General features: G+C 43.7%; 95 protein-coding genes and 2 pseudogenes (2 of these 97 running past the window's edge). 21 read left to right on the forward strand and 76 right to left on the reverse strand.

The annotated features are described in order from the left end of the window. From MHN00_RS11920 to yejK, 3 genes are all read right to left on the reverse strand, one after another. Positions 1-569: the 5' portion of a M23 family metallopeptidase gene (locus tag MHN00_RS11920; protein ID WP_239301252.1), read on the reverse strand. Its footprint begins 340 nt before the window's first position; only the first 569 of its 909 coding nucleotides appear in the window; its start codon is at positions 567-569; its stop codon lies off the left edge, out of view. A gap of 38 nt (positions 570-607) precedes the next feature. Beyond that, on the reverse strand, positions 608-1,483 hold the full coding sequence (locus MHN00_RS11925; protein WP_014949501.1) for a 6-carboxytetrahydropterin synthase: 876 nt from the start codon (positions 1,481-1,483) through the stop codon (positions 608-610). A 66-nt stretch (positions 1,484-1,549) separates the two neighbouring features. Beyond that, the gene (gene yejK, locus MHN00_RS11930; RefSeq protein ID WP_014979307.1) at positions 1,550-2,656 is read right to left on the reverse strand and encodes a nucleoid-associated protein YejK; all 1,107 of its coding nucleotides are present in this window, start codon (positions 2,654-2,656) and stop codon (positions 1,550-1,552) included. Between the two features lie 159 nt (positions 2,657-2,815). Between yejK and MHN00_RS11935 the strand changes: the two genes are divergently transcribed. Next, positions 2,816-3,034: a DUF1414 domain-containing protein gene (locus MHN00_RS11935; protein WP_014949499.1), complete on the forward strand. Its 219-nt coding sequence runs from the start codon at positions 2,816-2,818 to the stop codon at positions 3,032-3,034. A gap of 8 nt (positions 3,035-3,042) precedes the next feature. Further along, entirely contained in the window at positions 3,043-4,569 is a 1,527-nt protein-coding gene (locus MHN00_RS11940; RefSeq protein WP_101564605.1) for a DUF3413 domain-containing protein, read from the forward strand. Between the two features lie 535 nt (positions 4,570-5,104). Here the strand turns inward: MHN00_RS11940 and MHN00_RS11945 are convergent. The 3 genes from MHN00_RS11945 to MHN00_RS11955 all read right to left on the reverse strand — a co-directional run bounded on the left by MHN00_RS11945 (position 5,105) and on the right by MHN00_RS11955 (position 8,434). Beyond that, the gene (locus tag MHN00_RS11945; protein ID WP_239301254.1) at positions 5,105-5,953 is read right to left on the reverse strand and encodes a putative RNA methyltransferase; all 849 of its coding nucleotides are present in this window, start codon (positions 5,951-5,953) and stop codon (positions 5,105-5,107) included. A 136-nt stretch (positions 5,954-6,089) separates the two neighbouring features. After that, positions 6,090-7,220, reverse strand: a complete 1,131-nt coding sequence (locus MHN00_RS11950; protein ID WP_239301255.1) for an enoyl-CoA hydratase/isomerase family protein — start codon at positions 7,218-7,220, stop codon at positions 6,090-6,092. A 59-nt stretch (positions 7,221-7,279) separates the two neighbouring features. Then, positions 7,280-8,434, reverse strand: a complete 1,155-nt coding sequence (locus MHN00_RS11955) for an acyl-CoA dehydrogenase family protein (RefSeq protein WP_039227752.1) — start codon at positions 8,432-8,434, stop codon at positions 7,280-7,282. A 259-nt stretch (positions 8,435-8,693) separates the two neighbouring features. On the opposite strand from MHN00_RS11955, the gene MHN00_RS11960 reads away from it, so the two are divergent. Continuing rightward, on the forward strand, positions 8,694-10,277 hold the full coding sequence (locus MHN00_RS11960) for a response regulator (protein WP_075176671.1): 1,584 nt from the start codon (positions 8,694-8,696) through the stop codon (positions 10,275-10,277). 145 nt (positions 10,278-10,422) lie between these two features. On the opposite strand, the gene MHN00_RS11965 is transcribed toward MHN00_RS11960, so the two are convergent. Continuing rightward, positions 10,423-11,298 (reverse strand): NAD(P)-dependent oxidoreductase, encoded by an 876-nt coding sequence (locus tag MHN00_RS11965; RefSeq protein WP_239301256.1) that lies wholly within the window; start codon positions 11,296-11,298, stop codon positions 10,423-10,425. 88 nt (positions 11,299-11,386) lie between these two features. On the opposite strand from MHN00_RS11965, the gene MHN00_RS11970 reads away from it, so the two are divergent. Both MHN00_RS11970 and MHN00_RS11975 read left to right on the forward strand, forming a co-directional pair. Next, positions 11,387-11,872 carry a glutathione peroxidase gene (locus MHN00_RS11970; protein WP_049586234.1) on the forward strand — a complete coding sequence of 162 codons (486 nt, stop codon included), beginning with the start codon at positions 11,387-11,389 and terminating at the stop codon, positions 11,870-11,872. 174 nt (positions 11,873-12,046) lie between these two features. Continuing rightward, the gene (locus tag MHN00_RS11975; protein ID WP_239301257.1) at positions 12,047-13,087 is read left to right on the forward strand and encodes a 2-hydroxyacid dehydrogenase; all 1,041 of its coding nucleotides are present in this window, start codon (positions 12,047-12,049) and stop codon (positions 13,085-13,087) included. 94 nt (positions 13,088-13,181) lie between these two features. Here MHN00_RS11975 and MHN00_RS11980 read toward each other — a convergent pair whose 3' ends face one another. Continuing rightward, positions 13,182-13,928: a methyltransferase gene (locus MHN00_RS11980; RefSeq protein WP_014949471.1), complete on the reverse strand. Its 747-nt coding sequence runs from the start codon at positions 13,926-13,928 to the stop codon at positions 13,182-13,184. A gap of 15 nt (positions 13,929-13,943) precedes the next feature. Beyond that, the gene (locus MHN00_RS11985) at positions 13,944-14,705 is read right to left on the reverse strand and encodes a Nif3-like dinuclear metal center hexameric protein (RefSeq protein WP_075176578.1); all 762 of its coding nucleotides are present in this window, start codon (positions 14,703-14,705) and stop codon (positions 13,944-13,946) included. 230 nt (positions 14,706-14,935) lie between these two features. Here MHN00_RS11985 and MHN00_RS11990 point away from each other — a divergent pair, with 230 nt between their 5' ends. Further along, a complete protein-coding gene (locus MHN00_RS11990) occupies positions 14,936-15,283 on the forward strand; it encodes a hypothetical protein (protein ID WP_239301258.1) in 348 nt (115 codons plus the stop codon). Between the two features lie 175 nt (positions 15,284-15,458). On the opposite strand, the gene MHN00_RS11995 is transcribed toward MHN00_RS11990, so the two are convergent. The 4 genes from MHN00_RS11995 to MHN00_RS12010 all read right to left on the reverse strand — a co-directional run bounded on the left by MHN00_RS11995 (position 15,459) and on the right by MHN00_RS12010 (position 22,710). Next, positions 15,459-16,082 carry a TetR/AcrR family transcriptional regulator gene (locus MHN00_RS11995; protein WP_014949468.1) on the reverse strand — a complete coding sequence of 208 codons (624 nt, stop codon included), beginning with the start codon at positions 16,080-16,082 and terminating at the stop codon, positions 15,459-15,461. 101 nt (positions 16,083-16,183) lie between these two features. Then, positions 16,184-17,230 (reverse strand): protease SohB, encoded by a 1,047-nt coding sequence (sohB, locus tag MHN00_RS12000; RefSeq protein ID WP_039227763.1) that lies wholly within the window; start codon positions 17,228-17,230, stop codon positions 16,184-16,186. Between the two features lie 119 nt (positions 17,231-17,349). After that, positions 17,350-19,872, reverse strand: a complete 2,523-nt coding sequence (locus MHN00_RS12005) for an acylase (protein WP_239301259.1) — start codon at positions 19,870-19,872, stop codon at positions 17,350-17,352. Between the two features lie 240 nt (positions 19,873-20,112). After that, the gene (locus MHN00_RS12010; protein WP_014949465.1) at positions 20,113-22,710 is read right to left on the reverse strand and encodes a VolA/Pla-1 family phospholipase; all 2,598 of its coding nucleotides are present in this window, start codon (positions 22,708-22,710) and stop codon (positions 20,113-20,115) included. A gap of 320 nt (positions 22,711-23,030) precedes the next feature. Here MHN00_RS12010 and MHN00_RS12015 point away from each other — a divergent pair, with 320 nt between their 5' ends. Next, positions 23,031-23,774 (forward strand): YciK family oxidoreductase, encoded by a 744-nt coding sequence (locus MHN00_RS12015; protein WP_014949464.1) that lies wholly within the window; start codon positions 23,031-23,033, stop codon positions 23,772-23,774. A 95-nt stretch (positions 23,775-23,869) separates the two neighbouring features. Here the strand turns inward: MHN00_RS12015 and glnS are convergent, their stop codons facing one another. Beyond that, positions 23,870-25,537 (reverse strand): glutamine--tRNA ligase, encoded by a 1,668-nt coding sequence (gene glnS / locus MHN00_RS12020; RefSeq protein ID WP_039227768.1) that lies wholly within the window; start codon positions 25,535-25,537, stop codon positions 23,870-23,872. Between the two features lie 296 nt (positions 25,538-25,833). Here glnS and MHN00_RS12025 point away from each other — a divergent pair, with 296 nt between their 5' ends. Continuing rightward, positions 25,834-26,856, forward strand: coding sequence for a LacI family DNA-binding transcriptional regulator (locus tag MHN00_RS12025; protein WP_014949462.1), 1,023 nt, complete (start codon positions 25,834-25,836; stop codon positions 26,854-26,856). An 88-nt stretch (positions 26,857-26,944) separates the two neighbouring features. On the opposite strand, the gene MHN00_RS12030 is transcribed toward MHN00_RS12025, so the two are convergent. From MHN00_RS12030 to sdhC, 19 genes are all read right to left on the reverse strand, one after another. Next, positions 26,945-28,642 (reverse strand): alpha-amylase family glycosyl hydrolase, encoded by a 1,698-nt coding sequence (locus tag MHN00_RS12030; protein WP_239301260.1) that lies wholly within the window; start codon positions 28,640-28,642, stop codon positions 26,945-26,947. A 1-nt stretch (position 28,643) separates the two neighbouring features. Then, a complete protein-coding gene (locus MHN00_RS12035) occupies positions 28,644-30,125 on the reverse strand; it encodes an MFS transporter (RefSeq protein ID WP_049588619.1) in 1,482 nt (493 codons plus the stop codon). Positions 30,126-30,163: 38 nt separating this feature from the next. Further along, positions 30,164-32,104 carry a glycoside hydrolase family 13 protein gene (locus tag MHN00_RS12040; protein ID WP_239301261.1) on the reverse strand — a complete coding sequence of 647 codons (1,941 nt, stop codon included), beginning with the start codon at positions 32,102-32,104 and terminating at the stop codon, positions 30,164-30,166. Positions 32,105-32,260: 156 nt separating this feature from the next. After that, positions 32,261-34,213, reverse strand: a complete 1,953-nt coding sequence (locus MHN00_RS12045; RefSeq protein WP_239301262.1) for an alpha-amylase family protein — start codon at positions 34,211-34,213, stop codon at positions 32,261-32,263. A gap of 122 nt (positions 34,214-34,335) precedes the next feature. Continuing rightward, on the reverse strand, positions 34,336-35,232 hold the full coding sequence (locus MHN00_RS12050) for a PEP-CTERM/exosortase system-associated acyltransferase (RefSeq protein ID WP_014949457.1): 897 nt from the start codon (positions 35,230-35,232) through the stop codon (positions 34,336-34,338). 96 nt (positions 35,233-35,328) lie between these two features. Continuing rightward, positions 35,329-35,817, reverse strand: a complete 489-nt coding sequence (locus MHN00_RS12055; RefSeq protein WP_207198495.1) for an RNA methyltransferase — start codon at positions 35,815-35,817, stop codon at positions 35,329-35,331. Between the two features lie 789 nt (positions 35,818-36,606). Continuing rightward, the gene (locus MHN00_RS12060) at positions 36,607-37,467 is read right to left on the reverse strand and encodes a patatin-like phospholipase family protein (protein WP_014949455.1); all 861 of its coding nucleotides are present in this window, start codon (positions 37,465-37,467) and stop codon (positions 36,607-36,609) included. A gap of 166 nt (positions 37,468-37,633) precedes the next feature. After that, entirely contained in the window at positions 37,634-41,965 is a 4,332-nt protein-coding gene (locus MHN00_RS12065) for an alpha-1,6-glucosidase domain-containing protein (RefSeq protein WP_239301264.1), read from the reverse strand. A gap of 83 nt (positions 41,966-42,048) precedes the next feature. Beyond that, positions 42,049-45,099 carry a TonB-dependent receptor gene (locus MHN00_RS12070; protein ID WP_239301266.1) on the reverse strand — a complete coding sequence of 1,017 codons (3,051 nt, stop codon included), beginning with the start codon at positions 45,097-45,099 and terminating at the stop codon, positions 42,049-42,051. 290 nt (positions 45,100-45,389) lie between these two features. Continuing rightward, positions 45,390-46,910, reverse strand: a complete 1,521-nt coding sequence (locus MHN00_RS12075) for a tryptophan halogenase family protein (RefSeq protein WP_239301268.1) — start codon at positions 46,908-46,910, stop codon at positions 45,390-45,392. Positions 46,911-47,040: 130 nt separating this feature from the next. Then, a complete protein-coding gene (locus MHN00_RS12080) occupies positions 47,041-49,902 on the reverse strand; it encodes a TonB-dependent receptor (protein WP_239301270.1) in 2,862 nt (953 codons plus the stop codon). A gap of 328 nt (positions 49,903-50,230) precedes the next feature. Then, complete coding sequence (sucD, locus tag MHN00_RS12085) at positions 50,231-51,103, reverse strand: succinate--CoA ligase subunit alpha (RefSeq protein ID WP_012518366.1); 873 nt, start codon at positions 51,101-51,103, stop codon at positions 50,231-50,233. Beyond that, positions 51,103-52,269, reverse strand: a complete 1,167-nt coding sequence (gene sucC / locus MHN00_RS12090; RefSeq protein WP_014949450.1) for an ADP-forming succinate--CoA ligase subunit beta — start codon at positions 52,267-52,269, stop codon at positions 51,103-51,105. The genes sucD and sucC overlap by 1 nt, the downstream gene beginning before the upstream one ends. Before the next feature lie 152 nt (positions 52,270-52,421). Next, positions 52,422-53,930 carry a 2-oxoglutarate dehydrogenase complex dihydrolipoyllysine-residue succinyltransferase gene (odhB, locus tag MHN00_RS12095; RefSeq protein ID WP_239301271.1) on the reverse strand — a complete coding sequence of 503 codons (1,509 nt, stop codon included), beginning with the start codon at positions 53,928-53,930 and terminating at the stop codon, positions 52,422-52,424. A gap of 9 nt (positions 53,931-53,939) precedes the next feature. After that, a complete protein-coding gene (sucA, locus tag MHN00_RS12100; protein WP_239301272.1) occupies positions 53,940-56,759 on the reverse strand; it encodes a 2-oxoglutarate dehydrogenase E1 component in 2,820 nt (939 codons plus the stop codon). 176 nt (positions 56,760-56,935) lie between these two features. Beyond that, positions 56,936-57,646 (reverse strand): succinate dehydrogenase iron-sulfur subunit, encoded by a 711-nt coding sequence (locus MHN00_RS12105; RefSeq protein WP_012518362.1) that lies wholly within the window; start codon positions 57,644-57,646, stop codon positions 56,936-56,938. Between the two features lie 14 nt (positions 57,647-57,660). Further along, positions 57,661-59,433, reverse strand: a complete 1,773-nt coding sequence (sdhA, locus tag MHN00_RS12110; RefSeq protein WP_014949447.1) for a succinate dehydrogenase flavoprotein subunit — start codon at positions 59,431-59,433, stop codon at positions 57,661-57,663. Between the two features lies 1 nt (position 59,434). Then, positions 59,435-59,782: a succinate dehydrogenase, hydrophobic membrane anchor protein gene (gene sdhD / locus MHN00_RS12115; protein ID WP_014949446.1), complete on the reverse strand. Its 348-nt coding sequence runs from the start codon at positions 59,780-59,782 to the stop codon at positions 59,435-59,437. Then, on the reverse strand, positions 59,776-60,150 hold the full coding sequence (gene sdhC, locus MHN00_RS12120) for a succinate dehydrogenase, cytochrome b556 subunit (protein ID WP_014949445.1): 375 nt from the start codon (positions 60,148-60,150) through the stop codon (positions 59,776-59,778). Before sdhC ends, sdhD begins: the two co-directional genes overlap by 7 nt. Positions 60,151-60,854: 704 nt before the next feature. Between sdhC and MHN00_RS12125 the strand changes: the two genes are divergently transcribed. Both MHN00_RS12125 and MHN00_RS12130 read left to right on the forward strand, forming a co-directional pair. After that, positions 60,855-62,132 (forward strand): citrate synthase, encoded by a 1,278-nt coding sequence (locus MHN00_RS12125; RefSeq protein WP_014949444.1) that lies wholly within the window; start codon positions 60,855-60,857, stop codon positions 62,130-62,132. 99 nt (positions 62,133-62,231) lie between these two features. Continuing rightward, complete coding sequence (locus MHN00_RS12130) at positions 62,232-62,654, forward strand: DUF3429 domain-containing protein (RefSeq protein ID WP_014949443.1); 423 nt, start codon at positions 62,232-62,234, stop codon at positions 62,652-62,654. A 263-nt stretch (positions 62,655-62,917) separates the two neighbouring features. Here the strand turns inward: MHN00_RS12130 and MHN00_RS12135 are convergent, their stop codons facing one another. The 4 genes from MHN00_RS12135 to MHN00_RS12150 all read right to left on the reverse strand — a co-directional run bounded on the left by MHN00_RS12135 (position 62,918) and on the right by MHN00_RS12150 (position 67,106). Beyond that, a complete protein-coding gene (locus MHN00_RS12135; RefSeq protein ID WP_239301273.1) occupies positions 62,918-64,378 on the reverse strand; it encodes a phosphomannomutase CpsG in 1,461 nt (486 codons plus the stop codon). 195 nt (positions 64,379-64,573) lie between these two features. After that, positions 64,574-65,077 carry a GNAT family protein gene (locus MHN00_RS12140; protein WP_239301274.1) on the reverse strand — a complete coding sequence of 168 codons (504 nt, stop codon included), beginning with the start codon at positions 65,075-65,077 and terminating at the stop codon, positions 64,574-64,576. Between the two features lie 115 nt (positions 65,078-65,192). Beyond that, positions 65,193-66,056: a pirin family protein gene (locus MHN00_RS12145; RefSeq protein ID WP_156086415.1), complete on the reverse strand. Its 864-nt coding sequence runs from the start codon at positions 66,054-66,056 to the stop codon at positions 65,193-65,195. 84 nt (positions 66,057-66,140) lie between these two features. Beyond that, positions 66,141-67,106 carry a glutathione S-transferase family protein gene (locus tag MHN00_RS12150; protein ID WP_014979276.1) on the reverse strand — a complete coding sequence of 322 codons (966 nt, stop codon included), beginning with the start codon at positions 67,104-67,106 and terminating at the stop codon, positions 66,141-66,143. 219 nt (positions 67,107-67,325) lie between these two features. Between MHN00_RS12150 and tcdA the strand changes: the two genes are divergently transcribed. Together tcdA and MHN00_RS12160 are read left to right on the forward strand one after the other, a co-directional pair. Continuing rightward, positions 67,326-68,102: a tRNA cyclic N6-threonylcarbamoyladenosine(37) synthase TcdA gene (gene tcdA, locus MHN00_RS12155; protein WP_014949437.1), complete on the forward strand. Its 777-nt coding sequence runs from the start codon at positions 67,326-67,328 to the stop codon at positions 68,100-68,102. A 111-nt stretch (positions 68,103-68,213) separates the two neighbouring features. Beyond that, complete coding sequence (locus MHN00_RS12160) at positions 68,214-68,627, forward strand: hypothetical protein (protein WP_014949436.1); 414 nt, start codon at positions 68,214-68,216, stop codon at positions 68,625-68,627. Between the two features lie 90 nt (positions 68,628-68,717). Here MHN00_RS12160 and MHN00_RS12165 read toward each other — a convergent pair whose 3' ends face one another. After that, positions 68,718-69,188, reverse strand: coding sequence for a DUF2919 family protein (locus tag MHN00_RS12165; protein WP_014976532.1), 471 nt, complete (start codon positions 69,186-69,188; stop codon positions 68,718-68,720). A gap of 306 nt (positions 69,189-69,494) precedes the next feature. On the opposite strand from MHN00_RS12165, the gene rimO reads away from it, so the two are divergent. Both rimO and MHN00_RS12175 read left to right on the forward strand, forming a co-directional pair. After that, positions 69,495-70,949, forward strand: a complete 1,455-nt coding sequence (gene rimO, locus MHN00_RS12170) for a 30S ribosomal protein S12 methylthiotransferase RimO (protein WP_014949434.1) — start codon at positions 69,495-69,497, stop codon at positions 70,947-70,949. Between the two features lie 161 nt (positions 70,950-71,110). Further along, complete coding sequence (locus tag MHN00_RS12175; protein ID WP_239301275.1) at positions 71,111-71,923, forward strand: transporter substrate-binding domain-containing protein; 813 nt, start codon at positions 71,111-71,113, stop codon at positions 71,921-71,923. A gap of 128 nt (positions 71,924-72,051) precedes the next feature. On the opposite strand, the gene MHN00_RS12180 is transcribed toward MHN00_RS12175, so the two are convergent. From MHN00_RS12180 to MHN00_RS12205, 6 genes are all read right to left on the reverse strand, one after another. Further along, positions 72,052-72,711: an SDR family oxidoreductase gene (locus MHN00_RS12180; RefSeq protein WP_014949432.1), complete on the reverse strand. Its 660-nt coding sequence runs from the start codon at positions 72,709-72,711 to the stop codon at positions 72,052-72,054. A 131-nt stretch (positions 72,712-72,842) separates the two neighbouring features. Further along, entirely contained in the window at positions 72,843-73,592 is a 750-nt protein-coding gene (gene kdsB, locus MHN00_RS12185) for a 3-deoxy-manno-octulosonate cytidylyltransferase (RefSeq protein ID WP_239301276.1), read from the reverse strand. 42 nt (positions 73,593-73,634) lie between these two features. Then, positions 73,635-73,829, reverse strand: coding sequence for a Trm112 family protein (locus MHN00_RS12190; RefSeq protein WP_014949430.1), 195 nt, complete (start codon positions 73,827-73,829; stop codon positions 73,635-73,637). Positions 73,830-73,834: 5 nt separating this feature from the next. After that, positions 73,835-74,866 carry a tetraacyldisaccharide 4'-kinase gene (gene lpxK / locus MHN00_RS12195; protein ID WP_239301277.1) on the reverse strand — a complete coding sequence of 344 codons (1,032 nt, stop codon included), beginning with the start codon at positions 74,864-74,866 and terminating at the stop codon, positions 73,835-73,837. Next, positions 74,863-76,611 (reverse strand): lipid A export permease/ATP-binding protein MsbA, encoded by a 1,749-nt coding sequence (gene msbA, locus MHN00_RS12200; RefSeq protein ID WP_014976526.1) that lies wholly within the window; start codon positions 76,609-76,611, stop codon positions 74,863-74,865. The genes lpxK and msbA overlap by 4 nt, the downstream gene beginning before the upstream one ends. A 207-nt stretch (positions 76,612-76,818) precedes the next feature. Then, positions 76,819-79,503 (reverse strand): DNA internalization-related competence protein ComEC/Rec2, encoded by a 2,685-nt coding sequence (locus MHN00_RS12205; protein ID WP_239301279.1) that lies wholly within the window; start codon positions 79,501-79,503, stop codon positions 76,819-76,821. 120 nt (positions 79,504-79,623) lie between these two features. Between MHN00_RS12205 and MHN00_RS12210 the strand changes: the two genes are divergently transcribed. Then, the gene (locus MHN00_RS12210) at positions 79,624-80,151 is read left to right on the forward strand and encodes a DUF2062 domain-containing protein (protein ID WP_014949426.1); all 528 of its coding nucleotides are present in this window, start codon (positions 79,624-79,626) and stop codon (positions 80,149-80,151) included. 224 nt (positions 80,152-80,375) lie between these two features. On the opposite strand, the gene ligA is transcribed toward MHN00_RS12210, so the two are convergent. The 3 genes from ligA to smc form a co-directional block, all read right to left on the reverse strand. Next, positions 80,376-82,412, reverse strand: coding sequence for an NAD-dependent DNA ligase LigA (gene ligA, locus MHN00_RS12215; RefSeq protein ID WP_239301281.1), 2,037 nt, complete (start codon positions 82,410-82,412; stop codon positions 80,376-80,378). Positions 82,413-82,703: 291 nt separating this feature from the next. Beyond that, a complete protein-coding gene (zipA, locus tag MHN00_RS12220) occupies positions 82,704-84,281 on the reverse strand; it encodes a cell division protein ZipA (protein WP_239301283.1) in 1,578 nt (525 codons plus the stop codon). Positions 84,282-84,301: 20 nt separating this feature from the next. Next, positions 84,302-87,841 carry a chromosome segregation protein SMC gene (gene smc, locus MHN00_RS12225; protein ID WP_239301285.1) on the reverse strand — a complete coding sequence of 1,180 codons (3,540 nt, stop codon included), beginning with the start codon at positions 87,839-87,841 and terminating at the stop codon, positions 84,302-84,304. 262 nt (positions 87,842-88,103) lie between these two features. Between smc and cysZ the strand changes: the two genes are divergently transcribed. After that, entirely contained in the window at positions 88,104-88,841 is a 738-nt protein-coding gene (gene cysZ / locus MHN00_RS12230; RefSeq protein ID WP_239301287.1) for a sulfate transporter CysZ, read from the forward strand. Positions 88,842-88,876: 35 nt separating this feature from the next. Here the strand turns inward: cysZ and MHN00_RS12235 are convergent, their stop codons facing one another. Then, positions 88,877-90,541: a sel1 repeat family protein gene (locus MHN00_RS12235; RefSeq protein WP_239301288.1), complete on the reverse strand. Its 1,665-nt coding sequence runs from the start codon at positions 90,539-90,541 to the stop codon at positions 88,877-88,879. A gap of 12 nt (positions 90,542-90,553) precedes the next feature. Then, positions 90,554-91,456, reverse strand: coding sequence for a lipoprotein NlpI (gene nlpI, locus MHN00_RS12240; RefSeq protein WP_014949420.1), 903 nt, complete (start codon positions 91,454-91,456; stop codon positions 90,554-90,556). Between the two features lie 135 nt (positions 91,457-91,591). On the opposite strand from nlpI, the gene cdd reads away from it, so the two are divergent. Then, entirely contained in the window at positions 91,592-91,999 is a 408-nt protein-coding gene (gene cdd, locus MHN00_RS12245; protein ID WP_039220705.1) for a cytidine deaminase, read from the forward strand. Positions 92,000-92,092: 93 nt separating this feature from the next. Here cdd and MHN00_RS12250 read toward each other — a convergent pair whose 3' ends face one another. From MHN00_RS12250 to MHN00_RS12360, 23 genes are all read right to left on the reverse strand, one after another. After that, the gene (locus MHN00_RS12250; protein ID WP_239301289.1) at positions 92,093-92,761 is read right to left on the reverse strand and encodes a hypothetical protein; all 669 of its coding nucleotides are present in this window, start codon (positions 92,759-92,761) and stop codon (positions 92,093-92,095) included. 2 nt (positions 92,762-92,763) lie between these two features. Beyond that, entirely contained in the window at positions 92,764-93,366 is a 603-nt protein-coding gene (locus MHN00_RS12255) for an RNA polymerase sigma factor (RefSeq protein ID WP_239301290.1), read from the reverse strand. Between the two features lie 9 nt (positions 93,367-93,375). Further along, on the reverse strand, positions 93,376-94,068 hold the full coding sequence (locus MHN00_RS12260; RefSeq protein ID WP_239301291.1) for an energy transducer TonB: 693 nt from the start codon (positions 94,066-94,068) through the stop codon (positions 93,376-93,378). A gap of 119 nt (positions 94,069-94,187) precedes the next feature. Continuing rightward, positions 94,188-94,364, reverse strand: a complete 177-nt coding sequence (locus tag MHN00_RS12265) for a hypothetical protein (RefSeq protein WP_014979255.1) — start codon at positions 94,362-94,364, stop codon at positions 94,188-94,190. Positions 94,365-94,459: 95 nt separating this feature from the next. Next, complete coding sequence (locus MHN00_RS12270) at positions 94,460-95,506, reverse strand: M14 family metallopeptidase (RefSeq protein WP_239301292.1); 1,047 nt, start codon at positions 95,504-95,506, stop codon at positions 94,460-94,462. A gap of 127 nt (positions 95,507-95,633) precedes the next feature. Next, positions 95,634-97,349 carry an OFA family MFS transporter gene (locus MHN00_RS12275; RefSeq protein ID WP_039227822.1) on the reverse strand — a complete coding sequence of 572 codons (1,716 nt, stop codon included), beginning with the start codon at positions 97,347-97,349 and terminating at the stop codon, positions 95,634-95,636. Between the two features lie 267 nt (positions 97,350-97,616). After that, positions 97,617-98,330 carry a DUF4328 domain-containing protein gene (locus MHN00_RS12280; RefSeq protein ID WP_232298305.1) on the reverse strand — a complete coding sequence of 238 codons (714 nt, stop codon included), beginning with the start codon at positions 98,328-98,330 and terminating at the stop codon, positions 97,617-97,619. A 100-nt stretch (positions 98,331-98,430) separates the two neighbouring features. After that, positions 98,431-99,477: a DUF2157 domain-containing protein gene (locus MHN00_RS12285; protein WP_239301293.1), complete on the reverse strand. Its 1,047-nt coding sequence runs from the start codon at positions 99,475-99,477 to the stop codon at positions 98,431-98,433. Positions 99,478-99,555: 78 nt separating this feature from the next. Further along, positions 99,556-100,146, reverse strand: a complete 591-nt coding sequence (locus tag MHN00_RS12290) for a hypothetical protein (protein WP_239301294.1) — start codon at positions 100,144-100,146, stop codon at positions 99,556-99,558. A gap of 1 nt (position 100,147) precedes the next feature. Then, positions 100,148-100,405 (reverse strand): hypothetical protein, encoded by a 258-nt coding sequence (locus MHN00_RS12295; RefSeq protein WP_239301295.1) that lies wholly within the window; start codon positions 100,403-100,405, stop codon positions 100,148-100,150. Between the two features lie 21 nt (positions 100,406-100,426). Then, complete coding sequence (locus MHN00_RS12300) at positions 100,427-100,651, reverse strand: hypothetical protein (protein WP_239301297.1); 225 nt, start codon at positions 100,649-100,651, stop codon at positions 100,427-100,429. Positions 100,652-100,671: 20 nt separating this feature from the next. Further along, complete coding sequence (locus MHN00_RS12305; protein WP_239301299.1) at positions 100,672-101,070, reverse strand: MAPEG family protein; 399 nt, start codon at positions 101,068-101,070, stop codon at positions 100,672-100,674. A 24-nt stretch (positions 101,071-101,094) separates the two neighbouring features. Then, positions 101,095-102,036 (reverse strand): hypothetical protein, encoded by a 942-nt coding sequence (locus MHN00_RS12310; RefSeq protein WP_239301301.1) that lies wholly within the window; start codon positions 102,034-102,036, stop codon positions 101,095-101,097. 55 nt (positions 102,037-102,091) lie between these two features. Beyond that, positions 102,092-102,373 (reverse strand): hypothetical protein, encoded by a 282-nt coding sequence (locus tag MHN00_RS12315; RefSeq protein ID WP_171337097.1) that lies wholly within the window; start codon positions 102,371-102,373, stop codon positions 102,092-102,094. A 127-nt stretch (positions 102,374-102,500) separates the two neighbouring features. Continuing rightward, on the reverse strand, positions 102,501-102,818 hold the full coding sequence (locus MHN00_RS12320) for a DUF6419 family natural product biosynthesis protein (RefSeq protein ID WP_239301302.1): 318 nt from the start codon (positions 102,816-102,818) through the stop codon (positions 102,501-102,503). 176 nt (positions 102,819-102,994) lie between these two features. Further along, positions 102,995-104,026, reverse strand: a complete 1,032-nt coding sequence (locus MHN00_RS12325) for a serine hydrolase domain-containing protein (RefSeq protein ID WP_239301443.1) — start codon at positions 104,024-104,026, stop codon at positions 102,995-102,997. 98 nt (positions 104,027-104,124) lie between these two features. Continuing rightward, positions 104,125-104,583: a hypothetical protein gene (locus MHN00_RS12330; protein WP_239301303.1), complete on the reverse strand. Its 459-nt coding sequence runs from the start codon at positions 104,581-104,583 to the stop codon at positions 104,125-104,127. Between the two features lie 262 nt (positions 104,584-104,845). Next, positions 104,846-105,277, reverse strand: a complete 432-nt coding sequence (locus MHN00_RS12335; RefSeq protein ID WP_239301304.1) for a nuclear transport factor 2 family protein — start codon at positions 105,275-105,277, stop codon at positions 104,846-104,848. 77 nt (positions 105,278-105,354) lie between these two features. After that, a complete protein-coding gene (locus tag MHN00_RS12340; RefSeq protein ID WP_239301305.1) occupies positions 105,355-105,849 on the reverse strand; it encodes an AAA family ATPase in 495 nt (164 codons plus the stop codon). Between the two features lie 159 nt (positions 105,850-106,008). Beyond that, complete coding sequence (locus MHN00_RS12345; protein ID WP_239301306.1) at positions 106,009-106,863, reverse strand: DUF1444 family protein; 855 nt, start codon at positions 106,861-106,863, stop codon at positions 106,009-106,011. Between the two features lie 172 nt (positions 106,864-107,035). Then, complete coding sequence (locus MHN00_RS12350) at positions 107,036-107,764, reverse strand: trypsin-like serine protease (protein ID WP_239301307.1); 729 nt, start codon at positions 107,762-107,764, stop codon at positions 107,036-107,038. A 193-nt stretch (positions 107,765-107,957) separates the two neighbouring features. After that, positions 107,958-108,368, reverse strand: a complete 411-nt coding sequence (locus MHN00_RS12355) for a hypothetical protein (protein ID WP_239301308.1) — start codon at positions 108,366-108,368, stop codon at positions 107,958-107,960. A 19-nt stretch (positions 108,369-108,387) separates the two neighbouring features. Further along, a complete protein-coding gene (locus MHN00_RS12360) occupies positions 108,388-109,902 on the reverse strand; it encodes an amidohydrolase family protein (RefSeq protein WP_239301309.1) in 1,515 nt (504 codons plus the stop codon). Between the two features lie 119 nt (positions 109,903-110,021). Between MHN00_RS12360 and MHN00_RS12365 the strand changes: the two are divergent. Continuing rightward, positions 110,022-110,153 (forward strand): annotated as a pseudogene (locus tag MHN00_RS12365) (IS110 family transposase); the annotation flags it as partial. 45 nt (positions 110,154-110,198) lie between these two features. On the opposite strand, the gene MHN00_RS12370 reads toward MHN00_RS12365, so the two are convergent. The 3 genes from MHN00_RS12370 to MHN00_RS12380 form a co-directional block, all read right to left on the reverse strand. Next, positions 110,199-110,648: an acyltransferase gene (locus MHN00_RS12370; protein WP_239301311.1), complete on the reverse strand. Its 450-nt coding sequence runs from the start codon at positions 110,646-110,648 to the stop codon at positions 110,199-110,201. 243 nt (positions 110,649-110,891) lie between these two features. After that, complete coding sequence (locus tag MHN00_RS12375) at positions 110,892-111,476, reverse strand: hypothetical protein (RefSeq protein ID WP_239301313.1); 585 nt, start codon at positions 111,474-111,476, stop codon at positions 110,892-110,894. Between the two features lie 10 nt (positions 111,477-111,486). Next, entirely contained in the window at positions 111,487-111,750 is a 264-nt protein-coding gene (locus MHN00_RS12380; protein WP_239301315.1) for a hypothetical protein, read from the reverse strand. Between the two features lie 267 nt (positions 111,751-112,017). Here MHN00_RS12380 and MHN00_RS12385 point away from each other — a divergent pair, with 267 nt between their 5' ends. The 3 genes and pseudogenes from MHN00_RS12385 to MHN00_RS12395 form a co-directional block, all read left to right on the forward strand. Then, positions 112,018-112,995: a transposase gene (locus MHN00_RS12385; protein ID WP_239301317.1), complete on the forward strand. Its 978-nt coding sequence runs from the start codon at positions 112,018-112,020 to the stop codon at positions 112,993-112,995. Between the two features lie 204 nt (positions 112,996-113,199). Further along, a complete protein-coding gene (locus tag MHN00_RS12390; RefSeq protein WP_239301319.1) occupies positions 113,200-113,370 on the forward strand; it encodes a type II toxin-antitoxin system CcdA family antitoxin in 171 nt (56 codons plus the stop codon). Between the two features lie 71 nt (positions 113,371-113,441). Then, positions 113,442-113,651, forward strand: a pseudogene (locus MHN00_RS12395) (CcdB family protein); the annotation flags it as partial. Positions 113,652-113,904: 253 nt separating this feature from the next. Here MHN00_RS12395 and MHN00_RS12400 read toward each other — a convergent pair. Beyond that, positions 113,905-115,343, reverse strand: the 3' portion of a protein-coding gene (locus MHN00_RS12400; RefSeq protein ID WP_239301321.1) for an AAA family ATPase. 241 nt of this gene lie beyond the right edge of the window; the window shows 1,439 of its 1,680 coding nt (coding positions 242-1,680); its start codon lies beyond the right edge, outside the window; it ends in the stop codon at positions 113,905-113,907.

Raw genomic sequence — 115,343 nt, forward strand, 5'->3', positions numbered from 1 at the left:
ATACGCTGACTACCGTACACACCAGAAATCACGCCTTTAGCAGGCCATTCAAACCGGGTGAATAATGCATCTAAATCAGTATTACCGCTTCGCGCGTTAGCTACGTTGATATTGTCTTGCTTAATACGCGCCGTCACTTCTGCTGGCGGAGAAACCATTTTTTGCTCTAGCCCGTCAATTCGCTGAATGTTGTATTCGCGTTTTTCAAGGGTAATGTCTCGCTGCCACTTTTGGCCGTTATCTAATTTTACAACCAACGTTTGCTGCAGTGGCGCTTCCCGTTCAAAGCCAACAACAAATTTTCCGTCTTTGTTGGTTTGAACAGTTTCGCCATTAAGCGTTACTTTGGCCCCAGCGGGAGCTTGCCCGCGCAGTAAGGCGCCTTGCGTAAACTTACCGTTCAACACAACGTTTACTTGCTCTTGACTAGATAACGCTTCGTTTTGGCCGTTTAACTCTACATCTGCGTAAGCAAATGGCATAGAGGCAACTGTGCTAATTGCCACTACACAACTCATTACACGAGATAGTGCGCTATGCAATGCGTTTCTTGAAAGCGTGAATGCCATAGTTGTTTCCTTTCCCTATAACGAACTGTGGTCGAATGTTAACCCTTTACTGTGGCGCCTTTACCTACGCCCTCATAAGCGATAACTTGGCAAACGCCGTCAGGCGTGCGTTTCTTCTGCTCTTCAAGCAGATACTGCGCCAAACACTCAACTGTTGAGTCGGTTTCGATGACTTCACAATCTGACTTAGGAATTAATAGTTCAAAATAGCCCTGTGACGACTCGTAAGCAAAACAGTAGTAATCCGCTTCATTTGAAACTTGACCTTTAAGCTTTCTGTCGCTGTACGCTATTTCGTCTTCACGGGTGGCTATATAGATGTCGGCCCAACGGTCAGCCCAATACTGCTGACTTTCAACACACACTTTGCCGTCAAGTATAATATCGATTCGCGAACGGTGACCGTGCGCTATGCGCTGACAATTACCATCGTGCTTTTTAAGCCCGTGGGTATAGTGATAATACGGAGAATTAATGACTTCCTCACGTAAATGCAGCGTAATGTTTTCAACGTTTTCTGGAAGATGAGTCGCCAATACTTCTTTTAAGTAAACGCCAACAGATTCCATGTTTATCTCATCAGAATAAACAAATGCATAAGCTTCAGCGGGGCAATGTAGCATGATGCTACGCCCATCAATGCAGGTAAAGCGCGCTTCTACCTGTTCAGAATCGTCGTCGTGAATAACCTCTGAACCGCTGTATTCAGCAGGTACAAGCAACTTGTGATCAACATATTCGTCGATTAGTCGCTTTAAGTTCTTTTTCACGTGACCAAAGTCTTGAACCATGCTCTCTTCGTTGAGCTCACCGTCCAAAATCACATCGACAATCCAGCTTTCCCCTACCATGCCGCGTTTTGGGCAAAGGTAAGAGAAGTCCATCACTGTCAAATCATTTACAAATAATTGCATAACACCCTTGAGTCGAGTTTATATTCTACTAACTAGTATACGTTTTTTATTTTTGCTTCGCAGCGACTAGTCCATTGAAGATTGGCGATTAAGCTGATCTTTTAAATTAGGTGGAATTCCACGGATTGTTAGCGTATCCGTAGCTGGGTCGTAAAATACCCGATCGCCCATTAATTTGCGTTCGAAGCTAAGCGATATACCACCGCCCTGACCGGTAAATTTAGCAAGTTGTTTCAGCGCTGCAGGGTCTGGCTGAATTTCTTTTTCAAGCGGTACTTCCATAGACTGTGTGAACGCAGAAAAGTTACTGCTAGTTTCTTCATTTTGTGGGAGTCGGTTAGCCAGTTCATCTACTGATAAACTCTCGCCCGCATCAATCTTTTCTTTAAAGTATGATTTAACTTCTTCTCTATGCTGGTGCTGCTCTTGCGGGTCTAGTGACTCACTGGCTAGGTAGGCATCAACTGTAGAAATCAATTGTTTATTTTGCTGTTTAACATCAACCAGCTCTTCGCAGCCTACAAACTGCATAAAGAAGTCTGATACCTTACGTCCCATTCTACCTTTAATAAAACTAACGTAACGCTGCTGTTCTGGCTGAATATCCCACTGGGTTAAATCGAACCGCACAGCGAGCTGCATTTTTGCTAAATCCAAGTGTTCACGCGCGGAAAGGTCTAAAGAGTTTGTCACTTCAACGTGCGAGCGGGTATTTAACAATGCAATCATCAAATACTGTGTGGCTAAATACTCATACTGGCAGAAAATAAGAAAACCGGTCTCAACCGTACCCGTTTCTGCCAAAGTGCGAACTAAGCGATTGGTCGCTGATACCGAAAAAGCATGGAATGCATCTTCAACGTTATCACCCGCCGCTTTTTGAATATCCATGTATTGCTTAAGGCCTTCCGCGAACTCTGCTACATTCTCGGTGCTTTTTTGCGTAGTCGCTTCGCCTTCTTCGTTTTCCACTTTTGCTTCACGGGTAACTTCCGTCACGAAGTGGCCAACCCCTTTTCCAGGTTTAGCATTGAAACTGTGGTTTATTTGATGGGCAAGAAGCTCGATTTCCGGAGTAACAGCTAAGCAGTTGTCACGTGGAATTGCTTCAATTTTCTCTTCTTTGTTTACAATCAAACGATGTACAACAAAGTGATGAATCAGTGCACTCATAGAGTATCGGGTGTCCTGTTGCTTAAAAAGTGTCAGAAATATCCAAAGAATTGCGGGATTTTAGAATGAATGATTGTACTCACTCAAACAACGATTATAATCATTTTACGTGTAAAACCATTCTTTTTATCAAAGAAATCATAAAAAAGAGGCGTAGCAATGCCCCAACAGAGCCGCTATAGCAACGACGAATTCGAAACGCTAATGAATAACGTTATTCTAACCCTTGAAGAAGGCGGTGCAAACCGCGATCTTTCACTTATGGTGTTAGGAAATGTCATTACGCACATTTTAAATACTCAGGTAGCCCCTGAAAATCGCGAAGCCATGGCAACGCAGTTTGCCGACGTACTCAAGAAAAGCGTTAAAAATAGCTAAGGGATTGCATGATACTTGCCGAATCACCTCGTCGCCAGCGTGTTACTAAACTGGTAAATTGGGGGCATTGGTTTGCCTTGGCGAACATTATCATCGCCATAGTTATTGCCTCGATTTTTGTTTTCTCATCACCTATGCCTGGCACAGGTGTCGGCACCTTGTATCTTCTAGCCAACTGGTTCGGTCATATTGGTTTTATGACCTTTTTTGGCTTTGTTATTTTTATCCTCCCTCTTTGCTATTTGGTTAACAACCCCAGAGTCATAAAGGTCAGCGCGTCTATTATTGCAGCTGTGGGGCTAGCGCTCTTGGCTTTCGATGCGTTGCTATTTAATCGCACAGGCTTCCATATTAGCTTTCACGCCGCGGATTTACTGCGCAGTGAAGCTCAGTCAACAATGGCGATAGAAAGCTGGCAACAGTGGGCATTTTTATTTCTTCTGTTTATCGTTTGGCTTGGCTTCCAGCTGGTCTTAGCCAATGCAATCTGGAAACGTGTTGAACGCTTCACTCGCCATAAAGTGGGCATCCCTGTTACTACATTTTTTGTCAGCTGTTTTGTTACCAGTCACGCTATACACGTGTGGGCTGATGCCAAGTTGTATCAACCTATCATCAAGCAGGACAACATGTTTCCGCTTTCTTATCCTGCGACTGCTAAAACGACGATGTCGCGTTATGGCTTGCTTGACTTAGCGGCTTATGAAGAAAGAAAACAACTTCAGTTCAACCCTGATATTCACAATATTACTTACCCAGCCGAGCCGGTTTATTGTTCTATTGAAACAAATAGAAACTTAACCGTGGTTGTCCAGACTGATAACGAACAGGCGGTGGACTTAAGTAACATCAAGCGCAACACCTTAAACAAAGTAGCCAATTACTATTCGACGGCCAGCAGCATAGAAGGCTTAATGACTACTACGCTATTTGGTGTTCCCGAAATATACCAAGACGCTTTATCTCAAAAGCGTCCGGTGTTATTAGCACTTCCATTGGGGTCTGGCATGCCGGTCTCTATCCACAGCGATGAAGCGTTGCCGTTGCCTCAATTAGCGGGATATTTGCAACCACTGAGCAACAATCATGATGGTTTGCATATTGCGTTTTTGAAGAGTGCTGATATCGAAAGCTATGTGAAAAACACGTTAGCGCGTAAACACGATGTGATTGTTGCAACTGGCTTTGGTAGCGAAAGTGGCAAAGGCACGCTGTACAGTACCCTTAAACTGAATGCTAGCTTAGCCAGCACGGAAGATTTAGCGCCTACCATTTTAGGAGCATTGGGATGTAACGCCCCTGCTACGTTTTATTCTACTGGCCAAAGCTTACTTTCTCCTTCAAGACCATGGCTAGTTAGCACCTCTGGTGAACGCATTGTTGTGTTCCATGACAATAAACGTACTGACGTACTTAGTAACGGCAGCTATGAAATAAGCGACATGGCGACCGGCAAGCGCAGCAAAGAAGCGCTAAATGTCGATTTATTAAGTCAGGCTATTAAACACCTATCACGATTCTCAACACAGAATTAAAATTCTGGCGGCAGACTAAGGAAAGTCTGCCGTTAAGCGCTTCGGTGTTATGTACAACCACCCAATATGAGTTACGCATAACCACCCATCTAATTGTTTTGCACAAATAATCTAGAAAACCAGCACTTAACGAAACACCGGCCCAAACGGGTTCTCGCAACACACTGTGTTAAGGTCGCAAACTAATGAAGACTATAGTTTTAGGCCATCTAGCTAGAGGTGTGGATGTCTACCCACCATTGAATTCGATGGGTAATCCACTTTATACCAATCCGCAAAGATAATTGCCCACTCAGAAGGCGCTGGCAAGTTTCCTAGCGAAGCGTGGGAATGCAGGAATGGCTGTTTCCTTTCAAATTCCCAGAATGAAGCTAGGAAGCTTGCCAGACATTCCCGAAGGGCGAGTTTAAAATGTCCGTACACTTTGTTGTGTTACCTCGATGTAGAACCACTATACCTGCGGTAACACGCCGCGATTACGAACATTTTAACTCTCGCTGAGTGGGTAATGATCTATGCGGACTGGTATTAAATATTACTGCGGTGTTTTTTGCCATAGCTGAATATGGAAGTCTGCGGTTACGCTTTTCAACGTTTCAACAATCTCATCGATTTTGCCGTTTGGCAGTTTCCAGTAAAACGGCGTCATTTTGATAAGTGCCAGCGCATGTTCTTCGCTTTCGAAATGGATAGGAAAGGAAAAACACTCATTGTAAACCCGTGTAAGCCCATCTCGTTCTTGGTTGTCGATTTCATGCTGTCTTGGATTGTCGTACACCTGCTGTTTAAGCTCAAACAGGTGTTCAGGCGCTGGATCGACCGTCACTAAAAGGCCATTGTTTTTAAGAGCCCTCACATATTCTTCATTACTCCCAGGTGCGAAAACCTGAATCATCACGTCTTGCGAGTTACCGCTTAGGGGTAAATCGAAACTGCTAGCAACAACGAACTGTGCTTGTTTGTACGCTTTAGCTGCCAGCTCTACTGCGATTTTGGCGATATCGCTACCTGCTCCTTCAACCTTTAAGCCACTCGCTGAAAGTCCTTGTACCATCGCATCCAAGTAACTCCCCTCACCACAACCCGCGTCATAAACCTTTATGACATTCTTTGATGCTTCTTCACTGGCTGCCGTTTCATTTAGTACCTTTTTCACCAGCGTCACTAATTTATCTTTCAACGGCTTATAGGCATTTAATTGGTGGAATTCCCTTCTGGCTCTCACCATTGCTTTGTCGTCACCCGGAAGTTTCGATTTTTTAAATTGAACGGGCAAAAGGTTAACGTAACCTGATTTCGCTTTATCGAAGGTATGGTTGTTTTCGCAGCGAATAGGCGTTGTATGTAATGAGATAGGGAGTTTACAAAGTGGGCAGTGCCACATGACAGGTTCTTTTTACTGAGAATTTGCCGTAAAGGATATCAAACCCGACACCTTTACGGCAATAAGCGTAACAACATCACACGCCGAGTTAATAGTAATACTGGGCGCTTTCGTACTTATTTGGAGAACTTTTACACTACAGCTTTGCCAATGGATGTTGCTCTTCAGCCCATGGAGAAGTGAAGAAATGTGCTATTGCGCTTTGCGGCACTTCATCTACTGTTTTGTATTTCCACTGTGGTGACATGTCTTTATCAATCAAAAGCGCTCTTACCCCCTCTTGGAACTCACCACTTTCTCCACATCGACAGGACATATCAGCTTCCATTCTAAAACAGTCAGCCAACGTCATATTCGCACCTTTCTTACATTGCTCGAACACCAAATGCATAGTGATAGGAGAACCTTTGGCTAGAGTGCTTTGCGCTCTCTGTAACCACTTATTCTCACTCATGTCTGCGTTAAGAATGGCATGAACTACGTCGGTAACATTGTCAGCCGAACACAAATCATTAATAAGTGCCATATTCGGCTCAACGTTGCCATTAGGAAGTTCTTCTGGCGTTTTCATTGTGTCGATAATGTGCGAAACACTAGAAGCCAAACTTTCGCTGTCGGTCTTTTCCCACGTGTATTCTACGAGGGTATTAAGCAAAGTGTCTTTTTCTGTACTCGCCAGCAAACTGTCTGCAAGCCCTACAAAGCAAGCATCGGAGCCATTCATTTGGCCGCCTGTTAAACCTAGGAAGAGACCTGCTTTACCTGGTAAGCGAGGTAGAAAATAGCTTCCGCCTACGTCCGGGTACAAACCTATCGTAATTTCCGGCATAGCAAGACGAGAGGTTTCGGTTACTATTCGATGGCTTGCACCGCATAGAAGCCCCATGCCACCGCCCATAACAATACCACTGCCCCATACAACAATAGGCTTACTGTAATTGTGAATAGTATAATCTAGCGTGTATTCAGTTTCGAAAAATGTTTCTAAGAAAGCTGGAATTTGCCCATTAGCTTCCACCATCGATTTGTACATAGACACTATGTCACCACCGGCGCAAAATGCCTTCTCGCCAGCAGCATCGATCACAACAGCTACGATATCGTTGCGAGGCTGCCATCGCTGAAGCGCGTCAAGCATGATGCTAGCCATTTCCAAATCCAATGCATTTAATGCCTTTGGCTTGTTAAGCGTTAAACGGCCTATTGTGTAGTCGTTGCTAGACGTCTTGATTTCATCAACAATGACTACCGATTCCACATCTGTCATTTTCACTCCTTCCCACAGTCCATTAAATCGTGCCTGAATTAGTTCGTTAGCGAAGTGTACTACAGTACACTTCTCTCATCTGACAGCAAACGTCTACCAATGATAACGCGCATAATTTCATTGGTGCCTTCCAATATTTGATGTACGCGCACATCTCTGAAGTGACGCTCCAACGGATATTCTTTGATATAACCGTACCCGCCGTGTAGCTGAAGGGCATCGTTACATACATTGAAGCCAACATCTGTCGCGAACCTTTTCGCCATAGCGCAATAGGTGGTTTTGTCTGGGTCGTTATTATCCAGCTTACAAGCCGCCATACGTACCATTTGTCTCGCTGCAACAAGTTCAGTAGCCATATCAGCTAATTTAAACTGTAATGCCTGGAAACCTGCAATAGGTTTACCAAACTGCTCACGTTCATTCATGTAGTCACGCGCAACGTTTAGCGCCTGCTGTGCAGTTCCTACCGAGCAAGTTGCAATATTAATTCGGCCGCCATCAAGCCCTTGCATGGCCATTTTAAAGCCTTGTCCTTCCTCGCCAAGTAACCAACTAGCATCTAATTTCACGTTATCGAACGTGATCATACGAGTGGGCTGTGCATTCCACCCCATTTTTTCTTCGGCTTTACCGTACTCAATCCCGTCGGCATTAGCCGGAACCGCGAATGCAGATACGCCCTTAGGACCATCTTCCCCTGTACGCGCCATTACAACAAGAACATCCGTACTGCCAGCACCAGAGATAAACACCTTAGACCCGTTAAGGACATACCCACCGTCAGCTTTCGTCGCCTTTGTTTTTAGCGACGCTGCATCAGAACCAGCGCCAGGCTCGGTTAGGCAATATGATGCCAGCTTGTCACCGGTTACCAGTTGGTCACACCACATATCTTTAACTTCACTGGTGCCCCAAGTGGCAATCATCCACGTTGCCATGTTATGTATGGTTAACATAGCTGTAGTCGTGGTACATCCCATTGAAAGCTGCTCGAAGATTATGGAGGAATCGAGCCTGGATAGACCCAGCCCACCTGCACTCTCAGGCGCATACAATCCACAGAAGCCTAATTCACCCGCTTTCTTTATCGCTTCTACTGGGAAGTGATGTTCTCTATCCCACATAGCGGCGTTAGGTGCTAGCTCTTGCTGAGCGAATTGACGGGCGGTGTCTTCAAAGGCTAACTGGTCATCGGTTAATTCAAAATTCATTAGGCATACCCTCAATTGATTTGCTTTTGAACTACAATAACCAATACTTACCCCTTACGTAAACGTAAAGGTAAATTTTTATTTAAAAACATTGAGGGCTAACGTAAATATTTTGTGACGAGAAATACTGTTTCTTTATAGACTCCAGCACGAAGCAGAAAAAAGTTATCCTTTTTAATAATGCACTTTTATCTCGCCGCTGATAAGCTAGGTTGATGTAAGTAAACCTTGTTTGGTCGCCGTGGAATTCAGAATAGCTATAGTAGAAGACAATGCTACTGCTCGGACTGCGCTTCGAGGACATTTAATGTCAATTGCTAACTTATCGGTAAGTAGCTTTGCATCTGGTGTAGAACTGAAAGCGGCACTTAAAAAGCAAAACTTTGAACTCCTGTTAATGGACTATCACCTAGGTCAAGGCAAAACAGGCGTGGAATGGATCCAGAGTTTAAGAGAGGCAGGCTTTATAAGACCTAGCACAGGCATTATTTTCTTAACGTCTGATCGCTCACCGCAAATTATTGGCCGTATAATGGATTTACAGCCTGACGTTTTGCTTATTAAGCCATACACCATTGCTTCACTAACCCGCCAAATTAATCATTACTTAAGTTATCGAGACTTTGTTAAAAACGTATTGCACGCGCTGGATAACAAACAACTTGACCGAGCAATTAGTGTCGTTAGAGCTAAGATCACCGAAGGCATTCCTCCTCGGCTTGTTGCTGAAATTAGAAAGCTTTATGCTCGTCTTCTTTTCGAGAATGGTGATTTGCAACGAGCGTTGAGTATTTATGATGATGTGTTAACCCGCTCTGACAAAGTCCTTTGGGCACAATGGGGAAAAGTAAAGTGCCAGTACGCTTCGGGTCAATGGCCACATTGTAAAAGCCATTTGAGCCAAATGGTTAACTCTAGCTTGGCTCGCGACAAGGCATTTGAATGGCTTGCATCCATATCATTTGAACAAGACTCCTACGATCAAGTAGAAAAATACTTAAATGAAATTAAGTTTAGTGAATTAAGCCTACCGGCTGCAAAGTTAAAAACCATTGCCTATCAAAAGCAAGACAAGGTTGTAGAAGCCATCGATCTCTTACAGAAGAAACGGGCTATGCATCGCAGTGCAAAAGACAGGTTCAATGACTTTACGTTTGAGCTCGCTGAGTTCTATTTGTTTCTTGCAGAAGAGTCGCCTGAAACCAATAGAAAAGAAAGCTTGTCTCAGGCTAGAAAATTAGTAGGCATTGCCGGAAGAAGTCAGGGCGACCCGCAGACTTTACAAAAAAGAGACTACCTTCTGGCTTTCTCGGCTGTGCTGGACGGCGACTTAGAAAAAGCGGCACATTTGCTTGAAAGCGACTACGTCGACAACTACCTTCGTACTGAGCCGTCTATCCTCGTTATTGCCGCAAAAGTACATCACGGTCTTGGAGATGAACGCAAAGCTGGTGAGTTACTCTTGATGGCTAAGCGTAAAAACGCGGAGTTACAAGCTATTTCAGAACAGGTTATGAATGACGAGCTGATTTTTTCGGGTGGAGAAAGGTTAGGTTTAAATCACGAACAGGCCATTTCTATAAACGAGGCCGGCACACAACTCTTTATCGAAGGCTTATTCAACAAGGCAATGAGGCATTTTTATGATGCTTTCCAACTCTCACCTGATACCGCAGCATTTGGCTTAAACCTTCTTCAGTGCATGATTGAGTCAGACACAGGTGTTTACCGAAAATTTAACGTCAGACAGCTACTCGACAAGATAATGTCACTCCCCTTGAATGACGTTAACAAGGCCCGTTTGGAACAGCTTACGCTATCTGCTCAAGAACAGGCGCTGTAATGTTTAATTAGCAAATGACTAAAGTAACATCCATAACCTGCGTTGTGGATAACAACGCACCGCTTCCAGAACGCCACTGTTTTTCGCTGTTTAGTACATTTTATTGTAAACCAGCGGGCCTTTTATTCTTGTTAGTCTGTTAGCGTTATTTTAGTCGGGTAAGCAAACTCGATGTATCCCAACGGCCGCCACCAAGCTTTTGAACATCTGCATAATATTGATCAACAAGTGCCGTAAGCGCCAAAGTCGAGCCGTTCTTACGCGCTTCATCCAATGCAATACTTAAGTCTTTACGCATCCAATCAACAGCAAAACCAAAATCAAAGCTGTTGTTTAGCATAGTGCTGGCTCTGTTTTCCATCTGCCACGACTGAGCTGCGCCTTTGCTAATAACATCGACAACCGCATTACAATCAAGCCCAGCACGCTGGCCAAAATGCAATGCTTCGGCCAAGCCTTGTACGATGCCGGCAATACAAATCTGATTCATCATTTTTGCTAGTTGACCGCTGCCACTCTTACCAAGTAGCTGACTGTGTCGTGCATAATGTGCCATTACCGGCTCAACCGTGCTGTATACGTCTTCATCGCCGCCCACCATAATGGTCAGCTGCCCGTTCTCAGCCCCAGCCTGGCCACCAGAAACCGGTGCATCCAAGAAGCCAACTTGCTTATCTTGGCAGCTTTTATATAATTCTCTGGCAATATCTGCTGATGCAGTCGTATGATCGACCAGCACACTGCCCGTCTTCATCACTGCTAACGCCTGTGTGCCCACATCTCTTACATCGTTGTCGTTACCCACACACATAAATACGATGTCAGCGCCTTCACACGCATGCGCAACGGTATTGCTAGCACTGACTTTAGCGTCACCAGTGTTATAGGTTGAAAGCCAATCCTGCGCCTTTTGAGAGGTACGATTATAAACAGTGACCGAATAGCCAGCTTTGCTCAAGTGCCCTGCCATAGGATAGCCCATTACACCCAAGCCCAAAAAACTCACTTTCAAATTACTCATACAAAATATACTCTAGATACTTAACAAAGATGGTTGGATTACCTAAGAGTAACAGACTTAACAACAACAAAAATATAGGAAAATAATTTTGGCGCTCTATGAACACGCTATTACGTTGAACAACGGTGAACAAACTACCCTTGAACAATACAAGGGTAAGGTATTACTTATTGTTAATACGGCAAGCAAATGTGGCTTTACTCCTCAATATGAAGGACTAGAGTCGCTCTATAAAAAATACAACGATAAGGGCTTTGAAATTTTAGGATTTCCCTGCGATCAGTTCGGACATCAAGAGCCAGGTAGCGACGAAGATATTGCGCAATTTTGTAGCCTTAATTTTGGCGTTTCATTCCCATTATTTAAGAAAACAAATGTAAATGGTCCAGATGCCAATCCGCTCTTTGAGGAATTGAAAAGCGAAGCCCCCGGTCTTCTTGGCACAAAACGTATAAAATGGAACTTCACTAAGTTCTTAGTTAATGCTCAAGGCAAGGTGCTAAAACGTTATGCGCCTACTGTAAAACCAGAAGCCATTGAGAAAGACATCGCTAAGCTTTTATCAGCGAATTAGTACGCTTTGCAGTTTAGATAGCCGCCGGCATGGCGGCAGTGAACGAGCGTTTTGAAATATACCTAATGCGTTAGTGCTCAATACATCCCGCTAGATTTATTGATCTACATCTATGTAGTTTAAATGTGAATGTGGTAATTTTTTGCCGTCTAAGTGACTTAACTGGGTACTAAAATGAATACCTCTGCACGTAAAAAAGCGCACGATAACCTCAGCGACCAACGACGCAAAAACATCGCTTTTTTTAGTACTCGCTCTTATGAACACGCTCTGTTTTCTGAATTGCTGGAAACATTAAACGGTGCTAGTGACAAAACCATCAATGCCACATTTTTTGAACACCCACTGAACGCTTCAACCGCAGCGAGTTGCAGTGGATTCAGCGATGTTGTTGTGTTTGTAAATGACGACATTAATAGGAAAACCATTGAAGCTCTAAAACTCTGTGGCGTTAAACATATTGCGCTTCGCTGCGCTGGCTTCAACAATGTTGATGTGGATGCAGCAGCAAAGGCAGGTATCACTGTAAGCCGCGTACCCCCTTATAGCCCTGAAACCGTAGCTGAACATACAATTGCGCTAATCCTTACGTTGAACCGAAAAACACATAAAGCATACAACCGAGTACGCGAAGGCAACTTCAACCTTGGAGGATTGATGGGCTTTACGCTTCACGGTAAAACCGTAGGGGTAATTGGCACAGGAAAGATTGGACAAGCGGTTATACGCATACTATTGGGATTTGGATGCCATGTGCTTTGCTTCGATCCGCATCCAAACAATGATGTAACCACAATGGGAGCCCATTATGTAACGCTCAATGAACTACTTGAAAAAAGCGTTATTGTTACCCTGCACTGCCCGCTCAACGAACAGAGTCATCATATAATCAATGCTAAGAGTATTGATAAAATGCCTCAAGGCGTCATGCTAATTAATACGTCAAGAGGCGGGCTTGTCGATGACAATGCCATCATTAAAGGGCTTAAGTCGAAAAAAATTGGATATTTAGGGCTAGATGTCTACGAAAGAGAATCCGAACTGTTTTTTAACGATCATTCGCAAGACATAATTCAGGATGATATTTTTCAGCGCTTAACTACGTTTCCGAACGTTTTAATAACGGGCCACCAAGGGTTCTTCACGCTCGAAGCCTTAGAGGAAATCGTAAAAATCACGGTCAATAATATTATGACGGGTGAGAACGCGCTCTAAGGCGCCACTACAACTATCTACGTATTAGCGCGCTCATAACCCTATGTAGTCCGTCACGTAAATATCCCAACAAACTCTTTTTTACTGGCTTTTTCTATTTCTCTTTTTCTAGAATCAGCTGAAAATATTTTCCTAACCAAAGGTAAGGCGCTTGCCTATGATACTGCCGCTCTAGCGCAAGTAAGTCATCAAATTTGCTGCTTTGATGGGTTATATCTCGCATGTAATCATGGAAACAACGAATGCCTGCTTTTTCGATAATTTTGAAACCCAATGATTCACAATGTTCAACCACGCGGGTTGCACTTAACGGCTGTTTTGGGTTCAGTCTAACTTGCTTTTTAACTTTCATCCCTTTCGCGATGTAATCAAAGTTTCCGTAGATAGCATTGGCAAACAAATTCGCATCTTGGTTGAAAAAGCTTAGGCTTAAACGGGACCCTGGCTTCATGTTCTTATACATAAAATCGATAGCATCAAAGGGCGCATCCAGCCACTCTAAAACCGCATGGCAAATCACTAAATCAAAACTGTCTAAATCCTCAATCTGCTGCAAATATTGATGCCTAATTGTAATATTTGGTGCATCTGCAAGCAGTGCCTCAGCTTGTTTAAGTACATCCTTCGACGCGTCAGTTAACACAACAGAATGCCCTTTAGAAGCAATATGCGCTGTCATTACACCTGTCCCCCCGCCTATTTCAATAGCGCGAACAGGCGTGGTTAAATAAGGCTCGAGAACATCACATAATAAGGTGTGCCTGAGCTTTCCCTTAGTAGTGCCATATATATTGCTAGAGAATTTTTCTGCAATACCATCGAAGATACGATCGTTATTCATATACTACAGTCATCGCTAAGCAGGATTGTCAATATCAATAAACTCGACAGGCACGTCGAATTGCTGCCCAATGTGCTCTCCTAAGGATTTCACACCGTATCGTTCAGTAGCATGATGACCAGCAGCAAAAAAAGTTATCCCCATTTCCCTTGCCGTGTGTACAGTTTGTTCAGACACTTCTCCGGTAATAAATGCATCGACGCCCAGTTCAACCGCTTGTTCGATGAACCCTTGTCCACCTCCCGTGCACCAAGCAAGCTTCGATATAGGTTTTGATACAGGCCCCTCAATCAGCACGTCTCTCCCTAGCAACTTCTGTAATTTAACCTGTAACGCTGACCCTTCAATTTCTTCTTCAAAATTTCCGTGCATAACAACGCCAACAGGCTTCACACCGCTCACCGCACTTATATTTTGAATGCCTAATAGCGATGCAAGTTGTCGGTTGTTGCCAAATTCAGGGTGTACATCCAGTGGAAGGTGATAAGCAAATAAATTGATATCATTTAACAGTAGCGCTTGAAGGCGCCGCTTTTTCATGCCCGCAATCACTTGTGACTCACCTTTCCAAAAATAACCATGGTGAACAATTAGCGCATCTGCCTTAGCTTCAATGGCGGCATCAACGAGTGCTTGTGACGCAGTTACACCGGTAACTATCTTCTCAATTTTACTTGCGCCCTCTACCTGTAATCCATTGGGGCAATAATCACTGATCTCGCTAACCCTTAACATTCCATCAAGATAATTTTGTAGTTCTAGGCGGGTAATAGACACAAGTCCTCCGGTTGAAAGTTAGACAAATTGTTCAAAAAACGTTATAAAAAGACGCGAACGTTTAGCATTATACCTGTAATTAGACAATTATGAGTGGTGAGTAGATCCAATTTTAGTTTTGCGACACTTGCTGGCTTGGTCGTTACGCTGGGCGAGTTTTTCTCAGCGTTATAGCAATTACATACGTCGCATAGCGTTCGTCATCTTAACAAAATAAAGAGCAAAAAAGCATGGCAAACTTAGACAAAGACGAAGTGATAGCAGCATTTACCGAAGCTTATAAAAAGGCGAACGGCAAAGCACCATCTATTGAGAGCAAAAGTGGTTGGTACAGTGTAGATAGCGGTAAGAACGTCCGTTTAGCACAGCTTCAAGAGATGACAGCGTCGTTAGCTTCTGGCTCTTCTGACGCCACGAGTGAAAGCGAAGAGAAAAAAGCGCCAAAGAAAGAGGCAAAAGCCGCAGCGAAACCAGCGAAGAAAAAGGCACCTTCATCCAAAAAGTCAGGATTTTCGGTAAAGGATTTCTGGGCAGAAAAGCTCAATGCAGAGGCGCCTGGCGCAACCCTTCCTCGATAATTTTGCATAACCTGATTTAATATCTTGTTTAGCTACTGGTGTAAAAACGCAATAAATGTCGCATACCGTAAGTGTCGTTGAGGCACTTATGTTATGTGACCCCTTCACTATTTATTATGAAAGAATAATAGCTTACCACTCTTTCTCAACTGAGTATTTAACGAGCGCGCTTGAATTATTTGCCTGCTAGCCCTTGGGCTACGAATGGAACTAGGTGCTGGATAACTTCTTTTATATCGACATGCTTGTGAAAGTCAGACTCAGCTATTTCTGTTAGCGCTTGGCTTGACGCCATTGAAAATACAAAACTTCCCATCGCAAAATGCAAGCGCCAGAATAGTTCTTCCTCAGGTAGATCAGGAAGACAACGCCTTATAGCGTCGACAAGTGCACGGATACAATCACCGTAATCATTCATTAAGAACTTACGCAAATGCCCCTGAGTTTCGTTGTAGCCACGTCCTAGCAACTTAACAAACGTAGAAGTACCCTGCTCTGAAATGGTGTTGAGGTTAAGCATAGGAGGGATCAACGAATACAAGAGTTGCTCAACGCCCTTCGCACCTTCCATAGGTGTCAAAGACGCCAAGCAAGACTCTACCTGCGGCATTAGGTGATCAAAGTACCTTTTAAACACGGCTTGAATTAAATTCTTCTTACTGCCGAAGTGATAGTTCACCGACGCCAAATTCACTTCTGCTCTGGCAGTAATCTCGCGCATGGATGTTTGAGTAAACCCGCTTTGAGAAAATAAGTACTCTGCCGCATCTAATATATCGGTTTTAGTATGCCGTGCCATATTCTTTTTATTATCTTTTTGTAGGTTAAAAATTTAACGTACGTCTGTGTTAACAATCGTTTTATCGGTCCTGAATTATCAACACAGACAAATTGTCGCTATTAAAACCAGTGACGCGCTTTGCTCATTGATTTCATAAACACGCGCTCGACAACATTTGCTGCAGACATCCCCAGTTTCTCTGCTACATTTTTCTTCACAGCATACTTAACACTAAATATTTCGCGTGCGGGATAATGAGAAAGAATATAGTCATCTGAGGTTGTGATGTCGTCAATTAAGCCAAGCGACTTAGCTTTAATACCTGGCCAATACTCGCCTGTGGCGACTTTATCGATGTCCATATCTGGACGCTGGCTTTGAACGAAGTCTTTGAACAGTACATGAATCTCTTCAATTTCTTCTTTAAATTTCGCGCGGCCTTCATCGTTGTTCTCACCAAATACGGTTAGAGTACGCTTGAATTCACCAGCGGTGTGTTGCTCAAACTCAATATCATTTTTCTTCAATAGTTTATTGAAGTTAGGCAACTGAGCTAAAACGCCTATGCTGCCAATGTAAGCAAATTGAGACGCCAGTAATTTGTCTGCAACACAAGCCATCATGTAACCACCGCTTGCCGCCACTTTATCTACCGCAATCGTTAGTTTAAGACCCTTTTCCTTGATACGCTGAAGTTGAGACGCTGCAAGTCCATAGCCGTGTACAACACCCCCACCACTTTCAAGTCGAACCAAGACTTCGTCTTCTTTATTTGCTACACATAAGATAGCGGTAATTTCTTCTCGTAAGTGTTCCACTTCATTGGCGTCCATCGAACCTTTAAAGTCGATGACATAAAGACGGGACTTCTCAGACTCTTCGCCCTGTTCTGTGATTTTGGCTTTGTTTTTTGCTTTATTTTTAGCTTTCGCTTCTTTTTTCTGTTCCTTGGCTAATTTCTTTAACGCATTTTTATCTAACAGAACCTGTTTCGCGTAATTTGTAATGTCTTTCAACTGCTCAGAAATAGACACGATCTCAAGTTGCCCTTTCCCATGCTTTTGCTTACTCGCTAAGCCAACAATGGTAGATACAACCACAATAAAAGCGATAACTAGCGTTACTGCCTTGGCAACAAACAAACCGTACTCGTACAAAAACTCCAAACTTTACTCCTAGTAAAATAAACGGGTAAGCGTCGTTGTTTACCCACAACGTAAATAGCGGCCTTGCTTTGTGAAAAGCAACGCCGCTTTGCTAATTACGTTATAATACCAGTCTCATCTTATTCTGACGATAGGGTAACTTGCTCTATCTTGTTAGCCTCTATCTCCTCGTCAGTAAAGAAGATATCTCTTAGCGTAGGCTGCGTAGAATAAAGCTGAGTTTGGTCTAAGAAGTGTTCACTGCCATACTTGCGAGATTGTGAGTAGGTCAGAATACCCCGTCCCTTGGGGCCTTCATCAGTGAAGTTAATAACCATAGCCCAACTGGTGCCATAGTTAATATGGTAGCCTTCAGCTTCTGCACTCATTATGGTGTTACCATTCACAGGCTCGTAGTTATGACGTGGAAGCAACGTACCGTTCCTGTTGCTTATAACGTCAAACACGTTAAAGCCACCTTCAATATTGTGTGCACCAGCCCATGGTAGTTTGATACCAGACGCCGTGCCATCTGGCAGGCTTCGCTCAACAAACTGAACGTCCCCTAGCGGCGCGTCAAATGCGACACCTGCTTGCTCAATAACTTGTGTTGCTCTTGCCAATTGTTCAAGAGTAACGTCATTTTGCATCAAGCCAGAAGGCGTAGTGACTGGTGATTCTAGTGAAAACGGCGTCTCCCACTGTGGCGCTTGGTTAAACTGGAATGCAAACTCTCTAAACACGTGTGCACCAGTACTTGTAAGGTTCATGGTGCCATCCCAATCCTCCAACGCAGCACAGGCTTGTGAAACATCAACGCTAGTTCCGTCTACATCTACAGGTGTAGAACCTTGCGCGGCGCATAGCGAAAGCAATGAAGGCAAAATATTCTCTGCTAAATAACTTCTGTTATTAAACAGTAAGCCTTCCACTTCGTCTGGCGTAAAGGTTCCGTCACTTCCCGCTTCGTTTTCAATAAACTGTTGACCCATTCTTGAGCGTAGTGTTTGTTGATATTCCACGCTACCAAATAGCGGATTGCTTACAACAATTGGTGAGTTTAAATTCGTTAACCAATAGCTGTCGTTCGAGTTTTGAACTGAATCCGTGCCCTCGTACTTAGGCGCTTCTTCGTATGGAACGGGTCCTTCGAAATCAAACTGCGAAATGTTACCCGGTAATACGGTAAAGCCAGCAGCCGCTTTAGTTTGAATAAGTAACGGGTTTGTGGTTAGTTGCTCAATTGCGGTTTCGGTTAGATTCGGCACGGTTGAATCGTCAATGTAGAAGACTTGACCATCATCAGATGCAGCCATAGTATTATTGAAAATAACACCGTCGTAATCTATAAACGCCTGCTTAAACTCGTCCATGGATGTCGCCATATTCATGGCAAGCCAATGGTCTACAATATCGAAGTTAGGCAGATTTGCGTCTTTTATGGCAAAGGCATTATTACCATTCCAATCAAAGTTACCAGGCACTTCAATCATTGGACCGTAGTTGGTGTAATACGCGGTCTTATTAAGCTTAATGGTTTGCCCTCCACCCACTGCGACATCAATTTGAAGTGGCTTTTCATAGATGGTGCGTCTGTTGCCATCAACCATATGGGTAAGGCCAGATTCATCATTTTCGTCGAGGGTCAGCTGATACACAACAAAATGTTCAGCCGTCGAGAAGGTGTGTGTCCATGCAACGTTTTCGTTAAATCCAATATTTACTGCACCAGGCAATCCCATCAACGAGCCACCTGTTACATTCAAGTGTCCGGGTACTTGAGCATGGAAATTCCAAAAGCGTAGGTTTCCTGTGTGAGGAAAATGCGGATTTCCTAAAACCATACCTTTGCCATTGGTCGTTTTATCGCTGCCTAACCCCCAACCATTAGAGCCCATTTCTTGAGGATTTTTTTCAGGCAGACCTACCGTTGGTGAAATCTTAAAGGTAGAAGCAACGTCACTTGAGGACGCAGCTGGAGTAGGTAGATAACTCTCACCTTCAGGCGCTGCAATAAACATAGGTCCTAAGAAATTAGCGGCCCCAGGTAATAGCGCCACGCCTAATGAGTACGTTAATAGATCCACACTATCAATTTCAGTGACCCATGGTTGGCCAGCACAGCTTTGATCTTGTTCTTCTACAGGAGTTTCAGCTAAGTACCGGTTGTATCCAGCAGTGTAGCCTTGAAACATTGCACGTGAATTAGCAGACAACCGAGGTAAGTTCTCTTCTGCTAACTCTCTAATACCTAGAGTAAGAAAACCGAAATCGTTAATAAGGTGCTCTGAATCACCGCTACCAGGTACAGTATCTGGACCAAAATACTTAGCTCTCTCAGAGTTATACTTCACAATCTGGTCGGCCAGTACGCAAAGGTTATCGCGTGCAAACGCATAACCCACACCGTAAGCCATACTTTCTAGGTTATCGGCTTTCACATGCGGAACGCCATAGGTGGTCCAGGTAACATCCGCGGACAGTGTACCGTCAGGAGAAAATGCTGGAATTGGTGCTGGTGTTGGTTCGGGTGTCGTAGGCGTTGTGGGCGCTGGTTGTTCTACGTTAGAAAAGTCGTTATCGTTATCGCCGCACGCACCGAGAAGTGCAGTGAGTGATAACGCAATAAGCGTCCTTTTAGCGTTAAAGGTGTTGTCAATCATCTCAAATGTTCCCTAATGATAAATGAAAAAGGTCAACCACTCTTACCGCACGCGTCTTCAAAGCGGTGTTAATTACAGTATAAGTAAAACTGATCCGACCTGAATTCACACTACATTAACAAATGAAAACATTCAAACAACATTATAATTTTTCTACAAAAAAGCCGGCAATAACGCCGGCTTTCTTTCTATAAAATGTAAGCAGTTGTAACGCTGCCCATTGGAGCAAACTACCCTTGGTTAGTTCGCTACAACACTTTCATCAGAAATTGGCAGTACAAGTGCGTCAGACGCAATATAACCCGCCACTTCTTTTTGCATTTCCGTTGTTACCGCTGCGCTCGCCGCAGGGCTTAAGCTAGAAGCATGAGCACCACTATTGAACTGTACAATTCCGCTAATTGGATCTGTACCAGGACCTTGCGTGGTTGTCACTTGCTCTAAGCCAATGGTCGCTGCCAGAGGAAGCTGACCTGACAATGGTAACGCTGTTGAAATTGGAATAACTTGATCCGGAAGGTTCGCGTCGCTGCCATCACCCACTACGGTCATCATATGAACTGGCGTATTGCTACCCAGTGTCTGAGCGTAGTTAGTAGGGTCACCAGCATCCATTACCGTTTGCGCAGCAAAAGCAAACTCTGCAAATACTGCATTTACTTGGGCAGCCTGCTCAGCAGTAAGATTTTCTTCGAAAATCGCTACCGCTGCGCGAAGTTGTTCTTCGCTCACATCAGTGGTTTCATACAGTTGATTTAGCAAGGCAACAAACTCTTCAGAAGCCTGAGACAGCAACAGACCTTTGATAAGTGGACCAAACGCGGCTGACTCAATTAGGAACTGAGCAACACCGCCCCCTGGAGACTCAAGAGAAGCTTGCTTGACAGCAAACATGCCATCAAGTGCTGCTAAATCGCCGCCCATCGACGTGTTTGCCACTGAAGCAAAATTACCACCAGTGATAGCGCCTAGAGACACACCCATAATCGATACACGTGACATATCAAACTTAACATTTTGCGCTGCTGTGGTATCGACAACTGCGTTTAGTCCTAAACGTAGACCAAGTAAATCTGACACGCTTTGGCGTAGATTGTCGCGAGCCGTAGGCAAGCTGGCAAGGTTCATATAGTGAGTTGCGCTAACCGTAGTCGCGTTCAGTTCATCTGTACCGTCGCCATTAAGGTCAAAACCGCGGCTACCGTGTAATGGTTGGTCGATTGCTACTGACGCAATACCTGCTAGAGACAGAGTACCTGTGATAGCAAGCATATCTTCTTTTTGGCTGGTAATGCCGTGCGCTAGAATAACCACTGGCCAACCAGCTTCAGGCATGCTGATAGGAAAACCTAAAGCACCAGCAATTGCTGGGTCAGGAATAGTAACCTGAACGTCTAACGTTTCTGTACCCATGTTTCCGCCAGTAGGCTGTGGATATGGGTTGAATTTAGTAATGTTTCTTGCGCTATCTAACATTTCGCCGTTAATACGAACGTCAGCAAGGCCTAGTGAAGAACACATTGCTGCATTAGGACCTGGCTCTGCGTCTGCAAGTAATTCTTGAGGAGCACCAGCTAAAACAATACCGCTGTCACAAGCTGCCTTCCAGAAATCATTTACTGGAGCAAGTGGGTTCTCTGCACTTGGAACACCCAAGAAATAAGGCAATGCAATATTACCTTCATAACGTTGAGCTGCACAGAAAGGACCGGCTTGCGCTAAAATGCCCGTAGAAACACCAACAGCAAATTCGTTCAGCGCACCCCATTGAGCAGAAAGTTGACCAGACGCCGTACCCGCAAGTCCTGCACAAGTTTCTAACAAGCTGAAATCAGTAGCGTCAATCGCTGCTTGAATATTATCTGGTAAACCTTGTTTACCCTGCTCTACTGCGCCAGCTACAACAGTAGCGTTTACAAGACCAAGTGCTTCCATGGCATTAGGCGCTGCAGATACATCGCTTACCGTGATTGCAGGTAGTGCAGTTGGAGCGGACGGGTCACCGCCAGCAGCCAGTTGTGCAAAACGGCTAATCATGACCTTCTTGATGGTATCAAGCGAGTTGGCAATAGACTGTGTGGTGAAAGCTGACACGTAAGTAATGTCTTCACGATCGAAACCCGCACCAAGCACTGGATTAACTAACGAATTAACTAAGCCTTGTAATTGAAGCTGTGCTGCACTTGATAGAGGATTAGTGTCGATGTCTTGTCTTACTGAGTCCCACGTAGTTGAACCCTGAACCGATTTGCCAGAAGAGTCTTTCAAATCAGTGGTCATTACTAACATGTAGCCCTGAGCTGCTTTTAGCGGCTTAAGAGGAACAAAAGTGATTGTGTTGCTATCAGCAAGGCTGAGTACGTAATCAACACCAAAGGTAAGTTGATCGCCAAGCTTACAACCCGCAGAAGGTGTTGTAACCTGCGCACAGTCAGGATCACTTTGGTCAAGACCTAACGTTGCTTCAAAAAGCAACACGCCAGAAGATAATGTACTTGCATCAAGCGATGCGCCGGCAGGTGTTTCTACATTGATTACAAACGGGTGTTGAGTTGACCAACCGTCTAACACGTTGAGTGCATTTTGCGGGTCAGCAAAATCTGTAGGGTCATCGACCGGAATATTCAGTGTGTAATCAAAGAAACCATCATCGCCTGGAAGCATCAGAAGGTCGTTTGGAATGTTCAAGTTCCCATTAGCTGGGTCAAAAACGATTCGTGAAAATGGTGTTTGGACTTCTGTTTCGGCCTGAATGTCGGAAAGGGTTTCATCGGAGCCACCACAGCCTGCTAGACCCAGCGCAAGGGCCACACTGGAACTTAATACGAGTTTTCTCATCTCTACTCCCTACAAGCATTGTTGTTATTCTGTGTCTAAAACTTAACTCTATTAAAAGTAGCTTGGTCTACCCTGTCTTTACAGGCGTAGATGATAGTTTTAAACATGTTAGACCAGTTGTATCTTCCTCAATCTTATTGACTTTGTTGCAACTTTGCAAAGTTTTGTTAACTACTTTTGTTAACTTTTTTTACGTTTGAAGAAATTTTCATTCATTGTTTTACTTGTGAGTCAGGCTGAGTATGATCTGGGGTTTGATTCTTAATTGGGTCTACAGGCCCCAATCATTGCGATATAAATGAACCTTTTGAAGGAAAATGATGAACGATTACAACGCACCAGCGGATTTATTGCGCGATAAAGTTATTCTTATCACCGGGGCTGGCGATGGAATTGGTGCACAAGCCGCAAAAACGTATGCTGCACATGGCGCTATTTGTATTTTATTAGGCCGCACTGTGTCTAAACTTGAAGCTGTGTACGACGACATTGTCGCAGCAGGTGGTCAAGAACCCGCCATTGTTCCTTTAGATATCAAAGGCGCAACGCCCTCTCATTATCAGCAAATGACGCAAACCATTATTGACCAGTTTGGCCGATTAGATGGTGTTCTTCACAATGCGAGTATTTTAGGCCACCTAAGTGCATTTAAAGATATTGATGCGCAAGAATGGCAAGACGTGATGCAAATTAACCTAAATGGCATGGTCTTCATGACACAAGCGCTTATTCCCGCTTTAGAGAAGGCAGAAAGTGCATCGGTAATTTTCACCACCTCTAGCGTAGGCAGAAAAGGTCGCGCATTTTGGGGAACGTACGCCGTATCAAAATTCGCAACAGAAGGCGTTATGCAAACCCTTGCTGATGAATATCGAAATAAGTCACTGCGCTTTAACTGTATTAATCCAGGTGGTACCCGCACACAAATGCGCGCTCAAGCGTTTCCAGCAGAAAACCCTGATACACTTAAAACACCTGAAGATATTATGCCTACGTATCTTTATCTTATGGGCGAAGACAGTAAGGAAACAACCGGACAGTCACTTGATTGCCAACCAAAGTAATTAATGAAAGCAATGTTCCATTAAACAAAAAAACCGCTTAAGCAGCACTTAAGCGGTTTTTTATTTACAGCGCATAAATGGCTAAAGGCCAGTGCCTACTCGCCCATTTTGGCCCATGTATCTCTTAGACCTACAGTGCGGTTAAAGACCGGCTTGTCGTCTGTGCTGTCTTTATCTACACAGAAGTAGCCAGTGCGTTCAAACTGCCATGCTCCTACTTCAGGAACATTGTCTGCCAATCCGGCTTCTACCCAACCGTGTTTTACTTCCAACGAGTCAGGGTTAATCGCATCGGTAAAGTTTTCTTCCGCTGCTGGGTTAGGCACGTTAAACAAGCGGTCGTAAAGCCTAAACTCTGCTGCCTGTGCTGTTGCTGCATCCACCCAATGAATAACACCTTTAACTTTGCGGCCATCAGCCGGATCTTTACCAAGCGTATCAGGGTCATACGTGCAGTAAACGGTAGTGACATTGCCATTTTCATCTTTTTCAACGCGATTAGCTTTAACCACGTAGGCGTTGCGAAGACGAACTTCTTTATCAAGCACTAAGCGCTTAAACTTCTTGTTCGCCGACTCTCGGAAGTCTTCTGCTTCTATATACACTTCGCGACTGAATCCGATGTTACGCGTACCCATACTTTCATCGTTAGGATGATTTGGCGCAACAAGCGTTTCTGTCTGGCCTTCCTCATAATTTTCGATAACGAGCTTTATTGGATCTAGTACGGCCATTGCGCGAGGAGCATTTGCATTTAGGTCGTCGCGTATGCACGCTTCTAGCATGGACATTTCAACCATGTTGTCCATCTTAGTCACACCAATGCGTTTACAAAACTCAACGATTGAACCCGGTGTGTAGCCACGACGGCGTAAACCCGCAATGGTAGGCATGCGAGGGTCGTCCCAGCCATGTACATGGTTTTCGTCGACTAACTGAATAAGACGACGCTTGCTTAATACCGTATATTCTAGATTAAGACGTGAGAATTCATACTGTCTTGGCGTGCAGTCGATAGAAATGTTTTCGATAACCCAATCATAAAGACGACGGTTATCCTGGAACTCTAGTGTACACAGGGAGTGCGTTATTCCCTCAATGGCGTCTGAGATACAATGTGTAAAATCGTACATTGGATACACGCACCATTTATCACCAGTTTGATGATGGTGAGCATGCTTAACGCGATAAATTACCGGGTCACGCATACACATAAATGGCGATGCCATATCAATTTTCGCACGCAGACTACACTCACCTTCTTTATATTCGCCTGCCGTCATTTTGGCAAACTCACTGAGGTTAGTTTCAACGTCTGTATCGCGATAAGGGCTATTTTGACCAGGCTCTTTAAGTGTGCCACGCATTTCGCGCATAACGTCTTGCGCTGAAAAATCTACATAGGCTAAGCCTTTTTCAATAAGTTCAACGGCGTATGCGTGTAGTTGGTCAAAGTAATTCGATGAATAGCGCGCTTCTCCGTCCCACGTAAATCCAAGCCATTGCACATCTTCCTTAATTGAATTAACGAAGGTAATGTCTTCTTTTGCAGGGTTGGTATCGTCAAAGCGTAAATTGCACGTACCTGTGTAGTCTTGAGCAATACCAAAATTCAAGCAGATAGACTTGGCGTGGCCAATGTGTAAGAAGCCATTCGGCTCTGGTGGAAACCGTGTTTTAATTGCGTCATGTAGACCACTAGACAGGTCTTTATCAATAATCTGACGGATAAAATTGGTCGGACGGTGTTCAGTCTCGGCCATTCGCTTGTTCCCCTTATGCACGTAATATTTCAAAATCTCGCTGAGTATAACACTCTCGCAATTACTTCAACCATGTTTTATTCAAAGAAGCCTGACAAGTGATTGAATTAAGAGCGATCTGCAAATACCTTCTAAAACTAAATGCCGTTATGACTTCCAAAATATAAATAAGCACTGACGAAATCGTAACTTTGCGTGGCATTTGAGCGACTGCGTCTCAAAATGCGCGCGTCATTATAAAAATATGGTAATCTAAATTCGCGACAACAAGGTCGTAGCAGCAAATCATGGTGTTTATGAAAGAAAAAGCAACCTCTTTTGACATTGCCCACTTGGCAGGTGTTTCGCAGTCGACGGTTTCGCGAGCGTTAAATAATAGCCCGCTAGTTAATCAAGAAACTAGAGATCGCGTTCAGCGTATTGCCCGGGAACTCAATTACAAAGTGGATAAAAACGCAAGTAACTTGAGAAAGCAAAAGAGCAGCACAATTGCCCTACTCTTGTTTGAAGATCCTACGTCCGATGATTCGATGATTAATCCGTTCTTCCTAGCGATGCTCGGCAGTATTACTCGCGCGTGTGCGCAAGCAAACTATGATCTGCTTGTGTCCTTCCAAAATTTAGATGATGACTGGCACGCAGAATATGAAGACTCAAATAAGGCTGACGGCATTATTCTATTAGGATATGGCGACTATACTGATTACCAAAACAAAGTCGCGCAACTTGAATCGCAGGGCACCCACTTTGTTCGTTGGGGTGCGCCAGATGAAGCCCACCCAGGGGTTAGTATCGGTTGTGATAACTATCAAGGTGGCCAAAGCATAACGTCACATTTAATTGGCTTGGGTAAAACTTCCTTTGCGTTTATTGGCGACAACGGCGATCACGCCCCTGAATTCAAAGCGCGTTTTAACGGTTATTTTGAAACACTTCAATCTCATGGGCTCGATCAGTCAAGTGTTCAACGCAATGCTATTTCGACTGAGGACGCGGGGTCAGAAGCGGTGAAATCATTGCTGCAAAGTGGCGAACTTCCCCAAGCAATTGTCTGCGCATCAGACCTTATTGCAATGGGCGTGCTTAGAGCGCTGCGCCAGGCAAAAGTGAATGTGCCTGATGATGTAGCCGTGGTTGGCTATGACAATATTGCGGTTTCAGCCTACACCACGCCTTCGCTCACCACTGTTCAGCAAAATACCAAACTGGCGGGCGAGTTATTGGTAAACACCTTATTAAAAGCCATTAACAACGAAGACGTTCAGGATTATTTAATGCCTGCGGATATTATTATTAGGCAGTCATGTGGCAGTGAGTAAGCGTGCGCAAATTACACGCTAGAAACTAAACAAAAAGCCCCGGGCGTTAAACAACCACGGGGCTTTTTTATTGTGCGCTAAACACGTTTTATTGGCGGGCCAACTGATGCTTAATTTTTGCAAGTAATGCGCTGTTACTTACTTGACCTTCGCGCACCCATACCTGAACGCCATTGGGCTTAACCGTTGCGGTTAACGCATCACCGAGTTCTACCGTTTGCGTTTCTCCAGATAATTGTTCCGTCCAGTCGCCCGATTGCATAAAGTCACTAACCTCGAAAGATTGTGCGGCATTACCCTTATTAAGCAATACAAGTGCAGTCTGCTGTGTTTCTGCAGTATCAACAACGCGATAAAATGCCGCTTGATGACCGTCAAGTTCAACGTTGACTTGAACACCGCGCTGCAGTGCTACCGTGTTTTTACGCACATTGGCAATCTTTGTAAGCTCCTGTTGAATAGGATGTGTCTTGGCTTGGTCTAGGAGCTCTTGGCCAACATAGTTACGATTGCCAGCATGTTCCGCCGTACCGCGCATGAAGCCAATTTCAGATCCCATGTATACAACCGGAATGCCTCTTACTGTAAACAACCAGTTATGCGCATTAATAAAGCCTTCATCAGTGGCATTAATGCGCGCCATATCGTGGTTATCGTAGAACGTAGTTAATTCATATGGATTGTTATATGGCCCGTGCGTAAGATGAAGCACCGTTTCTAAGTCAGCAAAATCACTCTCTAGCGGCTTTTCAAATACACTCACCATGGCCTTTTGCATAGGAAAGTCTAATACACTGACGCCCCCATTTTTCGGTAAAGTATGTTGGGCAATGTTGTTCGCCTCATAGTCAAATGCTTCGCCAAACATAAAAAAGTCAGGGTTTTTCTCGCGTATACGATCTGACGCTTCACGCCAAAACGCATGAGGCACATGCCTGATTGTATCTATTCTAAATGCATCAGCACCTTGAGAAATCCAATACAAATAGCTGTTGATGAGATAATCGCGTACAGCGGGGTTTTCGTCATCTAGATTAGAAAGCTTTACTAAATCTGGATAGTTGTGAAAAAAGCTATGAAGCGGGTTTTTTTCTGGGTCAAGCTCTTCAGGCGCCAAGTTTTGATGATCAGCAACCAGATTTCCATCGCTGTCATATATTTCCCCGTAGCCGGGTAAGTCCTTTTCCATGGTGAAGCTCGGTGTGCCATGATTTGCCACAATATCAAACACGGACTTAAGGCCATGCTGACGCATTTTCGCCGTATAGTCACTAACGCTTAAATTGGCGCTAACCAAATGCTCGTCAGCTTTATAGAAATTAGTTGCCCAATAGCCGTGATAACCCGTTTTACCACCGTCTTTAAAGGCACCGCCATAAGTAATGGGTTCATCGCCATTAAACGCATAGCCCGGGTTATCGTGGACAGGCGTCATCCATACTGCTGTGAACCCCATTTCTTTAATATAATCGGCGTTGTTTAAGATACCCTGTAAATCACCGCCCATGTAACCCACATAGGCTTTCTTACCTTCAGGACCTTCTAAGGGCAGTTGCCACGTAGGGTGATCGCCTCCCTGCTCTTCATGATTGTTCGAAGGGTCGCCGTCTACAAAACGATCTGTTACAACAAAGTACACCGCTTCGCTAGCAAATGGCGTAGTCGTACCCACGATAGCGTGGCTGTTTTCTTGTATATCGTTAGATGAAGGAACAGATGTACTCGAGCAGGCTGAGCAAAATAAACCAGCTAACGTTAATGCGATTGTTGTACGATTAAATGACATATTAAGCTCCCTGCGCTTCTTCAATTTCTTGCTTATCGGCCTCGTTCACGAAGAAAACTGAAACCGCACCAATTAACATAGAAACTCCGGCAACAACGATAATGTACTTTGCGTCGTTGTCGAAAACAGAACTTAGAATCCAGCCAGCAGTTAGGCCCGATACAATTTGAGGGGCGGCTACGGTAAAGTTAAAGATACCCATATAAACACCCGTTTTATTTGCAGGTAACGCACCAGCTAACATAGCGTAAGGCATAGCAAGAATAGCAGCCCACGCAATACCTACGCCTACCATAGGGATTAACAGCTTCACTGCGCCCAAAGGTACTGTTACTTCAGTAATCAGTAAGTTTACGTTGATCATCGTTAGGTCTTGGAATAACAAGAAGCTTACGTAGCTCAGGCCACCTAGCGCTAAAGACGAAGCGTAAACCGTTTTGCGTCCAAACTTGTCAGCAAGTTTTGCCAAGAAAATAGAAAAAATAGCAGCAAATACCGAATACGCAGCAAATAGAATCCCTACCCAATCACCAGCAGCTCCCTTGGCCATGATGATGGTTTCAGGCACCATCGGGGCTGCAGCAATATAAGCTGGGTCAAACCACTGCTTATCTACATTCCATATATGTTGCGTAATAGCAGGTGTGGTATATACCCACATAATAAAGAGCGCAAACCACGAGAAAAACTGCACGACAGCAAGTTGTTTCATCGTCTTTGGCATATCTTTTACTAACGTGAAAAACTCACTTAAGCGTTGTCCTAGCGGTGCTTTAGGCGCTTTTTCAGTTGCAGGCTGCTCTTCGGTAAGCCCTTTATAGCGGTTGTATTCATCTGGTGCGTATTCTTTGGTACGAACTACCGTCCAAATGACCGTACCAAGCAGTACTGTAGCGCCAATGTAGAAAGCCCAAACAACAGAAGGTGCAACCTCACCCATTTGTGCCGTATTTTCAAGGCCAATAACATTGGTAAGTACAAATGGCAGTATTGAGCCGATAACTGCGCCTATATTAATCAGTAACGACTGAATCGAATAGCCAACATTGCGTTGTGACGGCGGTACCATGTCTGACACCAATGAGCGAAACGGCTGAAAACATACGTTAAACGACGCGTCCATAAGTGCAACCATTAACGCGCCCATTACCATAGGTGCCAAGAAGGCAACAAATATCGGCGCATTCGGCAGTAAAATCATACCCAATACTGCGGCGATTGCACCAGCAAGAATGAACGGGCGGCGTCGACCTAATCGATTCCACGTTCTATCAGATGCTGAGCCAACAATTGGTTGAACGATTAACCCCATGATTGGCGCGACGAGCCAAAATAGTGATAGCGAGTGAAGGTCTGCCCCTAAGTCTGAAAGGATCCGACTTACGTTTGCGTTTTGCAGTGCAAAACCGAATTGAACACCTAGAAAGCCAAAGCTGACGTTCCATATTTGCCAGAAAGAAAGGCGTGGTTGAGTTGCTTGCATACTTTGCTCTATTTATTGTTTTACTATAGTTAATACGATTACTGCACAATGAAAACACTAGCAGACATTGCTGGTAAGCTTAAGGTATCCGTCGTCTTAAAAGATATCCCATCGCTAACTCGTGTTAACGTCTGGTGTGTGCTTAGCACCTCTGCATACTTATTTAGAGGCAGGTCCACTGGCTTTTTATTTAAGATGACCAATATTTTATCAGACTGATTAGTATTTGATTTATCTGCACCACTGGCTGAATCGACATTTGCCTCTCGAATATAGGTATAAACCCCATTCTCCGGTGCAAAATGCTTCAACAGGCCTTTAAACTGCAAAGGGTGTGATTTACGCAGTTGAAGTAAGCCCTTCACACGCTGCTGTGCCCAACGCTCATCATCCGTTAAACCGTGCCCGGTAAAAGCGTTTTTGTCATTGTCCGAAGGCCACCCGCCAGGAAAGTCAGAACGAATAATACCGTGGTCTTCACTGCCTTCGTTACCCATTAAAATTTCTGTACCGTAAAAAACTTGTGGAATACCGCGCGTAGTGAGCAATAGCGTCATCGCCATATTCCATTTGTCTTTATCATGACCGAGCTGAGTAAAAATGCGGCTCATATCGTGGTTATCAGGAAAGATGACCAAATTATTCGGGTCGCCATACAAAAAGTCAGTAGCTAAGGTTTCGTATACAGAGATGAAGCCAGAATTCCAGCTTTCGTCATTGCTCAACGCTTCAACGACTGCGGCTTGAAGCGGGAAATCCATAACCGATGGTAGAGCGCTATCGTAATCATCGTGGCGGTGGCTACCCGCCTGCCAATATGCCGTGATTGCGGGGTTAACTGACCACTCTTCCCCTACTATATTGAAATTCGGGTACTCGTCCATTATGCGGTTTGTCCATTGGCTCAAAAACGCCTTATCAGGATAGGAGTACGTATCCACACGTATTCCACTTAGCCCAGCGCTTTCAACCCACCAAATCGCGTTTTGAATAAGGTAGTTCGCTAAATGCGGATTGCGCTGATTTAAGTCCGGCATGGTTGGCACAAACCAACCATCGCTAAACCCTTTTATATCGCTTGCTATGGCGTGAGGGTCGTGAAGAGCTTCACGCTTGTGGGTTGTCCCTACAAATTTACCGTTGTTATTGATCCAGTCGTGTGACGGCGTATCTTTCATCCATAAATGATTACTGCCTATATGGTTAAGTACCATATCCATTATAATGCCAAGACCCTTTGATTTAGCTTCAGTACTTAACGCAATAAAATCGTCATTGGAACCAAATCTAGGGTCTATTTTGTAGTAATCCGTGGTGGAATAGCCATGATAACTGTATTTATCCATGGCATTTTCGAGCATGGGCATTGTCCATATTTGAGTAAAGCCCATATCCTGAATGTAAGTGAGGTTATCAACAATACCTTGAATGTCACCACCGTGGCGACCACCTTTGAATGAACGGTCTGCGGGATCGCCATAACCCTTAACATTATCATTTTCCTCATTACCATTGGCATATCTGTCTGGGGCAATAAGATAAATAGCATCTTGAGGCCCAAAGCCTTCGCGCGACGCTGAGCCTTGTGCTCTTTTTTCTAACGTGTAAGTTAAATCACGGGTCGTACCATCGCTGTCAGTAAGCCTGATAACTAGTTCTTGGGCACTAACATTCGACGTGTCTAGCGTTACGAATAGATAGTTTTCACTATCAAGGGCTTGGCTATGCTTAACGCTTACATCGCCTTTCGCTATTGAAACAGTGTCATCGGCAACATCATCACCATAAAGCATCAATTCTACATTACTGTTTTGCATACCAACCCACCAATTCGGCGGGTAAACATCAATGCCACTGTTTGCAGATGATTGAACTGAGAACAAAGGAAATGTAGTGATACAGCTGAGGAGAAGCGGAATTGCGCGCTTTTGGATTTTTTTATGACCACTGTCATTAGTTACACGATTACGTTTTGGCACATCAACCCCATGTTAAAAATACGTTAAGTACAAGATGGTGATGAGATACTACCTTGCCCGTCCGATCTGACCAATGCTCTGCATACGTATTCACGAAACACCATGTAAAAAAACATGGTGTTTCGCGTTAACTCAGCAGCATGTGATAAAACCTAATTAGAAGGCGAATACTTTAGTCTCAAGCCCTTCCAATGAGAACGAAGCGTTGTAGTTAATGCCCGCTTTTTCTAGTGTTATGCCTTCATGAGAAAGCATAGGCGCTAGCGTGATCCGATCGCTATCTTTACCTAAAACATTTGAAGGAACAACAAGCTTCATTGCTCCTGTAGGCTTATCGTTAAAATTAGCCACAACCACAAATCCGTGCTCACCTTGCGCGCGCACAAAAGCAAATTGCTGCTCAGTATAGGCTGAATCTTTCACATCAAGATTGAGCGCGTGAAGGCTTTGATATTCACCTGTAACTGCAGGGTTTGTGGCAGCAATAGCCATCACGTCTTGGTAAAATTGGTGAAGTGCTTTTTCATCTTCGGTAGATTTCCCTGCATCAAACTTACCGTCGTTCATAAAACGCTGATGGGCAGGAACACCTACATAATCGAAAATTGACGTTCGTGTTGGATCTCCAAAACCTGTCTCTTCGCTACCGTCTTCACCCACATCTTGACCAAAGTACAACAGCATAGGCGAACTGCTAATAAGCGCACTCACTGCGAGAGCGGGTTTACCTTTCTCGGCACTACCGGCAAAGTCGGGGCTGGCTATACGTTGTTCGTCGTGATTTTCTAAAAAATGAAGCATATGCGGGGCGATATCATTGATTTCATCATGAATAGTAACCAGTTTGCTTACTTCTCCACTCCCCTGCATAATCGTTTTTAATGTGTCGTAGAAACCCACCTTGTCGTAAAGGTAGTCCATTTTGCCTTGGTGGATATACTCGCGATACTTATCTGGTTGATAAACTTCCGCTAGCAAGAACGCATTAGGTGCCTTTTGTTTAATACTGCTATTTAGAAACGACCAAAACTCGACAGGCACCATTTCGGCCATATCGTAGCGGAAACCGTCGACACCTTTATCTATCCAATAATGTGCAATATCTCTGAATTTATACCATGAATCTGGTACGTCTTTTCCTTGCCAAAATGCGGCATGTTCTTCAAAAGACTTATCACTGTACTCTTCAGGTAAAACTGGAAAGTCGTAGGTGCCGTCAGGCTTCACGCCATAGTTCACTTTTACGGTCTCGTACCAGTCGTTTATATCCGGTTTCGAAGCTCTAGCACCGTTGCCTGTCCATTTTGCTGGAAACTCTTCGAACTTACCGTCAGATAGTGGATGCCTTTCACCACCTAGAGGTTGATAGTTATCAGCTGTGGGCACTTGAAACGCTTCACCTACTACATAGTAAAAGTTGTTATCACGGGCGTATTCAACAGACGTGTCGTCGTGCGCGCCGAAATCACTTACACCTTCAGGTGCAGAAAGTGAATGGTAATCACGGGCGACATGATTAGGCACGATATCGATAATAACTTTCATTCCCGCTGCGTGAGTCCTGGCAATTAGCGCTTCAAATTCTTCTAAACGCTTGGCTGGATCATCGGCTAGGTCTGGATTAACGTTGTAGTAATCTTTAACTGCGTAGGGAGAGCCCGCTCTGCCTTTCACTACATCTGGGTCGTCGTTTGAAATACCAAATTCAGTGTAGTCATTAATCACCGCATGGTGCGGCACACCGGTATACCAGATATGACTGGTTCCCAAAGATTTTATGGCCTTTAGCGCTTCGGGAGTAAAATCACTAAACTTACCTACCCCATTGTGCTCAATTGTGCCCCAAGGCTGGTTATTTGTATTCGTGTTTCCAAACAAGCGAGTAAAAACTTGATAAACAACAGGTTTACCTTGCCTTTCAGCAGAATCGTTTAGCGTCGAACTTTCGCCGTTTTGACCAAATGGTTTCAGACTAGCGTCTTTGATCACCGGATTTTGATTATTCACTGGAGAGGTCGGCCCTGTACACGCTGTTAATCCAATTGACAGCATAGCAATTGACAAGGGTTTAAGACAAAAACGAAATTGGAAATTTGGCATGGCAATCATTGTGATAAACGTAAATTATGCCAACAGGATACGCGTTAACTGGATGTTAAAAAACATGCATACGTATTCAAACATAAAAAAACCGCCTGACGAGGCGGCTTAGTATTCCAGATAGCATGGTGTCATGCTGCATGGGCTATGCGAAGAGGCTTTCGAGTATGCTCAATGGTGGGAACGGCCACATCGCCAATAGCTTGTAACGCACTATTTAGTTCTGAATGGATCTTTCTGTGAAAACCTTTTAGTGGTTTTGCTAAATCATCAAGCAGTACATGCGGTGACAATCTATATGGCATACGTTTGCCATTGAATTCAATAGCTTCACCTACTGGATTAAAATGAATACCGAATGCCTTCATTCTTCTTGCTAACTTAGGCTCCATAAGCACATAGGCGTGCTTAACGTTTAAATGAAGGCACACACTCGTTGCCATTAAGTACAGCGCAATTGAAAGATAAGGAAAATGCTCAACGTTAAATGGAACATTTTTCTTTTGTTTAACTTTTTCAATTTTTTCAGAGGGTAAGATTTTAGAGCGTAACTGTCGCACTCTAAATTCTCTCGGTATTGCAAGGCGAGAGATTTCACAGACGCTTTGTGGGGACAAGTTTGAAGGTAGCAATGCACCATCGCCAATTACTTCCGCGCACTTTTCTTCTAATGGAAGTGCCAAACCAGCTTCAGTTGGCAAGACCAACCTTATCGTGCCTGCACACTCTCCTGTTGGCAAATGCTTGATATAGCAATTGATCGCGCGATCATCAAACTTGTCTTTTTCTAATGCAGTGGCATTTTTCTGCTCGAAGTTCATTTCTTCACAATACACTTTGTGTCGCGTTTTATAACTCACCTGCTTTTCACTTTCTTCGTTAGCAATCACAAGTTCGTAACGGCTAAAGAAGAAATTAGAAATACTCTCTTCGAGTGAGAAACGACTAGGGAGTACCCTAGAAAATGTTTGTGGTAGTCGACTCAGTTTGTTAGACACGGCGCCATTAAACGCTCGAACTGCGCTCATTGTTCTCATCTTCAACGCAAAGCTCCCCTGATTTAATTTATTATTAGGCTTGTGGGTAACTTCCTGTTCGCAACGACAGCCTTAGTTATTTAATTACTATTTAATCTTAGATTTGTTATTCGTATCTCTACTTTGTCTGATAAGTGCATCCCCACTTACGTAATCAGACTTTGACAGACGGTCATACAGCAACACATTTGCTGTGGCCGCTAAATTCATGCATGAAAAAGTAGGAACGTAGACAACATGATCGCACCAAGACAAAACGTCTTCGCCAATACTGCCATCTTCAGGACCTAGCAAGTAAAACGCATTGCTCGGGTGCTCAAACAAAGGTAGTGGTGTAGCACCCTCTACCAGTTCAACTGCTACGACTGACGCACCTTCAGGCACTACTTCTTTTAAGTCGTCGACCCCAATGGTCGGAATGACTTTATGAAACGCTTTCGTATCCGCATTAAAATCTTTAGCAAATCGATAGCGCTGACCAGTATAAAAAACGCTGGCCACACCATAACAACCTGCAGCTCGCAGTATAGAAGCAACATTTACGGGATTTTTCGGGTTTATCAACCCAATTGACATTTTCTGATTCGCAATTTGCACGTTTGTATTTATTTTATTTTTTATTCAGCATTTGATATTGCCACGTTCTTTATCACGCTTCTAGACAGGTTAGCGTAAACTAACCTTAAGTATGATTAAATTTATCTAAAAAGCGGTAGACACAAAACTCGCGATTCAACTATGCCAATAAGCATTTCTGCCAATGAGCACTGGTCTCCTCTTGCTATCGAGAAGCACGTGATATTGCAAAGCGTGGTCGATTATAATTTCTATATTTTAATAACGTGTGACAGTTTGGTCTATTTACTCAATCCCTTTTTTAAGAAGGATTTAATGTTGAGATAAATGAACCACCTGAAATCTTCGCATCGTTAAAAAAACAGCGTTTATTGCCACCTGTTCAGCAAGATGTAGACCAATTTAATGAAAATATTGCACATTCCCTGCAAAGTTTACATAAGAATGCTTCATAAACTCGATAAAATTCATTTTTTTCAAAATGTTACTAAAATAGGAAATATGGCAACTTATGTTCAAACGGGAAGTAAACAGCGCTAGTTATAAGCGGTGTAAGGGAAATAGCGTTGCTAAATTCAACAATTCACGCTGTGTAAGACTGGTACTAGAAGTAAGAACCAGTAACTTAAGCTTAAACTGTTGCCAAATTGAAACAGGGTAAGATACTGAAAATTAGAGTTTTATTGGAGATTAAAAAGAGCTTGGAAAAAAAACCAAGCTATATAAGCCTTTTGTTGCGATTTGCATACAGGCTTTGTACAGAAAGAAGAAATCAGTCTGGTAGGGTAGCTATGCGCTTTTGCGCTGTCTTTCCACTGAATTCTCATAGCAATGTTTAAGATAGCGTCTTGCCATGCGCCGCCCTTGACCGTAGCCTCGCAATAACTTCTTCTTATCCATAGTTAAACGCTTAACGCAAAAAGCTTCATCAGGCGCTATCACACGGATTGTGCAGTCGTCGGGTGGATTATTGAGAAAAGCTAACGTTTCGTTATAAATGGCTGCACGCTGCAACATCTTATCGAGTAGCGCAGGCTGGTTGCCATACATCTTTTGCATTAGCCAAACAGACTTTACTTCTGGTTTTGTAAAACCTAACGGTTGAGAAAGAATAACCGTGATATCCTTCGCACCCATTTTGTATGCTTGGATAGCAGGTATTGCATCTGCCACTCCCCCGTCCAAGTATCGCGTACCATTTATTGAAATTTCGTCTCGGTATGCAGTTGGCAACGCACAGGAAGCTACCATTAAATCATCAACATTATCTTTGGTGGCTTGTATATATTCACATTCACCTGACTCTGCATTAGTAATCCCAACATACAGTGGCATGCTGCTTTTTTCACCTGGTGCAGGAATATTCATGGACTGTTTAGAGTGATGCCATAGCCAATGAACATCTGTCATGTGCCCACCTTTTATGAAACGAAGCGGGCTAAAAAACTCCCTCTTTGTGGCGTATTGCGTGATGATGGTTTTACTAAGCCCATGCATTTTCGATACGTAGGTTGAAAGATTAGTTGCGCCAGCTGAAACACCAATCGCGAAGTCGAACGAATGGTAGTCATGCTCCATGAATTTGTCTAACACGCCTGCTGCAAAAACTCCGCGCATAGCGCCACCTTCAACAACAAGTGCACGTTTCATTTTCATCTCCTTTTGAATAAATTCAACCACTCTGGTACGACCACTATTTTCTTGGTGATACTACTAGAGAATCAAGAGATATGCCAAAAACAAAAAACCGCGAACTACGTCGCGGTTTTTAAATCTTGGTTAATTAGAAATTTACCAAATTAGCGTTTATTCGGTCTTACTTTTTCGTAACCGTTAACGTAGGTGCATTTCCATCAGGGCCATATACCTTAAACTCGTATAGACCAGACTCAGCAACTTCAATCATTAGATTATTGTTACTTGCGCCAAGTGTTTTCGGCTCGCTAGGCGTTACTACGTTGCTTGCTGCATCGTTCGGGTTGCCAAGGTTTACTGTCGACCAGTCTTCAGAAGCGACTTTGAATTCAATACTACCTGCGCTCAATTCAATGTCTGCGGTATAAACACCTTCTCCTTGATATTCAAACATATCGACAGCTCCCCAGCCATTCATACCACCACGGATATAAACTTGAGTGTCGCCCCAAAACGCTTCTTTAAATACACCAATGGTTGGCGCATTTAAATCAGTGACGTTGAATACGAACACATAGCGGTCGGCGGTTTCAATGTTCAAAATAAGATTGTCGTTGGTAGCGGCGAGCCCCAAAGTCTGGCCAGGCGCAAGGTTGCGATCTGAATCATCGGCTGATATCGCACCGAAGTTCACGGTACTCCAATCTTCTGAAGCAACCTTAAACTCGTAAGTTCCTGGTTCAACATCACGAGAGAAAGTGTAAATACGTCCGCCTTGGTACGCAAACTCCTCAGCCGTACCCCAGTCGTTCATTGCACCACGAAGATACACTGGTGTGCCAACATAGGGCTCTTCGTTCTCAACCATAAGGATTGGTGCTTCGCTATCAGTCGCATCAATAGTAAACAGATAGGTCGCGCTCGTCGCTGGTGTAAATGAAAGGTTGGTATTAGTACGTGCAAGAACCTTTTCTTCGCCCGCTATTACTGTACCTTCTTCACCATCCGCTGCGCCAAAGTTCACTGTACTCCAATCTTCAGATGCGAATTTGAATCCATATGTAACGCCACCTTCAAGTGTAGCTGTTACGGTGTACTTACCGTCACCCTGATAGGTAAATGCATCATCCGTTGACCAACCATTCATATCTCCACGCAGGTAAGCGATGGTGTCGCCGTAAGGAACAACATCAGGCGCACCAGACGTGGCATACGCTGATAGACCATAACCTTGAGCTCCAGACTGTGGTTTTACGAAAACAGCAATAGTTAGTGCAGGAACGGTAAAGGTTCCATTACCATCTTCACCTTCTACAAATGTGGCGCCGCGTACCGCTGCATCTACAGAATTCATTTGTGTGGCGTGAAGCGAAAAGCCTGTTGCTGTGTTTACCGTGATAGACTTCTCTTCATACCCCGTATTCACAAGCACCATAACCGCATCATTCATCATGTCTAAATCTAGGCGAGGTACTTCGCTGTTTTCAGATATGCCGTCATCAATGCTCATCGCTATAAGACCACGCTGCTGGCGTTCGCCAATATTGTGGAAACCTATACGGTCGATGATGTCTTCAGCGGTGGTTAATCTAAACAGCGGACTTGTCATTCGAATATTAAGCAATTCTGCAAACACATCAGAGGCAAACATTATATCTGCCATTGAGGCCGCGCGATTTGGATTGTAAATGAATTCACCCATTTCTTCCCAACGGGCTTCGTTATCTTGTGCCAACGGTAAACCTACGTTCCAGTTGTTCGTTTCGTAGGTGAAATCGACGTAGTTAAACCAGTCGCCCGCATCATAGGTATTTCTATCCATTGATTTTGAGCGAAGCATGTCGCCGCCCATTTGTAAAAATGGAATACCTTGAGACACAAGATTAATACCCATTGCTACATTTTGGGCACGAACCCGCTGTTCTAGAGTAATATCTTGTGGAAGCGTGTAGTTTAACTGATCCCACAGTGTTTCATTATCGTGCTTCGACACGTAGTTAATGATATCCGCAGGATCTTCTGCATAGCCGCCTAAGTTACTGGTAGCGCCTGCACTTCCTGAAGACGTCTCCAAAACATAGTCTTTTAACGTTCCGATCATGCCCATTTTCACACGGTCTTGCGCGCTTAATAGCCCTTCATCTTCCGGCCTAAAGATAGCGCCCTGGCGAATAGCTTCGCGAATACGGTCGTTATAGGTACCAATCTCGGTACCAGCCATATTGAGCTGGCTCGCTTGCTCGTAACCGCGGTCTATTTTAATCCAGCCTTCACCGTAGAAATAGTTGTCAGCATCGATAGCTTGGACTGCATCACGCAAGCGTACCATAGTGTCTTTTGTAGCTTGGCTCATGATGTCGAAACGGAATGAATCATACTTATAATGCTCAGTCCACATGAGCAGCGAATCTTCCATGAACTTTTCCATCATGACATTGCGAGGCTCTGTGTCATCACAGCACGTTTCACGAACAATCGCACCAGTATCCACTTCATAACGGTGATAGTAGCCCGGTACCGCTTTGTCTAATACTGACTTACTGAAAACACCAGACGCATTGGTATGGTTATAGACTACATCAAGTGCAACACGTAGCCCCATCTCGTGAAGTGCTTGGATCATGGCGCGCATTTCTACAATGCGTTCTACTCCCTCTGCACTCGACGCATAGCTGCCCTCCGGCGCGTTAAAGTGATGAGGATCATAGCCCCAGTTGAATGTATCTAGATTGCGTAAATCATTAGTAAGCTGCTGGGCTTTACCCGCTTGAGATAAAGGATCGTAACCGTTGTAAACGTCAATTAGCAATGCATCAGCGCTTTCTTCTTCACATACCGCAGCACTGCTATTTAAGCGACACAGTTTGCCTACCGTATCGTATAAATCTACCGTTTTTGTTGGATCCTCATCGATGGTTGCAATGTCATTTGCTGGAAGTATATGGAAGTAAGTAAGCCCTGCTTCAACAAGCTTTTTAAGGTGCTCAACCGGTGCTGTGCCCTCTTCAGTAAAGGCAAGGTATTTACCTCTATTTTCCTCAGACGTAGACATATCACGTACGCTAAAGTCACGAACGTGCCCTTCGTAAATGACTGCATCTTCATAATTTTCAACCGTCGGAATAGTATGAGTATCCCAGCCTTGTGGTTTTAAATCATCATCAGCTAGATTTACGAAGCGAGAGAAACGGCCGTTTGTGCTTAGTGACACAGAATATGGGTCTGTAACAAGCAGCGTTTCTACATTCCCCGTAATAGGGTGATAGACGGTAACTTCATAACGGTAAAGCTGACGGTCAAGGGACATATCGCCTTCATGACGCCAGACACCAGACGTATCATCTCGAACCATATCAATACGCTGGCTTAATGTCTTGTTGTCGTTATAAATCAGAAGATCAACATTTGAAGCAGTAGGCGCCCACAATGCGGCAGTAATACCTGTATCAGAGTAGATACCACCAAGTTGAGCTTCGTCAGCATCGTCTTCACCGAGCGTATATAGTGCGTCTATTCCGTTAGCCAGTTGGATCCCGGTCGCAACAACAAGCGTACCGTCAGCATCGTACCCCCCTACTACGGCTTGTGTCGTCAACACGGTTTTAGCATCTTCGACCGACCAGTCGCCTTCCCAAGCCTGCATAGCAGATAAGTGCGGCGCACGGGCAGATTGCTCTTCGGTAAGTGTTGTACTCATTAACGTTACTTGAGTACCGTTAATACCCTCTTCCAGCGTGCTCTCTAAGTCAGCCTGTGCTGAATAGTGAAGTTTCACCTCTGAAACGGTTTCAGGTACGTCCCATAAAATAGTGTTGGCATCTAACCAATGCGCACCAAAACCCTCGATATCAACAGGCTGTGGACCAAGAGACATGATAGGGAACTCAAATATGGTTGCCTCGCCAGAAAGGGTAAAATTCATGCGTACAAATGTTTCATCATCTTGTACTAAAGAACCCTGGAAGTCTCCGCCCCCCATTTCTTTTCCGGCATCGTCAGTGCCTTTGTGGATGATGAAATTGTGGCAGCTTCCATACCCGTCTTTAAGGTCTAGAATCCAATACGCACCATAGTTTGGATCGATACCGCTATGAATGCGACCGTTGGCCCAATCCGTGTCCGCGTCAGCATAAGCATCACACTCGTCATTGTTCCAAGTATGTAGTCTCCAGCCTTCATAAGCTGCATCGTTACTTGAGTTATCAGCGTCAACAGCAGCCCGATTATAATAAAGTACAGCTTGATTAGATGAAGGGGTAAATACAGGTGCAGGTAAACTTGGATCAGCACCGGCTTCACATGCATCGTTCGCTTCATTAGGTACGAGCGGCGCATCGCATTGAATAGGTGGTGGCGGTTCACAAGCCGTACCTGTTGAATTAGGTACATTTGGAACCTCACAGGTAAGCAGATCGTTGGTGCCCGACTCTACGCCCGAGCCACCGCAACCTGCAAGTGTATATGCGCCTACTACGAGTAACGCAGCGCGCACTACTCTTTTTTTAGTAAACATAGAATTCTCCTGAATATTTTCGCTACTTTTGGCAACCGAATATTCCGTCGTGTTGCTAAATAAATTACCTAAGATGCTGTTTTTCATAGTTGATATGTCATCCCTAGGTAATATTGCGTACCAAAGTATTGGATAGTGCCGGTTTGCTCTTCTGATGAGAAATAGCTCTTCGTTGGCTCGTCTGTTAGGTTGTTAACTTGAAATAGTACGCTCCAATTGTCGTTAATCTCGTACGACGCTTGGTAATCAATAACCAATTCTTCATCAAAATTAACCACCTGGTCGTTTACCGCTACTTGCTGCGAAACAAATGCATCGCGATATCGGCTAGACAAGCGAGTTTCAAAACCTTCGTATTCCCAAAACACGGTTAGCGTAGCAACGTTTTCAGAAAGACCTGGTAAGTTAGCGGCATACACGTCATCACCTAGCGTGCGTTGAATTTCACTTTCGGTGTAAGAGTAACTCGCGCTAACGCCTAAGCCTGACCACATTCCAGGCAGCATGCTATAAATTTGCGTATAGGCGATTTCTAAACCGCGAATATAGCCACCTTCGGCATTGTTTACGGCTGTGCTGTAGCTACCATTTTCAGTAGGGACGGTAATAAAGATGGGGTCGCCATTTTCATCAAGCGCTAGTTCGGCTTCCTGTCCTGCAAACTCTGGCGTCAAGTAAACCGGCACACTTACGTTATCAGGAATTACAATGCCGTTTGCTTCAAAATCATAAGGCTCTATTTCAATGTCTTCTACGAACGATTCAATGTCTTTATAAAAGCCAGCGACAACTAATGCGCCTTCCGTATCTGAGAAATAATACTCCCACGAAACGTCGTATTGAGTTGCATAGAATGGCTCTAAATAAGGGCTGTTACGGGCGCTACCACTAACCCTTGCCGTAGGGTTGGAAAGCGTAATTTCACCCGAGTCTCTGTCTTGGAAAGCGGTAACCGTTTCAATAGTGGTTGACGCATTTGCGGCAAAACGGTTTATTGGCGCTCTGCCCATCACTTTTGCAGCAGCTACACGAAGTTGCGTGTCATCTGTAAGTTTAAAGTTCAGGTTAATTGAAGGCAAAACGTCAGAATATTCGTGACTTATCAACGCTGGGCGATAAAAGTTATTAATTAACCCTACGTCGTCGGTAATGTTTTGTGCACCAGCCGTAGGGTCACTAACTTCAACCGATGTTCCGGTCTCAAGGTCTTCAATTAACTGAGTAGCACGCTGTAGTGTCGTTGAACTTTGTTTACTTTTAACGTAACGAACACCAACATTACCTGTAACAGGAATACTGCCAATTTCTGTATTAATGTTTGCCATCAAGTAAGCAGAATTCACAGTTTCAAATACATCGCCACTTTCTTGTAGCGTCCACGCAGTAGCAGGCCCGGTACCTGGACCATTGATAACGCCGGCAGCTCCTGGTCCCCACGTTTGAACAGGCTGTGGCCTACCGCTTGGAAACCAAGCATTAAGTGCACTGTCTAGATCAACGGAAAGATAACTTGGAAAATAACCAAAATCACCGCTCCAATTAACCTCTTCGACCATATCAGAAGTTAACTGAAGTGGCGGTTCGCTTACTGAGAATGCACTATCGTTGCCGTATTCAAACACAGAGCGGTCATTGTTATATTCCCGGTCTGAGTAACGATAGCCAAATTCAAAGCCAGAAATGATTGGCACATCGACATAATATTGGAAGTCTACGCGATAGGCGTCTAACTCATCTTTGTTTTCATACGGATAAATACCGTATTTACTTATCATTACACGGTCTAGGTCTGTAAAAGCATCACTTTGATTAAAACCGATATCAGGTAAGTTTAAACCGTTGAGTAAATAAGAAATTTGGACGTTTTCGTCGAACACGGGGTTTGCCGCTGTCGCATCTTCGCCAACGAGCGACCACAGTAAACCGTTTCTGAAGTCGCTTTCAGCACTTGAACGGGAGACGTCAAACTGAACCGCTAAATCTGGCGATATCTCCCAGCTAGCATTCACGCCTAAGTTGGTAACACTGTCGAAATCTTGGTTGTCGTCGTTTACCAACTCAACACGGGTAAAGCTGTTGTCTGTACGAGAAAATGTGCCGCCAATTACGCTATTATTTACTACTACAGGATTAGTTATACCAGCGTTTATTCCACCTAGCTTAACGCGAAATCCACGTGCAAAGGCTTCGGAGTCAAATTTCGAGATAAAAGCATCAGCTTTAAGTGTAAAGGTATCGATAGGTGCCCATTCAAACGCGGCAACGTAACCATCGCGAGTCTCTTCCCCGCCCTTGTGCTGCATTTCAAAGCCTTCTGAAATGAGTTCACAATTGGGGCAATCTGCTGGCCCGTCTATATCACCTTCAAGTCCGTCTACATCAACTTGACCGTTATAAGCTAAACCAATGAATTGCGTAGAAACGCTCGGTTGGAATAAACGAGCATAACCTAGTGATACACCTAGCGTATCGTCAAGGAATTTACCTTGATATGAAAAACTCAGTCTATGTCCATACTCTGTAGCATCACTCACCTCTGACGCTCTATCGTTGTACATGCCACGCATGTTGGCGCTGAATTTATGCTGCTCTTCAATGGCAAGTGGAGATGCAGTTTTAAGTTCTACCGTACCCGCTATACCACCCTCAATAAGCGATGCCTTGGGTGATTTATAAACCGCTGCCTCACTAATAAGCTCTGAAGGATACTGATCAAACTCAATTGCCCGACTTCCGCTGGTCGATACCTGCTCTCTACCGTTTAATGTAGAAAACACAAAGTCACCGGATAGACCACGAATATTGATTTGCGCGGCTTGCCCCCCGGTTCTTACTGCAGAGATACCCGGCAAGCGGGTCAGTGCATCCGCCATCGACACATCGGGAAGTCCGCCCAAATCGTCTGCAGATATTTGTTCAGAAACCGTATCGGAGAAGCGTTTCTGGTTTAGTGATTGGATCAAGCTGGTACTAAAACCACGTACTTCAATACGCTCTAAGGTATCTTCTTGTGGTCGTTCAACTTCGTCTATTGAGGTGTCTGGTGACTCTTGGGCATAAAGTGGAGCTGCGCTAAACGCGACCCCACTACTTATCAAGGCCGCCATGATAGTGCTGGGTTTGAATGTTTTCATTGGTGTCCCATTCCTTGTTTATTATCGACACTTTTAGGACTACCACACCCAAAAATGCCTCTTATGGTTCAACACCAAATACTACTGTTTTGTATAAAAAGGGAGCAATGCTATGCATACGTATTCATTTACATCAGCGCAACATATTTTTAATTTGCCAGTAAAAAACCAGCACAATTGTAACAATTCATCCTTAAATACGAATAAAGCAGCCTTTTGGCTGCTTTATCCTTTACCTGTTTAGTTAGCTAATGCGTTCGCTCGCAGCACTTCTAACCATATGAAATTATTCAACTCATTGCGCGTTTATACTTTGCAACCATCCCATTTATATACTCGTCATGTGTCGGCAACTTAGCAATGGGCTCTTTTTTGATTTCCAACAGTCTTGTTAACATTTGATTTAACTGAACTTCAGGCACACTGTTTACCAAACCGTGATAATCCTTAGGAGTAACCCCCTGACCGTACAAGACCTGTAGCCATGAGCTTTCAAGGAATAGATCATTTTGTTCTCGTAGCAGATTTCCGCTTTCTTTAAACAACGCAATTTTATGTGCTAAGGAATCGGGCAAAGTAATATTTCGCATATCATTGAAAAAGGCGCTATCGGTTCGCTCATTTACGGTGTAATGCAAAACAAGAAAATCTCTGATTTGTTCAAACTCTAATTCAGACTGCTTGTTATATTCCGTTTCCAAGCTCGGTGCAAAGCCGTTGTGGGGAAACAACTGAATTAAGCGAACAATTGCAGATTGTATGAGGTGAATACTGGTAGATTCAAGTGGCTCTAAGAATCCACTTGATAGACCTACTGCTACTACGTTTTTGTACCACTGCTTACGTCGTCTGCCCGTCGTAAACTTTATCAGTTTAGGGTCGCCTAATGGTTTGGTATCTAAGTTTGACAACAAGGTGTCACAGGCCTGATCATCACTGATATAGCGTGAACTATATACGTGGCCATTACCATTTCTGTGTTGCAGTGGGATCCTCCATTGCCAACCCGCATCGTGGGCAATAGAGCGCGTGTAAGGCGCGGTTTTTTCATGTCGCTCAGACGGTACTGCAATGGCACTATCACAAGGAAGTAAGTGAGACCAATCGTCGTAACCAGCGCCCAGCGCTCCCTCTATCAATAGCCCCTTAAAGCCCGTGCAATCAACAAATAAGTCCCCTTCAACCACGTCCCCACTTTCTAAGTGAAGTGCTTGAATAAAACCGCTGTCGGTAAAACGTTGAACACGTGAAATTTTACCTTCTTTGCGTACAACCCCCATATTTTCACTCAGCTTTCGTAAATACTGAGCGTATAAACTGGCGTCAAAATGATAGGCGAAAGGTAGCTCAACGACTGGGTCTTTGGCATTTATCTGCGCAAATCGTCCCGCTTCAGCGGCATGGTAATTTAGGTCAAAATCCCACAGGTCGTCTTTTAGGCCTTGCTGGCGCGCCTTTACCCAATAGTGATGAAAATGACAAAACGCCATGCTTTTGCCCGGCGCACCAAAGGTGTGATAGTAGCTTTCACCCTTCGTTTTCCAATTTTCGAACCGTATAGCAAGTTTTATCGTTGCTTTAGTATCATGAAGAAACTGTGCTTCGTCGATACCTAACACTTGGTTTACTAGGCGTATTGGGGGGATGGTAGCTTCGCCAACACCGACCGTACCAATCGCTTCAGATTCAACCAGAGTAGTATCAACTGCTTTACCCAACACCTTTTTCATTAATGATGCAGCTAACCAACCAGCCGTTCCACCGCCGGCAATCACTACACGCTTTATCGGTTTATTATGAGGATCTTGCATAAACTTCTCGCAATTCGTACCAAAAATTTTGAAGGGTTCCTTTCATACAAAAAGAAAAGCCACCATTTGCTCTCTCTTTTAGCACAAGCTAAAACAAAAAGCAGCAGGTGGCTTTACACACACGAAGAAATTAGAACTTGTAGTTAAATCCTAGCAAGTAGTTCGTTCCATAAGTTTGGAACTGCGTGATTTGACGGCCGTCAGCCGCTGACGCTTGAATATCATCTTCATCGGTCAGGTTCTGTGCTTGTAAAGTAACACGTAGGCCTTCTAGATATTCGATACCAGACTCGCTAAAGTCATAGCCAATTTGCGCATCAACAAGCGTACCGCCTTGCTTCGTTGCATCAACTAACGCCAAACTAACACCACGTTCTTCAGTTAGGTACTGATCACGTTTTGTTGCCGCAAGACGGAATTCGAAACCAGCATTCTCATAGAAGAAAGTCATACTGTAAGACTCTTCAGATAGTCCAGGAATACGTGTTTCAGTTTGACCCGGAGCCGCGTCAACTTCACCATCCATAAAGGTGGCACTTGCGAACAAACCGAAGCCTTCAAGTGAATCATGGATCATGTCAAATGGAAGTGAACCTTGTAATTCGTAACCGCGAACAAAGCCTTCGAAACCATCAAGAACACTGCCTACTTGGCCAGTGAACAATACAGGAGTTTGGCCCTCTGAACCTTGGTGAACTTCTGGAATATAGAATTCTGTAAAGTCAGCTACAATAGACGTGCTACGGTGCCAGTTTTTAATGTCTTTATAGAAGAAAGACACAGCAACATAACCCGTATCAGCAAAGTAGTTTTCATAGGCTAGGTCAAACTGGTTAGCTTCAAGCGGACGCAATTCAGGGTTACCAGCACTACCACCCCATGGACCATTTTCAATTTCAGTGCTAGTAATTTGGTTATCGTTGAACGAGAACGTAACCTGAGTATTTGGACGCATGTCATCCATACGCGGACGAGAAATAACTTTACTCAAGCCTAAGCGTACAAACTGCCCCTCAGCCACTTCTGCTGAAAGGTTAAGTGTTGGAAGAACATCTGTGTAATCAGCACCACCAGATACAGGGTTAGCAACAGTAAAGCCTTCTCTATTTGAAGTTGCAAAAAAACCTGTTGACTGCTGGTCGGCACTAACAACTTGAAGACCAACATTACCGCGAACCCAAATATCGCCAACTTCCATTTCCAAGTCTAGTTTGGTGTAAAGGGTAAGTAGCTCTTCATCAACGGTGTAAGTATCACCTAAGCGATCGTTTTGAACGCGGCTTGCATCGCTTTCAATGTAATAACCACTTTCGAAAAGGCCTAGCGAGTCGTACGCTAAAACACCGTCAATTCCAATAAAGTTAAGGTTCGTTACGCCTAGCACTTCAGGAATAGGAGCATTTCCAGGATAGGAAGGCGCTGTTAGGTAAGCACCGTTATTGTCTTTAGATTTAGAGCGGTCAGAATATACAACACCAGCAGATAGGCCTGTTACCACACCCCAATCTACATAGCCTTTAACGTCGAAACGAAGGGTATCAAGCTCTTCTTCGAAAAGCGGCTGGTTTACGAAACCATCCTGCGCATCAGACTCAAGTAACGGACGTGCGCCCCATGCTTGCGGACCTGCAAGGCTAATAAGTGTTGGGTCGGTAAGGTCAACCGGTGCAATAGTTGGGTGGTCAGAGAACATTACACCAGAAGATGTCATTTCCCAGCTACGTGCAGTAATTGGACGGCCTTCAGTACCAGCACGACCTACACCTGAGTAACTTTCTACATCGACAATTTCTTTTTCAACTTTACCGGTAGAGTAATCAAGCTCTAGTGTCCAAGAGTCGTTGATTTGGTATTCTGCATTAATGCCTACTGTGGTTAGGTCTGCTTCTTGACGACGCGCATCGTTACGTACAACGCTATAGAAACCATCAGTGTAACCGCTGGTTACCAGACCGTTTTCAACACCAGTGATTGTGTAAGCGCTTGTACCCCACTCTGCACCGCCTTCTTCAAGACCACGGCGTACATCGTCTTCAACGAAATCGATATAAAGCGCATCAAGTTGGATATTGAGCTTATCGGTAGGTGCCCACTGGACTACAGCGGCAATTGAGTCACGTTCTAGCATTGCTGAACGCTGGAATGAATCGTGACCGCCCAATACAACAGTACCATCAGGAACGTCTACAGTGTCTTGACCATCATAACGACGAGGGTTCCAAAGCGGATTTCCGTTATCGTCAAACGTGTTTTCTGGTGTAGTGTTTACTGTGGCGTAACCCCAACCGCGGAAGTGTTGCTCCTGACGTGGAGACTCCATGCTCGCAACAGTTAGCGCTAAACCAATCGTATCGTCGGCAAATTGATCGACAAAGTTTAAAGAAATGCGGTGACCGTCGTTGTCAAAATCTGGGTTTGGAGAATCTTCAGCATTTTTTTCGAACGTGCCGTTTACGGTAAACGTACTTTCTGCCGTTAGAGGCTTAACCGTTTGAAGGTCAATTGAACCACCGATATTTTGGGTAGTCATGCCCGCTTCTGGTGTTTTGTATACCAGAATGTTTGAAATGATTTCCGTTGGATAAAGGTCAAACTCAACCCCACGGTTATCACCCATACCTAGAAGCTCACGACCGTTCAGTGACGTACCAACGTAGTTCTCGTTAAAACCACGAACAGAGATACCACTTGTACGACCGTTACGACGTTCACCAGTTACACCAGGAAGACGTGCGATTGATTCTGCAATACTGGTATCTGGTAACTTACCAATATCTTCTGCTGATAACGCTTCAACAATTGAAGTGTTATCCATTTTGATTGCTTGAGCACGCTGTAAGCTGCCGCGAATACCGCTAACTTGAATTACTTCAAGATTTGCTTCATCAACAGCATCAGTGTTTGCATCTTGTGCAAATGCTGGTGCACTACCAAACGCCATACCGCCTGAAATAAGCGCAGCTTTAATTAGGTTGGGTTTAAATTGTTTCATAAAACGGGTGTCCCATACGGTTATAGTTGTTGTCTTTTTGTTGTTCTTATGACAATTAAATGACAATACATCTCGTCGGCATAATGCTATAGAGGACCTAGGGTTTGCACAATTGCCTGCATACGTATTCAATAAAATTTGTGCAACACGCCGTTAACAAAGGATATGCAGGCCTTTATGTAATTTAACAACACAATATGGATTATACGGGGCTTTTACGGCAGATAGTTGTAATTTTGTTACATGCATTTCTGCAGAGTTGTTAATAAGCGCGCACAAAAAAGCCCGCTTAAAGCGGGCTTTTATCACAAAATTGTTAAGCGTTAGCTTACCAACCTGTAGTCTCGCGAAGCGCCTTGCCGATTTCAGCAAGTGAACGTACAGTTTTAACGCCAGCGTCTTCTAGTGCTTTGAATTTCTCATCAGCAGTACCTTTACCGCCTGCGATGATTGCACCAGCGTGACCCATACGCTTACCTGGAGGAGCAGTAACACCAGCAATGTAAGAAACAACAGGCTTGGTTACATTAGCTTTAATGAACGCTGCTGCTTCTTCTTCAGCTGTACCACCGATCTCACCGATCATTACGATAGCTTCAGTTTGTGGATCGTCTTGGAACATCTGAAGGATGTCGATGAAGTTTGAACCAGGAATTGGGTCGCCACCGATACCAACACAAGTAGACTGGCCAAAACCTTCGTCAGTGGTTTGCTTAACCGCTTCGTACGTAAGTGTACCAGAGCGAGAAACAATACCTACTTTACCAGGCTTGTGGATGTGACCAGGCATGATACCAATTTTACACTCTCCAGGAGTGATTACACCTGGGCAGTTTGGACCGATCATGCGAACGCCTTTCGCTTCTACGTATTCTTTAACGTAAAGCATATCTAGCGTTGGGATACCTTCAGTGATACATACGATTAGCTCGATACCCGCATCTGCAGCTTCAACAATTGAATCTTTACAGAAAGGTGCTGGTACATAGATAACTGTTGCAGTTGCGCCAGTTGCTTCTACCGCTTCACGTACAGTATTGAATACTGGAAGACCTAGGTGCTCAGTACCGCCTTTACCTGGTGTTACACCACCAACCATTTGCGTACCGTAAGCAATTGCTTGCTCAGAGTGGAAAGTACCCTGACCGCCAGTGAAACCCTGACAAATTACTTTAGTATCTTTATTAATTAATACAGACATTATTTGCCCTCCGCTGCAGCAACAACTTTCTGCGCTGCATCAGTTAGCGATTCAGCAGCAATGATATCTAGACCAGAGTTCGCTAGAACTTCACGGCCAAGCTCTGCATTGGTACCTTCAAGACGTACAACTACAGGTACTTCTACGCCAACTTCTTTAACCGCACCAATTATACCTTCTGCAATCATGTCACAGCGAACGATACCACCGAAGATGTTAACCAATACCGCTTTAACATTGTCATCAGAAAGGATGATTTTGAATGCTTCAGCTACACGCTCTTTAGTTGCGCCGCCACCAACGTCTAGGAAGTTAGCTGGCTTGCCACCGTGTAGGTTTACGATGTCCATAGTACCCATTGCTAGGCCTGCACCGTTAACCATACAACCTACATTACCGTCTAGCGCAACATAGTTTAGTTCCCACTGAGCAGCATGAGCTTCACGCGCATCTTCTTGTGAAGGATCTTGCATATCTTTCAGCTTAGGCTGACGATATAGCGCGTTACCATCGATACCTACTTTCGCGTCTAGGCAGTGTAGGTTACCGTCAGTTTTGATAACTAGCGGGTTGATTTCGATAAGCGCAACGTCAAGCTCTTCAAACATCTTAGCTAGGCCAAGGAAGATTTGAGTGAATTGCTTGATTTGTACGCCAGAAAGACCTAGAGCAAACGCCATTTCGCGCGCTTGATAAGGCTGAGGACCTACAATTGGGTCGATTTCAGCTTTAAGGATTTTCTCTGGAGTTTCTTCTGCAACAGTTTCAATCTCAACGCCACCTTCAGTAGATGCCATGAATACAACGCGACGGGTTGTACGGTCAACTACTGCACCAAGGTAAAGCTCGTTAGCGATATCTGTGCAAGATTCAACTAGGATTTTGCTCACAGGCTGACCGTTTTCGTCAGTCTGGAAAGTCACCAAATTTTTGCCAAGCCAGTTTTCAGCGAAAGCGCGAATGTCGTCTTTGTTTTTAACTAGCTTTACACCGCCAGCTTTACCGCGACCGCCCGCGTGTACCTGACACTTAACTACCCACTCGTTTCCGCCAATTCGGTCAGCGGCTTCTACAGCACCTTGAGCAGTGTCTGCTGCGTATCCTTCAGAAACAGGCAAACCGTATTCTTTGAATAGCTGCTTACCTTGGTATTCATGCAAATTCATGGTGTTTCTATCCGATTTTTAGTAAGACAAAAGCCGCAAATGCGACTTGATTAGTTTGACTGATATTATAGGGCAAATATCAGCGTTGCGTTAGGCGCAAAGCAAGCATACACAAGCTAAACGCCTAACCACAATTCCGTGAGACGAAAGTCTTATACGTCTAGAAGTAGACGTGTTGGATCTTCTAGCATCTCTTTAACGGTTACCAAGAAACCTACTGATTCTTTACCATCGATAATACGGTGGTCATAAGAAAGCGCTAGGTACATCATTGGTAGAATTTCTACTTTGCCATTAACAGCCATTGGACGATCTTGGATTTTATGCATACCCAAAATAGCGCTCTGTGGCGGGTTAATGATTGGTGTAGACATTAGTGAACCAAACACACCACCGTTGGTGATTGTGAAATTACCACCTTGTAGTTCAGCCAATGACAGCTTACCGTCACGGCCTTTAAGTGCTAGTTCCTTAATTCCTTTTTCAACACCTGCCATGCCTAGTGTGTCAGTATCTTTAAGTACTGGTGTTACAAGGCCACGTGGTGTAGAAACAGCAATCGATACATCGAAGTAGTTGTGATAAACAATGTCATCACCGTCGATAGACGCGTTAACTTCAGGGAAACGCTTAAGGGCTTCGGTTACCGCTTTCACGTAGAAAGACATGAAACCAAGGCGAATACCGTGACGCTTCTCAAAGCTGTCTTGGTACTGCTTACGAAGATCCATGATTGGCTTCATGTTTACTTCGTTAAACGTTGTTAGCATTGCTGTAGAGTTCTTCGCTTCAAGAAGACGATTAGCAATTGTCTTACGAAGACGTGTCATAGGAACACGCTTCTCAGTACGATTACCCGTTGGTAAGTCAGCTGAAACAGATTCAGACGCAGCAGGCGCTGCCTTCGCTGAGCTGTCGCCGCCTTTAAGGTATTTCTCGACGTCTTCTTTAGTGATACGGCCATTTTTGCCAGTGCCTTTCACTTTAGCTGCGTCAACACCTTTTTCTGCAAGTAAACGACGAACAGAAGGACTAAGCGCATCGCTGCTCTCGTCACTGTCATCGCTTTCGCTTGACGCTGCTGGAGCAGAAGCGCCGCTTGCTGCACCTTCTACAAATTTAGCAATCACTTCTTCAGCTGTTACAGTGGCGCCCTCTTCTGCGATAATTTCAGCAAGAGAACCGTCTGCAGGAGCAACAACTTCTAGTACTACTTTATCAGTTTCGATATCAACCAAATTTTGGTCGCGAGAAACTGCTTCACCTACAGCTACGTGCCACGTTGCGATTGTCGCGTCAGCTACAGATTCAGGAAGTACTGGTACTTTAACATCAGATGTTTTTCCAGAAGCCGCTGGAGCCGCATCTGATTTAGAATCGTCTTTCGCTTTGCTTTCTGTTTTAGCTTCAGCTGGTGCAGCACCACCCTTTTCTAGTTTAGCAATAACTTGCTCGCCTAAAACAGTTGCACCCTCTTCGTTTAGGATCTCACCAATTGTACCGTCCGCTGGCGCCACAACTTCTAAAACCACTTTATCAGTTTCAATATCAACCAGGTTCTGGTCTCGTTTAACTGCGTCACCGGCCTTTACGTGCCAGGTTGCAATGGTGGCATCGGCAACTGACTCAGGTAGAACCGGAACTTTTATCTCAATTGTCATTACTGTTCCTTATTTAATTGTGAGTGCGTTTTCAACCAGGGCTTTCTGTTGCTGGTTGTGAACGGATACATAACCTACTGCAGGTGACGAGGATGCATCACGACCTGCATATGTTAATTTTGCACCATCTGGAATTGCTTGCCAGAAATGGTGTTGGCTACAGTACCAAGCGCCTTGGTTTTGAGGCTCTTCTTGACACCAAACCCAATCTTTTACGTGGCTGTATTGTGCCACAACTTTAGCGCATTCTTCTTGTGGGAATGGATAAAGTTGCTCTAAACGGATGATTGCGACGTCTGTTTGCTCATTTTTACGGCGCTGGTCTAACAAATCGTAGTAAACCTTGCCTGAACACATAACAACACGCTTCACATTCTTCGGATCGATATCATCAATTTCGCCAATTACGTTATGGAATTTGCCTTCTGCAAGTTCCTCTAACGAAGATACAGCCATTGGATGACGTAATAGTGACTTAGGTGACATCACAATAAGTGGTTTACGCATTGGACGAACCACTTGGCGTCTAAGCATGTTGTAAACCTGAGCGGGTGTTGAAGGTACACACACTTGCCAGTTGTGGTCAGCACACATTTGCAAGAATCGCTCAAGACGCGCAGAACTATGCTCTGGGCCTTGGCCTTCATAACCATGTGGAAGTAAAACGGTTAGGCCACACAAACGACCCCACTTCGCTTCACCTGAGCTCAAGAACTGATCAAATACAACCTGCGCACCATTAGCGAAGTCACCAAACTGGGCTTCCCAAATAGTCAGACATGTAGGCTCTGCTGTCGCATAACCATACTCGAATGCCATAACCGCTTCTTCTGAAAGTACAGAGTCGTAAATTTCGATCTCGCCCTGTCCTTCACGAATATGCTGTAATGGCATATATGTCGACGCATCTTTTTGATTGTGCAATACCGCGTGACGGTGGAAGAAAGTACCACGGCCTGAATCCTGACCGGTAATACGAATATCTTCGCCGGCATCAACGATAGTGGCATAGGCCAAGTTTTCAGCCATACCCCAATCAAGTAACTTTTCACCTGCGACCATTGCTTTACGGTCTTGGTAAAGCTTGTTTACGCGAGACTGAAGCTTGTGCTCTTCAGGAATAGTAGTGATTGACTCACCTAGCTCTTTAAGCTTCTCAACTGAAAGCGAACCATCGTAAGGCGTATCCCAGTCGTGACCGAGATATGGAGACCAGTCAACGCTGTGCTCTGTCATTGGACGCCACTCTTCAACAACGCACGCGCCGTGGTCAAGAGCTTCACGGTACTCTTCAACATAACGATCTGCATCACGTTGCTCTATCACACCTTCAGCAATTAGCTGATCAGCATAGATTACGCGTGGAACTGGATGCTTTTTAATTTTTTGGTACATCAACGGCTGCGTGGCGTTTGGCTCATCCGCTTCGTTGTGACCATGACGACGGTAACAAACTAAATCAATTACAACGTCTTTCTTAAACTTATTACGGTATTCAAGCGCAAGCTGTGTAACAAAGGCAACCGCTTCTGGATCGTCTGAGTTCACGTGGAAAATTGGCGCCTGTACCATTTTAGCAATGTCAGTACAGTATTGCGTTGAACGGGTATCTTCAGTTTTTGACGTAGTGAAACCAACCTGGTTGTTTACCACGATTCGAACTGTACCACCCACAGCAAAGCCGCGAGTTTGCGACATGTTGAAGGTTTCTTGTACTACACCCTGACCAGCAATTGCCGAGTCACCGTGAATAGTGATAGGAAGTACTGTATTCGTGTCATCATTGCGGCGCGCAAGACGTGCACGTACAGAACCCATAACTACAGGGTTTACAATCTCAAGGTGAGACGGGTTAAACGCTAGTGCTAAGTGAACATTGCCACCAGGTGTTGCGAAGTCAGACGAGAAACCTGCGTGGTATTTCACGTCACCCGCGCCTAGTGAGTCGTCGTGCTTACCTGAAAATTCATCAAACAGTACTGATGGGTTTTTACCCAATACGTTAACTAGCACGTTCAAACGACCACGGTGAGCCATGCCGATAACCACTTCTTTGGTACCTGCAGTGCCAGCCTTGGTGATTAAACCTTTCAGCATAGGAATAAGTGCATCGCCGCCTTCTAGAGAGAAACGCTTTGCCCCTGGGAATTTAGAACCCAAGTACTTTTCCATTCCGTCAGCCGCAGTAAGACCTTTAAGAATTCCTAGCTTTTCGTCGCGAGAAATTTCAGGTTTTGCTTGAACAGATTCAATTTTTTGTTGCAACCAGCGTTTCTGTTCAGTATCGGTAATATGCATGTACTCTGCACCGATAGAGCCACAGTATGTGCGGTTTAACGATTTAAACAGTTCACCCAATGGCATTGAATCTTTGCCAATGGCATACGAACCTACATTAAATACTGAATCGAAATCTTGCTCAGAAAGGCTGTGGTGAGAAAGTTCTAAATCGCGTACACGCTCTTGTTTCCATAGACCTAGCGGGTCAAGGTTTGCGTGCTGATGACCGCGGAAGCGGAACGCATTGATTAACTGAAGAACTTTAACTTGCCTGTCGTCTGAAACATTTGCAGAAGGCACAGACGGACTAGACATGCGGGCGGTTGGCCCTAACGCAGCAAGTTGCCTAAATTGATTTTTAATTGTTGTATGATTGGTTTCTAACTCTACGCCATCGACTTTGGGGAGGTTATCGAAGATTTGTCGCCAATTTTCAGAGACACTTTGCGGGTCTTCTAAATAAGTTTCATACAACTCTTCAACATAGGCAGCGTTGGCACCTGCCATGTGCGAGGAATCCCACCACGCTTTCATCACGCTTTCTTGCATTTAATTTGCCTTGCTACGTTTTATAAAATCTAGTTAACAATCAAGATGTATTATAAGGTTATTCTCAGCATAACCAAGTGTTATAACAGCGAATATATAAAAAAATAGCCATCCTTTTGGGATGGCTATTTAGAGCATCACTATCTGTAACTTTAGGAAGTTATCAGAATATAGTACTAAACAGCCCGTTGTAAAAGCATAGACTTAATTTGGCCTATCGCTTTTGTAGGGTTTAAGCCCTTAGGACATACACTTACACAGTTCATGATACCGTGACAGCGGAATACGCTGAACGCATCATCAAGGTCGTTAAGACGCTCTTCAGTTGCCGTATCACGGCTATCGATAAGGAAACGATACGCGTGAAGTAGACCAGCAGGACCGATGAACTTATCAGGGTTCCACCAAAAAGATGGGCATGACGTTGAACAACATGCACATAGAATACACTCGTAAAGACCGTCAAGTTTCGCACGCTCTTCAGGTGACTGTAAGTGTTCGCGCGCTGGCGGCTGCTTACTGTCGTTGATTAAGAACGGCTTAATCTTTTCGTACTGTGTGTAGAACTGCGTCATATCAACAACAAGGTCACGTACAACAGGTAGACCTGGAAGTGGACGAACTACTATTTTACCTTTGCCCAGTGCAGATAAAGGAGTGATACACGCAAGGCCATTTTTGCCGTTCATGTTCACACCGTCTGAACCACACACACCTTCACGGCAAGAGCGACGGAAAGAAAGCGTCGGATCTTGCTCTTTAAGTGCAAGTAGCGCGTCTAGCACCATCATGTCCTGGCCTTCCTCTACTTCTAGAGTGTAGTCTTGCATGCGAGGCTTCGCATCTACTTCTGGGTTGTAACGATAAATCGAAAAAGTTAATTGCATGATCGTTGCCTCTCTTAATATGAACGCACTTTAGGCGGGAATGCTTCCCTAAGCTTAGGCGCCATATTCACTTCACGTTTAAGCATTTTATCAGTGTTCGGATCGTAGATGCTGTGGCATAACCAGTTATCGTCATCACGGTCTGGGAAGTCGAAGCGGCTGTGAGCACCACGGCTTTCCGTTCTGAAGTTCGCTGCTACTGCTGTGCTGTACGCGGTTTCCATTAGGTTATCAAGCTCTAAACATTCAATACGCTGGGTATTGAAGTCTGCGCTCTTGTCGTCAAGGCGTGCATGCTTAAGACGCTCGCGAATTTCGCTAAGCTCTTTAAGACCTTCCGCCATTGCTTCACCTTCACGGAATACTGAGAAGTTAAGCTGCATGCATTTCTGCAAGTCTTTCTTAATTTGTACTGGATCTTCGCCCTTACCTTTCTCTGAATTTTCCCAACGGTTGAAACGCGTCATAGAGGCTTCAAGATCAGACTCTGATGCGTCGCGTGTTGGTGCCATTTCAGACAATGTTTTACCAAGGTGTAAACCGGTCGCGCGACCGAATACAACAAGGTCAAGAAGTGAGTTACCGCCAAGACGGTTCGCACCATGTACAGATACACAGGCAATCTCACCACATGCAAATAGACCGTTAACAACCTTGTCGTTACCGTTTTCATCAACCGTTAGACATTGGCCATCAACGTTGGTAGGAATACCACCCATCATATAGTGACAAGTAGGAATTACTGGAATTGGCTCTTTCACTGGGTCAACGTGCGCAAACGTACGTGAAAGTTCAAGGATACCAGGTAGACGAGACTCAAGAACGTCTTTACCTAGGTGGTCAAGCTTAAGCTTAATGTGAGTACCCCATGGGCCTTCACAACCGCGACCTTCACGAATTTCAGTCATCATTGAACGCGCAACAACGTCACGACCAGCAAGATCTTTCGCGTTAGGTGCATAACGTTCCATGAAACGTTCGCCGTCTTTATTGAGAAGGTAACCACCTTCACCACGACAACCTTCTGTTACCAATGTTCCTGCGCCAGCGATACCTGTTGGGTGGAACTGCCACATTTCCATATCTTGAACTGCAACGCCTGCACGAAGTGCCATACCAACACCGTCACCGGTATTGATGTGTGCGTTTGTAGTAGATGCGTAAATTCGACCTGCACCGCCTGTTGCTAATACAACAGCGCGAGACTTGAAGTAAACTACTTCACCAGATTCGATATCAATCGCGGTACAACCAACAACGTCTCCGTCTTGGTTCTTAACTAGGTCAAGTGCATACCACTCAGAGAAAACTTTTGTTTTGTTCTTTACGTTTTGCTGGTAAAGAAGGTGTAGAAGCGCGTGACCAGTACGGTCGGCTGCAGCTGCTGTACGAGCGCCCTGCTCGCCACCAAAGTTCTTAGACTGACCGCCAAAAGGACGCTGGTAGATTTTACCGTTTTCGAAACGAGAAAATGGTAGACCCATATTTTCCATTTCGATAATGGCTTCTGGACCAGTTTTACACATGTATTCGATAGCGTCTTGGTCACCGATATAATCAGAGCCCTTAACGGTGTCATACATGTGCCATTCCCAATTGTCTTCGTGTGAATTACCAAGTGCTACAGTAATACCACCTTGAGCAGACACAGTATGAGAACGGGTTGGAAATACTTTTGATAACAGTGCACATGATTTACCAGACTGCGAAATCTGTAGTGCTGCGCGCATACCTGCACCGCCAGCACCAATTACTACTGCATCAAACTCGTGAACGGGTAAACTCATTTTACACTCCCCACAATACGAATAGGCCAACAGCTACATAGCCGAACGCGATGATATTTAAGATATATTGTAGTCCTGCGCGCAGACCTGCTGATTTAACATAGTCTGTAAGCACCTGCCAAAGGCCGATGCGCACGTGGATCATCACTGCTACTAGTGCTGCCAATGTGAAAACTTTCATAGCCAGGCCAGAGAACAACCCTCGCCATTCGATAAACGTTAGGTTATCGGTGGTAATAAAGAACCACGCCATGAAAACCGAGTACGCGAAAATAATTGCTGCTGTAGCGCGAAGTGAAACGTAGTCTTGTACGCCGTCACGCTTAATGCTTGCTTGGTTGGTTACCATAATGCAACTCCCAATACTACGGTCAGTACAACCCAAAGTGCGATTACTGCTTTTGCACTTGTGTTACCCGACTCTAATTCTTCCCAGTGACCTAAATCCATAACAACGTGTCTTAGGCCGCCTAGAATGTGATATGTCAGCGCTGAAGCTGTGCCAATTGCGACAAATTTTCCAAAGAAACCGTCCATGATTGCTTGTACGTCCGCGAAACCTTCAGGCGAATGAACAGAAACTGCCCATGCCCAGATAACAAAAAGTAGCGCGAAGAACATTGCAACACCGGTTACACGGTGGAGAATTGACGAAATAGCAGAGGGCGGAAATTTAATAGTATTGAGTTCTAAATTTACTGGTCTTTGCTTTTTCACAATGTATGCCTGTTTAATCCGTAGGGGATAATGAATTTCTTACCTTTATTATGTCCTGAGTAAGTGAATTCGATTTTTAACCTGTTAATTGCCTCATCCATTGAGTTGTTAACAATTTGTGAATTATTCTTTAATGCCTGTAACAGAATAATTATTCCATTTCCAAAGCACCGCTGAGTATATCCAGCGTAGTATATAATTACAATTTTTTGTGCCGTAGTAAGACTTTAGTCGCTATATACACTTTTATGATAATTATTTTGAATAAAAAGAGATCAAAATTGAGCGCAACACGTTTAAACGAGCGCAATTACAGTGTTAAGAAGTTTACCAGCAGCTAAATGGAATAACTATGCATAACAACGAGAAATTAAGCACTTTTAATCTGTATGCGTATTTATTCCTCATCAAAAGGTTACTTTTTAAACTAACCTGTTAATATATTTATCGTTCGGTGGTTTACCTTTATCGAAAAGCCATTGATAATTGCACCGTATCGGGCAAAGTGAAATCCCAACGAGTTAATTAATCGTTATCTGATTGCTAGTATTTTTTTAAGCAATTCGGAATATTTATTGTGCAAATATGCAATTAAATTGACTTGTTGGTGCATAATAAAGTACAAATACGCCCACTTTTCCCAACGAAGCGGATATTTTCGTCCGTTTTCGCTGCAAACAGAACCATTCTGAGGAGAGCATTTTATGGCAGATCAGAAAGCCATTCTTAAAGCCGGCGGTAAGGAAATCGAGCTTCCTATCTTGTCTGGCACCGAAGGACAAGATGTAATCGATGTCCGTACGTTAGGCCAGCACGGTTATTTCACGTACGACCCAGGTTTTATGGCGACAGGATCTTGCGAGTCTTCAATTACCTACATTGATGGCGCTCAAGGTGTATTATTACACCGCGGTTTCCCTATCGAAGAACTAGCGCGTGACGCAGACTACTTAGAAGTTTGTCACATGCTTCTTCACGGTGATGCACCGACAAAAGAACAGTACGAAGAATTTAAAGAGACAATTACTCGTCACACCATGGTACATGAACAAATTAACATGTTCTTCCACGGTTTCCGCAACGACGCCCACCCTATGGCAATGCTATGTGGTACCGTTGGCGCGATGTCTTCGTTCTACCACAGCGATTTAGACGTTTCTAATGAAGAACAGCGCATTCGCAGCGCGCACCGTCTAATTGCTAAAATGCCTACTCTTGTCGCTATGTGCTACAAGTACAATGTAGGTCAGCCGTTTGTTTATCCACGAAACGACTTAAGCTATGCAGCTAACTTCCTGAACATGATGTTCTCTGTACCAGCAGAAGAATATCAAATCAGCCCAGCTGTTGAGCGCGCGATGGACCGTATCTTTACGCTTCACGCAGACCACGAACAGAATGCTTCAACGTCTACCGTTCGTCTTGCCGGTTCTTCTGGTGCGAACCCATATGCATGTATTTCTGCTGGTGTTGCTTCACTTTGGGGTCCTGCTCATGGTGGTGCAAACGAAGCATGTCTGAACATGCTAGAAGAAATTGGCACAGTTGATCGTATTCCTGAGTTTATTGCACGCGCTAAAGACAAGAATGACCCATTCCGTCTTATGGGCTTCGGTCACCGTGTTTATAAGAACCACGATCCACGTGCAACAGTAATGCGTGAAAGCTGTCACGAAGTATTAAGCGAGCTTAACGTAAAAGATCCACTACTAGAAGTAGCGATGGAGCTAGAAAAGATTGCGTTGAGTGACCCGTACTTCGCAGAGAAGAAACTGTTCCCGAACGTAGACTTCTATTCTGGTATCGTACTTAAAGCGATTGGTATTCCAACTAACATGTTTACGTGTATTTTTGCCCTGTCTCGTACAGTAGGTTGGATTTCACACTGGCATGAAATGATGAGCGACCCTAAACAAAAAATCGGTCGTCCTCGTCAGCTTTACACTGGTCATAACCAGCGTAAGTACACGCCAATTAAGTAGTAAATTAGTAAATACTGAACTAAGTATTACGCTTAATAGTAAAAATAGCGCCTTTAAGGCGCTATTTTTGTTTATACAAGATTACTTCAAGGAACAACAATGCCCTATTCAGCGGTTTTTCTAGGTATTGCCGGTCTCATTCCTTTTGTGGCTATGCCACTGGCTTATCAGCTTAACCTGTTATCGCTTACACAAAGCGCCGTTTACTTTGTCCAATACTCAGCCGTGCTATTGTCTTTCTTTGGTGGTATCCATTGGTGGGACGCAATAAGTAATCAACGTTACGACAAGCAAATGCTCGTCGCTATGTTGCCGACCATAATTGGGTGGTTGTGTTTAGTGTTCTCTCACGACGTGAAGGTGTTTGGCGTGTTATCGCTAAGCTACGTCGCCGTACTTATTTACGACAAGTTTATCCTTAGTCTTCCTAAAGAGCAGATTGTAAGTTACATAAGCTTGCGGATGGGATTAACAAGTGTCGTTGTTATCTGTCACGCGTGGATGATTTACTTGCTCGTCTAACGTTGTTACTAAGAGCTTAGCGTTAAAGGCATGACATTAGTTAATTGCAAAAAAGTAATAGAGGCAAAAGCCTGCGGTGATTAAGCGAGTGTCTAACTCAAACCGTAAAGTTACGCATAACCAGCTTAAGCAATTGATAAATAGAGCTTTAACAAGTTCAAATCTCGAAAACAAAAAAGGCGATAATATCAAAATATTATCGCCTTCGTTTTTTACTTATCTAGGGCCTGTTGACCTAGCGTTATTAACGAAAAGTACCGTGGTTATTCAGCGCGAATAAGCGAAAGTAGCTCTTCGGTTTTTTGTTCCATCAACGCAATGTCGCCTTTACTTTCAACGTTTAAACGAATAACTGGCTCAGTATTCGATTTACGTAAATTAAAGCGCCATGTGCCAAACTCCAGGCCCAAACCATCGGTAGTATCGATTACGCTGGCTAGTGGCTGATATTTATTTGTAACGCGTTCCAGCGCTGCGTCAGCATCTTTTAGTTTACTGTTAATTTCACCAGAAGATGGAAACGCTTCAATTCGCGCTTTTACCATACTCGCTAGTGTTTGCTTTTTCACACACACCAATTCGGCAATTAACAACCAAGGGATCATGCCTGAATCACAGTAGGCAAAATCTCTAAAGTAGTGGTGCGCACTCATTTCACCGCCATAGACCGCATCTTCTTTGCGCATACGCTCTTTAATAAACGCATGGCCGGTTTTCGACTTAATGGGTGTACCACCTGCATTCGCTACGATATCTTCTGTATTCCAGTATACGCGAGGGTCATAAATGATTTTACTGTCGGTGTTTTTCTCGATAAAGGCTTCAGCAAGCAAGCCAACGATATAATACCCTTCAATAAATTCACCATCAGCGTCAAACAAGAAGCAACGGTCGAAATCACCATCCCATGCAATGCCAAAATCAGCTCCCGACGCTTTAACAGCGTCAGCCGTGTCAGCACGGTTTTCAGGTAACAATGGATTGGGGATGCCGTTTGGAAATGTACCATCAGCATTGTGATGTACTTTAACAAACTCTATCGGAACACCCTGCACTTTCATTTCTTTTTCAATAGCGTCTAGCGCGGGGCCTGCGGCACCATTACCTGCATTAACCACCACTTTTAACGGCGTAAAATTGCTCAAATTAACGTAAGAAAGCATGTGAGAAACATAGTCAGACATACACGATTTAACCGCATATTTATCGGTTTCAGAAAGCTTGTCTTCTTTTACATGGGCCGTACCGTTAAAAAACGCATCAGCATCAATCAACGCACCCTCCGTGTAGTGTGCTAATCGCTCTGAAACGAAGCTATCTTCTAGTGCTTCCGCTTTCTCTTTTATCGCGTTTAGGCCTGTGTCGCCACTAATTGGAACAGAGCCTGACTTCACCAGTTTCATACCGTTGTAATTAATGGGGTTATGACTTGCTGTTACTTCAATGCCACCATCAACGCCAAGGTGTTTGGTAGCGAAATAAATTTCTTCTGTTCCTGCCATGCCAATATCGGTCACTGTTGCACCAGCATCGATTAGACCCGCGCTTAACGCTAATTTTAATGGTGTTGACGTAAGACGCACATCACTACCAACAACAACAGTTTTCGCATTTAATTCTTGCGCAAAAGCATAGCCAATTCGATACGCAACATCTTCAGTCAGTTGTGAGTTCAATTCGCCACGAATATCGTACGCTTTAAAGCAGGTAATTGGGGTTGACATTTGGATCGAAATTCCCTGTGTTTTAACTATTTATGATTACATTATCGCCTTTTACAACAAAAAAGCGCATACGCCCCTTTTGTTATTGTCGTAAAAGAGATTAGACATACCGATATTAAATCATTAGAGGGAGTGAATTACTAATTCAATTTGAATAGCGCAACGTTTTGCTCACGCTGTTTTCAATCGATGAGTTTAAAGCGCAAGTTCGAAGTAGATACTGTTATGGAAAGCGCCTAGATGACGATACTTTCGGCGAAAGCACAGCTTTGGACTAAAGCCATTCTTGATAAGAACTTTTTCAGAAGCGGCATTATTGTCCATGACTTCTGCAGTGAGCAATTTTATGCCCATGCTTTTGGCCTCCTCAATTAAAAATGAGACGCAGCGAGAAGCAATGCCTTTTCCACAATCCTTCTCTGCAACTCGATAGCCGATTTCCGCCTTGTCGCCTGCTCTATTTTTGATGTTAGCACGCGCTACAATCTGGTTATTTCGTTGCTCATCAACAAGCAAATAACCCCAAGCTCTTTCCTGCTGTTGTAAGTAAAGCAATTCGCTAATGTGGTAGCCAACGCCATCCAATGAATAGAACGCTGCCTCTCTTGGTGCTATAGACAATTCAAAATAGGCTTTGTTACTACGCTCAAATTCTAAAAGTGATAGCACATGTTTTTCGGCGACGCTTTCAAAATGCATTGGCAGTGCAGCTCCTTGCTGAACCTAATGAAGAGGTATTGACTAAAAGCCCAATCTACTACCAGTCCGCATAGATAATTACCCATCGTCGAATCAAATCAGGCAAACCTTGTATCTACTTTGCTAATGAACCGCTTTGGTAATCGTTAAATGCCTGAACAATTTCCTGCTGAGTGTTCATTACAAAAGGCCCATATTGGACCACAGGCTCTTCAATAGGTTTACCTGAGACCACTATAAACTTACAACCTGTATCAGCGGATACAGATAGCTGCTTGCCACTTTGTGACAAAACACCCAACTCTCCCTGCGACACAATTGTTTCTTTGCTAAGTTCGCCGCTATTAATGACCACGTTTCCCTCGTACGCATAAATAAAGGCAGCTTCATCCGAACCCAGTGCAATTTCCGAACTCCCGCTTCGTAGTGCAACGTCTAAAAAAGTAGGAGCAACCGCCGTTGTCTTCACAGGCCCTTTCACACCGTCAATTTCACCTGCTAACACTTTGATTACTGCATCTTGAATGTGTACTGTAGGCACACTATCTGGCTGTATGTCTTGATAGTTGGGCGCTGACATTTTCTCTACGGCCGGAAGATTCACCCACAGCTGAAAGCCTTGTAACAAGCCCTCCTCCTGCTCTGGCATTTCTTCATGTATTATGCCTCGACCCGCATTCATCCATTGAATGCCACCAGCATCAATAACCCCCTCATTGCCTACAGAGTCTTTATGGCGCATTTTTCCTGCAAGCATATAAGTAACTGTCTGAAAACCACGGTGAGGATGTGGTGGAAAACCAGCAATGTATTCACCTGGATTATCTGAACCAAAAAAATCCAACATTAAAAAGGGATCGAGGCGAGGTAGTTCAGGTTGTCCGATAATACGAGTAAGCGACACCCCCGCGCCATCACTTGTTGGCATACCTGTAACCACTTTCTCTATCGATTTTTGTTCACTCACTTCCACTGACATAATGTGTATCTACCTTAAATCTTAACCTTCACTATCTTTTACGAACTTCGCGTTTAGCTTTTTGTATTACCGACCTTGGGTGCTTCAACGTCCTATTTTATCGCGCCCGTGAGGCGACATAAGATCTTGCTCTGGCCCAACGGGGATTACCTGGGTTGGATTTATCATAGTGTGGCTGTAGTAATAGTGCCTTTTGATATGGTCGAAGTTTACCGTTTCAGCAACGCCCGGAACTTGATAAAGTTCTTTCATATAGCCGTAGATGTTTGGATAGTCTGCGATTTGTTTTTTATTGCATTTAAAGTGTCCGTGGTACACAGCGTCGAAGCGTATCAGCGTGGTAAATAAGCGCCAGTCAGCTTCTGTTATTTTGCTGCCAACCAAATAACGTTGTTTACTCAACCTTTCTTCAACCCTATCTAGCGCGCAGAACAATGCAGTTACTGCCTCTTCATAGGCCTCTTGCGTTGTAGCAAATCCAGCTTTATACACGCCATTATTTATGTCGTGATACACCATATTGTTGATGGCATCAATTTCTTCACGTTGGGCGTTAGGATAATAATCGTCTTCATTATTAGTCAGTGAATTAAACCCACTGTTAAAAATACGGATAATTTCAGCTGATTCATTATTAACGATAGTTTCTGTTCGTTTATCCCAAAGGATTGGAACAGTGACACGGGTGGTTATCTCAGGTTCTGCCTTAGTATAAATTTGATGGGCATAATCAAAGTTATAAAGCTTATCTCCCGTTGACCCAGGGTAATCTTTAAACTCCCAGCCTTGATCAAGCATCTCAGGGTGTACCACCGAAACATCAATATGCGCCTCCAATCCCTTTAACTTTCTAAATATGAGCGCCCTGTGGGCCCAAGGACAAGCTAACGAGACATAAAGATGATAGCGATCAGATTCAGCGGGAAACGTGGAACCATCTTCGTTACTGACTTTGTCACGAAATTTAGATGCTTGGCGCTCAAATTTCCCACCATTTTTGCTGGTGTCGTACCACTTGTCTTGCCATTTTCCATCAACGAGTAAGCCCATATGCCTGCCCCTTTTTATTATTTCATAAACAATGAATTCATTTAAACATGTATTGGGTAGAACGTATGTCGCTTAAAATCGGATTTATTATTCGAAAAAACTGGAGTGTCTTGATCTTTAGTGTCCACTTTTGAGATGATGCGCGCCCTGCTAGCGTGTTTGCACGTTTTTGTGTAAACACACGCCTTTGAGTTAGTTTATTTTTAAGTGAAGTGAAACATGTCTGATGATCCACGTTTAGGCGGTATTGTGCGTTTATATGGCGCACAGCAAACTAATAATTTAGCCAACAGTCATGTGGCTGTAGTCGGCATTGGCGGTGTGGGAAGTTGGACTGCAGAAGCACTAGCTCGTTCGGGCATTGGTACTATAACCCTTATTGATTTAGACGATGTTTGCGTAACTAATACAAATCGCCAAATTCACGCGCTTTCAAATACCATAGGAGAAGCAAAGGTCGACGCTATTGCATCGAGAATTCACTTGATAAATCCTGCTTGCAAAGTGAATTGTATTGAGGATTTTGTCACTCCAGAAAATACGGCCACACTTTTAACCAAAGAAATGCACGCTGTGGTCGATGCCACCGACAGTATTCGCGCTAAAGCGGCGATGATAGCTCACTGTAAACGCAATAAAATTCCCATTGTTACGGTTGGCGGCGCGGGCGGTCAAATAGACCCAACTCAAGTCACTAAAGGCGATTTAGCTAAAACAACACAAGACCCCCTAGCAGCTAAGCTACGCAGTGAGCTTAGACGTAACTATAATTTTAGTAAAAACCCAAAACGCCGCTTTGGCGTTGAGTGTATCTATTCAACAGAGCAATTGCGCTACCCACAACCTGACGGCTCGGTTTGTTACAACAAATCTGCAATGGAAGGTGGTACTCGACTAGACTGTGCAGGCGGCTTTGGTGCTGTGGTCACGGTAACCGCCACCTTTGGTATGTTTGCCGCTGCAAGTGTAATAAATAGATTAACTGGACAAAAATAGACTTTAGCCGATAACTTGCGCACAATAGTCAAAAACTTATAACACCTTGTCTTAACGACTTTTTAAGCGTTAGCTTGTTATACCAAAAGTATCGGTGAGAAGGAGAACAACATGTCACCTGATGAACTCAATAAATTAATGGCAGATTGCGCGAAGGACGCTGTGGTAACAGCAGCTGATGAGTTCGATATTGTACTCGACCACTCACCCGCTAGCGTAGCACTGGTGGACGACATTTTACTTAGTTTCGTAGATAAATATCACGATTTAGCGTTAGAAGATGAAGCAGTGTTCACCATCTGTAATATCTTTGGCGCTTACGTTGGAGAAATTTTAAAAGCGCAGCTAGATGGTGAATGGATTTACGATCAGTCAAATCCTAAAGCACCTGCCGTTTTTCTTCAGGTTGGTGAAAATACCTATGCCTTAGCGGGTATTTGCTATGAACGTCTGGTTAACGACAGTCAAATCAGCGTATTTGCCTACTATGAACAGGCGTTGGGGAACCACTTACGCAGCCACTAACGTTCTGACAGATTTTGCACTCAGTTTTACGTCTGTTCAATTGAGTGCATTTAATATATTTCCCATAAAGATGTTTTTGGAGAATGAGGTTCAGGGGTTAGGTGTTTCCCAATCCTCTACCATCCACTTTAAATGACGACTTTTTGAAATTGCGTACAAGGCTATACTGTAAAAAACGATTTTTACACCCGTAATAGTTTCAAACCCCCAGTGATGATGCATAGCGTAGTAAAGCTGAACACTTAACAATGCCAACACCCCCAATTGAGCCAGCGGAATAACCCATCGGCGCCATGCTAAAAAGCCTTTTTTCCATAAGCGATCTCGTTGACTAACCAAAGATAACGCAATTAACACCGGTAAACTTGCCGCTAACCCCAACCCTAACGTTTCTTTTTGTGGGTAAAAGAACGTAAGTAACTCACTAGTTTGAGTGCGGGAAGCCAGAGAAAAGACGAACGCGAGCCAGTCAATGCATAGAAGTATAAACACGCTGTAAAGCCAACGGGGAGGTAGAATTCGCCCTGACTCATCATAAAAAGTTAGTGGTAATTTAAGCATGCATTCACTTCTATTTTATTAATTTGAACCCTAAAGCGCATTCAACTCTGATAATGTTTACTTTCAAGAAGTGATAAATGTGGGGGTGAGTAAGGTATTTTTAAACCTTGTTCGTGCCGCTTTTACAATGAAACCCGTGGCCGTTTAAACTTGTTTTCACATTTAGTGACTAACTTACGGCTGTACTGTGAGAATGCGTCAATAATTTATATCTTGGTCGCTAATTATATATACTGCGTACAAGCGTGTTTTCCTGTATAATCCGCGGCCATTTTAAGCTCAGTCATTTTCCAGGTGATATTTTAGATGACAGTAGAAACGTTTAATCCAAACAAAGTAGTAAATAAAACCACCACGCTAGAAACGCCAGTGAAGGTATTAAGTGACAACAAACCTTCGCAACAAAGCAATGGCAGCAGAATTGGTTTTGTTAGCTTAGGTTGTCCTAAGAACTTGGTTGATTCTGAGCGTATTCTTACTCAACTTCGCACCGAGGGTTATGACGTCGTCCCCACGTATAACGATGCAGATTTAGTTATCGTTAACACCTGTGGATTCATTGACGCGGCGGTAGAAGAATCGTTAGATACCATTGGCGAAGCACTTAAAGAAAACGGTAAAGTTATCGTTACCGGTTGTTTAGGTGTTAAAGAAGACGAAATTAGAGAGCTTCATCCAAATGTGTTGGCTATTACTGGACCTCATGCCTACGAAACGGTAGTTGAGCAAGTCCACGATCATCTTCCAAAACCCCAGCACAATCCGTTTGAAGACCTTATTCCTGATCACGGCGTTAAATTAACGCCTCGTCATTATGCTTACTTGAAGATTTCAGAAGGCTGTAACCACCGTTGCACGTTCTGTATCATTCCTTCTATGCGTGGCGACCTTGTCAGCCGCCCAGTGGGTAACGTACTCGATGAAGCTAAGCGTTTGAAAGACGCTGGTGTTAAAGAGCTATTGGTTATTTCACAAGACACTAGCGCCTATGGTGTTGATGTTAAGCACAGAACGGGCTTTTGGAACGGCATGCCGGTTAAAGCACACATGCAACAGTTGTGTGAAAAGCTGGGCGAAATGGGCATTTGGGTCCGTTTACATTACGTGTACCCTTACCCGCATGTGGATGACCTAATTCCACTAATGAACGAAGGTAAAATCCTTCCTTATTTGGATATTCCGTTTCAACACGCCAACAAACGTATTCTTAAGTTAATGAAACGCCCAGGTAGTGCTGAGCGCGTATTAGAGCGCGTTAAAAAGTGGCGCGAACAGTGCCCATCATTAGTCATTCGTTCGACATTCATCGTCGGCTTTCCGGGCGAAACGGAAGAAGAGTTTGAAGAGTTATTGGACTTCCTTCGCGAAGCGCAGCTTGATCGTGTTGGTGCATTCGCCTATTCCCCTGTTGAAGGTGCAAGAGCAAATGACCTCCCCGACCCAGTGCCAGAAGAAGTGAAACAAGCTCGCCTTGCACGGTTTATGGAAGTACAGGGCGAAATAAGCGCAGCGCGACTTCAAGCGAGAATCGGTAACGAATATCAAGTTGTTATCGACAGCGTTGATGCGGAAGGTGCCGTCGGCCGTACCTATGCAGACGCACCGGAAGTTGATGGTCTGGTTCATTTAAACGGTGTTTATGACGTAAAACCTGGCGATCGTGTATGGGCTGAAGTTATTCACGCTAACGAACACGACGTATGGGCAGTATTGTCTGAAGACCAAGACGAAGAAGACGAAGGTGCTGATCCCGCGCTGTAACTTTCGATTAACTGCAGTCTAAACTCGAAAGTCATCTATTCGTTATTTTTGTAACCCTATCGGCTAATTGCCAGTCGATAGGGTTTTATGTATAGCAGACCCTATACATAATTAAACAAGTAAAACTATCAATGCCATCTTCTGTGGTATGTGAATAAAATATGGCAATGTTACCCTACCCCAAACTGAAACACTCTTCCCGCCACATCTTGTCATTTGGCATAGTGCTCATTTTGACTTTTGTATTCAACCCTCGTGCACTTGCCAGTACAGAGTGTAAGACTTTACACACCGCGGGAGCACAACAGTGGTTTCCCTACGCATTTAACGAGTTTGAAGGAAGGTTGAAAGCCACGGGGATAGCATTTGACGTTTTAACCCTGCTAGCACGGGATTTAGGTGTCACACTAAAGATAGAAACCGGGCTCCCCTGGAAACGAATAGAATCCAAACTCGACGCGGGCGAGCTTGATATTTTGGCGGGAAACTATTGGAACGAAGCTCGTAGTCGAAAATGGCTTATCACCGCACCGTTTGCAGCAGAAGAGGTTTACGTTGTGCTCTCTCCTTCACTTTCTCAAACGCGAGGTACCGACCTTTCGCTCAACGCACTCGCGCAATATATTGGTGTGATGCCTCGAGGAATAAGCTTAGGTGAAAAATTCGATAGCATTAAATCAAACTTGAATATTATCGAAGTTAAAGACCACGACAAAATGTATGAAATGATGCGTCGACATCGTGCTGATTACGCAGTTTCACCACAAAGCGCAGCACTAAGCCACTTGAACGACCCAGAAAATGACGGCATGCGAATAAGCCAGTCACCTATATCTTCAAACAATGTACATTTTGCTATCTCCGCCAAATCTAAGTGCGCATCACTATTTCCAGAGTTTAACCAAGCCCTTAGCGCTCGTTTAAAAGACGGTTCTATTAAGCAAATCATTGATACGTATGATTTAACGCGCTAAAAAGCTAAGGCGCGTTGGAATCATGTAGTTAAGAACAGGTGTAGTTTAAAAGTAAAAGAGCGCTTTTCGTAAGCGCTCTCTTGGTGTGATGCATTATTGATTGAGTTTGTGGCAAGCCATCATTAAACCTACCAAGGCAACTCGTCACCATTTGAATGGATGAAGCGACCTGCGTTAGATACATTTAGCTCATCTATGCGTTGTGACAAACGCTCAGCACAGGTATCAGCATCAATATCTCCCGCTCCATTGACCATTTCTGTTTGAACGAATCCAGGATGAAAAATACCTACTGCAATTCCCTTGGGTTTCAGATCATTCGCCATGGAAACTCCCGCCGCGTTTAGTGCGGCTTTGGACATTCGGTAGCCATAGTAGCCGCCTGACCCATTGTCTGCCATTGAACCCATGCGACTGGTTATCATGGCAATTTTACCGTCTTTTGCCATTGCGGGTAATAGTGTTTGAGTAACTAACAATGGACCTAATGCATTAACCCTAAATTGATAATCGATGGTATTTGGATCCCAATCGTCAATACTCTCGCGTCCGAGCACTCCGGCATTATTAATGAGCAAATCGATGTTAACGTCCATTAAAGGTGCAAGCTTTTCAGCCAACATTTCTGGTTGGGATACGTCCACACCTTTGATGATTGTCACACCAGCACTGTTTAGCTCGTCGCAACTGTTTCGACAGGTAGCATAAACTTTCGCACCACGTGCTTTATATTGCTTGGTGAGCGCAAGGCCTATGCCTCTGTTGCCACCGGTAATAACTACGTTCATAACGGTTCCCTTGTTACTATGTGTATGCGTTTAAAAGGTTTCACTCACCTTTTATAAGAACTGGCTGTTTAAATAAGGCTTGTTGCTAATTTACTACAAGGCGTCAGCCCTATTTCAGCACTCATTTCTTATTAACTTATAGTCTTTAAAAGACGTTCTAGATCTTCTGGGGTATCAATTCCAACTGGCGGTGGCGCTATCGCCACCTCACAGTGAATCTTATCGCCATACCATATGGCTCGAAGCTGTTCTAAGGATTCAATTTGCTCCAGAGAGCTAGGCGCATAGGCAACATATTGCTTAATGTATTCAGCACGATAGGCATAAATACCTATATGGCGTTTGTACAGCGACGTATTCGCAGATTGTGGGTTTGCCATCATGTGATCGCGTTCAAAAGGAATAGGAGAACGTGAAAAATAGATAGACTCACCCTTTTCGTTTACCAACACCTTAACGATATTAGGGTTAAACACATCCTCAACACGTTCGATAGGCGTAGATAACGTTGCCATCTGGCACTGAGGCGCATTGGCAAGATTATCTGCAACCTGCCTGATGTTTTCGGCGGGAATAAATGGCTCATCCCCCTGTACGTTAACCACAATCATAGAACTCACAATGCCTTCTTTTTCGATAACCTCAGCAATTCGCTCTGTTCCAGATTGGTGGTTGACAGACGTCATGCATACTTGAGCGAAACCAAGCACAACGTTTTGAATACGTTCATCGTCCGTGGCAACGATGACGTTATCGGCTCCAGCTTCTTTAGCACGTTCAACCACATGTTGAATCATCGGCTTTCCGTCAATTAGCGCTAAGGGTTTGCCAGGAAAACGACTTGAGCCGTATCGAGCAGGGATCACAACTGTAAATGACATAACTTTATTTCGCCCTTATTTACCACTTAGTTTAACGTTTTATTACCGTGTTGCGTCAACATCGTCTAACGACAATGCTGTTGCTTTACTTTCGATAAGTACAGGGATGCCATCTTTAATATCGAAAGCCAATCTATCAAATCGACACACTAACTGGGTGCTATCATCACTGAGAACTAATTTTCCCTTACACACTGGGCAAGCCAAAACTTCTAAAAGCTTTTTATCAAAGGCCATTGTTATTATTCCTGTCCGTCTTGGTTGATCTTCAAACCTGCCTTGGCAAGTTTCACATTTACTAAATTAAAAAAGTCTGGCGCTAAATGCGCGGTAACAGGTAAAAACCAGCAGTCGTTATGAGCAAAAGGTGCAGCTTTAACGGCGTCTTTTTCTGTCATTAATACTCTGCCATTCGGTATGTCTGACCGTGTGATCGCATGGTGATCGGCCAGCGGTATAGCCGAAGAAAGCTGGATACCCATTTCTTTAAGCTGAGAGAAAAAACGCTGAGGTGAACCTATTCCAGCAATTGCGTTGCACGGCACTTTTTGTATCTCTTCAAGGGGACTGGTTCTTACTCTGTTTGAAACAGAGGTGAAGTCCCCAGCTACTAAGGTCATTAGATATTGAGGCGCTACAGCATGGCTAAATGTCGGCATTGAACGGCTATTATGTACTAGCGCATCAACGGTACCAAGGCGCCATTGTCCTTCGCGAAGGGGCCCCATTGGCAGCAAATAACCACTGCCTACTTTTCTATCGTCCATCACCACAATTTCAACGTCGCGATGAAGTGCGTAATGTTGAAGGCCGTCATCACAAATAATTAAATCGCAGTGTAATTCGTCACTTAAGTACGCGGCTCCACGTGCGCGGACTGGATCGATAACAACGTCGCACTGGCTTCTAATGGTCAGTAAACGAGGTTCGTCTCCCACCTCAGACGCATCATCTTCGCCTTTCACTAATCGCGGGTATTCTGGTGATTTAGCGCCATAGCCCCGACTTAAAATGCCGACCTTAATGCCCTGCTTCTGGTAATAATCGGCTAAAGCTAATACGACTGGCGTTTTGCCGTTGCCGCCCACTGATATGTTGCCAACGACAATCACGGGAGCATTAGCCTTAAAGACCTTTTTGATTCCAATTTTAAAAAGTAACCGGCGAATTGCCGAAATAAAGTAGAACAGCAGCGCAAATGGTGAGAGCAGCCACACAAAAGGATGGCCGAAATACCATTTATCGTGCTTGGTTTTACTTTGTGATTGACTCACTTAGTCTCACCAAATTGCAACGCATGCAGTTGCGCGTAGTGACCACCTTTTTCAAGCAATTCGTTGTGTTTACCTTTTTCAATAATGCGCCCCTGCTCCACTACCATAATGCAATCTGCGTTTTCGATGGTAGACAAGCGGTGCGCCACAACAATGCTGGTGCATCGTTTTTGCAGCGTTTCTAATGCGTCTTGGATCAAACGCTCAGACTCTGTATCAAGGGCAGATGTCGCTTCGTCAAGAATAAGTATGGGCGCTTCGGCAAGTATTGCCCTAGCAATGGCAATACGCTGACGTTGACCACCCGAAAGCATTAAGCCGTTTTCACCAATAACCGTATCTAACCCTTCAGGCAAGTTTGATAAGAACTCTTCAACATGCGCCATCTTTGCCGCATTCTCGATGTCTTTACGTGATACGTTTTGGCGCGCACCATAAGCAATATTGTTAGCTATGGTATCGTTAAATAGCGTAACGTTTTGCGATACCACGGCAAACTGCGCCCGCAGATCTTTAAGATCAATATCGTTGAGCGCCGTGTCATCCAAGCGAATTTCACCTTCTTGCGGGACGTAAAAGCGTGTAAGCAGCGACGAGATGGTTGATTTACCACTTCCCGAGCGCCCTACCAAAGCAATCGACTGCCCAGGGTTTGCGATAAAGCTCACATTAGATAACGCGGGCGTCTGTTTTCCTGGATAAGAGAACGTAACGTCGTCAAATTCAATTTTTCCTGTTGCGCGCTCTACTTTGGTTTTCCCTTTATCTTCTTCGTCTGCTTCATCAAGAATTTCAAAAATACTGGCGCAGGCTGCCATACCTTTTTGAAATTGGTTATTAATGGTAGTGAGCTGTTTAAGGGGCTTCAGCAGCATTACCATGCAAAAGACCACATTGATAAATACACCTGCAGTAAGCTTTTCAAGCATACCAGGCGTGCTGGCAATAAACAGAACGACTGCAAGGGCAATTGACGCTATTACCTGTATTGAAGACACACTCAAAATAGAAGTGACATTCAACTTCATTGACTGTTGACGGTTGTGATTGTTTTTCTGCTCGAAACGCTTTTGCTCTATTTCTTGACCGCCAAACATGATCACAACTTTGTGACCTTTCACCGCTTGCTCTACCGACGATGTTAGGTTGCCCATTGATTGTTGAATGTTTTTACTTACAACGCGAAAACGCTTACTAACGATAGAAACAATCACTGCCACAATCGGGCCAATTAAAAGAAATATGAGAGAAAGCTGCCATGAGTAATAGAACATGACACACAGCAAACCGATGACCAGTGCGCCTTCCCTCACCAATGTTAGCAGCGCTTTACCAGATGCATTAGCCACTTGCTCTGTATCGTAGGTGACTTTACTGATAAGCCCGCCAACCGCATGATTATCGTGAAATGCCACTGGAAGATGAATGTATTTTTCAAACAACTGCTGGCGCATGCGCATTACCACCTGAGCACCAATCCAGCTTAGCGTGTAACTACCTAAAAAGTTGAAAACACCCCGTAACAAAAAGAGCGGCACAATCGCATATGCGGCTAGACGTAGATAGTCATGGTCGTTTTTCCCCAGTGACTCGTCAATCATTGGCTGAAGCTGGGAAAATACGAAGGTATCTACCGCGGAATAACCAATCATACCGATGATGGCAAAAACGAAAGGCACTTTATACGCTTTAAGATACTGTAAAAAGCGCTTAATTTGATAATCCGAGTTGTCGGCTTGTTGCATGTAGTTTTTTTAACCTGTTTGAAACGTTAACAAAAACGCGTTGGAAGTATTGTACTCGTTCTCGCTCTAATTCACTAATATAGCGGCAAAATTGGTTAGTCTGCCAACTAAGTGAATAATGTGTGGCCACTTCATACTTATTTAAAGGTATTCGTGCACATCTTCGTTTCGTTACAAGCTAATATTTTTGGCATTTGGCGATATTACTTAGTCTTTGAGGTGTCGTGGTGCAATGCCTGGTAAATACCAGCGATTATTCAACGTTCCACGTTGGGAATCTATATGGAAAGAGTCCTTATCGAAGGTTGCGTTTATATATCCGTGATAGCTTGTTAAATATTGCGTTACGCCCAAACGCTCGTAACGTTTAGCCACAACATACGCAGGAAACTGCCATCTATTCTCATAACCTTGCGTAAAAATCACAGCTTTTGGTGCAACGTGTTCTATAAAAACATTAGTAGAAGACGTTTTGCTTCCGTGATGCGGCGCAATAAGAATGTCGGCACTTAGATTTGTAGAACTCGCTAAAGTATCCATTGAAGCCCCCTCTGAAAAACCATCCATGATTTCACGGGTTATCAACGCGTACTCACTTGTTTTCTCAATGTCACCAGGAATTAACACGCTACCAGAGTCGCTTGTTATTTTAACCACACACGACATGGCATTGTTGTCTTCTTTATTGCCATTTGGCGGCCATAGAAAATTGATTGTTAAATTCTGCCAGCGAATACGCTTTCCTCGCTCACAACCTAATGTTGGTGTGTAGAAAGTGGCTTTTTTAGCTAAGGCGTGTTGTTCAATGGCTAATGCGCCACCTGCATGATCGTTGTCACTATGCGTATGAACTACAACATCTATATTTGAAATATGCCTACTTTCCAAAAAAGGTAACAGGTGTTTCGTTGCAGTATGAGCATTGCCATTAAACTGAGCGCCAGAATCAATAATCATAGCCCGACCTCCCGCAGTCACTGCAATAGCACTGGCCTGGCCCGCATCAAATACATGCAGCGCCCATATCGATTCATTGGTAGGTAACCACTTTTGAAAAATGCTTAGCGATGGGAGCAAGAGAAGCGCTACGCAGATAGCTTTGTACCGCCATGTTGGCAAAAGAAAAATAAAAAAAGCGACAATTAGACAAAGTGCCGCATCACTACTTACGTAAAAATTGATAGCGCTCCCGGAAAACTGACTAAGAACGTTCAAAAGCGATAACAAATACCCTAAACACGCATCACTGTAATGCATAAGCATACCCGTAATTTGTTGTGCGAAACTAAACTCAACAAAGTGAATGACCAGCAACGAAATTAAACAAATAGGTAAAAGTAACGATATGACGGGCAAGGCGATTAAGTTAGTAACAACTGCAATAAAACTGGCGTTACCAAACCATATTAGGGTTAGCGGCATCATTATTACGGTAAGCGCTACTTGTAGTTTAAACAAAGACACATACCATGGTGCTCGATGTAGCCCCCAAACAACAACTAAAAACCAAATGCACAGTACAGCCCCTATGCTCAAGTAAAAGCTAGCGCTTAATATAGAGAAAGGAAACAGCAACAAGCTCAAAGTAAGCATTGTGAGCGCAACATTTACTGGCCGCCATGCATGTCGAGAAAGAGACAGCACACACCCCATAGTTACTAGTATAAGCGCACGCACAACCGGCAATGCGCTTCCACTAAGCAGCGCGTAACAAAAACAAGCAGCGATAAGCACACATAGCACAGAGGCTCTAATTGGCGCGCTGGTTTGAAACATCTTACTTGTTTGCAGCTCTCTGTTCTTTCGTCCTGTTGCCGGATAGTTGATGGAGGCTGAACGTACTAACCAATATTTCGCTCTGCCTAATAGGCCTGTAACATGCGTGAGTAAAAATATAACGGGGTTAAAAAACAATAAGCAGACCCCAGCGATAAGTGATAGATGCATGCCTGATATACTAAACATGTGCCCAGTGCCGGTACGTTGTAACAGCGTCCAATCACCCAACGTAAAGCCCGTTTTATCCCCTAGCAGCAATGCGCGCCACCATCTTTCATGGATAAGGTCTAGCTTCTGCAATGTTGTAGCAAGTCCATAACGCACTGAGTGATTATGCTTTGTTTTATCGTGCTCTATCGACTTGATGTAGCCAGTTGCATGAATAAATTGGCTAACCAACTGCTGTTGTCGGCTAGCTCCAACAGGATTAGCCGTACCGTATGCAGGTTTAAGTTTTACAATTGCGGTGAAGGTATCGCCGTTGTGCAAACAATTTAATTTCACTTGGGACGGAGAAACTGATTGAGGCCGCACGCCTATAGTCTCCTGTTGAGCATATGCGATTTTCTTGTTGGCTAAGCCTTCGCTTTTTCGATCATTTGGGAATTCATAACGTTGGTGAGTAAGACGAGCTTTGAAATTAAACGTGCTAGTTAAAACACGCTTAGGCAAGGGGGAAAGTATACCCTTGTCTAGAAATGTCGCGGTGCTTTCACGGTTGACAGACTCAATAGCGACAACATAGTGATAAGTTGCTTCCAGCACCCTAGCTGTGCCGAAGACACATCCCCCCGACACAACTCGACCTGAAATTGTGACATCTTGTTGAATTTTCCCTTGGGGCAGTTGCCAAGCGTAGTAAAAATGCCCTACACTCGCCACCCAAAGTACTCCAGACAGCAGCCCGCTCACTGCCCAACATAGCAGCACCTCTGGAAATGCATGATGTTCAGCGGGTTTTGTCGTCGAAATGAATATAATGATAGTCACAGATATTATTAAAATGGCAATCATCAATGCCATGCTGTGAGTACTTGGAAGTTTTTGCCAGAAAACTGCACTTATTGCGCTAGCGCAAAAACAGCTTAAGCAAATTGTGATACGATTGACCATGTTTTCACGTAGCAATTGACAGTGAGTGAATGTGAGTGGTGCAAATTCATGTTGCGCAATTCCGTTTACTGTTATTTTTTCTGTCTTTTTTGATTTTATTTTCGAGATGCATTGATATTTATGCCTAAGAAATTTATCCGACGTTTTTTGCCAGATCACCAAAGCATTAAGCAAAACAAAGCTTTAAAAATTTTTGGTAGCGTATTGCACGAGCCCAATCTTTGGCACTTAAACCGTCGTTCTGCATCTGGTGCATTTGGCATAGGTTTATTTTTCGCGTTTTGGCCGGTACCGTTTCAAATGTGGCTTTCTGCCGGTTTAGCTATTCCATTTCGAGCAAACCTGCCCTTATCTGTTGCAACTGTTTGGGTGACTAACCCATTTACTATTCCGCCTATATTCTATGGGGCTTACAAGGTTGGTACTACTGTACTTGGGACCAAGCCTGAGCATTTTGAATTTCAGTTTAGTTGGCAGTGGGTTGTAGAAAGCATTAATACCATCGGCCCTGCATTTCTAGTCGGGTGTGGAATTTGCTCGGTTGTGTTTGGACTAGCGGGTTATTTCTCTTTGAACTGGGTTTGGCGCTTTCAAGTGAAAAAAGCCTGGGAAAGACGCAGACAAATGCGGAATCAAGAAGCCCACTAGCGTGAGAGCCCTACACTTAAGGGTTTGTAGAAATATTTACCTTTTCTCAAGCCCCTTACAACGTTCAGTACAAAGTACGCCGTAAAAGACAGAGCAAGAATTACAAAAAACGCCACTTCATAGAAGTGGCGTTTTTTATTGGTAACAATCAATATGAGTTCGGCGTAAATCTATTCAGGAAAACCATTACGCCTAGCGCTCTTATTGAATTTAAGCCAGACAGACTACTTTTCATGCTCCGATAAAAAAGCGATAAGCGCAGCTTCGTCCCATACCTCAACATCTAGTTCTTGTGCTTTAGTTAATTTGGAACCCGCTTTTTCTCCTGCAACTAGGAAGTCGGTATTCTTACTTACCGAGCCTGCCACTTTTGCACCAAGTAACTGCAAACGTGCTTTCGCGTCAGAACGCCCCATTTCGCTAAGCGTACCGGTAATAACGCATGTTTTGCCTTCAAGAGGCAAATTATCCGAATCTGGCTTTTCAATAGCAGGCCAGTTAATTCCTTCTTTTAACAGCGCATCAATAACATCGGTATTGTGTGACTCGTTAAAGAAATTGAAAATGTGGGTAGCCACCACTTCACCAACGTCTTGGACTTCAACCAGTGCTTCAAGCGACGCCTCGCGAATAGCCTCCAAGGTTTCGAAGTGCGCAGCCAAGTTTGCCGCAGTAGCTTCGCCAACCTCACGGATCCCCAATGCGTATAGGAACTTGGCAAGCGTTGTTTGCTTTGAAGCTTCAAGCGATGCCAGTAGCTTAGTGGCAGACTTTTCAGCCATGCGCTCTAGCCCAACAACATCGCCTAACGAAAGCGTGAAAAAGTCGGCGGGACTGTGCACAAGATCAGCGTCAACTAACTGATCGACTAACTTGTCGCCCAGACCATCAATATCGAATGCTTTACGCGAAGCAAAATGCTTAAGCGCCTGTTTGCGTTGTGCGGCACAAATTAGTCCACCGGTGCAACGAGCAACCGCTTCATCTTCTAGTTTTTCAATCTGCGAGTCACAAACCGGACATTGGCTTGGGAAAGTAATGTCAGTTTCACTTCCAGTGCGATTAGCTTCTACCACAGACACCACCTGAGGAATAACGTCACCCGCACGGCGGATTACCACAGTGTCGCCAACTTTAACGCCTAATCTCGAAATTTCGTCTTGGTTGTGAAGTGTAGCATTCGACACAGTTACTCCACCCACAAATACAGGCTCCAAACGGGCAACCGGCGTGATTGCACCAGTCCTTCCTACTTGAAACTCAACGTCCAGTAACTTAGTCACTTCTTCTTGTGCAGGAAACTTCTGCGCAATCGCCCAGCGAGGCGCTCGAGCCACAAATCCAAGGACATTTTGCAGGTCAATACGGTTAACCTTAAACACAACGCCGTCAATGTCATACGGCAAACTGTCGCGCTTTTCCAAAATGTGGTTGTAGTACGCCAAGCAGCCCTTACCGCCCTCAGCAGTATCGATATCAGGGCACAATGGCAGCCCCCAATTACCCAATTGTTTTAGGCGCTCGCTGTGTGTTGTGGGTAATTCAAAACTTTCAGGTTGCACTACGCCTAGCGAATAAGCATAAAACATCAGCGGGCGCTTGGCCGTAATTTTAGAGTCTAACTGTCGTAAGCTGCCAGCCGCAGCATTACGAGGGTTTGCAAAAACCTTACCACCCGTTTCTTTTTGATGTTCGTTGAGTTTTGCAAAGCCCTCACGAGGCATAAACACTTCACCGCGCACTTCTACGCGCTCAGGATAATGCTCACCACGAAGCGTTAACGGCACATTAGAAATGGTACGCACGTTAGCCGTGATATTCTCGCCTACCTGGCCGTCACCACGGGTTGCAGCACGCACTAATTCACCATTTTCGTACAGAATACTTACCGCTAAACCATCTAGCTTGGGTTCGCAGCTAAAATCTAACGTTGCCGAATCTTTTAGTCTGTCTTTTAAACGTTTTTCGAAGGCAAGCAGTGATTCTTCATCAAAGGCGTTATCCAGCGACAACATAGGAACATCATGGGTAACTTGTTCAAAGGCCGATAACGCTGCGCCCCCTACTTTTTGACTGGGAGAATTCGGGCTTTGAAGCGTAGGATATTGTTTTTCTAGCGCAATAAGCGCCTGCATATCTCTATCATATACTGCATCAGGAACCGAAGGGTCATCCATCACATAGTACTGATAGTTGTACTCATTAAGTGTGTTGCGAAGTGTTGCTATTTGTTGCTTTGCTTGTTCTAAAGAATCTGACATGGAGTTGTTGTCACGCCGTTTAAATAGTTAAAAGTATTACAATTCGTTGCCAAGGCCTATTCGCCCAAGCCGCTGTATGTTTCAAATGGGCTGCAAAAATCTGATCTATTTCAGTCAGGTTGTGAAACGAACAGCCACGCTACAATGCTATGGCTTGCTAGCCCTTGTTATACATCAAAGATCAATAGACCCTAATCAACAGAAAAGGACCTGGGTATGAGCCAAGTCCTTTTTTGTTTTTGCACCTACATGAATAATCCACAAGATTGAGGCGCAAGTGATAAATTAACGCTAGCTGCGCGCAATCATACGCTTGCGCTCGAACTCACGAATTTTCTCGACGTATTGCTGTAAGCCCTGCTTCGTTAATACGCTTCGGCGTCCATCAAGTACTTGTGCGCCGAACTCATCTGCCAATTTGCGGGCTGCATTGTGCATCATGTTAAACACTTGATGAGGGTCACCCTCAATAGGCAATATCATAAACAGTGAAATACCTTGGGTTTCAAAGTTCTCTAGGTTATCAATATCGAAAACCCCAGGCTTAAACATGTTAGCAAGGCTAAACAACACTGGCCCTTTGCCATTTGAGTTTACGTGGCGGTGAAAGATGTCTTGATCGCCAAATTTAAACCCTAATGTTAATAACATAGGTAATAGTGCAGCGCCTGAAATGGGCTCGCCTTCTGGCGTTCTTACATTTAATACTAAAACCTCGGGTTCAATCGACGACTTAGCGGTCTTTGGTGTACTTCCAGCACCATCATTACCTGACTCATTAGCACTAAAGCTTTCATCGCCAAAATCAGCGCTAGCTGCTTCACTGGTGTCAAAATCAATACGCATTTGATCGTCACCAAAATTCGGCTCTTCACGTCTTCTCACTGGCGTTTTGCTTCGTTTGTTACGTGCAAAACGTCGCGGCTGTTCATTTTCTTCATGAACATCGCTGGATGAAACAGACTCTTCGGGTGCATCTAAACTAAAATCAGCAACTTCTCTTTCATTTTTAGCCGGCGGCTGCACTGTTTCAGGCTCTTCCTCCAGCGTTGGGTCTATATAGAACTTCTGTGCAGGACGAACTGGCTCTGCACGCCCTCTTTCTTGATGACCGCCCGCCTGACTCTGAATTGGGTCATGCGATTGCGCGTTATCCGCTCTCTCTTGAATACTTGGAGTATTTGGCTGTTCACTCTCTTCACGCTGAGCATGCGACGCTAAAGACGTTTCCTCTTGCTCTTCGCCTTCACGAAGTAAGAAGCCTGGAGGTTCAGGGAACGCGGCAAGGTTTTCGTCGCCTCTGTTAGCACCTTTTGTTGATGGGCCATCGGGACGAGTTTGCCCTTTCATGTGTGGCTTCGGATTCGTAACCACAGAGCCATAGAGCTTTGGTGCTTTCTCAGCTTCTTCTTTCCCGTCAGACGGCATAGCTGAATTACCAACGCTGCTTGAGCGTTTACCCGCATGCTCACCGTGTGCGCCCTCTTTTCCATCACCGTGCTCTTTTGACGTGGCATGTTGAGACAAGCTATCGTCGTCATCAAGTTCTTCGCTGCTGTAAGCATGTTTTTCATTGATATCGTGATGTGCAGGGCCATTTGCCGTATTCGTCGATACATTGCTTGCAGCCTCATGCTCTTGGTTTTGTGATTTGCTAACCACGCGCACCGCGCCAATGCCAAGCTCGTCAAAGCCTTCTTGCTCGTCCGACTCAAAATCGTTGTCATCATCTTGCCACTGACGGGGCTCTAAGCGCTCTTTTTCTGAAGGCTTACTGTTTTTACGAATTTTCCAAATACCATGGGCAAGCACTGCGATGATAAAAACCGTGCCTCCAAGGAGTAAAAATAGACGTAATTGATCTTCCATTTAATTTCTTTCGCCCTTTGTTATGCTTCTGCGAAGGCTACAGCTTCGTCCACATCTACCGCCACCATACGCGAAACTCCTGGCTCCGCCATGGTAACACCGGTTAAGTGACTGGCCATTTCCATCGCTATTTTATTGTGGGTGATATAAATAAACTGCACTGTTTGTGACATTTCTGACACTAAGTTACAAAAGCGCCCTACATTTGCATCATCCAATGGTGCATCTACTTCATCCAGCAAACAAAATGGTGCCGGATTTAATCTGAAAATAGCAAACACCAATGATAAAGCGGTTAATGCTTTTTCTCCACCGCTTAAGAGGTGAATCGTACTATTTTTCTTGCCAGGGGGGCGAGCCATTATCGTCACCCCAGTTTCCAACAAATCGTCATCGGTAAGCGCAAGATACGCCGAACCGCCCCCAAACACTTTGGGAAATAACATTTTAAGGTCTTCATTAACCTGTTCAAAGGTAGTAGAAAAGCGCGTGCGGGTTTCTTTATCAATTTTCCGAATGGCCGATTGTAGCGTTTCCAAGGCTTCGGTCAGGTCGTTATGCTGTGTATCTAAATGCGACTTCCTTTCCGACTGGGTTTCATATTCTTCAACCGCAGCTAAGTTCACTGCACCTAAACGCTGCAAATTAGCCTGCGTTTTTTCAAGGTCTTCTTGCCAGCGTTTCTCTTCGGCATCTTCGGGTAAGGTTTCTAGAATGTTCTTCAGCGACTGCTGCGTTTCATCAAGCTGTTCTAAAATCGTATTCGCACGTACCCGATACCCTTCAATATCAATGTTGAGTTTATCGATGTTTGTCTGTCGCGTTTGAATATCTTTACCTAAAGCTTGATGCCCTTTTTCGGCTTCTCGCAACCACTGCTCTATATCTTCAAGACTACTTTGCTTAGCACTTTTAAGCTGTTCTAATTCAGCTTTGTTTTCCAACAACGACTGTAGCTCTGCTTCTTGAATTTCTTCAGGAGACGTAAGCTGTGTATGTTCTTTTTGTAATCTTTCTTTGTTTTTTATGTACTCTTCACGCTGCTGAAGGTTACGTGTAACCTGTTGGCTATATAAATTCTGGTGGTTCTCTAGTTGCTGCTTCTTAAGTGCAAGCTCATGATTTTGCAATGTTAATGTATCAACTAACGCGCGTAGCTCTGATGTAGTTCGCTCATTTGCATCACGCTTAGCATTCACATCGTCAATGTGTACTTCGTGTTCAAGAATTTGTGCCTCTTGAAGCTCTAACTTTTCCGAAAGCTGAGCTAACTGCTCTTCTTCTTTCGCTAACATTAACTCTTGCTTTGCTAACTCGTCATTAAGTTTGGCAGTGCGTGTAGACTGTTGCTCTTGCTGCATTTCAAGCAAAGAAAGTTTATTTTTAATCTGTGCGCGCTGGTTTTCTTTTTCACCCAAGGCGCTCTGAATATCCTGCTTTTGCGCTTCGCTCTGTTCAAGTGCCTGTTTGGCGCGCTCTAGTGAATGCTCAATCTCATCTATAAGGCTTTCAGTTTCTTCAATGCTGTCTACCAGTCCCTTAATTTTGTTCGCCCGCTGCAAAGCACCGTCGCTTGCTTCGCCAGGTTTCACTACCCACTGTGAGCTTGCCCACAACCCTGAAGGCGAGATTGCGCTAGTAAACCCCTTGGCTAGGCCTTCAGGTTCATCTTCTTTATCAAGAACGCTTACAAAAGCACTTTCAATCGTTTCCGCTAGTTCGTCATCGTTGCTACAAAGGTAAATGTCATTAAAAAATGCGGGAACACGCTGTGTTGACGATTCATTAGTGCTAGATTCAGTTAATAGAGCGTGTGCTAATGAACCCGATTTGGCAGTGCTTACAAACGCCTTATCGGTAAACACTTTAATGCCGCTTGGCAAATAAGCGCGATTTTGAAGCAATGCCTGTATGTCATGGCTTTTGGCAACAACGGGGTCTTTTGCGTGTTGTAAAATCGATTCTACGCAAGGTGCAAGAGTTTGGTTAGAGCTAAACTGTTGCCACAGCTTTTCTATCCCGTCTAATAGTACGTCTTCATTATTTGAGGCATCTTGCTGAAGCGCTTCTAGCGCAGCTTTTGTGGACAGTGCAGTTTGCAACTGGCCCTGTGCATCACGGCGCTTCGCTTCTATTGCGTTGACTTCGCCTTGTTGCTGCGACACCTTTTGATTGGACTCTTGAAGTAATTGCTTAGCTTCATCAATGTCAAAATCGAGTTCGCTACATTGCTCTTCTAAAAGCGTTATCTGACTAGCAAAATCTTCTTCGTCTAGCTGTTTTAGCTCGTCTTGTAGTTCGCTGATACGCTGAGAAGTGCGTAACTGCATGCTCATCGTTGACTGAATTTGGCTATGGCATTGCTGAACATTCTGACGAAGTTGATTGTAGGTTTGTTCTTGCGCTCGCGCTTGTGCGTTAAATTCTCTTAGCGCTTGTTCAGCGTCTTCAAAACGCTCTTTGGCATGCTCTAACTCTGCTTCCTTAAGGGCAAATTCAGGCTCAATGTTTTCAAGCGCCTCGTTTGATACTGCAAGTGCTTCCTGTGCCTCATCAATAGAGTGGTTAAGCAATGCATGTTGCTCGCGAATTCTTGCTAACTCTTGCTCTACCTGCCCTTTGCGTTGTTTTGCGTGCAGCGCATTTTGCTCTAGTCGTGTGATTGCGTTACTGGTAGTAAACAGCTGCTGTTGAAGATCATCTATCGTTTGTTTTGTTTCCAGCTGCTTTGTTTTATACGACTCAAGCCCCGCTTCATCGCCCTGTAGTCGAGCAACTAAGTCGTCAACTTCTAACTGCAGTGCTTGCTGCTGTTTTTGCAGCGCTTCAATATGTTCACTATTTTTCAGAAAACGAAGGGCTGCTAACTGGCCTTTTAGCTCTCTGGCTTGTGCACGTAGCGTTTTGTATCGAGTAGCCGCAGCAGCCTGACGCTGTAATTTTTCGAGCTGCTTGCCCAATTCATCGCGCACATCATTCAAGCGTTCAAGGTTATCTTGCGTGTGCCTTATACGGTTTTCTGTCTCTCTACGGCGCTCTTTGTACTTTGAGATACCCGCGGCTTCTTCTATGAATACACGCAAATCCTGTGGTTTTGACTCGATAAGCCGCGAGATCATACCTTGCTCAATGATGGCGTAAGAACGGGGGCCCAGCCCTGTTCCTAAAAATAGATCGGTGACATCACGCCGGCGACATTTAGTGCCGTTTAGAAAATAGGTAGAGGTGGCGTCCCGTGTAACTAAGCGTTTAACAGACAGCTCATTGTAGTTGGCAAATTCACCCGCTATCCGCCCTGCACTATTGTCGAAAACAAGTTCAACGCTACATTGCCCCACTGGCTTACGAGACGAAGAGCCATTAAAAATCACGTCGGTCATTGCATCGCCGCGTAAGTTTTTGGCAGAACTTTCACCTAAAACCCAACGTACAGCATCAATGACATTCGACTTGCCGCAGCCGTTAGGACCTACGATGGCGGTCATTTCGCCGGGGAATTGAATGGTAGTTGGCTCAACAAAGGACTTGAAACCCGCGAGCTTAATCTTTTTAAGCCTCACACATCATCCCTCTTAAACACAAAGCTGCACGCGGTATCGCCTTGATATTAGCCAGAAACCAGCTAACCATCGGCTGAAATAGCAGTTGATGTAGAAATGATGCAATCACACGGAAGATTCTTTTGTTATTATGCTCCGACTCTACCAAATCTAACAGCTTGTAACAATTACCATTTCACTGAGTTAGGCAGAGAATACGCCAAGCGCGTATGATAGAGCAGATAGTTAACAAACACAGCGTTTCAAACGCGAAGGAGTTCGAATGAGTTCAGGCGGTGTACATTATTTCTTTGAAGGCTTTTCGCTCATAAAAACCAAAGGATTAAAGCGTTTTGTTTTTGTACCCCTAACAATAAACTTAGTGCTTTTTTCTGTGGCTTTTTACTTCTTATTTGGCCAAATAGAAATGGGTATCGCTTATGTGATTGATCTTGTACCTGAATGGTTAGGCTGGATAAAAACAGCGATCAGCTTTTTCTTGTGGCCCCTAGCAGTCATCAGCGTATTGCTCATTTTCGCACTGATCTTTGGTACACTGGCAAACTGGATTGCAGCGCCGTTTAACGGTGTTTTATCTGAAAAGGTTGAGCGTCACTTAACGGGTCAAGATTTAGGTGACGAGGGCGTGATGTCTTTAGTTAAAGACATTCCTAGAACTGCAGGGCGCGAACTCACCAAGCTGGTTTGGTATCTACCTCGCGCTATTGGATTTTTGTTATTGTTCTTTTTTCTGCCCATTATTGGGCAAGTCTTGTGGTTCTTATTTAACGCCTGGATGATGGCAATTCAGTACTGCGATTACCCATACGACAACCACAAAATAGATTTTACGCGCATGCGCCTGCACCTTGGCGAACACAAAGGGAAAGCGATGACTTTCGGAATGATGGTGAATATATTCTCACTTATTCCCGTGGTTAACTTTATCGTTATGCCCGTAGCAATTTGTGGTGCAACGTCTATGTGGGTAAGAGAGCTTAAAGATACACTCGCCAAATAGTGGCGAGTGCATTGTTTTAGTAATGACAACTGCGGTTATTTGCCACCAGTAAACGCTTCGTATTCGGCTAACCAGTGTGCGGCTTCTTTTTGGTTGCCGCTATTGTGGAACGCCTGGAAGAAATTCATTGAAATAGGTCGCTGGGCATTTTGTTTTTCCAGCTGCTGCTGCCACAGTACCAAATATAAAGGCGGGATCACGCCGCTATCGTGATGTTCCATAAAGGTAATTCTGCGGCTGGGCTTATAGCTGTTTTCCCCCAATACGGTGCACGTTTTGGCGCGTGCAATAATGGTTGCAGGATCTATCTCTAGCCAATTTTCGACCGTTTTGTGAGGTGCATACCAGTACTCAGAATCTACGATTAGGTTTGGTGGTGCAAAATCGCTTATTCCTTCTTCATCGCACAGCCTATTCGCCATGCCCTTGCCAATAGGATATTCGTCAGCGAAGCCTGCGAAGTGCGCTAGCTCGTGAACAAACACTGAATAAGCGTCACTGATGTCTAAGTACATTACGCCGTTTTGAACATTTGCCTTACCCTGCTCTGCCACTACTACTGCATGACTAAATTTCTGCTTTTTCGCAATGCTTGCCAAAGGAGTAATACTACAGCCTAAGATCCCAGCGTTCTTATAATCCGGATCGCAGCTTAGTACATCGGGTTTAAGCCAAATAGGCGGGGCCAGGCAAATAGAAAGGTTCTGCAGGCGCTTGTCGTCATTGAATGAGTTATAAAGACTGTGAGCACGCATGATAGTAGCTAAACTGGTAGCAAAAGGCTGAATACGCTGAAGGCATTTCCCTTCATTCTCCCAGTTGAATGAAGGAGACTGCTTTAGTGCTTGCTGTATAGAATACGGCGTGTAGAGATTGATGGCCTCTAAGGCTTTTTCCGCTTGAAGATGCCCTTTCTTCGCGGCAAAGCTAAAATGCTCCTTAGCCTCAGAAAATTCCCCTTCGTCCCACAGAAGGCGAGCATACTTAAATGCACTTTGCATGTCTAAGGTTGCTGTTGCTGCGAGCAGTGGTTTCGCTAGTTGTTGTTGCCCGTGTAGAAGATACCAATCGGCCAATGCGGCCTGTGCGGGTACGTAGTTTTGTGAAGCCGCGCGTACCAGCCACTTCTCACGTTTTTCTGGCGAATCGGTAGACATTGCAAACGCAAGCTGTGCTTCTGCGACCTCGCCGAGCGCCGCTAAGCGCATAAAGCGCTGTGACGCACCTTCTTCACCTAATATTTGGTACAGCAGCCATGCAGCGTCTGCGTTTTCAAGGTTCACTAGCTTCTCTAGAAAATAGGTTGCAGTGGCTTCATCGATATAGTCAGTAGCAATGAAGCCTGCGTTATACGCACGCTCAAATTCACCGAGCAAGCGTGCCTGTGCATTTTCACTGCCCTGCTTTGCAGCTAACCAAAGTAGCGCTAGTGCGTCATGCTTAAGGTGATAGTCAGAATAATTGAAACGTTCGGTATTAGCCGAAGTTTGAGCGTCGGGAGAAGATTCTGTGCTGTCCTGTGCCATGCCGTCGGCAGCATTTACTGAAGCAGAGCTCGCCTTTTCAGTTGGGTCGCTATCTGACACTAGGCTTGCCGGCGTAAGCACCTTACTTGCATTAGCAATTAGCTGCGGGACATAGCGTCCGCTATCGCCCGCAACTATGAGCAGTGCGAACACTGCTAAAAATAAGCCTCGCATAACGCTTGCTGCTTACTCTTCGCTAACCAGATCGCTGCTAGCTAGTTCACGCAAACGGTTAAGTTCCATTCGTGCGTAGCGGTGTTCAACGTAATCAAATACATTGGTGCTTAATGCAAGCTTGAAGTAATTTGATGCAATACCGCTGTTGCCGCGCTGGGTATGAAATTTACCTAAGTAAAAATACGCTTCACACAACCTGTCTGTTAACGCTTTTTGGCTTTTCACACCGTCTAACAATGAGTTAAGTACATCGTTCTCATCAACGGTACCTAAAAACAAATCCACCAGCGTAGTAGCCCAGTGCTGGTTGTCCAGCGTTGGTCGAATAGAAGCTAAGTATTTTTGTCCTTCAAGCTCTGACACGTCGTGATGCGCAAAGTACGCCCAGAGAGCGCGAAATGGATCGCTGTCATCTTTTTCAAAAAAGCGGTTAAGATCGTTGGTCGCGAGTTCGGCGCGGCCACCGTAATAAAGCGCAATACCGCGATTTAGGAACGCGAAATCATACTCTGGGTTGATTTCCAGCGTGGAGTCGAATGCGTCGTAAGCCTGAATAAAGTCGTTCTGCTGAATATAGTGAATACCCATAGAATTATAGGCTTCAGCCAAATCTGGCTTTAAATTAATGGCTTGGGTGTAATCAAACTGCGCTAAGCCCGATAGGCCCACGCTGTCGTACAACATGCCTCGCTGAAAGTGCAGTTCAGCTTTGTCTTCATCTGATAACGCAGGGCTGGTAAGCACCTGATTGTAACGAGCAATAGCCATTTCGGAACGAGGATTAATGGGCGCAGGTTCGGCTAAAAGCAGGTTTCCCATTTGTGGTCTTTCTGAAACAGGTGGTGTTTGCGCACAACCGGTTAAAATAGCAGCGAATAGAGAAAAAAAGATGAGACTAACGTTTCTGCACATGGTAAAAAAGCATTCTATAAAAAAAGAAAAAACCGCCTGAGTATTAAGTATACGCTTGTTGCGGCGCTAATGCCGCCAACCTTCTCGCATTTGATGATAAAAGTAAAGCGTATTGGGTGGTTAACACAGGTAGCTATGAAGAAAAATAATTTAGAACAACTATCACAACTTGCTTTTGACGCACAGAAAAACTCACACTCACCTTATTCCAACTTTAAAGTTGGTGCTGCGGTGCTTACTCCAAGTGGCGAAACCTTCTCTGGTTGTAATGTAGAAAGTGCTGCTTTTCCATTAGGACAATGCGCTGAAGCCACAGCTATTGGCAATATGGTCACACAGGGACAAAAACGTATTTCGCATATCGTTATTGCGAGCCCGAACGACGAGTTTTGCTTTCCGTGCGGTGGATGCAGACAGAAAATTGCTGAATTTGCCCCAGATGAAACTCCCGTTACCATGGTAAGTCAAAACGGCGAGACATTCGAAACCACCATTGGTGAGTTACTTCCAAATGCCTTTAGAGCACACGATTTAGACAAATAAGTCATTCCTAAAATACTGTTCGTAATCGAGGCTCGAGCGAGTTTCACCGCCCTTACCTCGTTTACGAACGCATCCAGCTAAACACCCTATAAATCAGCACATCAACGGCTTACTCGACTGTTTAATTGAAAGTATTCTTCCTTGCGCATCAAAGGCGAGCGCCACATGCGTGCCAATATTGATATCCCCTTCTATGCGACCGTTAATATTTAATGATGCGATAAGGTTTTCAGAAACCACAACTTGCTGATTTTTGCAGCTCACCAAGAGCCAATACCCATTTTGCGCCGTAAGCGTGGCTGGCTCTAACGTAACCGCTCTAGCGACTAAATTGCTTTCAATATATTGTTGAGTATAGGCATTAAATCGCGCTTTATAATCAGTTCCGGCTTTACCAGCTAGCAGCTTATCTTCCCCTTCGAATCCGTGATATTGAACAATGTCTACACGGTGTGCTGTCGTTTGAAAAGGCGACGAACTATTACGTTGGAATGTACCGATATTGTAAACGCCCAACATTGCGACAATAGCAAATGCCACAGCCGTAAAACGTAAGGTTGAAGAAGCGAAGTACGCTCGAATATTAGCAGCCGTAGCAGCAAATACGCGTTTTATTCCACTATCACTTTCTATTGCCTTGTTGTACGCGAGAACCCTTTCACGAATTCGAGCATTAGCCTTTTCGCTCATTCCATCATTTTGCTTTTGTACCTGCTGGCTGCGTTTAAACGCATCTTGTAGCTCTTTATCTGATGTAGACATGATTACAGTTTCTCCAGCATGGTTTTAAGGCTGTCTTTGGAATAACGTATCCGGGTTTTAATCGTTTCTTTTTCAGCACTGCAAATAGTGGCGATTTCCGCTAACGAAAAACCTTCAAACTGTAGCGAAAGCGCCTCTTTCTGTTTGTAGGGTAACTGCTGAATACATGCCTTAAACACGTCTTTTTCTATCCCTTTTGCTACGTCATCCTCTACCGAAGACTGTGCATTTTTAAGTAACTCACTTAACGAAAACGATTCAACCGCCTCGTTGTTATATTCAAGCTTGGCGTTTTTTCTGAATTCATCAATAAGCGTTCGCCTACCAATAGTGAACAGCCAAGCCTGGAAATTATCCCCGCTTTTAAATAAGTGACGATTTTCGATAACCTTAATCCAAGTGCGCTGACACATATCTTCTGCAACAGTGCTATCACTTAACACCTTCAAAAAATAAAATAGCTTATGGCTGTGTAAGTCAAACAGCGCGGCTAACGATGCTTCATCACCTTTTGCGCTGTACCGCAGCATTAGCCTTTCGCTGACTCCCAGCGCTTTTTCGCGCTTGCCTTGAAACAGGCTTTGCAAGCTTGCGCCTATACTCATAGGCAGTCCTTATTGTTCTAATTTGAAATCTAATACTACAACCATACCTGCTTGACTAACAGGTTTACCGCCATTCAGCTTGGGTTTGTACTTCCATTTTTTAAGCGCTCTGCGCGCAGCTCTATCGAACACGCGCTTGGGCTCTGAATCTAGTACTGTAATATCAGACACTGAGCCACTAGCACTTATTGTAAACCCTAGCTTTACCCAGCCTTCAATACCGTCGCGACTGGCCTCAGGTGGATAAGTGGGGTCTACCCTAAATTGGGGTGTGGCTTGCATATCACCTTGCGCACTGTTCAAGTTAATCGACAAATCTAACGCAGTATTAGGTATGTGCGTTTTTATCTCAAAGCCGCCTGGGCCTTCATTGGGCTCAGGGTCAATCTCGATAACTTTTTGAGGTGGCGTTTTAATTACCTGCTCAATTGGCACCATTGGTTTTTTAGTGATGGTCCGTTCGTCTTCAGGTTGGTAAATGATCGGCTCAAAGAACACCGGTGGGGCTTCGCTTATGTTTACTTTGTCTTGCTTAATGAGCTCTGCCATTAATACGAAAAGCCCTGCCGTAACGGTACATCCAGCTATAGCAATTGTGGCTGCGTTAAAAGCACGTTTAGCGAAAGGCGCTTTTTCAAACGGTAGTACACTTTGGTGTGTTAAGTGCTTTGGGTTGGCGTTTGGTAAAATTGTTGTTTGCATAATGTTCCCCCTTTTTTCACTAAACGGGGGAACTGATATAAAGGGGTGAATAAATGTGAACGTTTTTATTTAACGTTGACGTTTTTATTTAACGTTGACGTTTTACAATGTTCGAAAGGTTAACTTTTATTTTGGTTACTCGGCTTTTCGCCTTCACGAGTAGGCTCTGCAGACGTCTGATTGGCGCGGTTTTCTTCTTGGCGTTTATTCAGCTTAGCAGCGGCCATAAATCCAATAAAAAATATGGCAAAAATAACAACGCCCACCCAAATCAAAACATTAAAAAGAAAGTCCATATCATTCCCTAATCACAATTTCGTGAAATAACTTTAACATTTATTTGTTTGAGTAGGTTAATTAGATCACCACTGTAACTACGCCACCAGCTTAGTTATTCAGAAACTTCAACACCAATAGCCATAACAGACTGTCCGTCTTTGATGGCTGGCATTTGATTAACCATCATAACCGTGCCATCAACGGGCGATTTAATGGTTTCAACGAGATTTCCAAAATAGTCCGTGACCGCACCTACATCCTGTCCTGCCTTTACTTTATCGCCTATCACCACAGAAGCTTTGAAGAACCCGTTTTTTGAGCTCTTAGGATATTTGATTGTTTCATAGATAACTGGCTCGGGGTGCTGCTTTGGCGTCTCTGGCAGCATTTTCAAAAAATACATGGCGTTTTTAGCCACATCTAGCGCTTCTGCTATTGATTCTTCATCTGTCTGTGCCAAATGCCCAATTTCAGTCGTCAGTCCCGGCTTTCCTCTCGTCATCGCTGTGTTAGGGTATGAAATTGAATTGTTGGGATCTCTTGGGCGGTCGCCATACATAACGATATGCTGCATGCCCGTGGCTTTGGCAAATTCAAATGTTAACGCATCAAGTTCTTCGTCGCCCACAAAAGGAGAATACACATGATTCAGCAACGTTTGGTTTGCGCTACCAGAATGCATGTCGATCAAAAAATCTGTTTTGCCAATAAACTCTCTGGTTAGCAGCTCCGCAATCTGTTCTGTTGGTGTGCCATCAACGCTCCCTGGGAATTCCCGATTTAGGTTTTTCTCATCTTTAGGGTTCAACGCGATTCTATTTGCGTGAAACCCATCTAAGTTTGCCAAGTGCAACACAACCAACACACCGCTCATCTCTTTAGGATCAATGCTTTGCTGTAGTTGCTGCAACGCATACATAGATGGAAACTCATCGCCATGAATACCAGCGGTAAGCAACAATACAGGACCGTCACTTTTTCCGTTAACAACCGTCACTGGCAAAGTTATGTTGTTTTCTTTAGCAAGATATGACGTTTTCTGCCCCGTTTTTGTTGTCACCCCCATTAATTCATAGGGCGCATTTGCACTAACATTGAGGCTAAACGCACAGCATAGGGAAACAACAATGGAGGCAAGAGGATTTTTCTTAAATAGCATAGCTGACAACTCATGAGAAAATAGCGCACTAGTAAGCCAGAACGTTCCAACTTAATCAATAAAGAGTATTTTAAAACACCTTTGCAAAAAAATACCCGCTATAAAGCGGGTATTCTCGATTGGTAAATTAGCTTGCTCGCGCGGGCTCCAGTTCGGGGTGCGTGTTCTCTACGTGATGCTTCTCTCGTACAGGTTTTACAAGTAAGTTAGCAATAAATGCCAATACCAATAAGCCAGCCATTGCATACATAGTGGTATTGTAGAGCGTAGAGGTTGGGTCTACCGTTCCGGCTGGCGCAATTTCCAGCAATCGTGCAACCGTTACCGTTTTTGCTTCTACCAATTTTTGCAAGTCAGCCATTGGCGCACCGAACTTACTTGCAAACGCGGCAGGGTCGACTTTTGCCGCTAAATCGGCAATTGCATTCTCTACTGACATATTGCGCAAATAAGTAATAGCGAATGGCCCTAATACGCCGGCAGTAGACCATGCTGTTAGCAATCGGCCGTGAATGCCGCCTACATGTAAGGTACCAAACAAATCTGCCAAGTATGCAGGAATAGTTGCAAAGCCACCGCCATACATTGTGAAAATTATCATTGTTGCAATGTAGAACCCAATTAACGCGGTGGTGTTCCCCATTCCAGCCCAAAATGGGATAGACAAGTAAAGCAGCGTACCTATTACGAAAAAGCAGTGGTAGGTATTCTTTCTGCCAATATAATCAGACGTAGAAGCCCAGAAGAAGCGCCCTACCATGTTAAACACCGAGATCATCAATACATAGGTACCTGCAAAACCTGCGGTAACAATAGCTAAATTCCCAAAGATCTCATTGATCATGGTCTTGGCTACGCCAATAACGCCAATACCCGCGGTAACATTGAAACATAGTACTATCCAAAGTAACCAAAATTGAGGTGTTTTAAGGGCTTGATCAATATGGACGTGATTTTTCGATACCATTCCTTTCGATGATGCTTCAGGCTTAGGCTGCCAACCTTCTGGTTTCCACCCCTCTTTCGGTACGCGATACTGGAAAGACGCAAACATCATTACAATAAAATAAGCAATACCAAGGGTAAGGAAAGTCGATGCCGCACCAGTTTCGCCCGTACCAACGACATAAACACCGGCTTCGCCACCGAACGAGGCTGCTTGATTTGCAGAGGCAATAACCACTTCTACTTTTCCAGCTGCCGTCTCTGCAAAACGACGCCCTTCTTCGGTAACCAGCGCAACCATGTTTTCTGCACCTAAGTATTCTGGCGCTCTTTGAAAGGTTTCAAGCAGTGCACTAATAAGAGGAGCGCCTATCATTGCACCTCCACCAAAACCCATGATTGCGAGGCCTGTCGCCATACCTCGTCGATCGGGAAACCACCGTATTAGTGTTGAGACTGGTGATACATAACCGAGCCCAAGCCCAAAGCCGCCGAGTACGCCGTAGCCCAAGTACAGCAGCCACAGTTGATGGGAAGAGATACCTATCGAACCAATAATAAAACCACCGCCCCACAAAAAAGCCGCAACCACGCCTACAAAACGCGGCCCTACTTTCTCTAGCCATTTACCTGCAAATGCGGCGGCTAAACCAAGGCAAACAATAGCCACTGAGAAGATCCAAACAACCGAAGATAAACTCCAATCGTTAGCAGAAGACGCAACAACGCCCAAGTCTCGAGTTAGCGGCGTGTTGAAAACTGACCACGCATAAACAGACCCGATACAAAGGTGGATTGCGATAGATGCTGGCGGAACCCGCCAGCGGTTATAACCATCTGGTGCGACAATGTTCTCTTTGCGTAAGAAAGCAAGCGCCCCCGTTCCTGAAGTTGACATACATTTTTCCCCTACATGTATTGTGCGCGTTTCTATGCCGCTTTATTACTGGGGGTGTATGGCTCCCATTATTGTATTAAATCAAAGGTATAGAAACGAAGATGTGTACGTAAGCCAGCGTTATCCTGACCTTTTGTTATACTTAAGTATAACGATACTGTCGCGCAACTTAATTTTTACTTAATGTTTACATATAGAGTAAGACTTTAGTCTTATAAAGACAGTTGCTCTACCTTTGTGGCAGAGCAACAAGCGAAATGGATACTACTATTTTGCGGGTTGTAAATCTGAATCTTCTGCAGTTTCTGCTTTTTCCACGTCACCTTCAATCTGTGCTTTTTGCATGTTAGAGATGTTGTTAATCAATAACCAAGTAACTATGGCTAGTGGAATGGATAGGACCTCAGAAACCTGCGAAACCAGATTAACATTCATTATTTCGGAGATTTCTTGCGCCCTTCTGGACATACGAAAAACGACCTGTCCAACCACACTGTTGGCGATCCAGAAAAACCACCATATGCCTAAAATAGGGCCTGCTTTTTCTAACTGCCAATTGTTAGGGTTTTGACTGGCTTGCCAAATCTCTTTCATCGCTTGATAAGGTTTCCATAACGACACAATAGGAATGAAATAGAAACCAATCGACCAAGCTGGTGTAAACGTCATATCTTTAGCGCCTAAATAACGCGCATTTTGGTTTGACTGATAAATCCATTTAAGAATTAAGATGCCGGAAATGATAAACACCGCCAAATACGAAAAAGCAATTATCTGCTGCCTTTTGTCATTGGACTCAGCGTCTGCAACGGCCATTTCTTGATTGAAATAAACGCCATTTTGAAAATCTGTTAGAAGTTGATACTCCATTAAGTTGGAACCAATGGCTATAAGCGCTAAAGCCACCTGTACGTACAATAAATACTTTATCCACGTAGTGAGGCGACCAGGCTCCTTAAATTCTACGTTATTTTCCGACATCTCCGTTTACCTCTTTCCCCTTACTACTGCGTAACCGTTATCTTTTATTAATTGTTATCTGTATTGAGTTAGTTACTGGTTTATTTACTGCCTAGGTGAACTAAGCTTTATTAGCTAATAGTTCCTGTAGCGCTTTCGGCAGTATCGCTTGCGCACTCTTTGTTATGCGAGCCTCATTCTTTTGCCACCAAATTCCCGAATATACGACGCCTAAACCGATCGCTGATAGCGCTACAGGGAAAAGCCAACTATCTTCAAAAACGGTAGAAGCAAGATGACCTAAATATAAACAGCATCCCAAAGCACCAAATATGACAAATACACGTCGAACCAACAGAGCACCAGCGCCAATCATGGCAAGGTTAATACAGAAATAGATAAACTTAGACAGTTCGCTGTCTGAATCTTGGCTGGTAAGGCCGCCCCAAAACGCTAAAACGCCGAAAAGATAAAGCCAAAACGCGTAATCTGCTGTGTTTCGTGCTCTGATGTCCACCCAGAACGCCAATAGCGTCATCAACGCGCCAAAGAACATCGACACAAGTGCTCGGAATTGCCACGTGTAGCTGTTCCATAAGTCCTCATGGTCAATAATGAGCATCACAGCGTCCATACTGATATACCAGAGCGTTACCGCAATCGGCATTATTAAGAACGGGTATTTATATCGCCATGCTACGACAAGTCCAGTTACTAGCGTTCCAAGTTCCATATATAACCATAGCCATTTAATGCGGTGGTGAAACTGGCGAAAAACCGTATTGTCGTCGGGCCATAGCCCTAGCCATTGCTGCGCACCGTAGATAGCAATTGGCGTTAAACAAACGACGAACGTGGCACAGATCCCTGCTGGTATTATTAAATGCTTACGCGCAAAGGAATTGGCAAGCTTTAAGCCCACGCCAGCATAAAGCATAGAGATAAATACGATGCCGGCACCACCAAATTGCTCCCAGCCTAAATTCATAAATAGAGTCATAGCGCCAATTGCAATAAGGCCACCTAAGTAATACAGAATATGGGTGAAGGTAAAAGAGGGAGTATGCTGATTTTCTTCTTGAAAGAAATTGTACAGAGCAATGCCCTGTTGCTCGGAGATGATATTGTTAGCTACTGCTTTTTGAATACTGGCTTTAGATACTTCCATGTACTTCTCTAAATAAGCTTGAAGAGCTGAAGATTATTACTTTACTTTGTTATGGGTAAAAAGTCAGCCTAATAGAAGTTACTCGCTTCCATTCTCGATATCTAATTCCGCTCTATCGATTAGCGTAAAATAATCTTCATCAGCGTAAAGCTTTAAAAAGATAGACATTGTGATGCTTGTCATTTCATTTGCCGTCTCTTTGAACCCAGTATTAACGTGAAGATCAAAGCCCGTTGGCGATGCAGAACCCATGAACTCTTGAAGTTCAGTGAATTCTTTTATTGCTTCGGTACTTAACCCTAAAATGTACTCAGTTCGCGCTGGCGTTTTACTCAGCCATCCTGACTCAGCTGGCAGTGTATTTTCTGAAATGACCTCAAGATTATACTTAAAACTTCTTTCTTGCTCTGAGGAACTAACACCCAAGGTAAGCCAGGTGCTTTCTGGTTTTATTTCGGCTGGCTTGTCTAAGTGAATCTTCGTAAGTAAATGATTGGGGTCGAGTTCAACAAATTTCTCCTCATCAAATGAGCGAAACTCAAGCATTGTTGCAATAGGTATATTGGCGCAACTAACTACAAGCAAAGTTAATGAAACAACCAGTAATTTTTTGATACTTAACAACAGCGGCTTCCCTTCATTGGTTATTACAAGACATGTTCTAGCCATTCTATACAGCTTTCGTCGTTTCTTTTGCAAAAGCTTTTTCAGATTTATTCCACGTTATGTGACCAAAAGCGAGCCCCGCAATGGGAAAGATGATCATCGCAATAACAAGTCTACCCCAGACATTTTCGGAAGGCTCGATAAACGCCATAAGTAATGACCATAATAAACCCGTCGAGACTCCCCAGCCTAAAACGCCGTAAACTAGTACGAAGCGCTGTTTTCCTTTTTCTCTTATGCTCGCCCACTTTTCTAATTTCATCGCAGATATCCTTTTTCAAAACTAAGCAATCATTGCAAGACAGACAAAAACCACCACAAAGCTTATAAAACCAACAGCAACGGTCCTTCCCTCATCACGACCTGCTCTTGGATATTTTCCGAAGGTCAGCAATTTGAGCACCACATGGCCCGTGCCCTTCAAAACGAATTCCATAAAAGCGTCTATGATAATCCACTTTATTATTCGAAGTATAAAGCGGCCCAGCGGTTCAAAAACTTCTTCCATAACCTTTACGCTCTTTAACCTTAAACCTGTTCTATAAAAAGCAACAACCACATTGCAAGAACGGCAACGAAGTTGATAGTAAACACCAAACCACGCAATCTAATATTGTCAGTAAATATTTGTACAAGACTATGCAGCACCCTGCCAATAACAAATACCCACGCAAGGAAGACTTGTGAATTGCTAATTGGCTCACCTAAGGCAATTAGCAAGGCGCAAACAACGTGAAAAAATAACGGCCACTCAAATTGATTGCTCAGATTCGCACTTACTTTTGGCTGTATATCAGCAAACGGATTTGAACCATCTTTGTTTTTCCCTACTCCCCATACCGAAGGCGCGCGAACTAGCGTGAGAAATACGTAGAGCAATGCACAAAGAAGAATGTGCATAAACATAGGGGCTATTAAACTAGACATCTTGGTTTAATTATCTCGTTGTTATCAAATTTCGTTAGCTATCAACGCTTGCTCGTTGGGGTAATCAACAATGAGTCTTAGGTACTGAAGCGCTGAACCTCCTAGTGCGCCATCAATTCGCCTATCCATCATCGAAGACATAAATTGGTGGAAACTACTGTCTGCTCTTCTTGTGAACCAAACTGGGCCAACGGTTTTATTTCCAATTCTTACATAAGGAACACGAATCATGGGTTGATGAGAAAAATTACATGCATCCTCAATCACTAACCATTCCGGGTTAGACTTTACCCATTCATCGAATATTGAAGCGACAATGAAAGAAGTCGCAACTTGACCGCTTTCTAGCCCTCCTTTTTCCATCGCCTCTGTCGATGGCCATGCCGAAGCACCTGAATCTAATAACATTGGAATCTGTCTGTCATTAACTGAGATGTCGATACTTGGAAAAGCCATTGTATAACCACCATCCAGGCCCTTTTGAAATCCCAAAGGTACCGTCGAAAACTCATTTGATGTAGGAGTTTCATCTAGCACTTCTACTTTTTTCTCAGGGTAATTAAAACTAATTACTTTTTCAGCATGCCACCGTCCGCCTAGCGTTCCGTCGCTTTTCGTAGTCGAACTAAATTCTTCGAATGGTACTACTTGTAATTTTCCAGCCCACCAATTATTCAATCCCGCCATGGGGATTGACGCTTCTGGATCAAACTGAGGCATATCAGTAACATCGATAACCCCATTTTCAGATTCTTTTTGACTTATCTCCCAACCATATTTTTCGCTGAGCTCTCGTGAGATCGCATTCCAACCACCACCAGTATCAGTAAAAAATGTTAGGGTAGTTCCGTCCGCGAGCTTTGGTTTTAGGTAAATTAAGTTATTCTTAAATTCACTGGGTAACTCTTCAGAAAGACAAATAAAAGGGATTGAAAAGATTAAAAGCGATACTAAATGCTTCTTCATTGGCCTTCCTTTGGCGTTGTTTTTTTATTTTTCCTGGGCAAAAAAGTAAATTCTTCTAGAACAACATTATGTCTTTGAACGCAATATTTAACATCAATAAAACAACCGAAGCGGTTCCTAAAGCTTTTTGCATATTAAGTAATTTGGCATTGGGTTGGCGTTTAGGCATTAAAAACTGTTTTATGTTTAGTTGCGTTACCAAAAACAGCACCGATGCAAGAAGCATTGAAATGAATAGCAATGGCTGACTGCTTTGAAGCGTGGAATAAGCGAAAAAAAGAGGAATAACAGTAAATAGCGATAATACAATTCTGGCGGGAAGTTCATACCTGACCATAAATAACATCCTTGCTTTTGTAGGCGTCGAGTTTTTAAACTCTAGCGGTTGAAACAAAACGGGGCAACGTTTTTTTTAATCCCTTTAATTATCCACTCAAACATCTGAATATTTGAATACTCAAACGTCAATCAACGCAACTATCATATCTTTGAACACCTTTCGGCAGACCAAGTGCTACACCGGTGAAAGAGAAAATAAAGATAATCGATATTACAGTTAATCCGGCAAAACTAGACTCGTTTATGTTAGGGCTGACAACTACCGAAAAGGTGTTGATACAAAGCAAAAGCAAGCTTATTTTTGAATACCCTTTAAAGCCTAAAACTCCAGCGAGGATAAGCATCAAAAACGAGCCCGCAACTGCCGGAGTAAATGGCGCAGCGGCCAGTAGCAAACACAAAACCGATATAAGCACAGATAACATTAAGAAGAGTTTTTTCACGTTTTGTCCCTTTTTTGCCGAGCAGCTGAAGATATAAAATAACCACTAAAAGCATAGAGTAAAAACGGCGAATTAATAAACTAACCACATAATAAAAACCGTTCTGTTGCCACTCATTATTTTCTAACTTGTAATGATTGGCCTACACTGAAAAAGCGTTGAACCAAGCCTACCACCTACTCGTTTTCTGCTTTTCTTAGTATTTTAAAGATTCGGCTTATTGTGATTTCAGACAAGTTCCACTCATAACCGTCAAAGTCAGTGGTATTGATAAATTGAACGACCACGGTATCAAGCTCTTCGTCATATTCTGCAAGGCTCTGGTAACCGATAACCAAGCCTCCATGCTCGAACACATAAGGATAAAGTTCCGCTTCGCCTTCATTGAAAATAGAGCCGTTGTTTAGCGCTCGTAAGAACTTACCCACATCTTCAGCTGTCGCTAGCATACCGTAGTCGCGCGCCTTAACATCTTCCTTGTAACCAACGTAATAGCCGCTCATCACGTCGTCCATATTGACTTCGCTCAATGAAAAATAGGTGTTGCTCAATTCAAGCGGAAGCAAAACGTTTTGCTTAATGTACTTGTGGTGACTGTACCCCAAAACCTTATCCATGATATTGCGAAGCAGCAGATAGTTCGTGTTGGAATACTCATATCCATCACCGGGCTCAAAACTCGCCGGAAGATCTAGCGCAAAGTCGAGCGCTCGCTTACTGTTTTCCGGTTCGTTTTCCCAGTAGGCAGCATTATCAGTAAAATTAGGGATTCCTGACTTATGCTGCACCATCGTTTTAAGCGTTATTTTTTCTGAATGCTCAATTCTGTCTTTGAGTTCGGGTAAATGATCAACGAGTAAATCGTGTAGGGATAGTCGCTGTTCTCGCGCCATTTTGGTGATAGCCACAGCAGTGTACAACTTACTGATACTGGCAATTTTAAATAAAGAGTCGGGGGCAGCGGGTATTTTGTTATCTCTGTCTTTCCAGCCTGCTGTGTAGAAAGCTGGAGGTTTTCCCGCCCGATCTACGTAAACAATAATGCCGTCAAAGCCGTGGCTAATTGCCTCATCAACTTGTTCTTGTACTGTGTGTGGCAAAGGTAGGATCCAGGCTTTAACTAATATCCACGGAACGAAAAACAAGGAAACAATAGTACTGACTAGCAGAAGAAGCCTGATGATGGTTGTTCTTCGGTTCTTCGTAATTTTACCCCGCCCTTAAAGCTCGGCCTAATATTCTGTAAAAATGTGCTTGTCGGTGTCTTCATTTTGGCGTCGACGCACGATTAGCTTTAACAACTTCGTTAGTCAAACAGCGCGAGAGAGTCTAGTTTAAAATGATAAACTGAAAAGGAATCCCCCTCTTCTTTTAGAGTAAGGGTTAGCACTGCATCGCCATTCTCATATACGGCTGGAACAGTATAGGTAACAAACGTTCCTGAACCACCAGATGTTAGTGCTCTGGACGTAACTGTATTGAATTGATATTCGCCAATTTCAACTAACGCCCCCATCTTTGATAGCGCCTTTATAAGCCTTTTAAGATCATCTTCATTGATATTTTCTACTTCAGACGGAGTGAGGTAACTCTTAAAGGTACCTAGCTCCCAAGAGGAGATGTCAGCAATTGCAGTATCCATGTAAGGAATTGCCGTTTTCTCGTATTCAGAAGATTTATAGCCCGACCAAACAGCAATAAGTACAAATAGACAGATAAGGATTAGAAGCGCAATTCCAAATCCTTTTAACAGCTTCTTAAACATACCGTTCCTTTAAAATGGAATAACCTACTTTCTAGCTAGAAAGCTCCCTGTTCTATCGCTGAGCTCTCATGTAATCGTTTCGAGAAGCAATGGGAATGTTAGTTATAGGCATTAGACACCACACAATCCATACTAGCAGTACCTGAATAAGAATTATACATGTAAAATCAAACCGATAAGAAGCGTCAATGCCAGGCGCATTACCGCGAAACTAAGCAACGACCGACGTCTCTTCCCAACGCAACTTATCAGAATGTGAAATTTACTCATGGTACTTTCGAATTACAGCAATCTTACCGTTCTCTATTTCTAGTACTTCCATCATTACTTGACTGTATTCAATAGGCTGATTGTTTTGCGGATGCACGCCCTTGGCATAATTCTTATACCTGATAGCAATAGCAGAATGATTAAATGTAAAAACATCTAACAGCTCAGCACTATATTCTGTGTGTGCGCCTAAATAGAATGTCATGCCCTCTCTCATTTGCTCCTTACCGTCAGGTAATCGCGTATCGTCTATCACCCATGGCAAATGTGAATGACCAACATCATCCGCGAGTAAACTCAGGTGATTTTCAAGCTCAACTTTTGTAGCGCCAGGGGCCTGAGTAGCAACCATTGTGTCGAAATACCGTTGGGCAAGCTGCTTAAGATCTAATTTAATATCTTCAGCCGATACCGTAGCTGACACTAGAAGTGATAATGCAAGAAGTAGATTTTTTTCACTAGAAACTCCGTTTCACCTATTTCATATATTAACGAATTTGCCTAACTTGTCTCGGTCGGGACATTTTGCGTAATCATCTTTTTATGACCATGGTAGCTATCATAAAACTGCTTATGTGCCGCATAAGAAAATGTATCGTTTCTTTCTGAATATTGCCCAATCCAATCAATAAGCATTGCTAAGTTGTCATCTTGGGCTTGCTTTGTTTTGTATTTATGGGGCTCCCAAGGTCTCGCCTTTGCGTTTGAAATGCAGGATTCAATGGGTAAGTTCATAAATATAATTTCAGTAGACTGCTGTTCTACAATTTTTAGTAAGTCTGTATAACAGCCTTCAATTACCCATTTGTCGTTGGAAGAAATAAAAGTGTTTATCTCTTCTGCAGACTCATCAATAGGCTTTCTCTCAGGAGGACTAGTAGGTTTCCACGCTAATGTATCTAGATCTAAATGAGCTAAACCTTGTGTTTTGCATAAGTGCTGTGCCAGCGTAGATTTTCCAGAACCAGAGTTTCCAAATATTAGAATTTTTGCCAATGTTCTATTCCTTAGACCAAATAACAGTAACTTCACCCAGCGTAGATTGTTTTATCGCATTTAACCTATTAACTGCTAAACGTAGATGACGACAAATCATAGGTAGCGTATCGTTATTAGTCGCATCTACAGAGATACCGCATCAGCTAGACGTTCCTATTACTTGTGAAATTCAGCCCATTTATTTTTTTCTCGCACAAATCCAATATCTGTCACAGCATGAGACCACTGACTATCAGGGTTATGCACAATACCTCTCACTGTTTCAAGGCTCTCAGTATCTTCTGAACCCGTAACAATCAACACATCTCTGGATGGCACGTAGACTACTATATCTCCTTTCACCGGAAAGTTTTCTTTCGTCCATAGATCGTCATAAAGCAAAAAAGATGCTTCGTAAATTCCATCAGCTACAACCATCGAGACCGTCGACCGGTCACCCTGAATTTGTAATGACTCATTAGCATTCATCAAGTTAGCCATTGAAAGGTTTCTAAGTTCTCCCTCTTCTACTCCGAGAGCATTGATATCTTCCTTTGGCATGAATTTAATAGAAGAAGGCGTATCAATGGCATACAAAACATACAGGACGTCGTTTAATTTTTCATAATAGAAAGGTAGTTCCCCCTTGCTGCTATGATTCATTAATTTCGTTATTTGCTCCATATAGCCCCTGTCCTTGATAACGGGAAAGATATGCTCTTTTTCTATGTTGGATTTAACATCGCTACTGCTTTTGGTTAATGCATTGATGTAAGCGTTTATAATTGCGTCTAGTTCGCCTGGGCTTGAGCGGTAATTCATGTAGGCGTTATCGAGGTACGCGGTAGATGTTTCTCCGTTGCTGTAAGTCATTTCCACTTCCAAACGCCCCTTTATATCTGCCCTTACGCCATCTTCTCTGATGTTAATTGCTTTAGCATAGCGCTGAGTAAACGCACTTTCATCTAAAACGATTTCAGCGAACGAACTACTAACAAAAAGCCATACAAAAGCTATGATTATTATTTTCATAGTTACTCACTTATTTCCCTATTTATCGTAAAACTTGCGACTTATTGATTTGGCCTACGCATGCATTGATTAAAGTTTTTAGTAAAGCGAGAAAACAGCCTGAACAATCTTCTTGCGTTACGAAGTAAATGTATTCGCGCCCTACGAGCACACGAATAAATTAGCTTACTTTTTAATTACCAATAATATTCAGAATCCAATGGTAGTAATTTGATAATCTAGTCTGATAAGCAGTAGTACCATACAGCCCTCCTTTAAATTCAGAAATATCTCCAGTCGCAAATTGCCAACTCGATAACCCCACTAGATATGGTTCGCCATCTTGATAAATAATAGAAGCGCCTCCGCTATCTCCTGAGCCATGCATTCCTTCTAGGGGAAGCGCATTTTTAGGAGAATCAAATTTGAACGTTAGCCATTTACCATTTGCACTTTCTACGACATTTTGAAATTTGTTTGCCTGATTGAGCGATTTAGTTTCTACGTTCTCACCTGTTAACCCATTTCCAGTTGCGCCTTTACCAAAAACTGTTATGACACGCCCTTTCTCGGCAGCTTCTGAATAGACTGAAATGGGTTTAATGTCTGAAACTGGACTGGATAGTTTTATTAACGCAATATCGCTGCTGGATTTCAAAACTTGCATTAGCGGAGCTAAATCACCGCTTAATTCATTGCCCCTTGGCTTTATGTAACCTGGATGAATATAAACCTTTTCTATTTCATAGTACTTAGAACCAACTTTTAAGTTGGTATTCGTATAATCGTAAAAGATACTATGTGCGACAGTAACAACCCACTGCTCTGCGATGAGAACTCCGTGGCCCTCACCCGGCATATCTACAACATATTCTGGCATTTTTTCAACACGATATTTTTCTGCAGAAACATCGTGTCTCATAACTACTGCATTACTTTCAAAACAACAGAGCGCCAAAAACACCCATATTAGTCTGCATTGGTGCAATAGGGATAAATTCAAAATTTGTTTTTCGTTAGTCAATGTTAAATATTACTGATCATTTTTACTGACCAGTCTCCCCACGCCTTTTGGGGGGCGATTTTTGATGTGTTTGTTAGGTGATTTAGTCATTTTATTGACTACCCTTGCCAAATAACTTACCAATAGTACCCGCCAATATGCCTTTGTGTTTCTCTGGCGGTGTGCCACCCGTAGTTTCATGGGATATGCCGATAGCTACATAGCTGCACTTTTTAAAGTCCAATGTTTCGTCAGTTAAAACTGATTCGTCTAAGACGTAGGATATTCCAACGGGCAAGTTTTTGACATGAGGTTCGATTCTTGTGCCTTGCCATCTAGCCGCAACAACTACATAAGTAATATCTTTATTGCCTTCGATCCATTGAATAGGAGTTTTACACCTTCCTATCCAATAGTCAGGACGGTCACTGCCTGGAATTTCCCTTAATAACTCAAACACCAAAGGTACTTGATCATGTAGTTCCTCTGGAGCGTAATCTACGCTTGTGACGTGAAGTTCCATTTTAACCCTAACGCCGCATTCAGCGGCTCGCCCGCTGCAATGATTTGTTAGCTATAGTATCTGCAGCAAAATCTGATCGATTAAAAACTTCTCCATGTAGGATAATGTGGTGGATGTTGCTCCAAGCGTCCACGGTATTTAAAGGGTTTTGTTCTAGCAAAAGTAAATTTGCAACCTTACCAACTTCAACCGTTCCGTAATCTTCATCAATATTAAATTGTCGCGCATTGTTAATGGTCGCAGCTGAGAGTATTGCAGCTAAAGATACGCCAGCGTCTGCCATTGCTTTCATTTCAAGGAAAGTGGTTAAACCAGGTTGGTTGGAAAAACTAGGACTTCCCGGAAAATCAGAACCTAATAACAGCGGATAGTCTGCCTCGGTGAGGATCTTTAAAATTTTGTTACCTTTCCCAACCCGATCTTTTAAAAAGATTCGAGCAATAACCTCGTCAGGTAGTCCGTCAAATCCTGCGCGTAATTCTTCTTTAAACCATTGTGCCGAAGGTTGCTTATACCATTCAATTAATTCTTCGGGCGTTACCTTACTAAATTCAGAAACACCATGTGAGTTATGCAACATGAGTTCACCTAGTCCGGCAATTACCCTTTGGGTTGGCATGTACCCAGTGCCTTTGCTCATTAACTGGTTAAGCACGCCATGCATTGGTTTGGACACTTCAGTTTCACGCGAAAACTTCCCCCAATTCCAGAGCCCGTGCGCAATTACATCCACCTCTGCATCAATAGCTCTTTGATACATATCCAATGCATTGGCATGCGCTACCAGAGGTAGTTTATGTTGTGATGCAGATTTTCGAATACGTTTCAGGGTATCGTCAGACAATAACGGCCACTGACTTTCATCCCCATAGCCATCTTCAAAGTATATTTTTATGCAAGATGCGCCGGATTCAGCAATACGTCTTCCAATTTGTTCAGGAGAGTTCAGTGCTGTCTCAGCAACGTCCTGTTCAACGATATAGGAAAACATGGATTTCGACAGCTCATCATTTTTCTCTACCAAAGGAAACGTTGAGCGTGAGGTAATGACTTCGCAACGATAGTAATCAGGATGTATTTCAGAAGCAGTAAATTTCTTCCATTCAAGCCCGGGGTTTGGGTCGACAACCTGTGTTATACCGTAGTACAAGAAGCTATAGGGTTGCTGTTTATAGTATTCTTCAGCAAGTGCGTCATTCTTTTGCGCCACAGGCTCGACGCCAAATCCCATGCCAGGAATAGATGAAACATGAACATGGCTATCCATTATTCCTGGGGCTAGGTATAAAGCAGTCCCGTCTATTACCTGAACATCAAATGTTTTTTCTATCTTAGATGACGATACTGTTTTTATCCGTCCATCAGAAATAAGAACATGCGCCTTTAGTAATGGCTCCTGAAGGTGCGATGATACGACGGTCACATTTTCAATCAGCACACTCTCTTTTGCAAAAGTAGGATAATGTAGAAACAGAATCGCAATGAGCATATGTTTGAGCATAACTTTCCTTGTTGTTGTGATCTGGCTAGACACAATGACTCCCTGTAAAAGTGCTAGCCCCCACATTTTCGTGGGTTAACTTTTCAGCCACCGGAGCGTCGGCCTGAGTCCATAATTAGTTTGTTCAATACTAAATCAATTTAGAGGCTAGCATGAACAAACATAGCATGATTTTTATAGGATTGGATACGCATAAGGAGTTTCACGAAGTTGCTTATTGTGAAGAGCAACGTGGAGCGACGCCCGTTCATTATGGGCGTATTTCCTCGTCTAAGGACAGTGTAAAATATACAAATATGCCTGTCTTATTTAGTCTATAGAAGCTTCCTTTATGTATACAACTTTTCCAAAAAGTACGTTAAACCTAACGATACTATAATAAACGACGCATTAAATAACGCACGAACAGGCCAACTTACATGGCCGTATGAGATCCCTGCCCCTTTAGAAACTACAACAATCAAACCCATTAATCCAAACCAAAGGGTGAAGAAAAAAATGGTTTTCAGCTTGACGATTGAGACCGCTAAGTCATGAAGCGCGCCGCTAACGAGAAATGTAAGAAAAGTAGCTAACGAAACAGGAAGAAAACTCGCAAGTGGGCGCATGACATTGCGTGATAAGTAGTAACCCCAAATCGGATTCCAATAGTGCCAAAAAATTGGAAAAGATGCGGCACCAAAAGAGCGCGAAAGCATGTTTGTCATGGAGCCACTTGCCCCTAATGGAACCCCATTTCGCTTCTTAACATATTGTGCAAGTGAGAGTTTGCTTTTCATGGTGATTCCGTATATCCACAAAAATGCATGGCTTGTTTCTTTTCCTTTAGTATTAAATATATAATCCGTTGCTTTTCAAAACTTCTCGTACTTGTGTTTGGTCTTGAACCTTCTTTTTACTAGCCATAAGTCACCTCTTATCTAACTATAGGAGATGTCCACTAAGTTTGGGTAACTCCTCAATATAACGTCCGCGTATTAGGCGTGAGCTTGCGAACGACTTAACTGACGTGCTTGTTAGAGCTAGTTTGAGAGCACCCCATGTTTATTAAACTCTCGTAGTAAAGAATCTACCGACGATTCACTCTCTTTATGATGAGAAGCTAATATCTTTGTACTTTCATAAACGCTATCCTTTATACTCTCAAATCTAGCTTGTGTGTGTTCGTTTGAATTCTCAGCATTTTGCCAATACGCCGCTTCATATTTAAGCAACAACTGGTTATGTAGAGACAGCTGAGCCAGCAAAGCCTTAATTTCACTGTAGGCTTTTACAGTTAGTCTTCGCAAGTCAGGTTCTTTAATATTACCAAGGAGCCCCACGTTACCCTCATAAATGGCAAATGGAGCAGCTATCTCAGGATAAAATTCATTAAGAATAAAGTCATTATTTGCAACTGAAAGCTTATTCCCAATTCCTTGCCTATATGCTTTCCAAAACACATCTAATTCATCGTGAAGGGCTTGCTTATATTTTAGTAGTGCCGATACCTGAGATTTTTCGTCCTTTCTGACATTTAACATATGAGAAACAAAAACAGACACGATTGCTACAATTGCACCTACAAGTGAACCAAGAATTCCAGAGCCAACAATATTCCATTCCATTATGCTTTTCCTAGGGATTTTTCTTTACATAAATATTGTTGTTGCAGTGGGGGCATTTTGCGTTGCTGTTTGTTGTGCTAGGTCCACTTCCAATTGGAACAGAAGTAGGAACTCCAGTTGCGGCATACCATCCCCCAACTTGCTCTATGTTCTCTCGGATAAGCCTTAGACCAAATTCTTTGGCTTCATCATTCAGGTAACTATTATCCTTTAGATCGACAGATAACTTATGAATAGATGCAATAGTTTTCTCTAACTCAGAATCAATACTCATTTAGTTCTCTCCATTTCTTAGGGGACTTCACGTTGTTCTAACAATTTATTATTCATATATAATTATATACCACTGATTTACAGATATTTTTAATTCAATAATGAAATAAAGCAGACCAATACTATGCGCATTAGTAATAATTCAATTCTGTCATATTAAAATAAACAGGCATAACTAGAAAAATCCAAACTATCCCTTCGTACACTTTCTTTAATCTAAATCCCTATTGAAACTGTTAATCAAGTTAATCAGAGTCGGACAGTCGCATTGCCTAAAGCCCGAAAGTCTCAAATTAGTTTATCGGATACGCCCTATTACCACTGTGTTTGCCGCTGTGTTCGTCGTGCTTTCTTATGTGGCGAAGAAAACGGTAGAAGCTTTGAGCATCGTCGCCAATGGGTAGAAGACCGTATTCATATTTTAAATGAGGTTTTTGCCATTGATGTATGTGCCTATTCGGTAATGAGTAATCATACGCACCTAGTATTATACGTACACAGAGAGAAAGCAGACGCACTAAGTACAGAAGACGTGATTCAACGTTGGCATAAATTGTACAAAGGCACATTAATCTCACAGCGCTACCTATCACCAGATTTACTCAAAGAATTACATGAAACCCAAATTAAAACGGTTGAGTTAACGGCTGAAGTATGGCGTAAAAGGCTATTTGATATCAGTTGGTGTATGCGTGCACTGAATGAATACATTGCCAGGGTCGCAAATAAAGAGGACGACTGTACTGGTCATTTTTGGGAAGGACGGTTTAAGTCACAAGCGCTATTAGATGAGTCAGCCCTTGCCGCCTGTATGGCTTATGTTGATTTGAATCCAGTACGAGCAAAGATGGCCAAAACTCCTGAGGCATCGGACCATACCAGTATTAAATACCGTATTAACGCAGCCAGGCTAGGCAAAACACCTAAAAGACTTATGCCTTTTGCAGGCAATCCAAGACAAGAGATGTCACACGGTTTACCTTTTACCCTTCCAGACTATTTACAGCTTATAGATATAACCAGCCGATATCTTCATCCAAACAAGCGCGGCAAGGTTGAGCATAACCTCCCCTCTATTTTAGAGCGTCTCAATATTGGACAAGAACATTGGCTAACTTTAACCACACAGTTTGAAACCTGCTTTAAGCACGCCGCTGGCAAAGTGACTCATTTAGAGCAATACGCGCACAATCAACATCAGCAACGGGTTCAAGGCCGACAAAGTGCAATGCGATTACTCGGTTAGCTTTGCAGCTCAGTAAAGAGCAAGACGGGCACAAGATATAAACAACTGTACTCAAAAATATCTGTGTTATTAAGAAGGAATTAGTTCTTTTCTATGCGCATGCGTATACTTGACAATTAAGACCATTTGGAGTGATAGCATGCAAGACTTATATGACATTAATGCCCCAAAAAATCGACTAATTTGAGCTTAAACAGCGACTTATTGCAAAAAGCTAGAGACTTAAAAGTTAATCTGTCTGCAACCTTAAAGCAGGTACTTAAAGACAAATTAAAAAGTGTTGAAGAAGAAAGATGGAAAAAAGAAAACATAGCTGCGTATAACGAGTTTGTTGCTGAGAACGGCTGTATAGGTGATGAGTACAGGAACTTCTAATGGCATAGCTTGATGTTTACAAAAAACCAAGCACAAAAACAGATAAAGCTTACCCCTTTCTTGTAGATGTTCAGAACTCCGTAATTGACCAATTAGCAACAAGGTTAGTTGTACCGCTGACAAAGAATAAGACTAGAAATAGTCTTTACATGAAAAACCTAACGCCGGAGATAGAATTCGAAGGCGAGACATACCTATTTCTGACTCAACAACTGAGTTCCATACCCGAAGACGTGCTTAAGGACTGCATCGGTTCTTTAGCGCAATCCCCGAATTGCTAATAGGTGCAATAGACTTTGCTATTACTGGAATATAGCTTTCAATAACAACTCAGATAGGTGGGTATACAGAAACATGCCTGTCTAGAAAAGAAATATGCCTGTCTTGTTTAGTTTGCCCACAACGGAGGGAAACAAATATGACTGTCTTGTTTAGTAAGAGTTGACAAAAGGAGTCATACCAACGCCCACATTTGCGGCTGGTTTGGAGCGCAGCGGAAAACCAGTCCGCCAACATGCGCTTGTTATGTCTTTTTTATACTCCCTCTCTTTCAGGGTCATTAATCCAGAAAGAAATAGCCCTTACAAAGTCCCAGATATCCCCTTTTCTAGGGCCAACAAAATCCGGAGCGTCTGGATCTCCTCCAAGTTTATCAAATGCTGACAAAAGCCAATTTCTCTTATTCTTTGTTTCCACAACATCTAAGTCTTTGAGCCACGATTCTAGCTCTCCATTTGGAACGACAAACACACCAAAGCTTCGCAAGTTTTGGATCAGATTCTTTACGCTTATCCTAATGTCCTCATCCGCTATATCTAACATTCCTCGTTTTTTCCAGTCTATCTTATTGTCGCTACAGTGTTGCGCAATTAGCGCCTTTGTTTGGCACCATCCGTTTGCTAAAACCTGGGGTACACCTAAATCCGAAAGGATATGCTTAAAATCCTCATTGCCTTTAAATACATCAAAATCAACAACAATGGCTGCTGGAATCCCCATCTCTCTCAAAGGTCCTGCGATTTTTGCAGTGGATTGCTTGCTATGTGCATTTATAAATAACGCTTCTGAAGAATCAGTTTTATTAACGGAGGATAAACGATCATTAATTTCTTGATATAGGGCTCTATCAGAATCCCCCTCACATACTATTGCCCCCTCATGAAATAAGGCGCTCAACACGCCTGTGGACCTCATTATAGGTGACTTAATAATCTCGTTTAGCCTATCGTGACTCAACAACCTAGCCGTAGGTTTTCCACCCTTATAAGTTAGCCTCACTATATTTACGGCTGGAGTTCCTGAAACACATCCCATTAAAAAGTCAGCGCTATGTGTCGCTATAAATGCTGTGGCATCTCTTTGTACAGATATTTCAGCCAGCTCTTTTCCTAATCTTTTAGCTAACGGTGGATGCAAAAATGCTTCCGGCTCATCTATAAGAGGAATTTTACAATTTTGCCCAAGAACAGTTGCCACCATGCCTGTAAATGCTTTTACTCCGTCAGATGCCTCTGTAATTTCGAGCGAAGCTTTATGATAGTCCCTTGCCCTTTTGTCTAATGCTTGCTCTTCCAATTCATCTACTGGTGCTCTGTCAGCTAATCGAGCTCTCAGCTGCGCTTGATTTAAAGCATCAATTGTAAAATGTTTACCAAATGCCTCGAACGTAAGCTTCCTAAGCTTCTTTCTCGATTCGCCATCTTGAAAAAGGGCGGCGAGAATATTTGTAGGCGTTTCTAATAAGTCTCCTCTGTTATTTGGATTCAATAAATTTGTTCTTGTCGCACCATCAAGTCTTACAGTTAACAGAGAAAAATAGTATCGAGCCAGTGCATTTATTTGTTTATTTTCAGACCAGCTTTTAATTTGGTTGGTTTGAATAATCTCTCTTGCTTGAAGTCCCTTATATGTATTAATTCTTTGAACAACGATTGCGCCATCTGGTACATTCTCGCCTTTATTTGGCAGCGTTT

It is taken from the genome of Alteromonas sp. Cnat2-8 (assembly GCF_022348355.1).
GTDB lineage: Bacteria > Pseudomonadota > Gammaproteobacteria > Enterobacterales > Alteromonadaceae > Alteromonas > Alteromonas macleodii.

Bases quoted from the DNA above. Each gene is read 5' to 3' on its own strand.
- MHN00_RS12330 (WP_239301303.1), bottom strand. From the start codon at position 104,583: ATGTTTAAGAAGCTGTTAAAAGGATTTGGAATTGCGCTTCTAATCCTT.
- MHN00_RS12050 (WP_014949457.1), bottom strand. From the start codon at position 35,232: ATGAGCGCAGTTCGAGCGTTTAATGGCGCCGTGTCTAACAAACTGAGT.
- MHN00_RS12315 (WP_171337097.1), bottom strand. From the start codon at position 102,373: ATGGTCAGGTATGAACTTCCCGCCAGAATTGTATTATCGCTATTTACT.
- MHN00_RS12280 (WP_232298305.1), bottom strand. From the start codon at position 98,330: ATGTCGGAAAATAACGTAGAATTTAAGGAGCCTGGTCGCCTCACTACG.
- MHN00_RS12235 (WP_239301288.1), bottom strand. From the start codon at position 90,541: ATGCGAGGCTTATTTTTAGCAGTGTTCGCACTGCTCATAGTTGCGGGC.
- MHN00_RS12105 (WP_012518362.1), bottom strand. From the start codon at position 57,646: ATGCAATTAACTTTTTCGATTTATCGTTACAACCCAGAAGTAGATGCG.
- MHN00_RS11925 (WP_014949501.1), bottom strand. From the start codon at position 1,483: ATGCAATTATTTGTAAATGATTTGACAGTGATGGACTTCTCTTACCTT.
- MHN00_RS12260 (WP_239301291.1), bottom strand. From the start codon at position 94,068: ATGCAAACAACAATTTTACCAAACGCCAACCCAAAGCACTTAACACAC.
- MHN00_RS12255 (WP_239301290.1), bottom strand. From the start codon at position 93,366: ATGAGTATAGGCGCAAGCTTGCAAAGCCTGTTTCAAGGCAAGCGCGAA.
- MHN00_RS12210 (WP_014949426.1), top strand. From the start codon at position 79,624: ATGCCTAAGAAATTTATCCGACGTTTTTTGCCAGATCACCAAAGCATT.
- MHN00_RS12190 (WP_014949430.1), bottom strand. From the start codon at position 73,829: ATGGCCTTTGATAAAAAGCTTTTAGAAGTTTTGGCTTGCCCAGTGTGT.
- MHN00_RS12005 (WP_239301259.1), bottom strand. From the start codon at position 19,872: ATGATTGACAACACCTTTAACGCTAAAAGGACGCTTATTGCGTTATCA.
- MHN00_RS11990 (WP_239301258.1), top strand. From the start codon at position 14,936: ATGGCAAACTTAGACAAAGACGAAGTGATAGCAGCATTTACCGAAGCT.
- MHN00_RS12070 (WP_239301266.1), bottom strand. From the start codon at position 45,099: ATGAAAACATTCAAACCCAGCACTATCATGGCGGCCTTGATAAGTAGT.
- MHN00_RS12015 (WP_014949464.1), top strand. From the start codon at position 23,031: ATGAACGATTACAACGCACCAGCGGATTTATTGCGCGATAAAGTTATT.
- MHN00_RS12355 (WP_239301308.1), bottom strand. From the start codon at position 108,368: ATGGAACTTCACGTCACAAGCGTAGATTACGCTCCAGAGGAACTACAT.
- MHN00_RS11945 (WP_239301254.1), bottom strand. From the start codon at position 5,953: ATGTGGCACTGCCCACTTTGTAAACTCCCTATCTCATTACATACAACG.
- sdhD (WP_014949446.1), bottom strand. From the start codon at position 59,782: ATGGTAACCAACCAAGCAAGCATTAAGCGTGACGGCGTACAAGACTAC.
- MHN00_RS12065 (WP_239301264.1), bottom strand. From the start codon at position 41,965: ATGTTTACTAAAAAAAGAGTAGTGCGCGCTGCGTTACTCGTAGTAGGC.
- cdd (WP_039220705.1), top strand. From the start codon at position 91,592: ATGAAGAAAAATAATTTAGAACAACTATCACAACTTGCTTTTGACGCA.
- yejK (WP_014979307.1), bottom strand. From the start codon at position 2,656: ATGAGTGCACTGATTCATCACTTTGTTGTACATCGTTTGATTGTAAAC.
- MHN00_RS12075 (WP_239301268.1), bottom strand. From the start codon at position 46,910: ATGCAAGATCCTCATAATAAACCGATAAAGCGTGTAGTGATTGCCGGC.
- MHN00_RS11995 (WP_014949468.1), bottom strand. From the start codon at position 16,082: ATGGCACGGCATACTAAAACCGATATATTAGATGCGGCAGAGTACTTA.
- MHN00_RS12295 (WP_239301295.1), bottom strand. From the start codon at position 100,405: ATGAAATTAGAAAAGTGGGCGAGCATAAGAGAAAAAGGAAAACAGCGC.
- MHN00_RS12275 (WP_039227822.1), bottom strand. From the start codon at position 97,349: ATGTCAACTTCAGGAACGGGGGCGCTTGCTTTCTTACGCAAAGAGAAC.
- MHN00_RS12305 (WP_239301299.1), bottom strand. From the start codon at position 101,070: ATGTCTAGTTTAATAGCCCCTATGTTTATGCACATTCTTCTTTGTGCA.
- MHN00_RS12165 (WP_014976532.1), bottom strand. From the start codon at position 69,188: ATGCTTAAATTACCACTAACTTTTTATGATGAGTCAGGGCGAATTCTA.
- MHN00_RS12300 (WP_239301297.1), bottom strand. From the start codon at position 100,651: ATGGAAGAAGTTTTTGAACCGCTGGGCCGCTTTATACTTCGAATAATA.
- MHN00_RS12010 (WP_014949465.1), bottom strand. From the start codon at position 22,710: ATGAGAAAACTCGTATTAAGTTCCAGTGTGGCCCTTGCGCTGGGTCTA.
- zipA (WP_239301283.1), bottom strand. From the start codon at position 84,281: ATGGAAGATCAATTACGTCTATTTTTACTCCTTGGAGGCACGGTTTTT.
- MHN00_RS11955 (WP_039227752.1), bottom strand. From the start codon at position 8,434: ATGAATTTTGAATTAACCGATGACCAGTTAGCCTTTGAAGACACCGCC.
- rimO (WP_014949434.1), top strand. From the start codon at position 69,495: ATGACAGTAGAAACGTTTAATCCAAACAAAGTAGTAAATAAAACCACC.
- sdhA (WP_014949447.1), bottom strand. From the start codon at position 59,433: ATGAGTTTACCCGTTCACGAGTTTGATGCAGTAGTAATTGGTGCTGGC.
- cysZ (WP_239301287.1), top strand. From the start codon at position 88,104: ATGAGTTCAGGCGGTGTACATTATTTCTTTGAAGGCTTTTCGCTCATA.
- MHN00_RS12380 (WP_239301315.1), bottom strand. From the start codon at position 111,750: ATGAGTATTGATTCTGAGTTAGAGAAAACTATTGCATCTATTCATAAG.
- MHN00_RS12270 (WP_239301292.1), bottom strand. From the start codon at position 95,506: ATGCTATTTAAGAAAAATCCTCTTGCCTCCATTGTTGTTTCCCTATGC.
- ligA (WP_239301281.1), bottom strand. From the start codon at position 82,412: ATGTCAGATTCTTTAGAACAAGCAAAGCAACAAATAGCAACACTTCGC.
- odhB (WP_239301271.1), bottom strand. From the start codon at position 53,930: ATGACAATTGAGATAAAAGTTCCGGTTCTACCTGAGTCAGTTGCCGAT.
- MHN00_RS12290 (WP_239301294.1), bottom strand. From the start codon at position 100,146: ATGGCTAGAACATGTCTTGTAATAACCAATGAAGGGAAGCCGCTGTTG.
- MHN00_RS12265 (WP_014979255.1), bottom strand. From the start codon at position 94,364: ATGGACTTTCTTTTTAATGTTTTGATTTGGGTGGGCGTTGTTATTTTT.
- MHN00_RS12145 (WP_156086415.1), bottom strand. From the start codon at position 66,056: ATGTCAGTGGAAGTGAGTGAACAAAAATCGATAGAGAAAGTGGTTACA.
- MHN00_RS12370 (WP_239301311.1), bottom strand. From the start codon at position 110,648: ATGAAAAGCAAACTCTCACTTGCACAATATGTTAAGAAGCGAAATGGG.
- MHN00_RS12055 (WP_207198495.1), bottom strand. From the start codon at position 35,817: ATGTCAATTGGGTTGATAAACCCGAAAAATCCCGTAAATGTTGCTTCT.
- msbA (WP_014976526.1), bottom strand. From the start codon at position 76,611: ATGCAACAAGCCGACAACTCGGATTATCAAATTAAGCGCTTTTTACAG.
- MHN00_RS12130 (WP_014949443.1), top strand. From the start codon at position 62,232: ATGCCCTATTCAGCGGTTTTTCTAGGTATTGCCGGTCTCATTCCTTTT.
- MHN00_RS11935 (WP_014949499.1), top strand. From the start codon at position 2,816: ATGCCCCAACAGAGCCGCTATAGCAACGACGAATTCGAAACGCTAATG.
- MHN00_RS11950 (WP_239301255.1), bottom strand. From the start codon at position 7,220: ATGACAGATGTGGAATCGGTAGTCATTGTTGATGAAATCAAGACGTCT.
- MHN00_RS12030 (WP_239301260.1), bottom strand. From the start codon at position 28,642: ATGTCATTTAATCGTACAACAATCGCATTAACGTTAGCTGGTTTATTT.
- MHN00_RS12345 (WP_239301306.1), bottom strand. From the start codon at position 106,863: ATGAAAATAATAATCATAGCTTTTGTATGGCTTTTTGTTAGTAGTTCG.
- MHN00_RS11940 (WP_101564605.1), top strand. From the start codon at position 3,043: ATGATACTTGCCGAATCACCTCGTCGCCAGCGTGTTACTAAACTGGTA.
- sucD (WP_012518366.1), bottom strand. From the start codon at position 51,103: ATGTCTGTATTAATTAATAAAGATACTAAAGTAATTTGTCAGGGTTTC.
- MHN00_RS11975 (WP_239301257.1), top strand. From the start codon at position 12,047: ATGAATACCTCTGCACGTAAAAAAGCGCACGATAACCTCAGCGACCAA.
- MHN00_RS12375 (WP_239301313.1), bottom strand. From the start codon at position 111,476: ATGGAATGGAATATTGTTGGCTCTGGAATTCTTGGTTCACTTGTAGGT.
- kdsB (WP_239301276.1), bottom strand. From the start codon at position 73,592: ATGTCATTTACAGTTGTGATCCCTGCTCGATACGGCTCAAGTCGTTTT.
- glnS (WP_039227768.1), bottom strand. From the start codon at position 25,537: ATGGCCGAGACTGAACACCGTCCGACCAATTTTATCCGTCAGATTATT.
- MHN00_RS12285 (WP_239301293.1), bottom strand. From the start codon at position 99,477: ATGGAAGTATCTAAAGCCAGTATTCAAAAAGCAGTAGCTAACAATATC.
- MHN00_RS12205 (WP_239301279.1), bottom strand. From the start codon at position 79,503: ATGGTCAATCGTATCACAATTTGCTTAAGCTGTTTTTGCGCTAGCGCA.
- MHN00_RS12125 (WP_014949444.1), top strand. From the start codon at position 60,855: ATGGCAGATCAGAAAGCCATTCTTAAAGCCGGCGGTAAGGAAATCGAG.
- MHN00_RS11980 (WP_014949471.1), bottom strand. From the start codon at position 13,928: ATGAATAACGATCGTATCTTCGATGGTATTGCAGAAAAATTCTCTAGC.
- MHN00_RS12135 (WP_239301273.1), bottom strand. From the start codon at position 64,378: ATGTCAACCCCAATTACCTGCTTTAAAGCGTACGATATTCGTGGCGAA.
- MHN00_RS12045 (WP_239301262.1), bottom strand. From the start codon at position 34,213: ATGATTGCCATGCCAAATTTCCAATTTCGTTTTTGTCTTAAACCCTTG.
- MHN00_RS12180 (WP_014949432.1), bottom strand. From the start codon at position 72,711: ATGAACGTAGTTATTACCGGTGGCAACAGAGGCATAGGCCTTGCGCTC.
- MHN00_RS12175 (WP_239301275.1), top strand. From the start codon at position 71,111: ATGGCAATGTTACCCTACCCCAAACTGAAACACTCTTCCCGCCACATC.
- sucA (WP_239301272.1), bottom strand. From the start codon at position 56,759: ATGCAAGAAAGCGTGATGAAAGCGTGGTGGGATTCCTCGCACATGGCA.
- MHN00_RS12350 (WP_239301307.1), bottom strand. From the start codon at position 107,764: ATGAGACACGATGTTTCTGCAGAAAAATATCGTGTTGAAAAAATGCCA.
- tcdA (WP_014949437.1), top strand. From the start codon at position 67,326: ATGTCTGATGATCCACGTTTAGGCGGTATTGTGCGTTTATATGGCGCA.
- MHN00_RS12060 (WP_014949455.1), bottom strand. From the start codon at position 37,467: ATGAAACGTGCACTTGTTGTTGAAGGTGGCGCTATGCGCGGAGTTTTT.
- MHN00_RS12080 (WP_239301270.1), bottom strand. From the start codon at position 49,902: ATGAAACAATTTAAACCCAACCTAATTAAAGCTGCGCTTATTTCAGGC.
- MHN00_RS12140 (WP_239301274.1), bottom strand. From the start codon at position 65,077: ATGCATTTTGAAAGCGTCGCCGAAAAACATGTGCTATCACTTTTAGAA.
- MHN00_RS12150 (WP_014979276.1), bottom strand. From the start codon at position 67,106: ATGGGCTTACTCGTTGATGGAAAATGGCAAGACAAGTGGTACGACACC.
- sucC (WP_014949450.1), bottom strand. From the start codon at position 52,269: ATGAATTTGCATGAATACCAAGGTAAGCAGCTATTCAAAGAATACGGT.
- nlpI (WP_014949420.1), bottom strand. From the start codon at position 91,456: ATGTGCAGAAACGTTAGTCTCATCTTTTTTTCTCTATTCGCTGCTATT.
- MHN00_RS12310 (WP_239301301.1), bottom strand. From the start codon at position 102,036: ATGAAGAAGCATTTAGTATCGCTTTTAATCTTTTCAATCCCTTTTATT.
- MHN00_RS12250 (WP_239301289.1), bottom strand. From the start codon at position 92,761: ATGTCTACATCAGATAAAGAGCTACAAGATGCGTTTAAACGCAGCCAG.
- MHN00_RS12025 (WP_014949462.1), top strand. From the start codon at position 25,834: ATGAAAGAAAAAGCAACCTCTTTTGACATTGCCCACTTGGCAGGTGTT.
- MHN00_RS12160 (WP_014949436.1), top strand. From the start codon at position 68,214: ATGTCACCTGATGAACTCAATAAATTAATGGCAGATTGCGCGAAGGAC.
- MHN00_RS12035 (WP_049588619.1), bottom strand. From the start codon at position 30,125: ATGCAAGCAACTCAACCACGCCTTTCTTTCTGGCAAATATGGAACGTC.
- MHN00_RS11965 (WP_239301256.1), bottom strand. From the start codon at position 11,298: ATGAGTAATTTGAAAGTGAGTTTTTTGGGCTTGGGTGTAATGGGCTAT.